This is a genomic window from Kitasatospora sp. NPDC043949, from assembly GCF_056435365.1.
Genome location: NZ_JBWKEQ010000023.1, coordinates 10,176 through 121,043 on the forward strand (window position 1 = coordinate 10,176; position 110,868 = coordinate 121,043).

Consider the following 110,868-nt stretch of genomic DNA (forward strand, 5'->3'; position numbering starts at 1 on the left):
CCCCCCCTCCCCCCCCTCCCCCCCCCCCCCCCCCCCCCCCCCCCCCCCCCCCCCCGCCGCCACAACCCACCCCCCCCCCCCCCCCCCCCCCCCCCCCCCCTCCGCGGTCGTCGGGGTGGTCTTCTCCCGGGCGGGGCCGCCGGGCGCGACCCGCTTCAGGCCGGGCCGTCGGGGGTGTGGTCGAAGGTGTGGGCCCGGTGTCGGGCGAGGTCGCCGAAGGAGCGGGCGGCGGCGCTCTGGTAGGCGGTGTCCCGGCGGAGCAGGGCGACGGCGCGCGAGGGGAGCGGCGGGTCGACCGGGACGGAGCGCAGGTGGGGGTGTTCGCGGGTGGTGGCGTCGGGTAGCACGGTGGCGAGGCCGGTGCGTTGGACGATCGCGACGAGCGCGCTGACGGAATTGGCCTCGATGGCGATCCGCGGCCGGACCCGGTGGTCGGAGAGGAACCGGTCGATGTGCTGCCGGGTCGCGAAGTCACCGCTGAGCAGGGCGAGTTGCTGGTCGCCCAGTTCGCGGACCGGGAGCGGGCCCGAGTGGGCCGCGTACGGGTGGTCGGAGGCGACGACGAGGCCGAGGCGCTCGGTGAACAGGGTGGTGGCGGTGATGGCCGGCAGGTGCGCTCCGCCGAAGGCGATGCCGAGGTCGAGCTGGTCGGCGGCCAGCTCGGACTCGATGCGTTCCTGTGCCATCTCGCGGACGTCCAGGCTGATCCCGGGGTGGCGCGCGTGGAAGTCCCCGATGAGCGGCCCGGTCAGGTAGGCGGTGAAGGTCGGGGTCACGGCCAGGCGCAGGGTGCCGCGTGAGAGGTCCTTGACGTCCCGCACCGCGCGCTCGGCCGCCGCGAGGTCGCGCAGGGCCCGGCGCGCGTAGTGGGCGTAGGCCTGGCCGGCGTCGGTGAGGCGCACGGTGCGCCCGGAGCGGTCGAGGAGCTGCACGTGCAGCGAGCTCTCCAACTGCTTGATCTGCTGCGAGAGGGTCGGCTGCGAGACGTGCAGGGCTTCGGCGGCGCGGGTGAAGTTGGCGTGCTCGGCCACGGCGAGCAGGTACCGGAGGTGGCGCAGTTCCATGAGCCAACTATAGGCAGTGCTGATGGCAATGATGGCTACCGCGTCTTGGACACTATAGGACCAGGTCATGCATCGTTGAGGTCATCGGCAGGCACCAACGGTCGTCGAAGAAGGAGTGACCTCATGAACGAGATGGCGCAGGGTTTCCAGCGGTTCAGCCGGGAGGTGTTCCCGACCCGGGCGGCACTGTTCAAGAGGCTCGCCACCACCCATCAGCCGACCGCGCTGTTCATCGGCTGCTCGGATGCCCGGGTCGTGCCGGAGCTGATCACCCAGACCGATCCGGGCGAGCTGTTCGTCATCCGTACCGCCGGCAACCTCGTGCCCCCGTACACCCGGGGCGCGGACGGTGTCGCGGCGAGCATCGAGTACGCGGTCGGCGTGCTCGGGGTCACGGACGTGATCGTCTGCGGGCACTCCGCGTGCGGCGCGATGACCGCCCTCGCCTCCGGCGGCGACCTCACCGGCCTGCCCGCCGTCGCCACCTGGCTGCACCACGCGGACGTCGCCAAGGCCCGCACCGACGCGGCCGAGCACCCGGCCGGCGCGGAGCGGGTCGCCGCCCTGGTGAAGGACAACGTCCTCGCCCAGCTGGCCAACCTGAAGACCCACCCGTCGGTGGCCAAGGCCCTGGTGCAGGGCAGGGTGACCCTGCACGGCTGGGTCTACGACATCGGATCCGGCTCCGCCGAGACGCTCGACACCGACAGCGGACGGTTCGTCGCCCTGGCGGGCTGACCACCGCGTCCCCTCCGACCACTCCCTCCCACCATCCCCAGACCAGGTCCGGGCACCCGCCCCGGACCCCATCCCCGAAAGGCCCACCCCATGGTGCACGCGCAGTTCGACCAGACCGCCCGTCAGCAGCTCGCCCTGGAGGTCGTCGACGCCAAGACCCGCAAGGACCTCACCTGGCAGGAGCTCGCCGACACGACCGGCCTGTCCGTCGCCTTCGTCACCGCCGCCCTGCTCGGCCAGCACGCCCTGCCCGCCGACGCGGCCAAGGCCGTCACCGAGCTCCTGGGCCTGGACGAGGACGCGGCCCGGCTGCTCCAGACCATCCCGCTGCGCGGCAGCATCCCCGGCGGCATCCCCACCGACCCGACCATCTACCGCTTCTACGAGATGCTCCAGGTCTACGGCACCACCCTCAAGGCCCTGGTCCACGAGCAGCTCGGCGACGGCATCATCAGCGCCATCAACTTCAAGCTCGACGTCAAGACCGTCGAGGACCCCGAGGGCGGCCACCGCGCCGTCATCACCCTGGACGGCAAGTACCTGCCCACCAAGCCGTTCTGATCCCCGGGCGGGCCGGGGTGGACCCGACAGGTCCCCCGGCCCGCCGCCCCACCCCCGACCAGCAGGGAACCGCCACCGTGGACTTCGCCCAGCACACCATCGACCTCGCCCGCCGCAACGTCGCCGAAGGCGGGCGCCCGTTCGCCACCGTCATCGTCAAGGACGGCGAGATCCTCGCCGAGAGTCCGAACAAGGTCGCCCAGACCGGCGACCCCACCGCGCACGCCGAGATCCTCGCCATCCGCGACGCCTGCACGAGGCTCGGCACCGAGCACCTGACCGGCACCACCATCTACGTCCTCGCCCACCCCTGCCCGATGTGCCTGGGCTCGCTCTACTACTGCAGCCCCGACGAGGTCGTCTTCCTCACCACCCGCGACGACTACGAACCGCACTACGTCGACGACCGCAAGTACTTCGAACTCGCCACCTTCTACACCGAGTTCGCCAAGAACTGGGACGAGCGCCGGCTGCCGATGCGCTACCTGCCCAGCGACGCGGCCATCGACGTCTACCGGGCGTGGCGCGAGCGCAACGGCGGCGAACGCCGCGTCGCCGGCGCGCCCGTCGCGGCCTGACGAGGGCGCGAACGATGCCCGAGCCGATCGAGAAGGCCGCGTGGATCCGGCTGGAGAACGGCCGGGTCCTCGCCGCAGTCGGCTTCCTCCTCCGCAGGCCACGGGTCAGTTCGCCGAGAGGCGGGTCTACCGGGCGTCGAACTCGTCGGCGCGGACGGCGGTGACGAAGGCCTGCCAGGCGGGGGAGGGGAAGAGGAGGGCGGGCCCGTCGGGGTCCTTGGAGTCGCGGACGGGCTGCACGCCGGTGAAGCCGTCGGCTACCTCGACGCATTCGCCGCCCTGTCCGCTTACGTGCTCTTGCGCCAGGTGGTGGGGTGGTTGCTCATCAACACCGGTTGCCTCCTGATCGAGTGGTGCCAACTGGCCTCCGCCGTAGTGGTGGAGTGGGAAGTCGGTGGGGTCGACTTCCCACGCGGGGCGTTCCAGGGCGGTGAGGTGGTGGCCGCCGCCCCTGCGTAGGGGCGGCGGCGGGCGGGGTGGTGAGCTGGGGTGCGAGGTTGGTGACTCGCGCTGGTCGGGGCGTGCGTGCGCGTAGTGTCGGGAGTATGGCGAGCGATCATCTTGGGGATCGGGTCAAGCGGCTGCGGCGCTTGGCCGATCTTACGCAGGAGGGCCTGGCTGAGAAGTCGGGTGTGTCGGTGGATGTGGTTCGGAAACTTGAGCAGCTGCGGAAGCATTCGGCGCGGCTTCCGACACTTCACGCGCTGGCCAAGGGGCTTGGTGTTGAGCTGACTGCGCTTCTGGGCGATCCACCGGCGGTGCCGTCGACAGGTGATGCGGATCCGCCGGGGCTGGTCGCGGTGCGGCGGGCGATCATGCCGCCCTTGTTCACGCCGCTGCCGGTGGCGGACGGCGTGGAGAAGTTGTCGATTCCGCTGCTGCGTGGCGAGATCGCAGAGGCCTGGACCCTGTATCACGCGGCCGACTTCGGCAGGGTCATGGAGACACTGCCGGCGATAATCGCGGATGCCCGCCTCGCCGCGGCCGTGGGTCGCGGCGAGGACCGCCTGGCCGGTAACCATGCGCTCGGCAAGGCTCTCCAACTGGGCGGGCATCTCGCGATCCGTCTCGGTAAGACGGATCTCGGCCTGTCCAGTCTCGAACGGGCAATAGCGGCAGCGGACTCGGCGGAAGACCCGCTGCTGGGGGCGATGATCTGCAACTCGGTGGCCTGGGCGTATCAGCGCCAGAACCGGCTCGGCGACGCGCAGACGCTGGCCATCCACGCAGCGGACGGAGTGGAGAACGAGCACTCGTCGAAGGCGGAGGGGCTCAAGGTGTGGGGCGGACTGATCATGTCCGCAGCGACCAGCACGGCCCGAAGCGGCGACTATGACGGAGCATCCGAGATGATGCTGACCGCAGAACAAGCGACCAGACGCCTGTCAAAGCTTCCCGCCTCGGCCGACGGCCGGATGGTCAGCGTGTTCAACAGCTCCTCGGTGCGCATCGAGCGGGTTCGGCTCGCGGTCCAATTTGCCAGGCCGGAGGAGGCCTTGGGACTCGCGAAGGGAATCCGGCTCAGCAACGACACCCCAGTGTCCTGGCGGACCTGGCTGCTCCTGGACGTGGCACGCGCGTACACGGACATGGGGGACGCAGCGGGAGCGGTGGCGACCCTGGAGAAGCTCCAGCGAGTAGCGCCGGGCTGGATGCGGCACCACACCCTCGCCGTGGCCATCGTCTCCGACCTCTGGGCAGGCCCGGCGCGCCCGCCCGGCCTGAAGAGGCTCGCCCGCTCCCTGGGGCTGGCTGACTAGATCCCAAAACTAGGACGCTCCGTCCCTGTTGATGTCGTGGCCGCCACGAGAACCTCTCAGTGCGAATACAGAGAGGAGTCAAAAGATGACTGTAGGTATCAAGCTCCACGGCTACGGGGTCCGCTGGGACCCGGAGGGCCGGTGTTACCGGGTGCGGAACGAGACGACGGGGGAGTGGCTGCGCAGCGGTGCCTCGGGTGAGCTGGCCTCCTTCTCCTCCTTCTCCGCTGCCTTCAGCGCGTGGCGGGGGTTCGAGGTTCGGCGGCAGGTGGGGGCGTGATGGGGGAGAAGGTCTACCGGGCCACGGCCGACCAGCGGCGGCAGGCGGCCGACGTCCTGGACGACCTGACCACCGTCCTCGCCCTGGGCGGGGTGAAGTTGCCCTCCGTCGAGGTGGATTGGGAGCACGGCCGCAGGACGGGCTGCTACCTCATCGGCCTCGGCTGCGCCCGCCCGTCCGCACTCCTGCGGGTCGTCGACCTGCTGCGCAAGGGGCTGCGCTACGAGCGCCTCACGCATGACGACTGAATTCCTCGTCCGCCTGCTCTGGTGGGCCGGCTTCTCCCTCGTACTCCTCGCCGCCCTCAGGAAGTGAACCGCCCGATGCGTGACCCCCGTCTCCTCGCCGAGCCGCCGGTGTGCCGGCTCGGCTGCCTCGTCCTCGTCCGCAACCCGCGCGGCGACGTCCTCCTCGTCGACCCGGACTACATGGACGGCCTGATCCTCCCCGGCGGCGCCGCGCAGCCCAACGAGCCCCCGCACCTCGCCGCCGCCCGCCACCTCCACGCCGAGACCGGCCTCAACCTGCGCCTCACGGACGTCCTGGCCGTCGACTTCACCCCCGCCGACCGTTACCTGGAGCGCCTCAACCTGGTCTTCGACGGCGGCACCGTGCGCGACGACACCTGCCTGACCGTCCCGCCCCGGCACCGCAGTGGCCTGTTCGGCGCCCGCTTCGTCCCCGCCCACGAACTCCCGGACGTCATGGCCCCCGCCCAGGCCGCCCGCGCCGCCGAAGCCCTCGCCAACCGCGCCGTCCCTCTCCTCCTCCACGGCCAACGCTCAAGCTGAAGGGCGCGATCTTAAAACCGCCTTTGACGAAGCCGGCGGGTGGCCGCCGCCGGTCGCCGCCACCCGCCGGCGGGAAGTGCCGGTTCACCCGTGCGGTGGCCTGGCGCTTCCTTTGCCTGATGTGGCCGGAACCCGTGTAGTTGTCACCGTACGGTCACCACGGGGTGAACAACGCCTAAAGGTCCAGACCACCGCCCAGTACGGCCAGGACGTCCGCCGCGTTCCAGTGCCCGGCGGCGCCCGGGCGGGAGGCCAGGTAGTCGGCGCAGCGGCGCGTGCTCCAGCCGTGGGACTCGGCCAGGCCGGCGGCCAGGGTGCGCAGATAGGGCGCCGAGGGTGGATTGAGTGCGGCGCCGGCCAGGCCTTCGGAGGCGGTGAAGGTCAGCAGCGGGTGCCCGTCCAGTGCGCCCGCGTGCACCAGCGTCTCGTACCGGCCGGGCCCGCGTTGGTCGCGTCCGTGCGCGAGGGCGCGGGTGAGGTCGAGGTCGGCGCCGGGGGAGCGGTGCATCTCCTGGGCGGCGATGTCACTGAACTGACTGGCCGTCACCAGATAGATCCGACAAGGCAGTTCACCCGGTGCGTCCGGATCGTAGTAGCCGCTGCCGCCGCCCCACACCGCCGACTCCCGCGCGAAGTACAGCGTGCCGGGCAGCACCGTGGCCACGTCCCGGCGCGGCGGGCGGCGGTCGCGGCAGCCGGGGTAGGTGCGCGCGCCGCCGTCGGGGCGGCCGCCGCGCAGGTAGCAGGCGAGCCGGGCGGCGTGCAGATTCGACCCGTACGCCGCGTACCAGACGAGCCGCGCGTCGCCCGCCGCGTCGCCCTCCGCGCTACCGGACGCGCCGCTCCCGACGCCGCTCCCGACGCTGCTCCCGGCGTCGGCCGGCCACCGGCGGGATCCGGCCACCATCATCGCTAAACCTCCAGATTTGGTGGGTCCGCTTTCACTACCGGTAGCGTCCCCGCCGCTATGGCGTAGACCACTCTTCGCCTTCCCGTCATATGCCTCCTGCCTCCGGCGATTACCCTTCGCCACCGAAAGCGATCGAAAAACCCCGAAATGACTTTCGAATCGTTCCCTGATGCCCCCATATGTCGCCGAAAATGAAAAGTTCCTTTGACTCCACCTTCACGGCATCCAGCGGGCTCCCAGTCGAGTCATGGTGAGTGAGGCACCACGCAAGGTGACTCCCCGCATTCATCCTTATGACTACTCCCAGCCGAGGACACTCCTTATGGACGCACGCCAGGACATGGCAGGACCGGGAACGCTGAACCGTCCCGGGCCTGCCCACGCCGCCGGTTGGCCGGCCGTCCGGCCCGCGCACCCCCGCAGCCTGCTCGACATCGTCACCGCCACCGCCGACGCCCACCCGCACGCACCCGCGCTGGACACCGGCACCGCCGTACTCGACTACCGCGCCCTCATGCACGAGGTCGACACCCTCGCCGGTGTCCTCGCCGGGCACGGCATCGGCACCGGAGACCGGGTCGGCGTGCGCATCCCCTCCGGCACCGCCGACCTGTACGTCGCCATCCTGGCCGTGCTGCGCTGCGGCGCCGCCTACGTGCCCGTCGACGCCGACGACCCCGACGAGCGCGCCGACATGATCTGGCAGGACGCCCAGGTGTGCGCCGTCCTCGGCGCCGAACGCCGGCTCGCCCCCGGCTCCGGGGCCGAGCCCCGCGGCAACCCCGCCTGGCCCACCCCCGCCGACGACGCGTGGATCATCTTCACCTCCGGCACCACCGGCCGCCCCAAGGGCGTCGCCGTCACCCACCGCTCCGCCGCCGCCTTCGTCGACGCCGAGGCCCGCCTCTTCCTCCAGCAGCAGCCGCTCGGCCCCGGCGACCGCGTCCTGGCCGGCCTGTCGGTGGCCTTCGACGCCTCCTGCGAGGAGATGTGGCTGGCCTGGCGCCACGGCGCCTGCCTGGTGCCCGCCCCCCGCTCCCTCGTCAAGGCCGGCACCGACCTCGGCCCCTGGCTCGTCGAGCGCCGCATCACCGCCATCTCCACCGTCCCCACCCTGCTCGCCCTGTGGCCGCAGGAGTGCCTGGACGCCGTGCGCCTGATCATCGTCGGCGGCGAGGCCTGCCCCGCCGAACTCGTCGAGCGCCTCGCCACCCCCGGCCGCGAGTTCTGGAACACCTACGGCCCCACCGAGACCACCGTCGTCGCCACCGCCGCCCGCATGCTCCCCGGCCAGCCCGTACGCATCGGCACCCCCCTGGACGGCTGGGAGATCGCCGTCGTCGACGCCGCCGGCCACCCCGTCCCCTGGTACGAGACCGGCGAACTCCTCATCACCGGCATCGGCACCGCCCGCTACCTCGACCCCGCCAAGGACGCCGAGAAGTTCAGCGCCCACCCCGCCCTCGCCTCCCCGCGCGTCTACCGCAGCGGCGACCTCGTGCGCAACGACCCCGAAGGCCTCGTCTTCGTCGGCCGCGCCGACGACCAGATCAAACTCGGCGGCCGGCGCATCGAACTCGGCGAGATCGACGCCGCCCTCCAGGCCCTGCCCGGCATCCGCGCCGCGGCCGCCGCCGTCCGCAAGAGCCCCGCCGGCGCCGACCTGCTGGTCGGCTACCTCGTCGCCCAGCCCGGCACCACCCCCGACCTCACCGCCGCCCGCCAGCACCTGCTCGGACGCCTGCCCGCCCCGCTCGTGCCCGTCCTCGCCCTCGTCGACTCCCTGCCCACCCGCACGTCCGGCAAGGTCGACCGCAACGCCCTGCCCTGGCCGCTCGCCACCACCGGCACCGCCACCCCCGGCACCGCCGCCCCCCTGGACGGCACCGCCGGCTGGCTCGCCGGCCGCTGGGAGAGCATGCTCGGCATGGCCCCCGGCCACGGCGACGACTTCTTCGCCCTCGGCGGCTCCAGCCTCACCGCCGCCCGCCTCGTCTCCGAACTGCGCACCCGCCACCCCGGCGTCTCCGTCGCCGACCTCTACGCCCACCCCGTCCTCGGCGACCTCGCCGACTACCTCGACAACCTCGCCGGCCCCCCTCATACCGGCGGCGCCGCGCGCACCCCCACCCCCGCCCCCGTCCGCACCGTGCGCCGCACCCCCGCCAGCGCCGGCCTGTGGCAGACCCTCATCCTGCTCGGCGTCTTCGGCATCTCCGGACTGCGCTGGATCCTCGCCCTCACCGCCTTCGACAACCTCATCGGCAACCACCTCAGCTGGGCCCCGCACAGCTCCTGGTGGCCCGTCGCCGCCGGCCTCCTCCTCTTCTACAGCGCCCCCGGCCGCACCCTCCTCGCCGCCGGCACCGCCCGCCTGCTCACCGCCCGCCTGCGCCCCGGCAGCCACCCCCGCGGCGGCCAGGCCCACCTGCGACTGTGGGCCGCCGAACGCGCCGTCACCCTCTTCGGCGTCGGCGCCCTCGCCGGCACCCCCTGGGCCCTGCGCTACGCCCGCGCGCTCGGCTGCCGCATCGGCGCTGGCGTCCTCCTGCACACCCTGCCCCCCGTCACCGGCCTCGCCCGCATCGGCGCCGGCGCCACCGTCGAACCCGAAGCCGACATCGCCGGCTGGTGGCTCGACGGCGACACCCTCCACCTGGGCCACATCGACATCGGCGACGGCGCCCGCATCGGCGGCCGCTCCACCCTCATGCCCGGCGCCCGCATCGGCGCCGGCGCCGACATCGCCCCCGGCTCCTGCGTCACCGGCGCCGTACCCGCCGGCGAACACTGGCACGGCTCCCCGGCCCGGCCCTCCACCGAGGCCCGCACCACCTGGCCCGCGGCCGCCGCCACCCCCCGCTCCCGCTTCTGGAACCTCGCCTACGGCGTCGGCCTGACCGTCTTCGGCCTCCTGCCGATCATCGCCGCCCTCCCCGCGCTCGCCATCGTCTTCACGATGGTCGACAGCGACCGCACCCTCACCGCGGCCCTCCTCCAACTCCTGCCCGCCACCATCCCGCTGGCCGCCCTCACCCTGGTGTGCCACGCCACGCTGATAGCGACCACGGTCCGCCTCCTGTCCATCCCGCTGCGCCCCGGCTTCCACCCCGCCCACGGCCGCGTCGCCTTCTGCGCCTGGGCCGTCACCCGGCTCAGCGACACCGCCCGGCGCACCCTCTTCCCCTTCTACGCCAGCCTCTTCACCCCGGTGTGGCTGCGCCTGCTCGGCGCCAAGGTCGGCCGCCGCGTCGAAGCCTCCACCGTCCTGGCCCTGCCCGGCCTGATGCGCGTCGACGACGGCGCCTTCCTCGCCGACGACACCCTCGTCGCCCCCTACGAGCTGCGCGCCGGCTGGCTGCACATCGGCCCCTCGCACGTCGGGCGCCGCTCCTTCGTCGGCAACTCCGGCATCGTCGGCCCCGGCCGCCGACTGCCCGACAACTCCCTCGTCGGCGTCCTGTCCGACACCCCCGTCAACGCCCCCGAAGGCTCCTCCTGGCTCGGCCGCCCCGCCTTCGCCCTGCCGCGCGTCGCGGCCGCCGGCGGCGACGCCCGCACCTACAACCCGCCCCGGCGCCTGATGTGGGCCCGCGCCGGCGTCGAACTGTGCCGCCTGCTGCCCATCGTCCTCGCCGCCCTCCTCGGCGACCTCGTCCTCGCCACCCTCCAGGAACTGCGCGACGACTACGGCCTCCCGCGCGCCCTCGCCGCCGCCGGCCTCGTCCTCATCGGCGCCGCCCTCGTCGCCTGCCTGGTCACCACCGCCGCCAAGTGGCTCCTCGTCGGACGCTTCCGCGTCGCCGAACACCCCCTGTGGTCCACCTTCGTGTGGCGCAACGAGCTCTACGACAGCTTCGTCGAGGAACTCGCCATGCCCTTCGGCGGCTCCAGCATCACCGGCACGCCCTACCTCAACGCCTGGCTGCGCAGCCTCGGCGCCCACATCGGGCGCGGCGTGTGGTGCGAGACCCACTGGCTGCCCGAGAGCGACCTCGTCACCGTCGAGGCCGGCGCCAGCGTCAACCGCGGCACCGTCCTGCAGACCCACCTCTTCCACGACCGGGTCATGCGCCTGGGCCCCGTCCACCTCGGCCCCGGCTCCACCACCGGCCCGCACTCCATCGTCCTGCTCAACTCCTCCCTCGGCGCCGGCACCACCGTCGGCCCCGCCTCCCTGGTCATGCGCGGCGAGAACGTCCCCGGCACCACCCGCTGGCTCGGCAACCCCGTCGCCGCCTGGAACGCCGACCCCGCCCTCGCCCCCGTCGCCGGGCGGCGGGCCAAGCGCAAGGTCGGAGTGTGATGCAGATCACTTCGGCTGGGCGATGAGTTGACGATGCGGTCGCGGTCCTACCTGTGTAGACCGCGACCGCATCCGTTCCCGTCCGTTCCCGAAAGGGCGTACCGACCATGACCGCCACCCCCGCCAAGGGCCCCGCCAGCTACTTCCCGTCCATCGAGAAGAAGTACGGCCGACCCGTCGCCGAGTGGAAGGACCTCATCCGCGCCTCCCCGCTCGGCAAGCACATGGAACTCGTCGCCTGGCTCAAGACCGAGCACGGCCTCGGCCACGGCCACGCCAACGCCCTCGTCGCCCACACCCTCGCCGAAGCCGCGGCCTGAGCCCGTCGCCCGGCTCTGCTGGTGACGCCCGGCCTGCGCCCCGTGGCGGATGGTGGGCCGGCGGACGACGACGGGGCCGGGGCCGCCTGCGGCACGATCGGGAAGCAGGCGGCCCCGGACCCGGGTCGTTCCGTACGGGCGGGGCATCGACCGCGATGCCCGTACGGCTGCGGTCGGGACCCATTCGACGACTTCAACAGCACTTGAAGTCAAGCCCCCGGCGGCCCGAGGCGCCGGAGGGCGGGGTAGCCTCGCTCCCGGCGGGGGCCGGCGGACGAGGTTTCAGGGGCGGTCGAATGGAACAGCAACAGCGCGGCTACTGGCGGGTCGCGGACGGTTCGGCGGTCAGCTCCACCCAGGCCCAGGTCGCCTGGACCAGGGCCGCCTACCCGGCCCTGGTGGACGTGGCCCGCCGCTACCACGCGGTGATCACCTACTCCGAACTGGCCGAGACCGTGCAGGAGGCGGCCGGGGTGCGCACCCGGGTGCACCAGCGCACCTGGATCGGCAAAGTCCTGGCCCTGGTGGTGCGCGAGGCACACCGCCGCGGGGACCCGCCGCTGACCGCACTGGTGGTCCACTCCACCGACGGCATGGTCGGCGTCGGCTACCAGGAAGTACTGGCCGTGGCCGGACAGCCGCCGCTGGCAGCGGACATGGACCGCGAACACCACGCCGCCGCCGCCCGCCTCGCCTGCTACCGGCACTTCGGCGCCCAGCTGCCCGCCGACGGCGGCACCCCCGCCCTGGCCCCGCGCCTGCAAGCGGCCGTCAACCGCAAGGCGGCCGCCGCCACCCCGCCCCGCCCCCCGGCGATCTGCCCCTCCTGCTTCCTCCAACTGCCCGCCACCCGCATCTGCGACTCCTGCGGCGCCAGCGCGTAGGGGCTCTCCTGCGGATCACGCCGGGCCCGGACGGAGCAGCAGGCCGGATGGGATGATCTTGCCGGCAGTTCCGTACGAGGAGGCACGGTGGACGACCACTCGAAGCACGACCACTCCCGGTGGGAGGGCGTCGTGATCGCGGCCCGCGAACGTGCCCGCTCGCGGCAGGCCCTCATGGTCGAGCGCTTCGGACTGTCAGGTGACGTGCAGTACCACTGGTCGATGGACGACGCGCGGATCACCTGGTCGCGCAGGAGGAAGTGGTCGCGCAAGAGCGAGGTGTTCCTCACCGGCCGGCTCACGATGATCGGCAGCGTCAGCCTCGCCCGGCAGACCTGGCTGTGGTCCTGGGCGAACGAGTCGCTGCCGCCCGCCGTCCTGGGCGACATCGAACGGGTGCGGCGCTTCGGCGAGGACAACGACTTCCCCGTCCTGCCGTGGCCGGGCTTCGACTCCCACCCCGAACTCGTCGCCGAGGCGCGGATGGTCGCGGCCTCGGTGCTCGACGCCGACGGGCTGTGGGTGGAGTCGACGGACGACACGGAGCTCCACTTCCTGCTCCACGACCTGGTGCCCGCCGCGGCGGCCGACTAGGCGGCCGGGCGGGCGGGCAGGTAGGCGGGCGGCTCGTCGGGCGGCCGGGCGGGCGGCGGGAGCTCGCGGACCCGCGGCGGGGCGTCAGGCCCGGGCACCGGCGGGCAGGCGGCCCGGCATCTGCCAGCCCTCGGCGAGACGGGAGGGGGCGAGCCGGCGCCCGTCGCCGAAGAACTCGCAGAACTTCATGATCAGCGGATCCCAGCCGAGCGGGTCCACGTAGTGGTCCGTACCGGGCACGATCAGGCGCTCCTCGACGTGCGCGCGCACCACGGTGACCTCGAAGGCGGTGCAGTGCGGGTTGCCCGCCAGCGGCGCGGCCGCCTCCAACCGGCACTCCAGCTGGACCGGGCACTCGGCGACGCGCGGCGCCCGCACCAGCTCCGACCGCTGCTCGGTGAGCCCGGCGGCGGCGAACTTGCCCCGCTCGAAGCGGTAGCCCTGCTGCCGCCGGTGCTCGGTCAGATCCGGGTTGGCGGTCAGCAGCGCGAGGGCGTCGACGGCGTCGACCTGCCCGGAGGAGGGCAGGTTGAGCACGCACTCGCCCTCGCGCCGCAGGTTGACGGCCGTCTGGGCGGTGTTGCCGAGGCCCAGCACGCAGGACTGCCCCAGCCACCACGCCGAGGACATCGGCGCCAGGTTGGCGCCGCCGTCCTCGTTGCGCGAGCTGATCAGCACCACCGGGGTGCCGAAGTAGAGAACCTTGAGGTCGGTGGCCTTGTGCACGGGAATGCCGTCCTTGGGTGGGAAACCGTTGCCGGTCTCCGACTCTGCCCCCGCCCGGGAGGGGGCGCTGGCGGTGATCGGACACGGCGTTCCCGGCCCCGGCGGGGGCGGACGGCCCTACGCCGGACGGCCCTGCACGCGTCGGCTCGGTCCGACACGCCGATTCGGCCGTACGGGTGGGTTCAGCACCCGTACGGGCCGGCGGTCAGAACGCGGCGCTGACCGGACCGCGAGCGGCCACCGTACGGGCCTGGCCGTCGCGCAGCCGGTAGGACAGGCCCACGACGGCCGCCGCGCCCTCGGCCACCTTGGCGGCCAACAGCTGGGAACGCTCCAGCAGCAGGTCCACGGTCTGGCGGATGTGCTCGTCGACGATCCCGTCCGGGTCCTCGATGCCCGCGGCCCGGGCCGACACCACGCTCGGGGTGACCCGCTCCACCACGTCCCGCACGAACCCGCCCGGCAGCCGCCCCTGGTCCAGCGCCTCCATCGCCGCGCCCACCGCGCCGCACGAGTCGTGCCCCAGTACCACCACCAGCGGGCACTCCAGCACGCTCACCCCGTACTCGATGCTGCCCAGCGCCTCCGCCCCGGTGACGTGCCCGGCCGTCCGCACCACGAACAGGTCGCCCAGCCCCCGGTCGAAGATGATCTCGGCCGCCAGCCGGGAGTCCGAACAGCCGAACAGCACCGCGAAGGGCCGCTGCGCCGGGGCGAGGGCGGCCCTGCGCCCGGCGTCCTGGTTGGGGTGCTCCGGGCTGCCCGCGACGAAACGGGCATTGCCCTCCATCAGCACCCGCATCGCCTGGTCGGGGCCGGATATCGGTGAGGAGATCATGCCTGCACCCTAGATCGCCGCAGGTGGGGCCCGCAGCAGGGGGGCCGGGGCAGAGGCCCGGCACCGCGTCGCTCCTCACCCGGCCGGCCCAGTCCACGGCCCGCCCACCCCGCTGCGCACGGCCTCGCCCGGCCCCTTCGCCGCCCGCGTGGCGGGAGGCCGGAGGATATCGTCAACTCGCCTCCTGTGTGGCGGCGTTGGACGTGGCAGTGCCGGTCAGCGGCCCGGCCTGCCCTTGGAGACGAACACCTGGACCGTCGAGTGCGCAGGTGCGGTGCGGCCGGCCTGCGGCTCGGAGTTGATGACCGACCCGGCGGGCACGTTCCAGTCGGTGAACTCGTGGACCTCGTAGCGCAGTCCCGCCGTCTCCAGCGCGCTGATGGCCGCGTCCTTGGCCAGGTTGGCGAGCGGCGGCACACTCACCTGCACCCCGTCGGTCGGCTGCATCGGCGGCGGCGTGGGGGTGCCGAAGGCCATCGAGGGCCCGGGCGCGGGCGTGCCGGAGGGCGCGTCGGGGGAGGGTGTGCCGGACGACATCGGCGCCGAGGCGTTCGCGGGGCCCGCGGGCAGGCCGCCGGAGGGCGACGGACCCGAACCCGGCGCGAGCAGTGCCGCACCCGTGCCGATGGCGACCACCGCGGCCGCCGCCACCGCGCCGCTGAGCACGGTGCGACGGCGCACCGTGCGCCGGATGGCGAGGGCGTCGATGACGGGGGCCGGGGTGTTGTCGGCGAATGCGGTCATGGCGGCGAGGAGTTCCTTGTCGAAGTCGGGGTCGGAGCCGGGGTCGGGGTCGGGGTCGAAGTCGGGGTGGTCGGCGTCGCGACCGGGATCGTGGGACGGGAAGCGGGTCATCACGCACCTCCGCGCGAGGTCGGCGGCGCGGACGGGACGTCCTGCCGAGGCAGTGCGGACCGCAGTTTCGCGAGGCCGCGGGCGAGTTGGGAGCGCACGGCGCCGGGGGAGATGTCCAGCGTCTGCGCGATCTCCTGGTCCCCCAGGTCGTGGAGGTAGTACAGGACGACCACGGTGCGCATCCCCATCGGCAGCGTGTGCAGCGCCGCGACGAGCTCCGCGCGCAACTCCACCGACCGGTAGGCGTCGCGCGGGTCGGCGCGCTCGGGGCCGGGCGCCGCGGCGGGCCGCTCGCCGGAGCGGCTCAGCCGCCGCCAGCGGTCGTTGACCAGGTTCACCAGGATCCGGCGCACGTACGCCTCGGGCGCTTCCGCGGCCGCCACCCGCCGCCAGTTGCGGCAGGATCGTTCCAGCGCCTCCTGGACGAGGTCCTCCGCGGTGTGCGCGTCCCCGGTGAGCACGTACGCCGTCCGGAACAGCGCGCCCGAACGCTGCTGTACGAACTCGACGAAGTCGATCCCGGGACTGGCCCTGCGCAGCCTCACCCGCCGCCCTCGCTCTCTTCACTCTTCCGCCGTCACCTTCGCCCCCATGACGGCCCCCGGCACCGCCCTGCTGCACCGCCACCGCGAAAGTGACGCGGCTCACAGCGCTTCGAAGTCGAACGGGCCGAACGGGCCGGACCACCGCGGCAGCCCGGGGAGCACGCGCGCGGGCACAGCGATGCGCAAACGATGCGAGTAGCCCGGGCGGTGGCCGCTCCGAGACGGTCGCAGTGTGCACGCACTGATCGACCGGCCGGCACCCCGGCCCCCGGCACCCCGGCCCCCGGCACCCCGGCCCCCGGCACCCCGGCCCCCGGCACCCTGGCCCCCGGCAGACGAGACGCCCGGCACCGAACCCCCCGGCATCGAACCCCCGGGCGGCGGCGGACAGGCCGGGCTGCGCGCCCTGGCGGCACGCGTGGCCGGCGGCGACGAGTGGGCCTTCGAGGAGCTGTACGCCGCCACCGCCGGAACCGTCCTGGGCCTCGTGCTACGGGTGCTGCGCGACCACGCCCAGGCCGAGGAGGTCACCCAGGAGGTGTTCCTGCAGGTGTGGCGGGAGGCGGCGCGCTACCGCGCCGAACGCGGCGAGGTCCTGCCCTGGATGCTCACCCTCGCCCACCGGCGCGCCGTCGACCGGGTCCGCTCCGCCCAGGCCACCGCCGACCGCGACCGCACCGCCGCCCTGCGCGCCTACACCCCGGTCTTCGACGAGGTCGCCGACCAGGTCGAACGCGACCTGGACCGCGGCCGGGAACGCGAACGGGTCCGCCGCGCCCTGGCCACCCTCACCGACGTCCAGCGCGAATGCCTGCTGCTGGTCTACTACGGCGGCCGCACCCAAGCCCAGACCGCCGAAGCCCTCGGCGCCCCCCTCGGCACCGTCAAGACCCGCATCCGCGACGCCCTGCTACGCCTACGCACCCAACTCGCCGACCCCCCACCCCACCCGGCACAGCCCCGCGCCCGCACCTGCCTGCCAAATCTGTAGACCGGCCTACATATTCTGCTCTGCCCCGCGATCGTGGTGCGCACAGGAAGTCGACAGGTCCGACTTCCTGTGCGCACCGGCGGCATGGTTCTGTGCCCGGGCCTGCCCTGCCGGGGTCCTCGGCGCGCCGGGGGGGCGAATCTCTAGACCGGCCTACATATTCCGCTCGGACCCGCGGTCGTGGTGCGCACAGGAAGTCGACGGGTCCGACTTCCTGTGCGCGCCGATGGCTTCCGGGGAACGAGCCCTGCTTGCCGCCCGCATCCGCGACGCCCGCTGCCCCGGCCTGCCCCGCATAGGCTCACGCATGTGCCCGTCCCCGTCCCGGTCCCCGTCCCCGCGGCTGCCTCCGCCGACCGGCCGCCGGCCCAGGCCAGCCTGACCACCGGTGCCCTCGCCCGCATGCTCGGCGTTTCCCCGACCACCGTCCGCTCCTGGGAACGCCGCTACGGCATCGGCCCCGCCCGGCGCGACCCCGGGCGCCACCGCCAGTGGAGCCCTCGGGACGTCGCCGTCCTGGCGGAGATGTGCCGCCTGACCGCCCGCGGCGTCACCCCGGCCGAGGCCGCCCGCCTCGCCCTCGCCGCCGAGGCTCCAGGACCGTCCGGGCCGCCAGAGAGCTCCGAGGCGTCAGGGCCGCCCGAGCCGCCCGAGCCGCCCGAGCCGTCGGGGCCGCCGGGGCCGCCTGCCGGCGGGCCGGCCCCCGGTGGCGGGAACGCCCTGCCCGTCGGCACCGTCCGCCCCGAGTGCCGGGGGCTGGCCCGCGCGGCCGTTCGCCTCGACGCCCCCGAGCTCGCCCGGATCCTGCGACACAGCGTCGACACCCTCGGCCCGGTCGCCGCCTGGACCGAGGTGATGATGCCCGCGCTGCGCGCCGCCGGCCGCAAGTGGGCCGCCGAGGGCGAGCGCTACGTCGAGGTCGAGCACCTGCTGTCCTGGCACGTCGCCGCTGCTCTGCGCCGCGCCGCCGACCGGGTCGAGCCGCCGCAGGGTCCGGCCGTCCTGCTCGCGGGCATGCCCGCCGAACTGCATGCCCTGCCGCTGGAGGCGCTGGCTGCGGGGCTGGCCGAACGGGGTCTGCCGTTTCGGATGTTCGGCCCGGCACTGCCGACCGAAGCCCTGCTGGAAGCGGTCCGCCGCACCGGCCCGCCCGCCGTCCTGCTCTGGTCCCAGGTCGCCCGCACCGCCGACCGGGCCCTGGCCCGCCGTGTCGCCGAGACCACCTGGGGCCCCCACGGTGCCCGCACCCGTCCCGTCGTCCTGACCGCCGGCCCCGGCTGGACCGGCCCCCGCCGCCCCCCGGGCGCTCTGCGCCCCCGCGACCTGCCCACCGCCCTCGACCAGCTGGAGCACCTGCTGCGCTGAACCCCCGCCCCTGCGGAACCGCGGAACGTGCGCCGTACAGCGTTGCCCGCGGGCTCGCGCCGTCGGCTCCGGAGTGAATATACCGACCGGTCTACAGATTCGATCGCGCCCGCAGTGCGCACAGGAAGTCGACCTGCCCGACTTCCTGTGCGGGGTGGCTCGCCCTCGGCTTCGCCACGCGGCGGGGCCTGCGGGCGGGCGGCCTGCGAAACGGAAAAATATATCGGTCGGTCTACATATTCGGCCGCACATGCACGGAGCGGCGAGAGCCTGGGGAATGGGAGCGGTTCGGCGTACGCGAGAAGTCGGACCTGCCGACTTCTCGCGCGGCCGGAATCGTGGCCCAGGAGAAATATGCCGGTCGGTCTACATATTTCCCTGGTGGGGGCCGCAGCGCCGCAGTGCCGCCATGCCACCGTGCACAGGAAGTCGGCGGGTCCGACTTCCTGTGCACGGGTGGGCCTGCGGGACGTGGGGAGAATATGTCGGTCGGTCTACATAGTCAGCTGGTGGGCAAGCAGGCGGGGGCGGGAGGTGGGGGGTGCGGCCCCCGGCTACCGGGGGGTTGTTCGCCGGGGGCCGCGGTTCATGGGCTGATGCCGGGTCAGGAGGCGGGCATCAGGACGGTGTCGACGATGTAGACGGTGGCGTTGGCGGTCTGGACGTCGCCGCACAGCACCTTGGCGGCGGAGTTGACGGTGAAGTCCGGGGCGGCGCCGGTCACGGTGAGGTCGTCGGCGGCCAGGGTCTTGTGGCCGCCGGCGAGTGCCGCGGGAGCCAGGCGCTGGGGGACGACGTGGTAGGTGAGGATCTTGGTGAGCTTGTCCTTGTCGGCGAGGACGGCGTCGAGGTCCTTCTTCGGGAGCTTGGCGAAGGCGTCGTTGGTGGGGGCGAAGACGGTGATGTTCTTCGCGGAGTTGAGGGTGTCCACCAGGCCGGCCTGCTTGACGGCGGTGACCAGGGTGGACAGCAGCGGGTTGTTGGAGGCGGCGGTGGCGACCGGGTCCTTGGCCATGCCGCTGAAGCTGCCGGCCCCGTCCTTGGGGACGGCCGCGCACGCGGTGCCGAACGGCTGCCCGGCCGTCACCTGCTCGGCGCCCGGGGCACCGGAAGCCGGGGCACCGGACGGCTGGGCCGCGGCGGTCGCGCTGGTGCTCTTGGCCGTGTCCGAGGACTTCGCCTCGCCGCTGCTGCTGCACGCGCTCAGGGAGGCGGCCAGCAGGCCGGCGGCGAGGACGGCGGCGAAGGGCTTGCGGACCAGGACGGTCGTGTTCATGGACGGATTCTCCTGTCAGGTGGCATCGGGCGGATCCCGGATGCCGAAGGGGTGGGGAGGTCATGAGGTGGGGTCAGGTGACGGTGACGACGACGCTGTGCCAGCCCGTCGCGCCCGAGGGGTGGGGAGGTGTGCGGGTGGCGGGCTGGACGGCCCCGGTGCCGTCGGTGGCACGGGCCTCGAGGCGGTGGGTCCCGGGGGCGGCGCCGGTCCAGGCGTGGGTCCACTGGCGCCACAGGTCGGGCCCGGCGTCGGCGGCCAGTTCGGCCTGCCGCCAGGGCCCGCCGTCGACGCGCACCTCGACGGCGGCGATGCCGCGGTGGGTGGCCCAGGCGGTGCCGGCCACCGTCACGTCGCCGGGCGGCACGCGGGCGAACGGCGCGGGCACGTCGATCCGCGAGGCGGTGCGGACCTCGCCGGTGCGGTCCCAGCCGCGCCGCACCCAGTACGGGTCGCGGGCGGCGAAGGTGGTCACCTCCAGGTCGACGAGCCACTTGGTGGCCGAGGTGTAGCCGTAGAGGCCGGGCACCACCGTGCGGCAGGGGAAGCCGTGTTCGACGGGCAGCGCCTCGCCGTTCATCGCCACCGCGAGCAGCGCCCGGCGCCCGTCGAGGAGCGTCTCGACCGGGGTGCCGATCGTCATGCCGTCCTGCGAGCGGCCGACGAGCTGCTCGGCGCCGGAGCGGACGCCGGCGCGGCGCAGCAGGGCGGGCAGCGAGGCGCCGAGCCAGCGGGTGGTGCCCGCGTAGGGGCCGCCGACCTCGTTGGAGACGCAGGACAGGGTGTGGTCCAGCTCCTCCAGCCCGAGGGCGAGCAGGTCGTCGAAGCCGATCAGCAGCGGGCGGTCGACCAGGCCGTGCAGCCGCAGCGACCAGGCGCGCGGGTCGATGCGCGGCAGGGTCAGGGCGGTGTCGACGCGGTAGAAGTCGGCGGTGGGGGTGATGAACGGGGGCAGGCCGGGGACCGTGGCGCCGACGGCGCGCGGCAGCGGTGGAGCCGGGCGCAGCGGCGGCGGCAGGCGGACGGCGGCGCGGGCCGCGCTGGCGTCGCCGCGCCGGTCGGACAGGACGCGTCCGGCCGTGCCGAGGGCGGCGGCCGTGCCGATCGTGGCGCCGGCCGCCAGGACGCGCCGCCGTTCGGGCCCGGCCGGCCGGACCGGGCCCGAGCCAAGGGAAGGGGAAGGGCCGGGGGAAGGGCCGGGGGAGAGGGCGGGTCCGGCCAGCCACCACAGCACGGCGACCGCGCCGCCGGCCGCGGCGGCGGAGGGCAGCAGGTCGGTGGGGAGGGCCTGCGGGCGGGCCAGCGCGGCCCAGGCGCCGAGGCCGCCGAAGGCCGTGAACAGGGCGGCGGCCGCGCCGCGACGGCGTACGGCCAGCACGCCGAGGGCCGCGGCCGCGAGACCCATGACGGTGTAGATCCCGCCCAGCAGGACCGTCTTGTCGCCAGTGCCGAACCGCTGGACCGCCCACGTCTTGACGGCGGTGGGCGCGAGGTCGATCGCCGCCGAGCCGATCGCCACCACCGGTGAGGCCTGGGGGCGGGTGAACGCCGCCGCCGCCTCACCGGCTCCCACGGCCGCGGCGGCGGCCGCCAGCCCGCACAGCGCCGCCACGGCCGGCCCGGCGGCACGGGTGCGTGCTCGGGGGAGGGCGCCCGGCGGGCTGCTGCTCGTCTCATCGGTCACGGTCCTCATTCGGCGGTCCGGCTCCACCGGATGGGTGCGAGTCCGGATACCCCCCGATCGGGTGACATTGCTCTGGCCGGGTGACACCGCCCGGCCAGGGTTGAGGGCCGCGGACGGGCCGCAGACGGGCTGCGGAACGGGCTGCGGAACGGGCCGGACCGCCGGGAGACCCGGCCCCGGCGCCCCGGGCCGAGGCCGCTCAAGGGCGCCCGGGGACGTCCGGGGCGCCCTTGAGCGGCACCCTCACGGTCTCCTGGCCCCGGCCCGACCCGGCCTTCCGCCGGGCCAGCCGCCCGGCCCGGCCCGGCCCTCCCGCTCAGGTGAACGGGATCAGCAGGACCGGCGCCCCCGTGGGGTGCGCGGAGCCGGCCGAGGGCTCCACCGTGACCCCGATACCGCGCGCACCGTCCAGGGGGCCGTCCAGCAGGAACGCGCCGTCGCCCCGGGGCATCAGCCCCGCCGGGCGCATCGCGGCGCCGTCGTCGAACCACAGCTCGTACGCCGTGCCGTCCGCCGGGGCGGGCAGGCCGGAGGCCAGGAGGACGGCCCGGCCCTTGTCGTGCGACCAGACCACCGCCCCGGTGCCGGTGCCGCCGGCCGCCGGGCCGCTCGCCCGCCGGGCGTCGGGTGCCGCCAGCAGCCCGGTGACCTGGTCCTGGTGCCGCTGCAGCGCGGCGGCGAGGGCCCTGGCCCGGTCCGCCTCCCGGTGCTGCTGGACGGCCACGCCGCCGAGGGCCGCGGCCGCCGCCAGACAGGCCGCCAGCGCCAGCCGCGGCCAGCCGCGGGCGAGCCGCCCGGGGCGCCGGGCACCGTCGGGTCCGGCCGCGGCGCGCGGGGCCTCCTGCCGGACGGTGTCCAGGGCGCCCATCACCCGCGACTTCAGCTCCCCGGACACCGCGACGGCCTGCGCGGCGCCCAGCCTGGCCAGCGTCGCCGTGAACTCGGCCACCTCCCGGGCGCAGGCCGGACACTGCGCCAGGTGGCGCTCGAACTGCGCGCGCTCGTCCGCGTCGAGGGCGTGCGCGGCGTAGGCGCCGGTCAGCGTGTGCAGGTCGGCGCCGCTCATGCTCCCACCCCCAGGCAGTCGCGCAGCCGGATCAGCGCGTCGCGCATCCGGGTCTTGACGGTGCCCAGCGGGGTGCCGAGCAGTTCGGCGACCTGCGGGTAGGTGTACCCGCGGTAGTAGGCCAGCGTGATCGACTCCCGCTGCAGCTCGGTCAGCCCCTTCAGGCAGCGCCGCACCTGCTCGCGTTCCAGCCGCCCCTCGACCTGCTCGGCGACCTCGTCGAACGCCGGCGCGTGCGAGGCGGCGGCGGCCCGCCGGTCGCGGTCGGCGGACGCCTGCGCCGCCCGCACCCGGTCCACGGCGCGGCGGTGGGCGATGGTCAGCACCCACGCCAGCACCTCCCCGCGCTCGGGCCGGTAGCGGGCGCAGGTGCGCCACACCTCCAGCATCACCTCCTGCGCGACCTCCTCGGACTGCGCCGGATCCCGCAGCACCCGGCGGACCAGCCCCAGCACCGGGCCCGCCACCGCGTCGTACAGCCGACCGAACGCCTCCCGGTCGCCGCGCGCGGTCCTGCTCAGCAACTCCTTGAGGTCGGAGCCCGGACGCCCCGGCCCGGACAGGTGAACGACCGTACTCATCCGGCCGCCTCGCGCTCGCAACACACGGGCGACGGCCCCGGCCAGTGGACGGTGGGCATGGCACGACCTCCAGGGAATCCCGGCCGGGCGGACACCCGGCAGGGCCGACGGAACACGGCGACGTCAGGCGTTCGAAGCCGCACCTGGCGCGGATTGCCCGCCAAGGACACCGGATTCCCGGCCCCCGCGCACGCCCGGATTCCCGGCCCCCCCGCGCGCACGCCCAGGCGCCCGCAGGAGACCCCTGGAAGACTCGAATCCCCGGCCGTGTCCAATCCCCGGCCGCGTCCGCTCCGAACACCCCGGCAGCGCCCCCCGCGCCTGGCGGGGCACGGGGGGCGCACCCGCCCGCACGAGAGGAGCCGCAGGTGGACGAGCCGACCCGGACGCGCCCGCACTGCCTGGTCACCGGCGCCACCGGCTACATCGGCGGGCGCCTGGTGCCCGAACTGCTCGCCGCCGGGTACCGGGTGCGCTGCCTGGTCCGCGACCCGCTCCGGCTGCGGGACCAGCCCTGGCGGGCCGACGTGGAGGCCGTCACCGGGGACGTCACCCGCGCCGAGTCCCTGCCCGCGGCCTTCGACGGCATCGACGCCGCCTACTACCTGGTCCACTCCCTGGGTACCGGGCCCGGCTTCGAGACCCGGGACCGGCAGGCCGCCGAGACCTTCGCCGAGGCGGCCGCCGCCGCCGGCACCCGGCGCATCGTCTACCTCGGCGGACTGCTGCCCGCCGGGGTCCCCGAACCGCACCTGTCGGCCCACCTGCGCTCGCGCGCCGAAGTGGGGCGCGCCCTGCGCACGGGCGGCGTCCCCACCGCCGAACTGCGGGCCGCGGTGATCATCGGCTCCGGCTCGGCCTCCTTCGAGATGCTGCGCCACCTGACCGAACGGCTCCCGGCGATGGTCACCCCCCGCTGGGTCGACACCCGCATCCAGCCGATCGCCGTACGCGACGTGCTGCGCTACCTGGTCGGCGCCGCCGCCCTGCCCCCCGAGGTCGACCGCACCTTCGACATCGGCGGGCCCGACGTGCTCACCTACCGGCTGATGATGCGCCACTACGCCGAGGTCGCCGACCTGCCCCGGCGCCTGATCGTGCCGGTGCCCGTGCTCTCCCCGCGCCTGTCCAGCCACTGGGTGGGCCTGGTCACCCCCGTACCGGGCTCGCTCGCCCGACCGCTGGTGGAGTCGCTGCGCCACGAGGTGGTGTGCCGCGAACACGACATCGCCCGCTGGATCCCCGACCCGCCCGAGGGCCTGACCGGCTTCGACCGGGCCGTGGAACTGGCCCTGCGGCGCATCCGCGACGCCCAGGTCTCCACCCGCTGGTCCTCCGCCTCCCTGCCCGGCGCGCCCAGCGACCCGCTGCCCACCGACCCCGACTGGGCCGGCGGCAGCCTCTACCAGGACCTGCGCCGGCGCCGGGTGGCCGCCGACCCGGCCGCGCTGTGGCGGGTGGTGGAGGGCGTCGGCGGCGAGAACGGCTGGTACTCCCTGCCGCTGGCCTGGGCCCTGCGCGGACGCCTGGACCGCCTGGCCGGCGGCGTCGGCCTGCGCCGCGGCCGCCGCGACCGCCACCGGCTGCGGGTCGGCGACGCGCTCGACTTCTGGCGGGTCGAGGAGATCGAACCCGGACACCTGCTGCGGCTGCGCGCCGAGATGCGCCTGCCGGGCCTGGCCTGGCTCGAACTGCGCGTGACACCCGACGGCGCCGGCGGCGCGCTCTACCAGCAGCGGGCGCTGTTCCACCCGCACGGACTGGCCGGCCACCTCTACTGGTGGTCGGTGGCGCCCTTCCACGCCCTGGTGTTCGGCGCCATGGCCCGCAACATCACCGAACGCGCCCGACCCGCCGGCTGACACCCCCACCCCGACCCGCCGGCTGACACCCCCACCCCGACCCGCCGCCCGACACCCGCCGCCGTACCCGCACCCCACCGCACGAGGCCCCCGATGAGCACCGCCGTCGTCCTGTTCACCCAGGACCTGCGCCTGCACGACAACCCCGCCCTGCACGCCGCCCGCACCCGCGCCGACCAGGTCGTCCCCCTGTTCGTCCTCGACCCGGCCATCGCCCGGGCCGGCTTCGCCGCCCCCAACCGGCAGGCCTTCCTCGCCGAGAGCCTCGCCGACCTCGACCGGGCGCTGCGCGCCGCCGGCTCCCGCCTGGTCCTGCGCCACGGCGACCCCGTCGAACAGGCCGCCCGCCTGGCCGCCGAGTGCGGCGCCGACACCGTCCACACCAACGCCGGCGTCTCCGCCTTCGCCACCCGCCGCGAACACGCCCTGCGCCGCGCCCTCGGCGAGCGCCTGCACCTGCACGACGCCGCGCTCACCATCGTCCCCGCCGGCCTCGTCACCCCGGCCGGGCGCGATCACTACGCCGTCTTCACTCCCTACCACCGCGCCTGGCAGCAGGCACCCCGGCGCACCGTCCTGCCCGCCCCGCGCACCCTCGCCACCCCCGACGGCCCCGCGAGCGCCCCGCTGCCCGCCGCCCCCGCCGGCACCTCCCCGGGCCGCGCCCCCGGCGGCGAGAGCGCCGCCCGCCGCCGCCTGCGCGCCTGGAACCCGGACGCCTACGAGCAGTTGCACGACGACCTCGCCGCCGACGCCACCTCCCGCCTCTCGCCGTACCTGCACTTCGGCTGCCTGTCCGCCACCGAACTCGCCCACCGCGCCGGGAAGTCCGACACCCCCGGCGCGGCCGCGCTGGTGCGCCAGCTCGCCTGGCGCGACTTCCACCACCAGGTCCTCGCGGCCCGCCCTGACGCCGCCCACGCCGACTACCGCCCCCGCCCCGTCCGCTGGTACGACGACGAACGCGAGCTCCAGGCCTGGCGCGAGGGCCGCACCGGCTACCCGATCGTCGACGCCGGCCTGCGCCAACTCGCCCACGAGGGCTGGATGCACAACCGGGCCCGCCTGCTCACCGCCTCCTTCCTCACCAAGAGCCTGCGCCACCACTGGCGCCCCGGCGCCGCCCACTTCCTCGCCCTGCTCGTCGACGGCGACCTCGCCAACAACCAGCTCAACTGGCAGTGGGTCGCCGGCACCGGCACCGACACCCGCCCCAACCGCGTCCTCAATCCGCTGCGCCAGGCCGACCGCTACGACCCCGACGGCGCCTACGTGCGCCGCTGGGTCCCCGAGCTCGCCCACCTGCCCGCCCGCGCCGTCCACCGCCCCTGGGAGCTGGCCGAGCCCCCGGCCGGCTACCCGGCGCCCCTGCTGCCCCCCGACGCCCTCGGCACCCGCCTGCGCGAGAGCGGCTGAACCGCCCTCGCCCGAACTCGTCCGTCCTCACCCGAACTCGCCCGCCCTCGCCCGAACTCATCCGAACGGCGTAGCGCCGCGTCCGCTCCCGCGCGGGCCCCGGCCGCCGCGGGATGCGGGCCCCACCCGCCTCCCGTTGGATGAACCTGCGGCCCGGCAGGCCCCGGGCAGGCCGCCCCCGGCAGGTCACCCCGGCAGGCCACCCCACCCCCGGCGCACCACCCGAAGGAGCAGGAGCATGCCCATCTCCAGGACCCGCGACGGCGTCGAGATCTTCTACCAGGACTGGGGCAGCGGACGCCCCGTCGTGTTCATCCACGGCTGGCCGCTCAACGGAGACGCCTGGCAGGACCAGCTGAAGGCCGTCGCGGACGCCGGCCTGCGGGCCATCGCCCACGACCGGCGCGGCCACGGCCGTTCCGCCCCGGTCTACGGCGGCTACGACTTCGACACCTTCGCCGACGACCTCGACAGCCTGCTCACCGGGCTCGACCTGCGCGATGTCACCCTGGTGGCCCACTCCATGGGCGGCGGCGAGCTCGCCCGCTACATCGGCCGCCACGGCACCGGGCGGATCCGCTCCGCCGTCCTGCTGTCGGCGATCACCCCGTCCATGCTCCAGGGCCCCGACAACCCGCACGGCGTGCCCGGCACCGTCTTCGACGACCTCAAGGCCGGCATCCTCACCGAGCGCTCCCAGTTCTGGAAGGACACCTCCGTCGACTTCTTCTCCGCCGACCGCCCCGGCTCCCGCGCCACCCAGGGCAACCGGGACGCCTTCTGGTTCATGGCGATGCACCAGACCATCGAGGGCGGCGTCGACTGCGTGGACGCCTTCGGCTACACCGACTTCCACGAGGACCTGGCCGGGTTCGACATCCCCACCCTGATCGTGCACGGCGACGACGACCGGATCGTCCCCGTCGAGGCCACCGCCCGCCGGGCCGCCCGGATCATCCCCGGCGCCGTCCTGAAGGTGTACGAGAACGGCTCGCACGGCATCGCGATGGTCCCCGGCGACAAGGAGCGCTTCAACGCCGACCTGCTGGAGTTCCTGAAGCGGTGAGGGCGCTTCGGGGGAACCCCGGCAGCCTCAGGGCGCGCGGCGCAGGGACAGTGCCGTGACGTCGTCGCGGCTGCGGCCCCCGCTCCAGCGGCGGGCCTCGCGGTCCAGGGCCTCGGGCAGCAGGGAGGCGGGGGCGGCGGCGAGGGCGGCCAGGCCCCGCTCGACGGGGTAGAACGCGCCGGTGGCGTCCTGGGCCTCGGTGATCCCGTCGGTGAGCAGCACCAGCACGCCGTCCTCGGGCAGCGCGAACCACCGGACGGTGCGCACCTCGTCGGTCAGCTCCGCCAGCCCGAGCGGCACCCCGGCCGGCAGCGGCACGGCCTCGACCCGGCCGCCGTGCAGCAGGTAGGGGGAGAGGTGGCCGCAGTTGACGGCCTGCACGTCCGCGCCGCGCTCCACGCCCAGCACGGTCGCGGTGACGAAGCGCTCGCTCTCGCCGCCCTGCACCGCGTACGCGTTGTGCCGTTCCACCGCCGCCTCCAGGGCGTCCGCGACGCCGGTCAGCGCCGGCTCCCGGAAGGCCGCCTCCCGGAACGCGCTCAGCACCGCGAAGCCCGCGCCGATCGCCGGCAGGCCCTTGCCCTGCACGTCGCCCACCAGCACCCGGGTGCCGTACGGGGTGTCGGCGACGTCGTACAGGTCGCCGCCGACCAGGGCGTCCTCCTCCACCGGCCGGTACAGCCCGTACAGCTGGACGTCGGGGGTGAGCACCGGCAGCGGGCGCAGCAGCTGGCGTTGCAGGGCGACGGCGGTCTGCCGCATCCGGAACAGCTCCCGCTCGCGCCGCACCCGTCGCGCGCACAGCCCGACCACGGCCGCCTCGGCGCCGACCACCCCCACCAGGGTGCCCACCCGGGCGGCCAGCGAGGACGGCGGGAACAGCACCGTGCTGACCGCCACCACCCCGGCCACCCACACCGAGGCCGCGACCGTCTGCGCGACGGTGCCCAGCCCCGCCAGCAGGGCCGGCAGGAACACCAGCAGCAGCACCAGCCGGGCGCTGGTGCCGCTCGCCGCCTGGGCGAGCAGCACCACCGCGGTGGAGGCCAGCACCCCCAGCACCACCGCCCGGTTGCCCGGCGCCCGCGTCCCCCCGCCGTCCCGCTCCCCGCTCCTGTCCCCGTCCGCGCCGCCCACCCCGCCGTCCTCTCCGCCGCCTCGCCGTCCCCCCAGGCATACCGGCGGCCCCACCCGGCCGCCAGCGCAGCCCGCCCGGACGGGCGAGCGCCCGGGTCGGTGCCCGCTCGGGAGCGCCCGCCCGGGCCCGGCCGTCAGACTGCCCGCCGCCCGGCCGTCAGGCGCAGGTGCCGTCCGCGCAGAGCTGCCACGGCTCCCAGGAGACGAACCGGTCCACCTCGGTGGTCCGCCAGGAGCGGTCGCGGTTCCACTCGCGGACGGTCACCCGCAGCCGCCCGTCCGGCAGTTGGACGACCGAGGACGGCGCGCCCAGGCCCGCGTTGGGGTCCGGCAGCCGGGGCAGCCGGCGCACCGGGCCCCAGGAGTCCCGGGCGTCGCCGTCCTGGCTGCGCACCTCCATGGCCGCGTTCGTGTCGGCGCCGGAGGCGAAGGCGTGCAGCCGGCCGTCGCGTTCCCTGAAGAGCGTGAGCCCGCCGTGGTAGGGCGGCGGTGACAGCTCGAAGTTCTCGGTCGGGGTCCAGGAGTCGCCGGGCGCGGGCAGGACGGTGTGGCAGAAGCCGCCGTAGGAGGCGAAGAACACCTCCAGGGCGCCGACGCTGTTCTCGACGGCGCTCACCTGGTACAGCTTCGGGCCCACGGGGGTGGCGCTGACGCGCTCCCAGCCGCCGTAGGCGCCCCCGGGCGCTTCCTGGGAGCGGTGCCAGACGAAGGGCAGGAGGGAGGCCGCCGAACTGTCGTAGAACTGCTGGAACTGTTCGGTCCGCCCGTCGGAGCGCGGCGTCTCCAGCAGGGTGTTCGGGAGGGCGGTACTGGCCAGGCCCTGGGCGGTCGCGTCGGCCCCGCACCCGGCGGCGACGCCCGGCGCGGGGGCCGTGCCCGCCGTGGTCGTCGTGGCCCACGCGGTCGTCCCCGCGAAGGCCACGACCAGCACACCCGACAGCACGGCTTGCGGAAGTCTCCTGTACACGGTCGGTGAACCTCCCCATTCGGTAACGGAAAAGGAGTGCCCGGTACGGGAGTTGGCCGCTTCGCCAGCCCCTCGCGCGGGACCGGCACATTCTCGTGCACCGGCGGCGGGGCGGACAGGGCGCCTGCGGGGCGGCCGGACGGGATCCGGCCGAACGGCGGCCCGCCCCCGGCGGCGGGGGAAGGCCGGCCGGTCCGGGGGGCGACAGGTCAGGCGGCCGGCAGGTCCGGGGCGTCACCGCGGGGACGGCCGCGGAACAGCTCGTCCAGGTGGTGGGTGAGGATCGCCAGCGCGGCGTCGCCGGTGCGCTGGCCGCCGAGCACGCTGGAGCCGAGGCCGTTGACCATGGCCAGCAGCCCGGCGGCGGTCATCTCCGGGTCCCTGGCGGGGTCGATCTGCCCGGCCTGCTGGGCCGCGCGGACCTGCTTGGCGAGGAAGCCCTCCAGCAGGTCGGGCTGGGGCGTCCCGTGCTTCTCCACCAGCGCGGGATCGCTGAGCACCAGCGTGTAGTACGCGGCGTAGGTGCGGGTGATCCGGCGGCTCTCCGGGTCGGTGGGCAGGACGCTGGACAGGACCGCGGTCACCAGGCCGCGCGGCGTGGACGGGGTGGCGGCCTCGGTGATCCACGTCGCCATGCGGGCCTGGAGCTGGGCGCCGAGCCGCTCCAGCGCGTCCAGCAGCAGCCCCTCCTTGGTCGTGAAGTAGTACTGCACCAGCCGCAGGGAGACGCCCGCCTCGGTGGCGACCGCCCGCATGCTGGCCGCCTGCAGCCCCTGGGTGTCGGCGATGCGCAGCAGCGCTTCGGCGATCTGCCGCCGGCGTTCCTCGTGATCGACCCGCGCGTTCATGAACGACCTCCCTGGTACACCCGTATCATGCCGTGATACACATGTATCATGCGAATCAGCCAGTTCAAGAACGACCAGGCCGGGGACCGGTTTCGCGCCGCCTACGAGCGGGCCCTGACGGAACTGTGGCCCGGGCCGCGGACGGCGCTGGACCTCCCGACCGCGTTCGGGACCACCCGCGTCTACCGGACCGGCCCGCAGCACGGCGAGCCGATCGTGCTGCTGCCCGGCTCGGGCGGAAACGCACTGATGTGGCACCGCTACATCGACACGCTGGCCCGCCACCGCCCGGTCATCGCCGTCGACACGGTCGGCGAACCGGGCGCGAGCGTGCAGAGCGCCCCGATCGCCGACGGCCGGGACGCGGCCGCCTGGCTGGACGAACTCCTGACCGCACTGGAGGTGACGGACGCCCAGGTCGTCGGCTGCTCCTACGGCGGCTGGCTGGCGCTCCACCACCAGATCCACCACCCCGGGCGGGTCGCCTCCCTCACCCTGGTGGACCCGGCCGGCTTCGCCGACATCGGCGCCCGCTTCTACGCCTGGGTGATCGCCGGCGGCCTCGCCGCCACCGCGCCGCGAGCGCTGCGCCCCCGGCTGGCCCGCCTGGTCGGCAACAGCGCCATCCTGGAGACCGAACTGATGGCCCTGATGCGCGCGTCGATGGGGTTCCGCCGCGCGCTCCCGGTGCCCCCGGTCCTGTCCGACGAGGAACTGCGCCGCCTGGACGTCCCCGCACTGTTCCTGCTCGGGGAGCGCAGCGCCATGCACGACGCGCACGCGGTCGCCGAGCGCCTCGGCCGCCTCGTGCCCTCGGCCCGGACGGAGATCGTGCCCGGCGCCGGCCACGCCCTGCCGACCGACCGGCCGGACCTGGTGGCCGACCGCGTCCTGCACCCCGCCGGGCGGTAGCGCCACCGGCCGGGCCCGGGGGCTCCCGCACCCCGCCGAGCCCCTGCCCCGCCCCCGCCGAGGCCCGTCGCACCCGCACCCGCACCCGGCTGCGCGCCGAGTTCCCCGCAGGACCCGCCGCGCGGGCGTGACACCACAGCCCGCCCGTAGGGGACTTGACGGAACGTCAGGACGCGGGGGCCGCCATCAGGTCGTGCAGCAGGTCGTCGCCCAGGCCCAGGCCGGTCTTCGACTCGTCGGGCAGGTGGTAGTCGCGGTACCAGTCCGCGGGGGCCTCCGGGTGCGGGCCGCTGACCGCCACCCGGCCGGAGCCGTAGGGGGCGATGACGGCGGCGGCGCGGTCGTTGGAATAGCGGGCCAGGACGTCCACGCCCGGGCCGTCGACGTCGAAGTACGGGCCGTCCTGGAAGTACATCCGCTGCGGGCGGCCGCGCCAGGCGACGTCGACGAGGCGGTCCTGCTCGTCGGTGACGGTCGCCCCCCGGGAGCGGATGTACTGCCCGGAGTCGCCCGGCAGGAGGTCGTAGCCCGGGTCGCCGGCCAGGTAGCCGCCCATGCACAGGCCCAGGTAGCGACCGCCGCCTCGGACGTAGTCGCGCACCAGCTCCGGCGAGAAGCCGGGGTCGCGCTGGAGCAGGCCCCACGCGGTGCTCACCTCCTGCCCGTTGGTGCCGCCCGGCTGCACGTACAGCGCGGCGCCGGCCAGCACGCCAGCGCCGAAACGCAGCCGCTCCTCGGGCCCGACGTAGCGCACCGCGAAGCCGTCGCGCTCCAGCAGCTCCCGCGCCGCCTCCGGGCAGCCCTCGCAGGCCGCCGGGCCCCGGTAGACCAGCGCGAGCGGCCGCCCGTCGGCGGCGGCGACCGCGTCGCCGGCCGCGCCGTCCGACACGGGGGAGGCGCCGCAGGCGGACGCCGTCAGCAGCGCCGCCGCCACCGCCAGGGCCGCGGCGGCCCGCCCGGGCCGCCGCCCACCCCTCATGACCGGCACTGCCGCCATCGCTGACACCCTCCCCGGACAGGACCTACGCCGTGTGCAGCGACGACGCTACGGGCACAGCGGCCCGCGCCGCACGTCCGCCCTCCGAACGGGTGCACCCGCGCCGTCCGCGTTGACGGGCCGCGGGCCCGGGGGAGTAGCGCGGGCGGACGGGTCAGGCGGACGCGGCCCGGGCGGTGCGCCACTGCTCGAACTGCTCCGGGGTGCGCACGCCGTCGTCCAGGACGGCGCGGTAGACGTCCCAGCCGCGCACGCCGCGGCCGTACTCGGGGTGCTCGGACCAGGCGTGCTTGATCCGCAGGACGGCCTCGCGGGCCTGCGGGGTGAGACGCGGCGGCAGGTCGCGCAGGTGGGCGAGGTCGGGCTGGCGGGCGGGCTCGTCGACGAACCACAGGTCGAGGGTCCAGTCGCGGCCCTGCGGGCAGCGGTAGTCCAGGCCGAGGTAGAGGCCGTCGGGGTAGGCGGCGGGGTCGGTGTTCCAGGTGCCGGTGTCGTTGCGCAGGCGCACCTGCCGCACCCGCGGGTGCAGTGCCAGCCGCGCGCCGAGCGCGGCCACCCGCTCGTGCGCGGCCGTGTCCAGGCGCGGGCACACCACGGTGACGTCCAGGTCCCGGCGCACCATCAGCCCCAGCGCCGAACTGCCCACCCGCACCGGCTCCCCGAGGGCGCCCAGCAGCTCGTCCAGGCCCAGGTCGGCGCTGACCGCCCCGGCCTCGGCCTGCCGTTCGTCCTGGTGCCGCAGAAGATCGTCCGTCGTCATCGGGCCAGTCTGCCAGCAGCCGCCGACCCCGGGAATTGACCCATGAAATCGGCATGGAATTGCCACCTGATATCTGGTCTTTCCGGCCCTAGCCTGGTCCCATGACGACGACGAGCAACGCCGCCCCCGCCGCCCCCGTGCTGACCCGCCACGCCGGGGCCGAGACCTGCGCCGACCCGAGCAGCACCATGACCCTGCTCGCCGACTCGGCGCACACCGAGGGCGGGTTCACCAGCTACCGCTCCACCTTCGCCAAGGGCGCCGTCGGGGCCCCCGCGCACTTCCACACCCGGGCGTGGGAGCTGTTCTTCGTCATCGGCGGCTCGCTGCAGGTGCTGGTCGGCGAGGAGGTCACGATCCTGGGCGAGGGCGACTTCCTCGCCGTGCCGCCGCACACCCCGCACGCCTTCGCCGCCGCCCCGGGCGCCGAGGCCGACGTCCTGTTCGTGTTCACCCCGGGCCTGGACCGCTTCGACTACCTGCGCCTGCTGGGCCGCGTCATGCGCGGCGAGACCGACCCGGGCGCGATCGCCGCCTCCGCCGGGCGCTTCGACAACCACTACGTCGACAGCCCCGCCTGGCGCGCCGCCCTCGACCGGAGCGCCGCCCGCGCCTGATGCCCCGCCCCCTAGAAACCGCCCTGCCCCGCCCGGGGCCCGTGACGGCCGTTCCCGGCGGGCCGGTGCGGGCCGGGTGTGGAACGGTGGAAGCCGGGGGTGTCCTGGTTGCGAGAGGAGTGGCCATGTCGTCGAAGCGTCGCCGCAAGAAGAAGGCCCGGGCCCGGCGCGGGGCCAACCACGGCCGCCGGCCCCAGTGCTGAGCGCCTGAACCGTGCGTGCGGCCGGGGCGCCGCCCCCGGCCGCACCGGCCGCTCAGCCCGGTTCGCGCCCGCGCGGCACGGCGTGGTACGTGCAGGTGTCCGTCCAGTCGCGGCCGAAGGTGAGCACCAGCACCGGGCCCGGCCCCTCGGCGCGGGCGGCGCGCAGCAGCGCGGCCGGGTCGCCGTCCGGCGGGATCTGCTCGTGCCGGAAGCGCACGTCGCTGCCCCTGCGCGGCCAGTCCGGGTCCGGGCGGGGGATGCCGGGCAGGTCCCAGACCAGGGTGGCGTCGGCGGTGGACAGGCTCGGGCCGGGCATCCGCCGGCCGTCGGGGAAGAGGCCGCGGTCGCGGTGGTAGCGCAGCGCGTAGGCGACCGTGCCCGGCGAGTACGGCGGTTCGTCGCCCCAGGTGTTCGGGAAGCCCCAGTCGGCCAGGCCCGCCGCCTCGATCCTGGGCAGGACGGCGGTGATGTCCTCGCCGGTGGCGAAGTAGGCGGCGGCGCTCATCCGGCAGACCAGCACGCCGCGGCCCTCGGCGGTGGTGGTGAGCAGGCCGAGCGAGGAGGGGCGGTCGCAGTGGTCGGCGACGCGGGTCAGCAGGTGCGTCACGCCCTCCACCGCGGCCAGGCCCTCGACCAGCCGGCGGATCCGCTCGCGCTCGGCGGCCCGCAGCGCCTCGACCCGCGGCGAGGAGGCCAGTGCGCGCAGCCGGCGGGTGGTGGGCAGACGGGCGCGCAGCGCGTCCCGGGCCCGTACGGGCTGGGCCAGCAGCATGCCGAGCAGGTACTCGAAGCCGTTCACCGGTCGGGGTCCTCTCGGGCCGGGGAAATGGGGAAATGCAGAGAGACCGCTCGGGCCGCTGGGGCCGGGCGGTCTCTGCTGTTCGGACGGGCCCATGCGCCAACACGGCCCGCTGCCGGTGTTCCCGAAAATTTGGAGTAGACAGCGCCCCCGGGTTCCTGACCCGCAGGTCTGGATGACGCTGCTGCACATCGTCACATTCAGCCAGGACGGCTACAAGGGCGAGTTGCACAAAAATGCATCAAATTCCGGTTTCGAGTTCCTGAACTGCACTGATGTCACAGGGTTGTGACGAGATTGCGGGCCGGGCCCGGGATTCTGGCGCATCAATCTTCGCGATGTTCACCGAACCGATTGGGAATCACCCGTACGCCTGACAGAGTGTTGCGCGAAACGGGTTCCTCGCGTGACGCCAACCACCGAAGTGCCCGTCCGTTGGAGTAGACGGTGATATAGGAGGTCCTCGATGACGAGGAAGCGGAAGAAGAAGCGCGCCCCCGCCCACTGCGCCGCCGGCCACCCGGCGCCGCCGCGACCGGGCCTGCCCTGGTCGTCCGGCCCCGTGCGGACGGCCGTGGTCGTCGTCGTGGTCGTCGTGGCCGCCGCCCTGGTGAGGACGGGCATGTCGGCGGGAGCGGCGCTCGAACTGGCCACCGGCGGGCTGCTGTTGAATGCCAGGCTCCAGCAGGGGCGGGCCTAGAAGGAACGCCGGACCGCGATGGGACGCCAGGAGAAACCGATCGCGGCGACCGAGCCGGCCCTGGGCCGACTCGCCGCGTTGCTGCGCGAGCAGCGTGAAGAGGCAGGGTTGACCTACCGTCAGCTCGCCGACCGGACCAACTACCACCCGACCACCCTGCAACGGGCCACCAGCGGCCGGACCATGCCGAACTGGGAGGTCGTCGAGGCCCTCACCCGGGCCTGCGACGGCGACCTCAAGGCGGCCCGCCGCAAGTGGACCCTGGCCAACTACTGGGCCCACGTCCCGCGCCCCTCCGGGACCCAGCGCCGGGCGCCCCGACGGCTCAACCCCGAGCAGGTCGACTCCCTCGCCGACCTGCGACGGGCGATGCACGAGATGCGGCGCAAGGCCGACTGGCCCTCCCTGGAGGAGCTGGACCGCCGGGCCCGGGCCGGGGGAGGGCGCCTGCCCTCCAGCACCCTGGCGCTGGTCCTCAGGGGTGAGGCCCCGCTGCGCAAGGCGGTGTTCCTCACCTACATGGAGGTCTGCGGGGTCAAGGAGGCCCGCCGCGCACTGTGGGCGGCGGCCTGGGAGCGGACGAACAACGCCCGCACCCCGGCACCGGTCAACTCCCGCACGTACCAGCGGGAGTTCACCCGGGCCATGCAGTCCTCCAGCAGCGGCACCTCGACGGACATCCTGTTCAAACTGTGGGTGACCCTGCGCAACAGCCTGGCCGCCGACCGCGCCGAGGACGCCGGCCACCCCGGCCACTCCGCCGGGACGGGCCGCGACGGCGCCGGCGGCGGCCCGCCGGTACTCGTGTGACCCGGTCCGCGGACGGAAACGCGCCACCAGCGCCCCGTCCGCGGACCAGCACCCACCCGCGCCACCTCGGGAATCAACCATGCCGACACCACCGCGACAGCCGACCACCACGACCACGACCATCACCACGACCACCGCCACCGGACCGGCGCTGGGCCTGTGGGCGCTGTACGACCTCCACCTGCGCCACTACCTCGACTACGCCGCCCTGCTGCTCCCCGCGGCCGACGCCCCGCTGGCCGTCCAGGGCGCCTTCGACGACCTCAGCGGCCACTGGCTCGACGCCCTCGCCACCGCCAGCCCGGCCGCCTACGCCTGGCAGGCGGTCCGCCGACGCGTCTGCGCCCTGGCCGGCCCGCGCCCGCTCGGCCCGGTCGCCCACCTCACCGCCCCCCAGCAGGACGTCCTGCTGCTGCACCTGGTCCTCGCCCTGCCCGCCGCCGAGGTCGCCGCCCTGACCGGCACCGAACCGGGCACCGTCCACGTGCAGCTGCGCTCGCTGGCGGCCGTCCGCCGGTAGCGGCCGCCGCCCCGGCCCGCTCCCGTCGTTCCACCGGCCGGGCTGCCCCCGGCCGGTCCGGCGGCTCATCGCGCGGGGCTCGCGACCGGGTCGGGGTCGGGAGCGGCGGGGGAGGGGGCGGCGGCGCGGGCACGGGCCCGGACCTCGGCGACGGCCGGGCAGGTGGCGTAGACGCGGGTGAGGTGGGCCAGGTGGTCGGCCTCGGACTCCAGGTCCTGTCCCAGGGCGTGCGGCGGTTCGGCCGCCGGGGCGGTGCGCGGGGTGTCGGGGTTGGGCCGGGCACCGGCGGCCGCGCGTTCCAGCGCGGCGGCCAGCGCGGCGGCCTCGGCGGTGGCGCCGGCCCGGGCGGCGGACGGGGGGAAGCGCGAGGCGGCGGCGGCGAGCCACCGCGGGGTCCGCGGGTCGAGGTGCTGGCGCAGGATCAGCCGGGCGTCGTGGATCTCGATGATCCGCCGGTACAGGGCGAACTGCGGGTCGCGCGGCGGCAGCAGCGGCAGGCGGCTGGCCGGCGCGAGCGCGATCTCCGGCAGCACGGTGTGCAGGTCCCGCCAGAGCGGGGCCAGCGCCCGGTAGCGGCGGTGGGCGCGCAGCCAGCCGCGGACGGCGGCGTGCGCGGCCGGCCACACCGTGGTGCCCAGGCCCGCCGCGAGCAGCGCCACGCACAGCAGGCCCAGGACGCCGCACAGGGCGTCCTCGGCGCCGGCCTGGGTGCCGGTGGCCGCCGCCTGGACGACGTCGTCGACGCCCCAGGCGTTCCACAGCAGGCCCGCGACCAGGCTCAGCGTGAGCAGCCGCAGCCCGCTGCGCTGGCGCCCGGGCACGGCGGCGCGGGCGAGCCGGGCGAGCTGGCGCAGCAGGGCGGTGAGGCAGTAGGCGAGGTAGAGCACGCCGGCGGCGGTGTACCCGGCCAGTGCCAGACGGGCGCCGGTGGAGGGCGCGGCGGTGAGGTCGGAGGCATCCAGGCCCGGCGCGGCGGCGACGAACAGGACCGCCCGCACCCCCAGGACGCCGGCCAGCAGGGCGAGCTGGCGCCGCACCGCGCGGCGGGGAAGGTCGGGCGTGTCTGACAATTCCCGCCGGGCGCACGACGCCGGGCATCCCGCCTGGACGCACCGGCGAAACGCCCAAGTACGGCCCAGTACGAGGACGCTTCGCCGGCACGCCCAGCCGGGCGCCCACCGCCGCGCGCTGATCCGCCGCGAATTGTCAGACACGCCCTCGGGATCGCGCAGGACGCCGGCCAGCAGCCGGATCGCGCAGGCCGCGCCGATGCGCAGTACGTCGCCGAGCAGGACGGGCACGGCGGGCGCGATCCCGAGCCGGTGCAGCCGGTCGGCGGCCTGGACGGTGGGCGGGGCGAGCAGCAGCAGGGCGGCGGCGAGCAGCGCGGTGGCGTAGCAGCTGTAGCGGGCGATGGCGCGCGGGTTGGTCCGGCGGCCGCGGGCGAAGTGGCAGGCGCTCAGGGCGAAGAACAGCGCGACGCCGTAGAGGACGAGGCCGCTCACGGACGCCCCGCCGCCCGGCCGTCGGCCGCCCGGTCGCCGGCGGGGCCGGGCTCGCCGGTGAGCAGGGCGTCCAGGACGTCCAGCGAGTCCGGGTGCGGGGCGGGGCCGGGCGGGTGCGCGGCGTCGGCCTTGGCGGCCCGGCTGAGGATGAGGGAGGCCAGCAGCTCGGCCTCGCGTTCCTGGGGCTCGTCGTAGCCGGTGCGCCCGAGCACCCGCCGGACCAGGTCGGGGGACAGGTGCGGCAGGAGGTCCGCGGCCGGGCCGAGCGGCGCGGAGCCGGCGTGGTCCAGGAGCAGGTGGGCGATCTCGTGGACCAGGATGTGCCGGCGGTGCAGCGCGCTGGTGTCGGCGGTGTACAGGATGTAGTCCGCCTCCCGGGTGGACACCAGCAGCCCGCAGGGCGCGTTGGGCCGGGCGGCCACCGGCAGCAGGTCGATCGGCCGTCCCCGCCGGCGGGCGATTTGCTCCAGTAGCACGGTGGTGTCGAACGGGCTCGGCAGTTCCAGCTGTTCGGCCATCCGCCGGCAGCGGCGCAGCGCCGATCGGTAGCACCTGTCGTCCCGCACGCTGTGTTCCCCTTCTCGATCAGCGGCCCCGTTCCCCCCGATCTCCCGACCGCCGTGGCTCCGCCTCCGTGCCTGGCCCCCGTCTTCGTAGCCCCCCGCGCCCCGTCCGCCCCGGACCCAGTCAGCCCCGGACCCCGTCCGCCCCGCCCGCGGCCCGCGCCGCCGGCGTCAGGGCGCCGGGTTCCGGCGGGCCGCGTCCCGGCGGGCGATGACGTCGATCAGCTCGCTGACCGTGTCCAGGCCCTCGGAGGAGAGGCCGACCGCGCGCAGCGCCAGGCTGCGCACGCCCGCGTCGCGCAGCGCGCCGAGCAGCGCGAGCTCCTTGGCGATCTCCGCGCCCTGCCGCTCGTCGAAGAAGTACGCGGGCGGGACCTGGAAGAACTGGGCGAGCGCCTCCAGGTGGCGCTTGGTCGGGTTGTCCCGGCGCCCGGTGCGCAGCTGCCACAGGTAGGTGGTGGAGAACGACTCCCCGGTCGCCTCGCGGCAGGCCCGGGCCACCTCTTCGTTGGTGTACTGCTCGCGGTCGGGTCTGCGGACGGTGTGGAACAGCGCCTCGATCCTGGCCGCGAGCCCGGACAGTTCCACCGGTCCGTCCTCCCGGTTCGATTCCGCCATGGCCCGCCCTCCTCACCGGGGCCCCGCACGTCTCCTCCTGGCGGGCGGGCAGGGCCGGCCAGGTCACGATAACCCAACGGCATCAGCTGGCGTGGATCACAAGATACCGCCAATCAACGTCAGTTGACCCCTCCGTCGGCGGCTGACATCCTGGACCGCGGGCGGACCAGTCAAGCTGACTGACCATCAAGTCCGTTCGTGTTAAAGACATTTGACGTTTCCCCCGGATCGGCCGAACGATCTCGGCAGGCCGGTAGCGTGACCGACTCCCCTGGGACCGCCAGGCATCGACGCCCGAGACGGGACCGGCCGGACCGGCCGGCCCCACCGACGGCACGACGTGGGAAGGAGGCGCCCGTGAGCACGGCGCCGCGACACCAGACGGTGCGGCTGGGCTTCCTGTGGCGAGCCGCCGGCGCCCCCATCGGCTGCGTGCTCGCCCTGGCGATGGGCATCGTGCTCGCCGACACCGGGGACGCCGGCCGGATGGGCGCCGTCCCCGCGCTGCTGCTGTCGAGCGCGGCCGTCCTGGGCGTGGCCCTGCCCGTCCCGTACGGCTTCTGGCTGCGCGCCGACGACCACGGCCTCACCCTCGTACGGGCGTTCGTCCCGCGCCGCTACCGGTGGCGGGACATCCAGGGGCTCACGATGGACGCCGGGCAGGACGCCGACTCCGGCGCCCACCGGCTCGTCCTGCTGCTGCGCCTGACCCCGGCACCCCGCCGGACCGCCCGTGCCGCCCGCATCGCCCGCGCCGCACACCTGTACGGGCCGGTCCTCGGCATCCTGGGCACCACCCGCGACGGGCTGCCGCGCGGCACCGAACCCCGCCGCCTCGCCGAACTGTTCGACCTGCTCCGGCGCCACGGCGTCCCCTTCGACGACCGCCGCTACGCCGACCTCGTCCTCACCGCGCACGGCTACCCGGCGCTCGCCCACACCGCCCCCGGCGCGTCCCTCGCCGCTCGGCCCGCCGCCCGCCCCGACGCCGCCTGAACCGGGACCGGACCGGGCCCGCGCAGCCCGCCCCGGCCCTTTGAGCCGCCCACCGCTGAGCCGCCCACCGCCCCGCAGCCGTTGACCCCGACGGAAGCGCGCCCGCCCGGACGGCGCGCCAGGACGTCAGGAGTGCGGCGATGCTCAGGTTCCACGGCGCATGGCGGATCACCGTGGTCGGCAAGAACGCCAGCTTCGACCAGCGCGCGGTGGTGCGCGGCCCCTACGGCACCCGGACGCTGCCCGGCCGGGTCGGCGCCACCCTGGAAGTCGACGAGGACAGCTGGACGCTGACCCTGGAACACCACCTGTGGGGCCGCAGCTGGCAGCCGAACCTGCGCGTCACCCCCGGGCCCGTCACCGAACGCGACGGCGTCCGCAGCCGCCTGCTGACCAGCAACGACTGCCACTGGCCCGACAAGCCCCTGGACTACGTCAACTTCGTCGTCCGCCTCGACCAGAGCCTCGCCCCGGCCCCCGTCCTCGCCCCCGTCCGGGCCGTGCGCCCCGCCGACTCCCTGCGGCCCTCCGCGCCCCGGGCCATCCGCACCTCCTCCGGCGACGTCGGCGACTTCGGCGCGCCCGCCCCCGCTTCCCGGCCCGCGGCCACTCCCGCGCCCAGGCCGGCGCAGGCCCCGGGCACCAACGCCCGGCCCGCCGCGACCCCCTGGTAGCCCGCCACCGTGCCCGGGGGACAGCCCCCGGGCACGGTGGCCCGCTGCCCGGATGTCCCGGACGGGCGCCGCAGGGTTGGCTGGACGCATCCGAACCAACCGATCCGAAAGGCCGTCACCCGTGCTCCTGTGCAAGACCGTCCGCCGCCGCGCCGCCCGCGCCACCGCCGTCGCCGCCCTCGCCGCCGCCCTGGGCGCCACCGCCATGACCGGAAGCGCCCAAGCGATCGTCAACGGCCACGACTCCACCGAGCGCTACCCGTTCATGGCCACGATCCCGATGAGTGCCAAGCAGATAGCCGACGGCACCTGCGGCGCCACCCTGATCGACCCCCAGTGGGTCCTGACCGCCGCCCACTGCGTCACGAGCCCCCCGGAGAACGAACTGAAGCTCGACGGCATCGTGCGCATCGGCAGCGCGCACCGCAAGAGCGGCGGCACCGTCCGGGCCATCACCCGCACCGTGGTCCACCCCGGCTTCAGCTTCGGCGACGGCCAGACCCGCCCCAACTACGACGACCTCGCCCTGGTGCGCCTGGACCGCCCCGTCGCCCAGCGGCCCCTCCCCGTCGCCCAGCGCCCCGGCCCGCCCGGCACCCCGACCCGGCTGCTCGGCTTCGGCACCGTCGTCGACACCCCCAAGTTCGAGGAGATGGTCTTCCCCGACCGCCTCCAGGAGCTCGACACCCGCCGCGGCGCCGTGGCCGACTGCGCCCCCGGCTACGCCGGCCCCACCCGCCTGTGCACGACCAGCCCCACCCCGAAGGCCATGGCCTGCGTCGGCGACTCCGGCGGCCCGCAGCTCCAGCGCGGCCGCGGCGGCCGCTGGGAGCTCATCGGCACCACCTCCGGCCCCGGCGCCCCGGGCGTCCCCTGCACCGGAGGCCCGGGCCTGTACACCGACGTGCGCGCCTACGCCGACTGGATCCAGGCCACCATCGCCGCCGGCTGACCTGGCTGACCTGGCTGACCCGGCTGACCTGCCTTGGCCTGACTGACTGACTGACTGACTGACCGGCCGATCCGGCCGACCGCCTGACCCCGGCGGCCGGATACGCCGGCCGACCCGACGGTAAAGTCCCAGGTGAGCACCGTCGCGCCCGAGGAGACCCCGCCATGCCGACCGACCCCGCCACCGGAGCCGCCGCCGACCGCCCGCCGATCGCGCGGTACGGCCTGGGCACCGCGGCCGTCGGCCGGCCCGGCTACATCACCCTCGGGCGTGACGGCGACCTGCCCGCCGAACGCACCGTCGAGGCGCTGCGCGACCGCACCCACGCCCTGCTCGACGCCGCCTACGCCGCGGGCGTGCGCTACCTCGACACCGCCCGCTCCTACGGCCGCGCCGAGGAGTTCGTCGCCCAGTGGCTCGCCGAACACCCCGCGGCCGCGGCCGAGGTGACGGTCGGCAGCAAGTGGGGCTACACCTACACGGCCGGCTGGCAGACCACCGGGGTGGCCGCGCACGAGGTCAAGGAGCACTCCACGGCGGTGTTCGACCGCCAGCTCCACGAGACCCGCTCCCTGCTGGGCCCGCACCTGGACGTCTACCTGGTCCACTCCGTCACCCCCGACAGCCCCGCCCTGACCGACACCGCCCTGCACGCCCGCCTGGCCGACCTGGCCGGGCAGGGCGTACGGGTCGGCCTGTCCACCAGCGGCCCGGCCCAGGCGGACACCATCCGCGCCGCCCTGGCCGTCACCGTGGACGGCCGCCCGCTGTTCACCGCCGTCCAGGCCACCTGGAACCTCCTCGAACCCTCCGCCGCCCCCGCCCTGGCCGAAGCCCACGCCGCCGGCTGGCTGGTCGTCGTCAAGGAGGGCATGGCCAACGGCCGCCTCGCCGGGCGCAACGCCACCGGGGACGACACCGCCGCACTGCGCGCCCTCGCCGCCCGCACCGGCGCGCCCCTCGACGCCCTCGCCCTGGCCGCGGCCGCCGCCCAGCCCTGGGCCGACCTCGTCCTGTCCGGCGCGGCGACCGTCGACCAGCTCGCCTCCAACCTCACCGCCGCCACCCTGCACCCCACCCCCGACGACCTGGCCGCCCTCGCCACCCTGGCCGAACCCGCCCCGGAGTACTGGCGCACCCGCGCCGCCCTGCCCTGGTCCTGAACCGCCCCCGCCGCACCGCGGGCCCGAACCCCGCCGCCCGAACTCCCGTGTCAGTGACCGCCCCTACGGTGGCCGCATGACCTCGGACCTGTCCCGTCTCCTGCCCGCCACCCTCCCGCCCGGCCGCCTGGTCGGCGGCGAGGACGGGCCGGAGCCGCTGCTGTGGATCAGCGACGCCCCCGCCCCCGCCGGCCTGTGGCAGCAACTCCACCGCGCCCACCCGCAGTCCGGCCTGTGGCCGCTGCTGCTCGTCCCCCTCGGCGACGGCGCAGACTACCGCCCCTGGCTGTCCGGCGAACTCTTCCCGGCCTCCGCCTCCGACCCCACCCTCTACGACCCCGACGCCCTGCTGCGCCGCTGGTGGCAGCAGCTCGGTGGCACCGACGAGGACGCGCCCGAGGGCCCGCTCGAGGGCCCGCTCGACGCCGAGGAAGCCGCCGAACTCCACGCCGCCCTGGCCCCCTTCGGCCCCGCCTGGCCCGGCACCGCCCCCGCCGCCGCCGTCCCCGACGGAGCCCCCGGCATCGAGGCCCGCGGCCTGGCCGACGTGCTGCTGTCCGTACGGGACGCGCGCCTGGGCCTGGTCGAGGCGGGCAGCGGCGCCGAGGCGCTGGCCGCCTGCGGCTGGAGCGGCCCGCTCAACCACGAGGACGACACCGCCAAGATCGCCGCCGTACTCGCCGACTGGGAACGCCGCTTCGGCGCCCAGGCCGTCCAAGTCGGGTTCGAAACCCTGGAGTTGAGCGTCGCCGTCCCGCCCGCCACGCTCGCCGAGGCCCTCCCGCTGGCCGCCGAGCACACCGCCTTCTGCCCCGACCTCGTCTTCCAGGGCACCGGCACCCTGACCGCCTACGCCGAACGCCTCGTCGCCGCCCACCAGTGGTCGTTCTGGTGGGACTGACCCGGCACCCGTTCCCGCCACCGAGTCCGGATCCACCGGACCAGTACGGGGACTATCCGTTGTGCGCTTCGAGCTCGGTCGTCGGCGCCCGTTGGGTGGCCGCCCACGACGCCAGGAGCGCCAGATTGTCAGCGGTCGGTGTGCCCGCGGGTGCGGTGTAGACGTTGAGGTGCAGGCCGGGTTCGGCGGACAGTCCGAGGGACTCGACGTCCAAGTCGAGCCGGCCCACGATCGGATGGCGCACACGCTTGCGGCCGGACCGGTGCAGCCGCACGTCCTGAGATGCCCACCGCTGCCGGAACAGCTCACTGGACGTCGACAGTTCGCCGACCAGGGCGATCAGCTCCTCGTCGTGCGGATCGCGGCCGGCTTCCATGCGCAGCTTCGCGGCCACGCCACCGGCAATGTGGTCGTAGTCGACAAAGAAATCCCTGGCCGCCTCGGGGTTCAGATAGACGAACCGCGCGGTGTTCGCGGGCCGTCGCGCGTCGGCCAGCACCGGTGAATACAGCGCGCGAGCGAGTTGGTTCGTGGCGAGCACGTCGTAACGGCCGTTACCGATCCAGGCCGGCGCACCGGAGATCGCGTCGAGCACCTGCTGCAGCGTCGAGCGCACCGTCACGGCAGGCCTGCGCCGGCGTGGGCCGCTGGGCGCCGTGGACTGGCGCGCGAGGTGGAACAGGTGGTCGCGCTCGGCCTCGTCGAGTTGCAGGGCGGAGGCCAGCGCGCCGAGCACGCCATCGGAGGCACCGGCGAGCCTGCCGCGCTCCATGCGCACGTAGTAGTCGACCGATACCCCCGCCAGTAGCGCCACCTCCTCGCGGCGCAGACCCTTGACCCGACGGTTGCCGCCGTAAGCGGGCAGGCCCGCCTGCGCGGGTGCGATGCGGGCGCGACGCGAGCTGAGGAACTCCCGGATCTCGGTGCGCAGATCCATCGCGGCCATCCCCTCATCGTAAGCCGGTCCCGCAGTCTAAGGGGTGCCCGATGCGGTCGTCGCGATGCCGCCGTCCACCGGGATGACGGTGCCCGTGAGGTAGGACCCGGCCCGGCTGGCGAGAAACACGGCGACACCCGCCATGTCGTCGTCGCGGCCGATCCGGCGCAGAGGGGCCGCGGCCGCGATCGTGTCGCCGACGGCATCGAGCGTGGACGCCGTCATCCGCGACGGGAACACTCCCGGTGCCACCGCGTTCACCGTGACGTGCTGCGGGCCCAGCTCCCTGGCAAGCACCCTGGTGAGTTGATGGAGTGCCGCTTTGCTGCTGGCGTACGAGTAGTTGGGCGACTGGGCGACGTGGATGGCGGCGATACTGCCGATGTTGATGATCCGCGCGGGATCATCGGCGGTGCCCGCCCTGCGAAGTGCGGGGAGCAGAGCCTGCACCAGCCAGAACGGCGACTTGAGGTTGAGGTCGATCACCGCGTCCCAGGCCTCGTCCGGGAACGTCGCCAGCGGCTCGCGCCACATCGCTCCCGCGTTGTTGACAAGGATGTCCAGGCGTTCCGAGCCGACCTGGACAAGATCGGCGAGGCGCTGACACTCGTCGTGCCTGGACAGGTCGGCGGGGATTGCTCGAACGTCGCCGAATTCGGACAGCAGATGCTGTGCCTCCGCGCACGCGTCTGCCTTGCGCGAGCTGATGACGACGCGGGCGCCCGCCTGGAGAAGGCCGCGCGCTATCATCAGCCCGATTCCCCTGGTGCCACCGGTGACAAGGGCGTACTTCCCACTCAGATCGAAAAGTTCCGCGTGAGTGGTGAATTGGTTGTCCGCCATTGGTCTCCGTCTGTTCTGTCGTGGAAGAATTCGCCGACACGGTCGCGCATTCGGGGCAGCTGAATTGAACCGATGGGGTTGAAGCTGCGGTGTGTGTCCATGGTGACAGGCGTTTTGAACGTCTGGGAGACCCTGGTGATACAGGTACTGTGAGAGCCCCCCTCGCCTGATGCGCTGACCCCGGCACCCGCTCCCACCGCCGAGTTCGGGGCCGTCGGGGGCGTCGAGCCACCGCAGGCCGTGCCCCGCCAGGCTCGCCCACCGTCTGGGCAGAGGTGGCTCAGCGACGGCTCGTCATCCAGAGCGACACCGTCAGGCGCCGCCGCCCCGGCCCGGGTCGGCGACGCCATCGAGGGACTTCAGCTGGCGCCGAATTCGCCGGTGCGGACGGCGGTGACGAAGGTCTGCCAGGCGGCGGAGGGGAAGAGGAGGGCCGGGCCGTGGGGGTCCTTGGAGTCACGGACGGGCATGACGCTCGGGAAGCCGGGCGCGACCTCGACGCACTGACCCCCGTCGGAGCTGTGGGAGGACTTGACCCAGTGGGCAGAGGACAGATCGGGGCGGAAGCTCATGGTGCCAGTTCCTTCCGGATGCTCTGATCACGGCCAGGGACTCGGCCCTGGGCGGCGCGTCTACCTGAAGACGATCGTATCTCCTGCGCCACGTCACGACAGTGGCCCGATCGCGTTCGAGGAAACCCCGGTGCAGTGTCTCGGTGTACCCGAACTGGGCGTTGTCCCCGACGGTCAGCAGCGTGACGGCCGAGCGGAACGACCGGTGGACCCCCATGGTGAAGGGGACGACCTGCACCAGGACGTTCGGCAGTCCTTCCGCCAGGTCTTCGAGCCGCTGGAGCTGTTCCGCCATGACGGCGGGGCCACCGAGTCGCCACCGAAGAGCACTCTCGTCGAGGGCGACGAAGACCAGGGGCGAGGGTGTGCGTTCCAGGAACTTCTGCCGGGCCATGTCGGATTCGACACCCTGGAGTTGAGCGTCGCCGTCCCGCCCGTCACGCTTGCCGAGGCCCTTCCGCTGGCCGCCGAGCACACCGCCTTCTGCCCCGACCTCGTCTTCCAGGGCGCCGGCACTCTGGCCGCCTACGCCGAACGCCTCGTCGCCTCCCACCAGTGGTCGTTCTGGTGGGACTGACCCGGCACCCGTTCCCGCTGCCGAGTTCGGGGCCGACGAACCCCGTCGGCCTGCAAACGTCAGGCGACGTCAGCTGGTGCCGAATTCGCCGGTGCGGACGGCGGTGACGAACGCCTGCCAGGCGGCGGAGGGGAAGAGGAGGACCGGGCCGTCGGGGTCCTTGGAATCGCGGACGGGCTGCACATCGGTGAAGCCGTTGGCGACCTCCACGCACGTGCCGCCGCTACCGCTGTATGAGCTCTTCCTCCAGCCGGTGTCAGTCAGGTCGACATCCATTCAAAGTCCCTCCGTACCGCGCGGATCATGGCCACCGAGTCGGCCTGGCTCATGGCTTCGACTACGAGCCGATCGTAGTCGTCGGCCAGCGCAGCAATCGTCTCAGTATCTCGATCGATGTAGCCTCGCTGCTCGATCTCGCCGTAAGAGAGCATTTTGCGTCCTGGCATGGTAAGGAGGTGCACCAGGCGCGTGAACGGCCTGTCCTCGCCTAGCGAGTACGGGGCCACCTGGATGATGATGTTGGGCTGCTTGGCGAGATGTTCGAGGTGGATCAGCTGCTCGATCATGGTGTCGCGGCCGCCAATGGGCCGCCTGAGGCAGCTCTCGTCCATCACCGCGTGCAGAAGTGGTGGCGAAGTGCGGGCGTGGATGTTTTGTCGGGCGAGCAGGAATTCGATTCGCTCCTGGGCCTGTTCTGGTGTGACGGTTCCTCGTCGGAGATTGCCCTGCTCCCAAGCGGTTGCGTATGCCCGGGTCTGTAGCAGTCCTGGAATCACGTTGATTTCGAAGAGCTTGATCTTCTCTGCGCGGGCCTCGTAGTTCGCGTACTCGGGGAAGCCCGGCACCAAAGCTGTGTGGCGGAGCTGCCAGTACATCAGCAGCAGGGTCCCGCCCGTCTGCAGGATCTCATCGGCCTTGGTAGCAAACTTCTCACTCGGCGGGCGCTGCGCAAGTTCGACGAACGAGACGTAGGACGGGTGGACACCGATCCTGCGCGCGAGCTGTTCCTGCTTGAGGCCCATCGCCATGCGTGACCTGCGGAGTTGGATCCCGAAGGCGGCCCACGGGGATGACTTCGGGTCAATTTCCTTGATGTTCACCATGGCTGCTCCAACTCTCAGTGCTACCGAGGTCAAGTCGTCTACCGCTTCCGATGCTAGGTGATGTCGGGCCACCATGTGTACGGAACGTGAAACGCTGATTGCGGAAGGTTATTTCCATGGCCGATACCCAAGTTCCCCGCCTCCATGGCTACGGCGTGCGCTGGGACACCGGGGCCCGCCTCTACCGGGTCCGCAACGAGGTCACCCGGGAGTGGCTGCGTCAACCGGACGGTGAGCTCGGCGGGTTCGGCTCCTTCTCCGAGGCCTGGAGTGCCTGGCGCGTCTTCGAGGTCCACAAGCGGCCGGGGGAGTGAGCGTGTCCTCGATGCTCTCCCGCGTGACCGCCGACCAGCGGCGCCAGGCGGCCGACGTCCTGGACGACCTGACGGCCGTCCTCGCCCTGAGTGGCGTCACGTTGCCGTCCATCGAGGTGGATTGGGAGCACGGCCGCAGGACCGGCTGCTACCTGATCAGCCTGGGCTGCGCCCGCCCGTTCGAACTCCTGCGGGTCGTGGACCTGTTGCGCAAGGGCCTGCGCTACGAGCGCCTGACGCGTGACGGCTGAACTCCTGGTCCGCCTGTTGTGGTGGGCGGGCTTCTCCCTCGTACTCCTCGCCGCCCTCAGGAAGTGAACCGCCCGATGCAAGACCCCCGCCTGCTCGCCAAGCCGCCCGTGTGCCGGCTCGGCTGCCTCGTCCTCGTGCGCAACCCGCGCGGCGACGTCCTGCTCGTCGACCCGGACTACATGGACGGCCTCCTCCTCCCCGGCGGCGCCGCCCAGCCCAACGAGCCCCCCAACCTCGCCGCCGCCCGCCACCTCCACGCCGAGACCGGGCTCAACCTGCGTCTCGCCGACGTCCTGGCCGTCGACTTCACCCCGGCCGATCGCCACCTGGAGCGCCTCAACCTGGTCTTCGACGGCGGCACCGTGCGCGACGACGTCCGCCTCACCGTCCCGCCGCAGCACCGCAGCGGCCTGTTCGGCGCCCGCTTCGTCCCCGTCCGCCGGCTCCCCGACGTCATGGCGCCCTCCCAGGCCGCCCGCGTCAGCGAGGCGTTGGCGGGCCGCGCGCTGCCCGTCCTCCTCCACGGACAGCGCGCGACCTGATCGGCACCGCCGGGTTGGGGTCGGCGCCCACATCGGCCCAGTCGGTGACGCGTTGGGCGCTTCGGCAGCGAGAAGGGGCGGGCGCCAGGCGCCCGCCCCTTCTCGTTCAGCTGCGGTCAGCTCCAGGGGTTGGCCGGCTGGTCGGTGATGGCGGTCCAGAAGCGGGTGCCGGCGGGCAGGGTGCCGTTGGCCCACAGGCCCCAGCCGTTGGCGTCGTGGAACTCGGCCATCCGGAAGCCGGTGCCGAAGTAGCCGGCGCAGAGCTGGTCGGCGGCGGCCCGGCTGGTGAGCTGGCTGCCGGAGGTGGGGATGGTGGCCTTCACCTCGCCGCCGGCCCAGCTGTGGTAGCCGCTGGTGGGCACGCCGGCGGGGGCGGGGCGGCCGTCCTGCTTGAGGCACAGCACGGGCAGCTGCGCGGTGGCGGGGGTGTCGCCGCTGTACGCGTTGCTGCTGTTGTCGTTGCCGACGTGCACGACGTTGTCGGCGCGCTGCTCAAGGGCGGCCCAGGTCATGCCGTTGTGGGTGGCGACGCCGCCGAACAGGGCCTCGTAGGTGTTGCGGGCGATGTCCCACTCCTGGTACCCGCCGTAGTTGCAGTCGAACATGTAGAGCCGCCAGCCGCCGCCGATCCGGTGCTCGGTGTTGTCCAGGCACTGGGAGGTGGAGATGTTCTGCAGCCGTATCCCGAGCAGGCCGTAGCGCGGCGTGCTGTCGGCCGCGGTCCACGGCGTGACCCGCCACATCTGCGAGGTGTCGTTGGCGTAGCACTGGACGCCGGAGGGGGTGCTGTCGGCGGTCAGGCAGGAGCGCTGGTCGGCGGCGTTGTTGACGGTGTAGACGCTCGGCAGGCCCGGGACGGGCTTGAACACCCACTGGCCCGGGTTGTCGGACGGCGCGCAGGGGTGCAGACCCTGTCCGCCCCATATCGCGCCGTTGGGACAGCGCTCGGACTTCTGGTTGAACAGGACCGTCGAGGGGGTGTCGGCCGAGGCCGAGCCGCCCGGGACCAGCACCAGGCCGGTCAGGGCGAGCGCGATGCCGAGGACGATACGCCGGACTAGCGAACGCACAGTGCTCTCCAAGGAGGGGAGACGACGAGGGGCGGCGGCCGGTCCGGAGGGCCCCCGGGCCACCCGGTCCGTCCGCCGCGGTCAGCTTGTCAGCGCGCGATCAATCGCCGGTATCCCAGTTTCCTGGGGGTCGTTCGACACCCGACTGGTCAGGGGCGCGGCCAGGGGCGCCCGTCGAGGTGCTCGATGTCGGTGTTGAAGCGGCGCAGGTAGGCGGCGAAGGTGGTGACGTCCTGGGCGGACCAGCCGGCCATCACCCGGTCCAGGGCCTCCACGTGGGCCTCGCGCTCCTCGTCGAGGCGGCGGTCGCCCTCGTCGGTGAGGCGGAACTTGCGGGCCATCCCGCCGTCGGGGTCGGCGATCCGCTCGACCAGGCCGGCCCGGGTCATGGCGGCGGTCTGCCGGTTGAGGGTGGAGGCGTCGAGGTTGAAGGCCTCGCTCAGCTCGCCGATGGACATCGGGCCCTGGATGCGGATGCGGCTGAGCAGGATGTACGCGCTGCGCTCCAGGGTGCTGCCGCGCGGGCGGGCGGCGGACTGGCTCAGGTAGTGGTGGCGGCCGAGCACCATGTACTCGAACTCGACCAGGTCCGTACGTTCGCCCATGCCGTCGTCCTTCGCCCTTCACCCTCATCGCCGCACCGCTGACCTGCGGGTTTCGCGGGCCTTGTCCAGTATGGCAAAGGGGTGTGACGGCGGGACCCGGCCATGTAGTGTGCTCGATGCACATAATATGCACGATACACATTCCGTTTCCGAGGAGCCCGCCATGGACGGCCCCCAGCCCGGCGGCACGACCGCCCCCACCGCCGGCACCGCCCCGACCGCCGGCACCACCCCCACCACCGGCATCGTCGCCACCCTCGCCTTCACCGGCACCGTGGCCGCGATCATGCAGACCCTGGTCACCCCGCTGATCGGCGAACTGCCCCGACTGCTGCACACCGCGCCGTCCAACGCCTCCTGGGCGATCACCGCGACCCTGCTCGCCGGCGCCGTCTTCGTCCCGATCAGCGGACGCCTGGGCGACCTGCTGGGCAAACGCCGCATGCTCCTGGCCTGCTGCGTACCGCTGTTCATCGGATCGGTCCTGTGCGCCCTCGCCTCCGCGGCCGTACCGATGATCATCGGCCGCGGCCTCCAGGGCATGGGCATGGGCGTCGTCCCGCTCGGCATCAGCCTGCTGCGCGAAGTCCTGCCGCCCGAACGCCTCGGCTCCGCCATCGCCCTGGTCAGCGCCTCGATGGGGATCGGCGGCGGCCTCGGCCTGCCGATCGCCGCCGCCGTCGCCCAGTACGCCAGCTGGCGGGCCCTGTTCTGGGGCGCCGCCGCCCTCACCCTCGTCGTCGCCGCGATGATCCGCTTCCTCGTCCCCGCCCCCGCCCGGCGCCCCGCCGGCGGCCGCTTCGACCCCGTCGGCGCGGCCGGCCTGGGCGCCGGACTGGTCTGCCTCCTGCTGCCCGTCTCCAAGGGCGCCGACTGGGGCTGGACCGACCCCCTCACCCTCGGCCTGTTCGCCGCCGCCGCCGTCCTGCTCCTCGCCTGGGGCCGGTGGGAACTGCGCTGCCCCGAACCGCTGGTGGACCTGCGGGTCACGGCCCGCCCCCGGGTCCTGCTGACCAACGCCGCATCCGTCCTGGTCGGCTTCGGCATGTACGCGCAGGCGCTGATCATCCCCCAGCTGCTCCAACTCCCCGAGGCCACCGGCTACGGCCTGGGCCGGTCGATGCTGGCCATGGGCCTGTGGATGGCGCCCTCCGGCCTGATGATGATGGCCGTCTCACCACTGGGCGCACGCCTGTCGGCCGCGCGCGGCCCCAAGTTCACCCTGGTCGCCGGCTCCCTCGCGATCGCCGCCGGATACGGACTCTCGATGGTGCTCATCGGCTCCACCTGGGGCGTCCTGGTCGTGACACTGGTGTGCAACAGCGGCGTCGGCCTGGCCTACGGCGCGATGCCCGCACTGATCATGAGCGCCGTGCCGCTGTCCGAGACGGCGTCCGCGAACAGCTTCAACACCTTGATGCGCTCGCTCGGCACCTCCGTCTCCGCCGCCGTGGTCGGCGTGGTCCTCGCCCAGCTGACCACCACCCTCGGCGGCCACACCCTGCCCTCGGAGAGCGGCTTCAGGGTCGGCCTGCTGATCGGCTGCGGCGTGGCCCTGGCCGCCGCCGCGGTCGCCGCCACCATCCCCGCCCCGCCCGCCGGGGCTGCACCCGCCACTACCCACCCGGCACCCGCCGCCAAGGACACCGCCACGACCTGACCACCCAACCCGCCACGACCTGACCACCCGCCACGACCTGACCACCCGCCAGCCCGCCCCCGGCACCCGCCGGGGGCAGCCGCGCTACGTACCCCCTACCGATCCGCGACGGATTCGCCCCCACCACCCCCACCCGTACCGTCGGAGACCACGGACACCGGACCAACCCCCAGGAGAACAGCGATGACCGCCTACGCGATGGCCCAGGTCCACTCGGTCGAGTTCGGCCCCGACATCGTCGAGTACCTCCAGCGCATCGACGCCACCCTGGACCCCTTCGACGGCCGCTTCCTCATCCACGGCGACCGGATCGAGACCGTCGAAGGCACCTGGGGACAGGACCTCATCCTCATCGAGTTCCCCGACCACCAACGCCTGCGCGCCTGGTACGACTCGCCCGCCTACCAGGAGATCCTCCCGCTGCGCACCCGCCACATGGCCGCCGACGTGGTCTTCGCCCGGGGCGTGCCCGCCGGCTACCGCGGCGCCGACGCCCTCAAGCACTGACCGGCCCGGGGGCTCAACGCCCCTGCGCCCGCTCGCGCCACCACCGCACCGTCGCCTCCACCTGCTCCTCCGGCGCGGTCGCGCGCACCGCGAAGGCGGCCTCGTAGGCGGAGGAGTCCACCACGAACGGGCGGTCGAACTGGTAACGGACCTCGCGCAGTTCACGCAGCAGCGGGGAGAACAGCCCCGCCGCGCCCAGCAGCGCCTGCGGGAGCCGGCGCACCGCGACCGGTCCGACGCCCGCCTGCGCGGCCAGCCGCTCCACCATCGCGCGCACCGGCAGCGCGGGGGCCGTCGGCACGTGCCAGGCCCGCCCCCAGGCCCGCTCCTCGCCCGCGACCTCGGCCAACGCCCGCGCCACGTCCGGCAGGTACGTCCAGCTGTGCGGCGCGTCCGGGTCGCCGAGCACCGCGATGTTCCGGCCCTTCAGCAGGCCCGGCATCACCCGCGAGGCCAGGTGCCCGCCGTCCGTCACCCCGGGGCCGAAGAAGTCCGAGGCCCGCACCTCGACCGCCCGGATCCGCCCGGCCCCGTGCAGCGCCCGCGCCTGCTCCCACGCCGCCGCCCGCACCCGCCCCTTGGGACCGGCCGCGGCCAGCGGCAGGTCCTCGGTCATCGGGCCGCGCACCGGCCCGTAGCCGTAGAGGTTGCCGAGCATGACCAGCACCGCCCCGGTGGCCTCGGCCGCCGCGCACAGCGAGGAGGCCAGCGCCGGCCACCGCGCCGCCCACTGCGGCAGCGGCGGCGCCGCGCAGCCGTAGATCGCCGCTGCGCCGCGTGCGGCCTCCGCCAGCCGCGCGCGATCGCCCGCGTCCAGCGCCACGTGCTCGATGCCGGGCACCGGGGCCCCGCCCCGCGCGGGGCTCCCCGTCCTGGTGACGACCCGTACGGCGTGCCCCTGCCCGGCCAGCAGGCGGGCGGTGGCGGCCCCGGCGGGCCCGTATCCGACAACCACGTGGAAGCTCATCCGCCCCACCCTAGGGTCTGGGGCTGCGGGTGCCGCGGGTGCTGCGAGGGTGCGGTGCGGGCGACGGCAAATACTTGGTATGGCAACCGTAAAAGACGATCTATGCTGGCGGGCGTTCACAATCTCTCCGCACAACGCAAGGTACTGAATGAAGCTGCCCCGGGTGTCCGCCGTCGTCGCGGCCGCCGTCCTGGCCCCCACCGTCCTCTTCCCGTCGATGGCCTCCGCCGCCGACAACCCCCAGCCGGCCGGTGTCTCCGGACCTGACACCGCGTCCAAGGGTGCCGAGGACCAGGGGACGGGCCAGGAGGAGCACGACCGCGCCGAGGTGCGGCGCATCCTCGCCGACAAGGAGAGCGGCCCGGGCGTGCGCGAGGCTGCCCAGAAGGCGCTGAACGGCACCGCCGCCGACCTGCGGCACTTCCTGGACGTCGAGCTCCACGACCAGCGCGTGATCGACAACCGGGTGAAGGCCTACCAGGTCCTCGCCGTTGGTGGGCCGGCCGTCAAGAAGGCCGCCACGGCCGCCCTGCGGGGCGGCACCGCCGAGGACGTCGCGAAGTTCCTCAAGGAGGGCCAGTTCACGGCCCGTGCCGAGGACGAGGACCGCGCCAAGGTGCAGGGCATCCTCGACGACAAGGAGACCGGCCCGGCTGTGCACGCGGCGGGGGAGAAGGCCCTCGCGGGCACCGCCGCCGACGTGCGGCACTTCCTGGACGTCGAGCTCGGCGAGCGGCGTCAGACCGACAACCGGCTGAAGGTCGCCCGGATCTTCGACGGCGCCGGGCCGGCACTGAAGAAGGCCGCCGGGAAGGCGATATCCGGCAGCAACGAGGAAATCCTGGCCTTCCTCAAGGAGGGCCAGTTCATCGCCCGCGCCGAGGACGAGGACCGCGCCAAGGTGCAGGGCATCCTCGACGACAAGGAGACCGGCCCGGGCGTGCGCGAGGCGGGGGAGAAGGCCCTCGCGGGTACCGCCGCCGACGTGCGGCACTTCCTGGAGGTCGAGCTCCGCAAGCAGCGGGCCGACGACAACCGGGTGAAGCTCGCCCAGATCATGGCGGTCGGCGGGCGGGCCGTGTGCGAGGCCGCCAGCCGGGCGCTGGACGGCGGTACCGACGAGGACGTCGTGAAGTTCTTGAAGGAAGGCCAGTTCACGGCCCGTGCCGAGGACGAGGCCCGTGCGAAGGTGCAGGGCATCCTGGACGACAAGGAGACCGGCCCGGGCGTGCGCGAGGCGGGGGAGAAGGCCCTCGCGGGCACCGCCGCCGACGTGCGGCACTTCCTGGACGTCGAGCTTCCCAAGCAGCGGGCCGACGACAACCGGGTGAAGCTCGCCCAGATCATGGCGGCCGGTGGGCGGGCCGTGCGCGAGGCCGCCAGCCGGGCGCTGGACGGCGGCACCGACGAGGACGTCGTGAAGTTCCTGAAGGAGGGCCAGTTCACGGCCCGTGCCGAGGACGAGGCCGCCGCGAACAAGCCGGCCCCGCAGCCGGCCCGGCCCGCCGAGCAGCCGCAGACCGCCACCGGCGCCCAGTCGGCCGTCCAGCCCGCCGCCCTGACCACCACGACGGGCACGACCACGGGCACGACCGCGGCGGGCACCACCGCCGGGACGGCCACGGCCACCACGGGCACCACCACGGTCACCACCCGCCCCGGCCAGCTCGCCGCCACCGGCACCGAGGGCCTCGGCTGGGAGGCCGGCGGCGCCGCCGCCGCCCTGGCCGCGGGTGCTGCGCTCGTCGTCGCCTCCCGCCGCCGCTCCACCGAGAGCTGACGCCCCCGAGCGTCCCCGGCCGCCCACGCGTCCGGGGACGCCCGGACGTCCGGGGACGCACGTTCAGCCGCGGGGGCTGCGCTCGGCGATCGCCCGGGCGAGGTCCGCGTGCCAGCGGGCCGCATTGCTGCCGTCCAGCTGGCCCGCGAAGGCGCGCCGCGCGGCCTGCACCAGCTCGGCCGAAGCGTGCGGGTACGCCTCCCAGGCCGCCCAGAGCGCGTTCTCGGTGTCCTCGTCCAGGCCCGTGCAGGTGAGCGGTCCGGTCCCGGACAGGGTCTGGGCCAGCACCGCCTCGAAGACCCGCCGCAGCCGCTCGTCGTCGTCGCGCCCGCGGGCGGGGCGCTCAGCCACCATCGCCGCCGCCACCACCGCCGCCGCCATCGCCATCGTCGCCGCTGTCACCGCCGCTCAGGCTCCGGTTCCGGCGCCGGCTGCGCGAGGAGCGGCGCAGCAGGGACCCCGAGGCGAGCGTCACGGACGCCACGGCGCGCACCCAGCGGGGGCCGCCGCGTTCGGCCCACACCACGCACACGCACCCGCCGACCACGATCACCAGGACACCGACCAGCACGGTACCGACCACGTCTCACCCCTCTCCCGTCCATCCCGTTTCCGGGCCGATCCTCTCAAGCCGAGCCCCCCGCCCGCGCCCCCGACCCGCCCGAAACCGGGCCGATCCGCCATACAAGTGGACACCAGGCCTGTCCTACAGGGAAGTTGGCGCCGCGCGGGATCCGCTCGACCCGCGCCCCGACCCACCCCCCTGACCTGCGCCCCGCCCCTGCGCCGAGTGCGGTGGCGAGCCCGCCGTGTGCCAGGATGCCGACACCGATCCCCTCGACCGGAGACCTTTCTTGACGATTCGCCGCACCACCGCCCTGGCCGCCGCCGCGACCGTGCTCTCCCTCACCGCGCTGACGGGCTGCAACGACGACGCCGCCCCCTCGGCGGCCCAGACCCCCGCCGCCCCGCCGTCCGCTCCGGCATCGGCATCGGCCCCGGCGTCCGCCCCGGCGTCGGCGTCGGCATCGGCATCGGCCCCGGCGTCCGCACCTGCCTCGGCCCCGGCCGAGGCGCCCGCCGGCGGGGTGATCGACCCCGAGCAGGCCCTCGCCCAGGCCGCCCGCACGCCCTACGCGGCCTCCCAGGACTTCCGCACCGAGGGCGGCCCGCTGGTCGCGACCACCACCGGCCGGATCAACCTCAACGGCAAGGTACGCACCGGCCGCCTCACCGAGTCCCTCGGCGCCGGCGGCGATTCGGCGGGCGACCCGGTCGTCGTCACCGAGGACGCGGCGTACATCAAGTCCGGCAGCGGCTGGCGCAAGTCCCCCCTCGCCGACCGGATCGCCGACTACCACGGCTACGCGAAGGCCCTGCTGGCGCTCGGCCCCGCCGCCCGCAAGGGCATGGAGGAGCAGAACGGCGCGCCCGCCTTCCACCTGTCCGGCACGCTCGGCGTGGAGCAGATGCGCGCCGTGGACGCCGAGCGCTACCTCAACCTCAAGCGCATGGGGGTGGCGTCCTTCCAGCTCGACCAGTGGATCGACGCCCAGGGCCGCACCGTGCGCTTCGACCAGCGCGTCGAGATCAGGGGCACCCCGACGCGCACCTACGGCACCTTCCGCGACTTCGGCCCCGTCGAGCCGGTCCCCGCCCCCAACTGACCACCCGAGCAAAGGAGTCCGCCATGGCCAAGGGCCTGTTCGCGACCCTGCACACCACCCTGGGCCCGATCCGGCTGGAGCTGTTCCAGTTCCACGCGCCGAAGACGGTCCGCAACTTCGTCGAACTCGCCGAGGGCACCCGGGAGTACACCGACCCGCGCACCGGCGGGCCCGGCAGCGGCCCGTACTACGACGGCACGCTCTTCCACCGCGTGGTGGCCGGCTTCATGGTCCAGGGCGGCGACCCCACCGGCAGCGGCACCGGCGGCCCGGGCTACGCCTTCGCCGACGAGTTCCACCCCGAACTGCACTTCACCAGGCCCTACCTGCTCGCCATGGCCAATTCCGGCCCGGGCACCAACGGCTCGCAGTTCTTCATCACCGTCGGCACGCCCGCCCACCTGAACCGTCGGCACACCATCTTCGGCCAGGTCGCCGACGCCGACTCCCGGGCCGTCGTCGACGCCCTCGCGGCCGTCCCCACGGACGGCGAGCGCCCCGTGGAGGACGTCGTGATCACCGAGGTCACCGTCGAGCGGCTCTGACGCCTGCCCCGGCAGTCCGGCAGTCCGGCAGTCCGGTAGTCCGGCAGTACGGTAGTCCGGCAGCCCTGCGCCCGTCGTCCGGCGGTGTCACAGCCAGCCGCGGTCGTCGGCGGTGCGCAGGGCCTCGGTGCGGTTGCGGCTGGCGGTCTTGGCGATGGCGGAGGAGAAGTAGTTGCGCACCGTGCCCTCCGAGAGGTAGAGCTTGCCGGCGATCTCGGCGACGCCGGCCCCGGAGCGGGAGGCGTTCAGCACGTCGCGTTCCCGGGCGGTGAGCGGGGAGGCGCCGGCCGCCAGGGTGGCCGCGGCCAGTTCCGGGTCCACCACGCGTTCGCCCGCCGCGACCCGGCGGATGGCGTCGGCGAGCACTTCGGCCGGCGCGTCCTTGACGACGAAGCCGACCGCGCCCGCTTCCATCGCCCGGCGCAGGTAGCCGGCGCGTCCGAAGGTGGTGAGGATGACGACCCGGCAGTCGGGCACCTGCTGGGCCAGGACGGCGGCGGCGGCCAGGCCGTCGAGGCCGGGCATCTCGATGTCCAGGAGGGCCACGTGGGGCCGGTGTTCGCGGGCCGCGTCGACGACGTGGTCGCCGCGTCCGACGGCGGCGACCACCTCGAAGTCGTCCTCCAGGTCGAGCAGGGCGCACAGCGCGGTGCGGACCAGTTCCTGGTCCTCGGCGAGCAGCAGGCGGATCGTCATGTCGTCCCTTTCCGGGCGGGGGCGCGCCCGTGGCGGGCGCTCGGCGGGACGGTGACCAGCAGCCGCCACCCGCGCGGGCTCAGCGGGCCGGCTTCGACGGTACCGCCGGCCGCCGCGACCCGTTCCCGCAGCCCTCTCAGGCCCTTCCCGACCCCGCTGCCCTTCCCGACCCCGCTGCCCTCGCCGGTCCCGCCGGTTCTGCCGTCCGCGCCCGTCCCGTCGTCGCGGATCTCCACGGAGGAGCCGGTGACGGTGACGGTGCAGCGGTCGGCCCGGGCGTGCCGGACCACGTTGGTCAGGCCCTCGCGCACCACCCAGCCGAACAGTTCCCCGTCCCGCGTGGCGACGGGGTCGGTGGACGTCGGCAGGTCGGCTACCACCCCGGCGGCGCGCAGCAGTTCGCGTCCGCGCGCGAGTTCGCCGGCCAGCGTGACGTCGCGGTAGCCGGTGACCGCGGCCCGGACGTCGGCCAGCGCCTGCCGGGACAGCGACTCCACCGCGGCCATCTCCGCCAGCGACTGGTCGGGGTCCTTGGCGGCGAGGCGCTGGGCCAGGCGGGACTTGACGGTGATCGCGGTGAGCGAGTGCCCGAGCAGGTCGTGCAGGTCGCGCGCGATCCGGTTGCGTTCGGCCTCCGAGGCCAGCCGCGCCACCTCGGCCCGGGCGGCCACCAGGGCCTGGTTGGTGGTGGCGATCTCCGCGAACGCCCCCGTGGTGAGCACGGTGAACAGCAGGGCCAGCGCCTGGAAGGTGCCGGGCCCGGCGTGCCAGGCGGGCACCGCCCACGGCACCAGCAGGGCGGCCAGGGTGGCGGTGACGGTCACCAGGGTGGCGTGGCGGCGCCGCAGCACGGCGACGAAGGAGACGACGACGATGGCGAGGTAGAACGCGTTCTCGTGGGCGAACGGCAGCGCGGCCAGGAACAGCGCGCTCATCACCGCCAGCAGCAGGAACACCTGTCGCCGCCGGCGGTGGATCATCGCGGTGGCGGTGAGGACGAAGCAGAGGCAGAACGCGCCGACGACCGCGTACCCGGCGACCAGGGCCGCCCCGGACACGTTGCCGCTCACGGCGACGGCGGTCAGGCACGGGTAGACCAGCATCCCGGCGCTCAGCATGATCCGCCGCCAGCCCTGCACCCACCGTTGCGGGGCGCGCTCCCCTGTGGCGCGCTCCGCGGCGGCGTGCCCGGGGAGGGTCGCCTGCGTGTCCTCGTCCACCCTCGCCCGCCTCACGTCGCGTCGGATCGCGCGAACAGGGTACGCAGGTGGCGTCCGTTGATCACGGCGGCCACCCCCGCCAGCACCAGCCCGCACAGGGCCTGCTCGGCCTTCATCCAGAACGGGAAGGCCCCCGGTACGCAGATGATCACGACGATCGCGGCGATCATGACGGCCGAGATGATCCGCAGCCGCCGGTACGCCGCGTGCGATCCGCGGGCGGCCCGGGTGGTGAACAGGTACGTGACCACGGCGCTGGCCACGACGAGGGTGCCGCGGATCCACACGGCCGGGTTCACCAGGTCGGGGTGGTTGCGCAGGACGTAGGCGGCCGCCAGGGTGACGACGCTCAGGCCCAGGTAGGCGAACACCAGTCGCCTGACGGTGCGGAAGGCCCGAACGGTGTCGGGGTGGTTCACGTCGGTGGAGGTCATGCCCCCATGCTGTCCGCGCCGCGCCCCCGCCCGGCAGTGTGCTGCCGCACCGGCCGACCGTGACAATTGTCAGCAGGTCAGGGCAGGTCAGGGTTGGGGGGAGGGCCGGGGAAGGGCCGGGGGAAAACGGGGCCGCCGCCCGGCGGGGCCGGGCGGCGGCTGGCTGTCGGTCGTGCGGTGGGGCTCAGGTGCAGCTGGTGAAGGTGGGGCTGGTGTTGGCGATGTAGAGGGTGGCGCCGCCGCTGGGGTCGGAGGTGAGCGGGACGGTGACGGTGTCCTCGGCGGTCCACGGGAAGCCGCGGGCGTCGAACGTCCAGTTGCCGGTGACCTTGCGGGCGAGTTCGGCCAGCGTCACCCAGCCGTACTGCTGGGGCGGGACGTTGACGGTGACGGCGTTGTTGACGGTGGTCGAGCCCTGCCAGACGTTGCTGTAGTTGACGGCGGTCTTGACCGCGGTGGTGAAGACGCCGCCGGGCGCGCCGCCGGAGATCTCCGCCCCGATCTCCCCGCCGAGGGTGCTGGACCAGCCGGTCATGTTGGTGACCGCGAAGTTCTGCTGGGCGGCGCTGCTGGTGTTGTTGAACCAGATCGAGGAGACGCAGATCTTGGGCAGCGGCGCCGCGGGGGCCTCGCTCTTGACGGCCCAGGAGCAGGAGGAGACGTCCTTCTGGCACTGCTTGGCGGCGTGGTCGACGGCGAGGCTGCGGGCGGCCTGCGGGAAGCCGGTGGACCACTGCTGGTTGGCGGTGCCGTTGCAGGTGTACTGGTCGGTCCAGGCGTCGTCGTACTGGGCGCCGAGCAGCAGGTCCAGGCAGGTGTTGTCGCCCAGGTGGCGGATCATGAACGCGTCGGCGGCCCCGGCGACCGGCTGCAGGAACCACCGCTGGCTGGCCTGCCCGGCGCAGGTCTGCTGGCGCAGGGCCGGGGTGAAGAAGGCCAGGTCGATGCACTTGCCGGTGTCGTTGTTGACGATGGTGAAGGAGAAGTCGGAGGGGTCGACGCTCAGCCGCCAGGACTGGTGGTAGCCGGGCGCCGAGTTGGTGACGATGTAGGCGCCGTCGCCCATGGTGCCGTTCTGGACGTCGAGTTGGCGCCCGTTGCTGAGGGACTTGATGGTCAGACACTGCTGCGGGGAGGCGCAGGCGGCGGCCGGCGCCGTGGCGGCGTGGGCCCGCGCGGTCGCGAACGGGGAGGCGGTGAAGCCCAGGGCGGCGCAACAGGCCACCAGGACGGCCGCTATCAGGCGCAGCCAGGGAGCCGTTCGGCTCGGGGTCGTGGCGGAAAGCACGGGGGTCGGGTCCTTTCGTCGGGAACGGGGAGAGGGAGAGGGGGGAGAGGGGAGAGGAGGCGGAAGGAAGGAAGGAGGGCGGGCCGGTCAGGCGGCGGCGAAGGCCGCTTCCAGGCGCGGGACGTAGTCCACGAGGTCCTGCGCCCAGCAGCCCGCGCTGTGGCCGCCGTTGCAGGCGGTGCCCCAGCCGGCGCCGTTGCCGTAGTCGACGTAGTGGTAGCGGTAACCGAGGGCGTCCAGGCGGTCCTTGAGGCGCTTGGCGGTGCCCTCGGCCCAGAACTCCATGTCGGAGGCGCTGCCGTTGCCGTTGCCGGTGTAGACCGCGATGCCGGTGTCGGCGAGCGCGCCCACGCGGGAGACCGGGTCCGCGGCGTTCCAGCGCCAGTCGGCGTTGAACACCGGGTACGGCGAGCCGAAGATCGCGTCGCTGGAGACCGTGGGGCCGAAGTCGAGGCCGCAGGGCTTGCCGTCGCTGGGCCCGCACAGCACGGTGCCGGCGTTGGTCAGGGTGGCGACCACGGCCCCGCGGATGATCATCTCGTTCACGGAGAGGTCGTTCGCGCCGGACATGGTGAGGACCTGGCCGAACAGCTGGGGCCGGTCCTGCGCGTAGTGCAGCGCGCCGAAGCCGCCCATCGACAGGCCGCCGACGGCCCGGCTCCTGCGGCCCGTCAGGGTGCGCAGGTTGGCGTCGATGAACGGGACGACCTGGTCGAGGTGGAAGGTCTCCCAGTTCTGCGCCCCGGCGGCGGTGTTCTGGTCGAGCCAGTCGGTGTACCAGCCGCGCAGGCCGCCGTCCGGGATGACGGTGATCATCGACTGCGCGGCGGTGAGGGCGGGGTAGGCCAGGGCCGGGTCGCTCGGGTTGTCCGAGGCGCCGTGCAGGAAGTACAGGACCGGGTAGCGCTTGGCCGGGCTGGCCGCGTAGTCGGCGGGCAGCAGGATCCGGATGGTGTGCTCCCCGGCGACCTGGGGTGTGGTGACGGTGAGCACGAAGTTGGTGGCGCTGCCGGTGGGGGCGCCGACCTGGGTGAGCCCGAAGCCGTCCTTCATCGGCGGCGGGGCGGGGGCCTCGGCGGGCGCGGCGGGCGCGGCGGGCACGCCCAGCAGCAGGAGGCAGGCGGCCAGGGCGGCGACGGCCGTCCTGGCGTGCCGGAGCCGGGCGCGCGGGGGCCGTACGGGCGGGCGCCGGGCGGGCTGGGCTGGTGTCATGGGTCGTCCTTGGCCGTGAGGGTGCCGCTGTTCCCGGGGGGAACCGCTGGAACTGTCTGAGCACCGACAACTCTTGCGAGATCACCTCGCGGTCCGCCAGAGCGCCCTGCGGCGCACCTGGGCCACTGGCGCATGTGCGCCACCGGCGTGGGTAGCCTCCGACGGCCCGTCCGGGCGACACCAGCACAACGACAAGCCGACAAACCGACGAGCGGACGGGTCGACACAACGGCACAGCGCCGAGCTGATGAGCCGACACACCGACACACCGATACACCGACACGATGACGGGGGACGTCGTGCACGACGTGCTGGATCCAGACTCCGAACGCGGCCGGGTCTACCGCTGCCTGGTCGGCCGTCCGCAGGCGCGGGCGGCGGAGCTGGCGGCCGGGGTCGGCCTCGGCGAGGGCGTCGTCCTGGCCGTGCTCAGGGAACTCGCCGACGAGGGAGTCGTCGTGGCCTGCAACGGTGAGGGCCCGCGCGGTGAGGGCCCGCGCGACGACGGCCACTGCGGCGACGGCCCGCGCGACGACCGTCACCGCGACGACGTTCACCGCGACCGCGCCTGGGAGGCGCTGCCGCCCGGCCGGGTGGTCGAGGCGGTGCTGCAGAGCGACGCCGTCCGGCAGGCCGCGGCGCGCCGGGCCGGGGCGGAACTGGAACGCCTCTACCGCTTCGCCCGGCGCGACGCCGGCACCTACGGCGCCCTGGAGGTGGTCGAGGACGCCGCCCAGGTACTGGCGGCCAGCCGGCGACTCCAGCTGGCCGCCCGCCACCAGGTGCGGGTCATCGACGTGCCGCCCTACTCCGGCAGTTCGGCCTACTACCTCGACCAGGAGGTGCTGCAGCGCCAGCGGATGGCCGCCGGGGTCGTCTACCGCTCGATCTACCACGGCTGCGCCTTCGACGACCCGGTCGCGGGCCCCAACATGGCGCGCATGATGGAGGCGGGGGAGCAGGCCCGCACGCTGGACGATCCGCCGCTCAAGCTGGCCCTGGGCGACGACGACCTGGCGATCGTCACGCTGGCGGCCGACGGGCGCCCGGGCGTCGTCTCGCTGCTGATCCGGCCCTCGGGCCTGCTGCGGGCGCTGGCCGCGGTGTTCGAGACGCTCTGGCGGCTGGCCGTCCCGGCGTCGGTGTCCGCCGCCGACCTGCAGATCGGCGAGCGGGACCGTCGCATCCTGACCCTGATGGCCAGCGGTGCCACGGACGACGCCATCGCCCGGCGGCTGGGGCTGGGGCGGCGCACGGTGGTGCGCCGGGTCTCGGCGCTGCTGGCCCAGCTGGGGGCCACCACGCGTTTCCAGGCGGGCGTGCAGGCGGCCCGGCGCGGTTGGCTGTGAGCCGTCCGTGCCGGGCCGGACCCCTGGGGGGTGGGGGTCAGGGAAAGGCGGTCAGCAGGTGCCCGCCGCGCGGTCGCGCACGACCAGGTCGGTGCGGCCGGGGGTGGAGTCCAGCCAGACCACCCGGGTGCCCTGGTCGGCGGCGGGCTGGTCCTGGCCGCCCCGGTCGCAGGAGAGGCGCTGCGGGGTGCCGCCGCCGGTCGGCAGCTGCCAGAGCTTGGGCAGTGCGGCGTTGGTCCAGCCGCCGGCGGGCTTGGTGCCCTCGACCTTGTAGGTGACGGCCTGGTCGGAGGCGGTGAGGCTGCCGCCGCGCGTCGGGGCGTTCGGCGAGTCGGCGGCCAGCACCTCGGTCACGCCGGAGCCGTCCAGGGCGCCGGAGCGGATGGAGGCGCGGGCGGTCGCGCCGTCGGGGGTGTCCAGCCACAGCAGCCGTCCGCCGGCGAGCCGGGCGGAGGAGGCGGTGCTCGCGGCGGCGCCGGGAGCGGCGTGCGCGGTGTACTGCGCGGTGACCTTGCCGGCGGCGATCGAGTAGACGGTCGGCGCGGTGACGTACTGCTGTCCGTCCTGCCAGGACTCGGTCCAGGCGAGGTAGCCGTCCTTGAGGGTGAGGTCGTCCGGGTGGTGCCCGTCGGCCAGCGGCAGTTCGACCGCGGGGGCCCCGTCGTGGGACAGCCGGATGCTGGTGCGGTGGGTGGTGAAGTCGTTCACGGTGAAGGCGATGTCGCCGCCGGAGACCTGGGGGCTGCCGGGCTCCGTCCCGTCGGCGAGGAACAGGCTGCGGACCGGGCCGGCGCCGGACAGCGGTGCGGCCAGCAGTTCGCGGCTGTGGTTCTGGGCGGTGGTGCCGATGGCCTTCCACACGGCGGTGGTGCCGTCGGTGGCGGGCCAGCTGTGGTAGCGGCCGTCGTCGGGGCTGAGCCGGACGGGGGCGCCGCGCCCGGTGGTGGAGCCGGCGTACAGCGCGGTGGTGTCGGGGCGGGTGCCGCCCGTGCCCTTGACCGGGTCGGGGGCGGGGGCCATCGCCACCCAGTGCCCGCCGCCGGCGGCCGGGGGCGCCATCGAGTAGGAGAGGTTGCGCGCCAGCGTGCGGCTGTCCATGCCGATCCGGCTCTCCCAGCCGGGCTTGATCCCGTGCGCGTCGAACGCGGCTGCCACGGTGCGCAGTTGGGCGTGGCTGAGGCCGAGGTCGCGGCCGGCCGCCAGGGCCGCGTTGCGCCCGGTCACGAAGTCGTCGAGCGGGGTGAGGTAGGCGGTGAGCGCCCGGTAGACCACCCGGTCGGCGGTGAGCGGGTCGAGGGTGCGCCGGACGTCCCACAGGGCGCCGCTGAAGATGGTGGCGTTGAGGTGCTGTCCGCCGTTGTCGACCGTGCCGCCGAGGTAGTCGTCCACGGTGGTGCGGTGGTCGTCCATCCGGCGGTCCGCGCAGGCCTGCGGGGTGCCGGTGCGGCACTTGCTCTCGCCGAGCAGCGCGGCCGCCGGGTCGTTCATGGACATGCCGCGGGCGGTGACCTCGATGGCGTTGCCGAAGTAGTCGGCGATGCCCTCGTTCATCGCGCCGGCCTGGCCCATGCCGGCCAGGTCGGCGGTGTTCGATATGACGCCGTGGGTCATCTCGTGCCCGGCGATGTCGAGGGCGGCGGAGAACGGGTAGTAGTTGGGGCCCCCGCTGCCGTAGACCATCTTCTTCCCGTCCCAGTACGCGTTGGCGTAGGGGGCGCCGTCCTGGGTCACGTTGACGACGGAGGTGATCGCGCCGCCCTTGCCGTCCAGGCCGTTGCGGCCGAACCGGTCGTGGTAGAAGTCGTACACGATACCGGCGTTGACGCTGGCGTCGGTGGCGCCGCTGGTGCCGGCGGAGGCCGGGAAGTCCGGGCCGGGGGAGTGGGCCGGGGGGAGGTCGGCGGGGATACCGCCGCCGAAGTCCATCTCGTCCCGGCCGCCCGCGTCGTAGGTGGTGATGGTGGCGGGCCGGGTGAGGTCGGTGAGCTGGTAACTGCCGTCCGGCAGGCGGGCGATGTTCACCTTGGCGGAGTTGCCGTGGGCGTCCGGCGCGGTCCCGGTGGCGGGTTCGAGGCCGGCCGCGGTGCTTCCGGCGGCGGTGCTCCCGGCATTGCCGCCCGTCGGGAGCGGGGCGCGGGTGTCGTAGGCGAGGGCGACCACGCCGACGGTGGCGTCCACGAAGACCTCGCGGGCCGCCGGCGCCCCGGTCGCCGGGTCGGCGGCGTGCACGGTGAAGCGCTGGGCGAGCCGGCCGGCGCCGTCCGGCAGGACGACCAGGCCGTGGTCCTCGGCGGTGGCCGCGGCCCGGGCCTTCGGGTCCTGGACGGAGCCGAGCGCCAGGTCCCGCAGGGCGGCGGCCGGGACGGTGGCGGTGGTCGGCACGGTCAGGCCGGTGAAGTACTTGCCGCCGACCGACTCGACGCGCTGCCCGGCGCCCTCGCCCGTCAGGTGCACCAGGTACTGCGCGCCGAACACGGGCACGCCGTCGTGGCGCTGCTCGAACCTGACGGTGCGCCGGCCGTCGGCGGTGCTCTCGGATCCGACCTCGGCCAGCTCGCCGGGGTCGACGTGGTAGCGGTCGGCGTGGGCCGCGAGGTGGGCGCGGGCGGCGTCGGCGGGGCTGCCGACGGCCGGCTCGGCCAGGCCGGTGACCAGCTGTGGGGCGGCGGTGTCCTGACCGGCCACCAGGGAGGGCACCGGGTCGGGGGTGGCCGCGGGCCCGGCCAGGGCGGGCGGCGCGGCCAGGGCCAGCGCCACCACGGCGGTGGCGCCGATGCCGAGTGCTGTGGACGTGCGGGAACGACGGGGCACGGAGGTCCTCTCGCAGGGCCGAACGGTGGTCGCGGCGGGCCGGCCGCGCCGGACCACCGCGACGATCACGATAAGTCATCCAACGTCATATGTCGATAGACTTTCTATGTGCCCTCGGAGGGCCGGAACCCGACCCCCGCAACCGGCCCCGCAACCGGCCCGGAAACCCCAACCCGCCCCGCCCGGCGAGCGATTCGTTCAAGACGCCACCACACCCCCCGGCCGACACTGACCCGCATGACCGATCGCGCCTTCACCCCCGCCGCCGGCCGCCTCGGCCCCGTACGCCTCTACGACCCCATCGTCTCCCTCACCCGCGAACGCCTGTGGCGCAGCCTGCTCGCCATGCACGTGGCCCCCCGCCCCGACGACGTGATCCTCGACGTCGGCTGCGGCACCGGCTCACTGGCCGTCCTCCTCGGCCGCGTCGAACCCCGCGCCCGCGTCATCGGCGTCGACCCCGACCCCACCACCCTCGAAGTGGCCCGCCGCAAGGCCGCCGCCGCCGGAGTGACCCCCGAATGGCACATCGGCATGGGCGACGCCGTCGCCGACCTCGTGGGCGCCGAAACGGCCGACACCGTCGTCTCCAGCCTCGTCCTCCACCAGTGCCCCATCCCCATGAAACAGGCCGTCCTCGCCTCCATGCACACGGCGCTGCGCCCCGGCGGCAAGCTCGTCATCGCCGACTTCGGACGCCAGCGCACGGCCGCCATGCGCCTGGCGTTCCGCATCGTGCAACTGGCGGACGGCAAGGAGGACACCCAGCCCAACGCCGACGGCATCCTGCCCCGGCTGATCGCCGAGGCCGGCTTCCACGGCGTGCGCGAGACCGAGACCGTCTCCACGCTCACCGGCTCGCTGTCGTTCTACGTCGCCCGCCGCGCGTAGGCCGCCCGTCGGGTCCCCCGTGCGACCGGTGACCACGGGTACGCCGGCGGGCCCGCGCCTCCTGCTCAGCCGGGCGTCGTGTACTTCACCCGCTCCTGGAGCGGGGTCAAACGCTCCGTCAGCCGGCGTGTCTCGATGCTCTCCACGCGGTCGGGCGGTTCGTCCTCGTCCCCGGCCCAGCACATGTAGATGTCGACCGTCCCGTGCGGGAGGGCCGCGGACACCAGCGCCGCCAGGAATTCCCGGGAGTGCTTCTGAGCGAGGAACTCCTCGCGCTCCTCGTCCCGCATCGCGTCGACGAGCGCCATCGCGTCGGCCGTGTCGGTGAACCCCTCCCACTCGAACCGGGAGCTGTTGAATCCGCAGCCGCAGCCCTCGTGCGAGCCGACGTAGGTCACGTGCGGTGAAGTGAAGCGGGCTCGAACGGGCGCGTCGGCGGCGATCTCGCGAACCCCGCAGTAGCAGGTCCCGAGCTGGGGACCGGCGGTGCAGGGGATTGGCAGCACGGGCTGTTCGGTTCCGATCCACACCATCAGACACATGCGGACGAGGCTACGCCGGGCCCGAGGCACCAGCCCGGCCCGAGGCGCGCAGCACCGGGAGCACCGCGGACGGCGTCAGCCCCGTCATCTCCCGCATCTGCCGGCTGAAGTGCGCCTGGTCCGCGAAGCCGCCCGCCAGCGCCGCCTCGGCGAGCGTGCGCCCCTCGCCCAGCGCTTCGGCGGCGCGGGCCAGCCGCCGCCAGATCCGCCAGCGCGCCAGCGGCACCCCCAACTGCCGCCGCGCCAGCGCCCGCAGGCGCTGCGGCGACAGCCCCACCCGCGCCGCCAGCCCCGGCAGCGCGACCCGGTGGTCCGTCAGCGCCTCCATCGCCGCCCACAGCCGCACGTCCACCTCGGCCGACGGCAGCACCCCGGACGGACACAGGTCCTCCTCCACCAGGTCCCGCCACTGGGGTGCCACGGTGACACCGTCACCGCACCCCGCCCGCAGCCGGTCCGCGAACGCGCAGTGCGGATCGACGAAGAACGCCGACACCTCCCGGACCGGCGCCATCCGGTGCCACACCATCGGCGCCACCACCACCGCCGCACCCCGGTGGCGGACCCCGGCCCCGTCCACGATCGTCACCTCGCCGCCCGCCGCCGCGACGGCAACCTGGAACGCGGCGTGCCGATGTGACGTACTGTCCGCCAACGGCCCCCGGTACAGCGCGTACCCCGCGCCCACCACGAAGCGCCGCCCGATCCCCTCCCGCTGCCCCATCCGCCCGATGCTGCCAGAGCGCCGCACCCGCCACCCCGGATTCCGGCCACCCCCTAGCGCCGCAGGCCCACCTCGCGGGCCTTCCAGGCCAGGGCCATCGCGAACCGGACCGTGCCCACCAGCCCGGCCAGGGCGAGCGCGATCCACAGCGGGATCCCGAGCAGGCTCGGCCGGCCCGTGATCATCCGCTCGCCGGCGAGCCACACCCTGGTCTCGTGGCCGTCCGGATACAGCTTCCCGGTGGGCCGCTCCTCGCTGAACTCCCGGCCGCCGGCACTCCAGTGGTACGTGCAGCCGTAGATGTCGCGGCCCTGGTTCTGGTCGTCCAGCTCCCGGCCCGTCGTCCGGCAGCCCGTCACGGTGGCCGTGACGCCGGGCGGCTCGTGCAGCCTGGTCCGGACGGCGTAGGCGGCCTGCGCCGCCGCGAACACCGCGCCCAGGGCGAGCACCAGCAGCAGCACCAGCGCCACACAGGAGACGACGTAGTCGGTGGTGGAGACCCGACGCAGCAGCGGCAGCGAGGCACCGACGGCCGCCAGCAGCGCGACCCCGCACACCACCAGCCACCACCGCCGATCGCCCGGCAGATCCTGCGACCCCGCCCACACCACCGGCCCGGCCGCGCCCCCCAGCACCGCCACCCCCGCCACCACACCCACCGCACACCGCCGGTGCAGCGCCCCCCACTCCACGGAAGCCTCGCGCCCCACCCCGCCCCCTCTCCCCGCCGCCCACCCGCCCGACACCGCCACCCCCGAGGACGCCCCCACCCGATGTCACGGTTTCGGTCCGCGCCCGGTCTTCATCGGTGAACAGGGCGCGGCAGACACCCGCGCCCCCCGCTGCAGGAGAGGGACGAGCCATGGAAACCGTGACCGTGCGACGGGTCATCGCGGCGCCGATCGCCGAGGTGTTCGACTGGTGCGCCACGAGCACCAACTACACCCGCTCCCCGTTCGTGCTCAGGGCGCGCCTGGCCCGGCCCGGCGAGGGCGCGCCCTACGGGGTGGGCGCCGTGCGGCTGCACACCTGGCTGATCGGCTGGTTCAACGAGCGGATCACCGCCTACAACGCCCCGCACGGCTTCGACTACACCGTCGACCGCAGCTTCCCGCCGGCCCGGCACGAGTTCGGCCGGATGGCCTTCGAGGAGGTCCCCGAGGGCACCCTGGTCGTCTGGACGACCGGCTTCGCGCTCCCCATCCCCCTCGTCGGCGCGGCCTTCGCCCGCCGGGTCGGCAAGCCCGTCATCGCCCACGTCTTCGGCGCCATCCTGGCCGCCGCCGCCACCGACCTCGAAGCCGCCCCGAAGAAGCGCCCCTGACGCCGCGCCCCCCACGGCAGGAGCGGGACGGCTCAGGCCGGCGGGTTCGGCCGGTTCAGGCCGCGGTCGTAGGCGAAGATCACGGCCTGCACCCGGTCCCGGGCGCCGATCTTCGACAGCACCCGGCTGACGTGCGTCTTGACGGTCGACTCCGCGAGCACCAGGCGCTGCGCGATCTCGCCGTTGGTCCAGCCCCGGCCGACCGCGACCAGGATCTCGCGCTCGCGCTCGGTCAGGGCGTTCAGCCGCGGATCGTCCTCGGCGGCCGTGCCGGGCGGGCGCACGGGCAGGTGGTGGGCGTAGGCGTCCAGGAGGCGCCGGGTGATGGCGGGGGCGACGACGGCGTCGCCCTCGGAGACGGCGCGGATCCCGGCCAGGAGGTCCTCCGGGCGGGCGTCCTTGAGGAGGAAGCCGCTGGCGCCGGCGCGCAGCGCGGCGTGGGCGTACTCGTCGAGGTCGAAGGTGGTCAGGACGAGGATGCGCGAGCGCCCGCCGGTGGCGACGATGCGCCGGGTGGCCTCGATGCCGTCCATGCCGGGCATCCGGATGTCCATCAGGACGACGTCGGGCCGCAGGTCGGCCGCCAGGCGCACGGCCTCGGCGCCGTGCGCGGCCTCGCCGACGACCTCCGTGCCGGGCTGGCTCTCCAGCAGCATCCGGAAGCCGTACCGCTGGAGCGGCTGGTCGTCGACGATGAGGACCGTGGTCACGTCAGGCCGCCTGTCGGGTCGGGGTCGGGGTCGGGGGTGAAGGCGCCGGGGCCGCCGGGGCCGCCGGGTCCGTCGGGTCCGTCGGGTCCGTCGGGTCCGTCGGGGGTGAGGTCGAGGACGGCCTCCACGGTCCATCCTGCCCCGGGCCCGGGCCCGGCGGTGACGGTGCCCCCGTACAGGGCCGCGCGTTCGCGCATGCCCGTGAGCCCGTGCCCCTCCTCGCCTGCCGCACCGCCGCGCACCGCCCCGCCGGGCGGACCGCCGTCCCGCACCCGCACCCGCAGGCGGCCGCCCTCGGCGGCCAGCGTCACGTGCGCCCGGGTGTCGGGCCCGGCGTGCTTGAGGGTGTTGGTGAGCGCCTCCTGGACGATCCGGTACGCCATCAGCTGCACCCCGCGGTCCAGCCGCTCCACCTCGCCGCGCGCGGTGTACACGACCTGCGGCCCGGCGGCCCGGATGCGCGCGCACAGTCCGTCGAGGTCGGCGATGCCCGGCTGCGGCGTGAACTCGGGGCCCTGCTCGCCCTGGTCGCGCAGGACACCGAGCATGCGCCGCAGCTCGCCCAGCGCCTGGCGGCTGGTCTCCCCGATCAGCAGCAGCGCCTCCCGGCCCCGCTCGGGGGAGGCCTCGGTCGCGTACGCGCCGCCGTCCGCCAGGGTGATGATCACGGACAGGTTGTGGCCGATGATGTCGTGCATCTCCCGGGCCACCCGGGTGCGCTCGGTGGCGGTGGCCAGCCGGCTGCGCTGGTCGCGCTCGACCTCCAGCCGCGCCGCCCGCTCGCGCAGCCCGGCGAGCTGGGCCCGGCGGATGCGCACCGCGATGCCGACGGCCACCGCCGCCGTCGCCGCGCTGAACAGGAAGAACAGGGCGTCCCCGACCGGCAGCCCGCCGGACAGCTCCACCGCGACCAGGGCCGACGCGCCGGTCATCGCCGCGCACGCCCACGCCAGGTGCCGCAGGCTCCCGTGCAGGGCCAGGCTGTAGAGGGCGACGAGCAGCGCGACGTCCGCGCGCAGCGCCACCCCCAGGGACCACTGCAGGACGAACACGGCCGCGACCGCCGCGAACGCCGTCGCCGGTCGCCGCCGGCGCCACAGCAGCGGTAGCAGCAGCCCCGCCTGCAAGGCCAGCAGCGCCGCCAGCGGCGGGCGGGCGAAGACGATCCGGTGCTCGCGCGCCCGCTCCCCGCCGTCGTGGAAGGGCAGCAGGTCCGGCAGGCAGAACAGCAGGAAGACCGCGGCCACCACCGCGGTGTCCAGCACCCACGGGTGGTCGCGGTCCGCTTGCCGCGCCCGCTGCCCCAGCCGGGCCAGGCGCGCGAACACCGGGTACCCCGACAGCGGGTCGCCCCCCGCCCCCGCGGCGGTGTCGTGCTCGCTCACGGCGTCACCTTCGTCCAGCTCGTCCGGAACGGTCGTCACCTTCGTCCAGCCCATCCGCAAACGGTCGTCACCTTCGTCCAGCTCACCCCGGAACGGATACGGATACGAAACGGGCCCGGTGCGGCACCCGACTCGAACGGGCACCGCACCGGGACGTCCACGCAGTCTCCCAGCCCTCAGGCGTCGCTGCGCATCAGCCGCACGGCCGCGCCCGCCAGGGCGAGCACCGTCCACAGCAGGAAGACCGCCAGCCCCGCGGCGGGCGACAGCGTGGCCGCGTCGTGGTGCAGGGCGAACATCGCCTGGCCCGCGTTGCTGGGCAGGTACGGGCTGATGTGGTCCTGCCAGGACGAGGGCAGCAGCGAGATCAGGCCGGGGACCAGCATCAGCGAGGCCACCAGCACCGAGATGCCGCCCGCCACCGACCGCAGCAGCGCGCCCAGCGCGACACCGATCACGCCCGCCAGGGCGAGGTAGAGCCCGGCCCCCAGCAGGCCGCGCAGGACGCCGGCGTCGGAGAACGTCATCGCCGGGCGGGTACCGGAGAGGATGCCGCTGTCGGTCGCGAAGGCGACGAACACCCCGACGGTGCCCAGCAGCAGCACCACCACGCCGTACACCGCCGCCTTGGACCACAGCACCGGCAGCCGGCGCGGCACCGCGGCCAGGGTGGAGCGGATCATGCCGGTGGAGTACTCGCCCGCGGCGACCAGCACGCCCAGGACGCCGAACGCCAGCTGCGCGAAGTTGGTGCCGAACAGCGACAGGCTCAGGGCACTGGCGTCGGCGAAGTCCCCCCGATCCATCGGGCGCCCCGAGGTGATCCTCGACTTGAACTGGAACGCGGCGATCAACCCGAACGCGACCAGGAACAGCAGGCCCAGACCCAGCGTGATCCAGGTCGAGCGCAGCGACCACAGCTTGGCCCACTCCGAGCGCAGCACGCGCACGGGCGTCACCCGGTAGGCGGGGCGCGCGGGCCGCCGGTCGGCGGCCGCGGACGTCTGGCTCGGTGCGATGGTGCTCATGCCGCGCTCCTCGGGGACTCGGCGCCGGCACCCGCACTGGCGGCGGGCCCGGTCGCGGTGGTGGTGCCGTGGTACTCCACGGCGTCCCTGGTCAGCTCCATGAACGCCTCCTCCAGGGAGACCGTGCGGGTGGTGAGCTCGAACAGCGCGATGCCCTGCTCGGCGGCCCGCAGGCCGATCTCCCGCGCGGCCAGGCCGGTGACGAGGAGCTCCTCCGAACCGGAACGGCCGGTGACCTCCACCCCGGGCCCGGCCAGCGCCGTGCGCAGCCGGGCCGGATCGGCGCTGGCCACCTTCACCACGTCGCCGCCGGCCTGGCGGACCAGGTCCTGCACGGTGGTGTCGGCCAGCAGCCGGCCCCGCCCGACGATGATCAGGTGGTCGGCGACCAGCGCGACCTCACTCATCAGGTGCGAGGACACGAAGACGGTGCGGCCCTCGGCGGCCAGCGAGGTGAGGAGGTTGCGGATCCACAGCACGCCCTCCGGGTCGAGACCGTTGACCGGCTCGTCCAGCATCACCGTCGCCGGGTCGCCCAGCAGCGCCGCCGCGATCCCCAGCCGCTGGCCCATGCCCAGCGAGAACGCCCCGGCACGCTTCCTCGCCACCGACTGCAGCCCCGTCAGCTCGACGACCTCCTCCACCCGCGAGCGCGGGATGCCGTGGGTGTGCGCCTGGGCCATGAGGTGGTTGAACGCGGAGCGCCCCGGGTGGATCGACTTGGCCTCCAGCAGCGCCCCGACCTCCTGCAACGGCGCCGCGTGCGCGGCGTAACGGCGCCCGTTGACGCGCACCGAGCCGCTGGTGGGCGCGTCCAGCCCGACGATCATCCGCATGGTGGTGGACTTCCCGGCGCCGTTGGGCCCGAGGAAGCCGGTGACCGTGCCGGGCTTGACCATGAAGTCGAGCCGGTCGACGGCGGTCTTCTCCCCGTACCGCTTCGTCAGCTGGTGCGCCTCGATCATCGCTCACCCCTACGCTCCGGGGCCGGACCGTCCCGGCCTCCCTCACACTCCACGCTAGGCGCGGCGCCGGCGCGATCCGTGGTACCCCGGACCGATCATCGGAGGGGGCACGGTACCCCGGTACCACGCCAGGACCGCCTGTTGCGGTTACATCACGACGTGTCCGATTCATCGAGTATTGGACCGGAGTGCGGCGATTAACTTTGTTGGCAGTGATGCGAACGGTCTCTCATAATGCCTGCTGAGACGCGTGATGGACGGTCCGGAGAACCGCCGGGGGAGCGGTTTGCGAGGAAGTCCGTGCGCGAGATCCCACATTTTCCCGGGGGAGTTCCTTGTCCGCGCCCGAAAACGAAACAGCCGCCGTTCCGGAGCAGCCCGACGCCGCGCCGGAACCGGCCGCCGTACCGCAGCACCCCGCCGTACCGCAGCACCCCGCTGCGCCACAGCACCCCGTCGTACCGCAGCACCCCGTCGTACCGCAGCCCGACGCTGCGCCGCAGCACGCCGCCGCACCCGAACCGGCCGCGCGCCGGCTGCCGCGCGCCGTCGGCGTCGCGCTGGCCACCGCCGGCCTGCTCGCCGTCACGGCGACCAGCGCCGCGGTGACCGTCGCCGTCGGCAGGCCGGACACCCGCCCGGCCGCCGCCGCACCCGCGCCGGCCACCACCGCCACCACCTCCAGCCCGAGCCCGACGGCCTCCGCCACCCCGCTACCGGTGCCGACGCCCACCGCCGCCCCGACCACCCCCAAGCCGGCCAGCACCGTCAAGGGGACCGTCAACGGCGGCAAGCACGAGGGCGACCTGCGCTACTTCCTGCTCCCGATCCCGGACGGCGGCGAGTCGTACGGGCCCGCGGACGGGATGACCATGACCAACGACGACGTCGCCGACCTGTTCGGCAAGCAGGACGGCATCATGGACATCCTCGGCTCGTACGGCTACCAGTCGGGCGCCACCCGGATGTACCGGACGGCCGACGGCAAGGCCGAGGTCACCGTCACCCTGCTGCGCTTCGGCTCCACCTCGATGGCGCGCGAGTTCGTCCAGGGATACACCCTCAAGTCGCAGGACCCGATCGACATCGACGGCGACCCGAACGCCCACGGCTACCTGCACAAGCCCAAGCAGCAGGCGTACACCGGCTCGATGACCGGCATCTCCAGCCAGGGCGACGTCCAGTACACGATCGACGTCGAGGTGAAGGGGACACCGGACAAGGCGCTGCTGAGCGGGCTGATGAAGCGCCAGCGCGAGTGGCTCGCCTCCGGCGGCTGAACGCAGCTGAACGCGGTTGAACGCGGCTGAACCCGCGCCGCCGCCCGTCCCGACGCCGTCCTTCCCACCCTCCTCTGGAGCCACCCCGTGACCACCGAACCCGCGCTGCCCCCGCCCGGCACCGCGCCGGCGCCCGCCGCCCCGCCGCGGCCCCACACCGCGCCCACCGAACCGCCCGCCACCGAACCGCCCGTCGCTGAACTGCCTTTCGCCGCACCGCAGTTCACCACCAAACCGCCGTCCGTCGCCGAGGCGTTCCCGTCCGACGCGCCGGCCTCCGAGCTCCTGCCGCCCGCCCCCGAGCGGGCGCCCCGCGCCCCGCGCCGCCCGCGCCCGGTGCTGCTGGCGGTGTCCGGCCTGGTGCTGGGCACCCTGGCCGGCGGCGGCGTCGGCTACGCCGTCCAGGCCCAGCGCCCGCCGACGCCGCTGCCGCCGATCCAGGTCGCGCGCCCGTCCTACCCGGCCGCGGTGGTCGACCCGACCGCCTTCGCCGCCCAGCAGCCCAAGCCGCTGGCCATCGACGGCGACCTGCTCAAACTGCTGATCGGCGCCCCGGACGGCAGCGCCGCCTGGGGAGAATTCCCGGACAAGCCGAGCTGGGTGTCGGTCGGCGAGCTCGCCGAGCACAGCGACAGCGCGGTCCGCGACTTCAAGGACCTGAACTCCCGGGGCTTCCGGCGCGCGGCCGAGGTGGACTGGAAGAAGGGCGACACCAGGTACCGCGTGTCGCTGGTCCAGTACGCGCCGGACCGCGCCAACGAAGCCGCCACGCACGCCGTCGGCACCACCCGCAACCTGAAGCCGTTCGCCGACGGCGCCAACGGCGGCTACCGGGTGGACGAGGCACCCAGGTACTGGGCCGACAGCGCCGATCGGTACTACTACGGCCAGGCCGTAGCCCAGCGCGGCACGGTGGCGATGGTGGTGGAGGTCTTCGACCCCAAGCCGGTGAACCCCGATGTCGTGAAGGACCTCGCCAAGCAGCAATGGGAGCGGCTGGTATGACCGACAACAGCATGACCGGGACCCCGGCCGCCACGCCGGCGCCGACCGCCCCCGAGGCGGCCCCGGCCGCCGTCGAACAGTCCGCCGCCGAGCAGCAGTTCGCCGCCGATCCCGCCGCGCCGACCGCCGCCGATCCCGCCGCCCCGCGCCCCGCCTCCCGCCGCCTGCTGCGCGCGGGCGCCGCGACGGCAGCGGCGGCGCTGGCCGGGGTGGCCATCGGCGTCGGCATCATCAAGACCCAGTACGACGACCCCGCCCCGGCCGTCGCCGCCGGGCCGTCCGCCGCGCCCGTCCCGACCGCGACCGCCACGCCGTTCGGCGCCAAGTCCAACGGCAACCACTTCGGTTCGCTGCGCGACCTGCTGCTGCCCGTCCCGGCCGGCTACGAACCCGGCCCGGACGAGGGCGGCTACGGCAACGACACCGAACTCGGCGCCGAGTTCCTGTCCGCCGAACTGGACGACGAACTCCAGCAGATCCCCAAGGACAAGCGCGACAAGCTCCGCTCCTACTGGGAGGGCCTGCACGTCAAGGCCACCGGCGTGCGGACGTACCGGACCAGCGAGGACGACCTGGTGGTCGGCCTGAAGCTGCGCCAGTTCAACCAGCAGGAAGTGCAGAAGCTCAACGAGTACACCGCGGTCTTCACCGGCGACACCGGCCTGTTCCGGATCGGCCCGGAGATCCCGGGCCACCCCGAGGCGCACTGCTACCTGATGCCGGCGCCGCCGTCCGCGCCGATCGACTACCTGGAGTGCTCGGCCGCCGAGGGCGACCTCCTGGTGGTCATGAACGTCGAGGGCGTGGCACCGCTGCCCAAGGACCGGATCGTCGCCCTCTTCACCCTGCAGCTCGACCGCCTCGCCCGCCCGGGAGCGTCCGCATGACCGACCACGCAACCCCGCACGAACCCGCCGCCCCCGCCGAGACCCCCGCTGAGGCCGCCGTCGAGACCCCCGCGGGCACCTTCGCCGAGTTCCCCGCCGCTCCCGCCGCGGAGACCCCCGAGGAGCACGAGGCCCGCCTTGCCCGGCGCAGCGCCCGCCGCAGGGCGGCCGCGCGCTGGGCCACCGCCACCCTGGTGTTCGCCCTCGCGGGCACCGGCGCCGCGCTGGCCGTCACCGCCCCCGAGCGCACCGACCTGCCCGGCCTGGCCACCCCGGGCGACGGCCGCTACACCTTCCCGCCGCTGACGCTGCCGCCGCTGCCCTCCGGCAGCAGCACGCCGGACCGTACGGGCGGCAAGAACGCCCTGCACGCCGCGGACCTGCGCTACCTGCTGCTGCCCGCCCCCAAGGAGGCCGGCGGCAGCCTCACCCCGGCGCTCTACCCGGTTCCCACCGCCTCGGCCACCGGCACCCCGTCGGCGAGCGCGACCCCGAGCCCGACCGCCTCGGCCTCGGCCTCGGCCTCGGCCTCGGCGTCGGCGGGCGCGAGCCCGTCCACGGCCCCCGCCGGCCAGGCCCCGGCCGACTGGGTCACCTGCGACGCGATCCTCGCCGAGCAGCGGGACCCGGCCGAGCTCCGCGCGCTGCTCCTGCAGGACGCCTGCCGGGCGGCCACCGTCCGGGAGTGGACGGCCTCCGACGGCACCCGCACCCAGATCCGGCTGCTGCGCTTCGGCGCCTCCTTCGAGTCCTGGAACGTCTTCTCCTCCCTGCGCTCCGACGCCAAGCCCAATGCCCTGCCCGGCGCGAAGAGCACCTCCCACAGCGCCTGGGACACCGTCGAGGGCGTCCACCTGGACGCCCAGGAGAGCTCGGCGAAGGGCGCCAAGGGCACCCCGAACGCCCGCATCGCCTACCTCTGCGCCTCCGACCTCGTCGCCGTCGTCACCATGACCAACCCCGACGGCGTCCCGGACGCGGCCTTCCGCCAGGTGGTCACCCTCCAGTCCGACCTCCTCGCCTGACACCGGCCCCCGGGCCCGCCGCCCCCGCGCCCGCCGCCCGCACGCCCCTCACACCGTCAGCCGGGCGGCGGCGGGCAGGTGGTCGCTGGAGGTGGCGGGCAGGGTCCAGGCGGCGGTGGCGGGCAGGCCCCGGGTCATGACGTGATCGATCCGGGCCAGCGGGAAGACCGCCGGCCAGGTGAACCCGAAGCCGCCGCCCGCGCTGTCCTGCGCGGAGCTCAGCCGGCTGGTGACCGGGGTGAGCGCGTGGTCCCCGGCGGCGGTGTTGAGGTCGCCCAGCAGCAGCACCCGGTGCAGGGGCTCCTCGTCCAGCGCGGCGCCGAGCGCGGCGAGGTTGCGGTCGCGGTGAGCGGTGGCGAAGCCGGTGACGTTGAGCCGGACGGAGGCGAGATGGACCACGTACACGGCCAACGGCCCACCAGGGGCCTGGACTTCGGCCCGCAGTGAGCGGCTCCAGCCCGGGTCGATGGTCAGCCGCCGTGCGTCGGTCACCGGGTAGCGGCTCCACAGCGCGACGGTGCCGATCCGCGTGCGGTGCGGCAGTTCGGCGTCCAGCACGCGCTGGTAGACGGGCAGCGCGGCGTCGGTGACCTCCTCCAGGGCGACCAGGTCGGGGCTGGCGGCGAGCAGCGCCCGGGCCGTGCCGGCGGGGTCCGGGTTCTGCGCGCTCACGTTGTGGGTGACCACGGTCAGGCCCGCACCGCCGGCCGGGCCCGCACCGCCCCCCGGCGGCGGGCCGCCGCCGGCGAGCACCGGCCCGAGCACGACGGCCCACACCGCGGCCAGCACCACCGCGGCGCACGCCGGCACCGGCGCTCGCCGCAGCGCGGCGGCGAGCAGGACGGCGGGCACCACGACACCGGCCCAGGGCAGGGCGCTCTCCCACAGGCTCCCCAACTGGACGCCCAGGCTCGGCACCCGCCGGTGACCGGCCAGGGCCAGAGCGGTCAGCAGGGCCACGGCGGCGGCCACACGGCCGCGCCGCCAGCGCCCGACCGGCGGGCGCCGCTGCCGCCGCCGACGGCATCGACGGCCGCCCGGGCGGGAGACACCCGCCGAGGCGCCCCCCACCGTCCCCTGTCCCGCCCCCGCCACCGCTCCCGGCCTTGAGACCGCCCCCGCCCCCGGCGCGAGCCCCTCCTGCGATCGGATCATGAACGCCCCCTACCCGGCCGCGTCGGGCAACTGGGCCGGACAGGTCCCGCCAGGGCTGGTCAGCAGCTCGAAGTGCCAGATCTCGTTGGCGTACACCTGGCAGAGCCCGTACCGCGCGCCGTGCTGGATCAGCCAGTAGTCGGCATTGGTCGGACCGATGTCGATCGCCTTGCCCGAGACGTGCGCCGACTTCTCCGGCGTGTTCACGAACTGCCTGGCCCGCTCCAGACTCCCGTACCTGGCCACCCCCTTGTCGAGCAGCCGCTGCTGGTACTCCTTGCTGCGCCAGCCCGAGGTGACGGTCATCTCGATGCCCTGGGCGCGCGCGTCCCGGGCGGCCTGCTGGACGGCTGCCAGCAGCGGTCCGTCCAGGTTGCCCACCGCCGGTGCCCCGGTGTCGAACGGGGTCAGCGTCGTGCCGTCGGGAATGTCGCCGTCCGCCCCCGCCGAGGAACCGGACCCCGGAGCGAGGGAGGAGGAGAACGGCGCGACGGTGGCCGCCAGGGTCCGCAGCGCCGCCTCGGTCGCCGGCGGATCGGCGGCCGCGCAGGCGCCGGCCAGCGCCAGCACCACCACCGCCCCGGTGCCCACGGCCACCGCCCGCCGGCCGCCCCCCACCGGCCGCCACCGCGTCGCCTCCTGGCGCGTCGTCCCGTCCATCCCTGCCTCCCGGCGCTCGTCACTTTCGCCGCGACGGGGAAACCCGGCGGCCACACCATGGGAGGAAAAGCGGTGTTACCAGGACGTCTGCACTAGCCGATACGTTTTCGATAGGCCCGTTCGTGTCCAATGGACGGCAACGGCAACGGCAACGGCAACGACAGCAAGAGCGGGACGGGAGAACAGCGCGTGCGGGTCCTGGTGGTGGAGGACGAGATCTACCTCGCCGAGGCGGTCCAGGCGGGCCTGCGCCTGGAGGCGATCGCCTGCGACATCGTCACGGACGGCGACGCCGCCCTCGAACGCCTCGCCGTCCACACCTACGACGTCGTCGTCCTGGACCGCGACATCCCCGGCACCCACGGCGACGACGTCTGCCGCACCATCGTCGAGCACCGCCTGGGCTGCCGCGTCCTCATGCTCACCGCCGCCGCCCGCCTCAACGAGAAGGTCGCCGGCTTCGAACTCGGCGCCGACGACTACCTGACCAAACCCTTCGACCTCGCCGAACTCGTCGTCCGGCTGCGCTCCCTGGCCCGCCGCCCCGCCCAGGCCGCGCCCCCCGTCCTCGAATACGCCGGACTGCGCCTGGACCCCTTTCGCCGCGAGGTCTACCGCGACGGCCGCTACGTCGCCCTCTCCCGTAAGCAGTTCGCCGTCCTGGAGGTCCTGATGACCGCACGCGGCGGCGTCATCAGCGCAGAGAACCTCCTCGAACGCGCCTGGGACGAGAACGCCGACCCGTTCACCAACGCCGTCCGCATCACCATCTCCGGCCTGCGCAAACGACTCGGTGAACCCTGGGTGATCCAGACCGTGCCCGGCGTCGGCTACCGCCTCACCGACGGCACCCCCACGTGAGCGCCCCGCCCCGCACCCGCCCCGCGCCGCGACCGCGCCGCCTGACCGCCCGCCTGCGGCTCACCCTCAGCTACACCCTCTTCGCCGTCATCACCGGCACCCTCTGCCTGGCCGTCGTCTACGTCGGCATGCGCTACATCCCCAACTACCCGCTCACCTCCTCCAACCCCCGCGACCGCCTCTCCGCCCCCTCCCGCCAGGAGATCCTCCGCTCCCTGCTCACCATCTCCGGCTACGCCCTGGCCCTGCTCACCGCCGTCGGCACGATCGGCGGCTGGTTCATCGCCGGCCGCGTCCTGCGGCCCCTCCAGGACATCACCAGGGCCGCCCACCGCGCCGCGAGCGGAGCACTCGAACACCGCATCGCCCTCGCCGGCCCCCGCGACGAGTTCACCGACCTCTCCGACGCCTTCGACGAGATGCTCGAACGCCTCCAGCGTTCCTTCGACGCCCAGCAGCGCTTCGCCGCCAACGCCTCCCACGAACTGCGCACCCCCCTGGCCATCACCCGCACCATGCTCCAGGTCGCCGCCGCCGACCCGGCCCGCCAGGACTGGACCACCCTCGTCGCCCGGCTCCAGGACACCAACCAGCGCGGCATCGAGATCAGCGAAGCCCTCCTCCAACTCGCCGACCTCGGCCACACCGCCCCCGAACTCGAACCCCTCGACCTGGCCCGCACCACCCGCGACGCCCTCGCCGCCGTCCAGGAGGAGGCCGCCGCCCTGGGCGTCACCGTCACCACCGACTGCCGGCCCGCCCCCGCCACCGGCAACCCGGTCCTGCTGCGCCAGGCCGCCGTCAACCTGCTGCAGAACGCGCTGCGCCACAACCTGCCGACCGGGGGATCCGTCACCGTCACCACCGGGGCCGATCCGGACCGCCCCGGCCGGGTCCGGCTCACCGTCACCAACACCGGCCCCCGCCTGGCCCCCGAGACCGTCCCCACCCTCACCGAGCCCTTCCTGCGGGGTCGCGGCCGCACCGCCCAGTCCGACCCCGCCCGCCGCGGTCACGGCCTCGGCCTGGCCATCGTCGTGGCCGTCACCGACGCCCACCACGGCGACCTCGGCCTCGCCCCCGCCCCCGGCGGCGGCCTGCACGCCACCCTCAGCCTCCCCGCCCGCTGAGCCCGGCCGCCGAGCCCCGGCCTCACCCCGTCGGCTGCCCGGGCCGGCCCGGCACCCACAGCGGCGCCGGGCCGCCGAGCGCCATGTACCGGGCCGCGTCCTCCTCCAGCCACCCGTCCACCCGGCCCGGATCGCCGCCGCACGACTCCACCAGCGCGGCGGCCGCGATCCGGGCACAGGCCAGCATCAGCGCCAGGGTGTCCCGGCGGCGGTGCCGCTCCCGGACGTACGCCTCGCCCCGCTCGTCGATACGCCGGCCGTGCGCCTCCCGGCCCTCAGCCTCCCGGCCGTGCGCCTCCCGGCCGGCCGCCGAAGCGCCCCCGCCCCCGTCCCCCTCGCCGGCGGTGACCGCCTGGACGCCGTGCCACACCAGGGCGAGCGCGGCCGGTTCGGCCGGGTGCGTCACCTCCGCCCGGCCCGCCTGCTCACGGGCCTCCGCCGACCGCCGGCCCAGCCACTCCAGCACCGCCGGCACATCCCCCTCGCGGGCCTGGAGCACCAGCTCCGCCGCCCGGTACGCGAGCGCCCGCAGGACCTCCCCGGCCGGCACCCGCAGCCCCGGCACCGGCGGCTCGCCGAACGCCAGCCAGGCGTCCGCGAACGACGCCGCCCGCATCCGCCCCAGCCACGCCGGAGCCCCGGCCGCGTCGCCCACCCACTCCTGCGCACCCAGCCGGACCAGGCCCGCCGCGGCAAGCCGCGCCGCGTCCCCGTCCAGCCCGCACAGCCGTCCACCCCTCACCGCGCACCCCCGTCAGCGCCCTCAATCCCGTGACGGGCACATCCCACCACACCAGGACGCAAGCGAACTAGACAGGGACCCGACAAAAATTTCCGACGCCGCCCAGCCGCCGCCCAGCCGCCGCCCAGCCCAGGACCAGCGGCAACCGCCCCGCCAGAGCGCCCAGCGCGGCCCGCTGCGCACCGGTGGAGGCGCGCCGTCCCGTCCCGACCAGCAGTGCGTCCCGGTCGGAGAACGACGCGGGGAACGCGCCCCCGGCGATCCCCTCCAGCAGCGCGCGCGAGCGCCGCAGCCCCTGCGCCGGCGGCCCCGGCACCCCGGGCAGGAACGCGGCCAGGCCGAGATGGTGCAGCGTCCACTCCAGGACGTACGCGTCGAGGTGGTCGCCCGCCGTGAGCACCTGTCCGCGCGTACCGACCCGCGGCGCCGGACCGGCGAGCCCGGCGACCGCCGCCCGCAACGCCGTCCGACACCGCGCGAAGTCCTCCGTCCCCGCGAACTGCCCGCCCGCACCCCCGGGCCCGGCGGACCGGGGGTGTGATGCTGTCCCCGGCCGCCACCCAGGTCGTCGCACCGTTCGACAGTTCGGCCATGTGGCCGCCCCCCGCTGACGGTTCGCCCTGTGCCGCGGTCCCCGCCGCGGTGCCCGAAGAGCTGGTCACGGGTGTGCGGGGCCGGCGGGCCTCCACGGCGAACCGGGCCGCCGGAACCGCGGGGCCCCCGTCCGCCCGTACCGGGGCGCCGCTACGCGAGGTGGTACTGCACGGGGGTGGAGACCCGGGCGCCGAGTTCGGCGGCGGCGCGGCGCGCCCAGTACGGGTCGCGCAGCAGTTCGCGGCCGAGCAGGACGGCGTCGGCCCTGCCGGCGGCGAGGATGTCCTGGGCCTGGACGGGGTCGGTGATCAGGCCCACGGCCGCCACGGGCATGCCGGCCCCGCTGCGCACGGCCTCGGCGAAGGGCACCTGGTAGCCGGGTCCGGCGTCGATCGTGGCGTCGGGGACGAGGCCTCCGGTGGAGACGTCCATCAGGTCCACGCCGTGGGCCAGGAGTTCCTCGGCGAGGCGGACGGTGTCCTGCGAGGTCCACCCGGTGCGGCCGTCCTGCGGGTTCTCGGTGAGCCAGTCGGTCGCGGAGACGCGGAAGAGGACGGGCAGGTCCTCGGGCCACGCCGAGCGGACGGCGTCGACGACCTCCAGGGCGAAGCGGATGCGGCCCTCGAAGGAGCCGCCGTAGGCGTCGGTGCGGTGGTTGCTGTGGGGGGAGAGGAACTGGTGGATCAGGTAGCCGTGGGCGCCGTGGATCTCGACGGCCCGGAAGCCGGCGTCGAGCGCGCGCCGGGCGGCGTCGGCGAACTGCCGGACGATCCCGCGGATCTGCTCCTCGGTGAGTTCGTCGGGCCTGGTCCGGGTGGGGGCGAAGGGGAGGGCGCTGGGGGCGAGCGGCGTCCATCCGTGGGCTTCGTCCGGGGCGAGGGCGCGGCCGCGGTCGATCCAGGTGCGCTCGGTGGACGCCTTGCGGCCGGCGTGGGCGAGCTGGAGGGCCGGCACGGTGCCCTGTGCCGTCAGGAAGGAGGTGATCCGCCGGAAGGCCGCGACCTGGGTGTCGTTCCAGATCCCGAGGTCGTAGGGGGTGATGCGGCCTTCGGGGCTGACGGCGGTGGCCTCCATGATGATCATCCCCGTGCCGCCGGTGGCGCGTGCCGCGACGTGGGCGAAGTGCCAGTCCGTCGGGGCTCCGGCCGCGTCGCCGTCCGGAGCGGCGCTGTACTGGCACATCGCCGCCATCCAGACGCGGTTGGGGACGGTCAGGGTCCTCAGGGTGTAGGGGGTGAAGAGGGTGGTGCTCATGGGCGGACTCCTGTCGGCGGAGGCGGGGCCGGGGGAAACCTTCTCGAATGATTGCAAGTGCAATTTGTGTGACACCACAATAGTTGTGCACGCTGATTGCTTGCAAGCGCTGGCCATTTCATCCGGTGTCGCCACCTGCCGGCGGACCCGCTCCCGCGCGATCCTGGTCCCCACGGCCGTCGGCGCTGCGCCGCCCGTGTCCACCGTCCGGGCGGCGGATCCGACCATGCGTCACCAGGAGGTCCGATGAAGATCCCCGGTCCCGACCCCCGGCCGGACGGCGGGGTCGGCGCCATCGCGCAGGCCGGCGGGCTGCACGCCTACCAGCTGTGGCTGCACGCCGAGTACGGCCCCGTGGCGCGGTTCCAGCTGCCCGGCGCCGAGACGGCCGTGTCGGTCGCCGACCCGGTGCTGCTGGAGGCCACCGCACACCTGGACCGTCGCCCCGAGCGCCTGTTCTCCTTCCTGGACCCGCTGTTCGAGGCCGGCAACCTGCAAGTGCTCCCGGCGGACGAACACGCCCCGTGGCGCCGCACCCTGCTCTCGGTCCTGGCCGGCCGCCCCTCGCACGAGCAGGCCTTCGACCGCTTCACCGCGCTCGCCACCGGCCTCGCGGACCGCTGGGCCGCGCGGGGCACGCGGGGCGAGGCCGTCGCGCTGCAGCAGGACCTGACCGCCCTGTCCCTGCGGATGATCTGCGCGTACGCCCTGGGCGGCGAGGTGGAGGGCCCGGACGTCGTCGCCGCCGCCTTCGAGGAGGTGCTCGCCGACTACCTGGAACGGCTCTACCAGGTGCCCCCCGCCGTCGACCCGCAGGAGCGCGCCGAGCGGACCGCGCGGGCGCTCGCCCTCCTGCGCGCGACGGTCGACCGGGTGATCGCGGCCCACCGCGACGGAGCCCGCGCCGACCGCAGCGACCTGGTCGGCGCACTGGTCGAGGCCGGCGAGCGCCCCGCCCGGATCCGCGACACCGTCCTCGCGGCGATGCTCGCCGCCCACCACACCACCGGCGTGGCCGTCTCCTGGACCCTGCACCTGCTGGGCCGCCACCCCGGGGCGGCCGAACGCGTCACCGGGGAACTGGACCGCGTGCTCGGCGACCGCCCGGCCCCCGGGTACGCCGACCTGCGGCGCCTGCCGTACCTGCGGACGGTCCTCCAGGAGTCGATGCGCCTCTACCCGCCCGGCCCGTACGGCGCGCGCCAGACCACCCAGGCGCTCACCCTCGGCGCGTACGAGGTCCCGGCCGGGGCGGTGGTCTTCTACCCGTTCTGGGCCGTCCACCTGAACCCCGACCACTGGCCCGAGCCCGAACGGTTCCGCCCCGAGCGCTTCACCCCGGAGCAGGCGGCCGGACGCGCGCGGCTGGCCTGGGTCCCCTTCGGGTTCGGCCCGCGCAGCTGCGAGGGCGCCGCCCTGGCCATGGTCGAGTGCGAACTGCTGCTGGCCGTCCTCCTCAAGCGCCTGCGCTTTCGGCCCGTGCCGGGCCACCGGGTGGTCCCGGCCGAACGGTTCGTCCTCTGGGCGGCCGACGACATCCGCATGCTCGTCAGCCCGCGCGGGGCCGGGTGAGCGCCGCGCACCCGCCGGCGCGCCCCGCGCGGCCCGGCCCCGGGCGTGCGGGTGCCCCGGGACGAACCGCCCCGGGGCACCCGGCATGGGGGAGCGGCGGGGATCAGCCCCCGATGCCGATACCGGTCTCGGTGGCGTAGCCGGCGACGCCGTTGGGGCCCACCGCGACGGCGGCGTCGAGGAACGAGGCGCCGTCAGGACCGAACTGGACGTCGGTGATGTGCAGGGCACTGCCGTTCGGGCCGACGGAGAACGCCCCGTGGTCGTAGTTCAGGGAGGGGATGTTGTCGGGGGTGGCGGCGGAGGCGATGGTCGCCCCGCCGAGCACGAGCGGGAGGCAGAGGGCGGAGACGGTCAGGACACGGCGCGCAGTACGCATGGGGGAAGAGCCCTTCCAGATAAGGGTGGTGATGGTCGATCGGACCGCCACGAAATGGCGGCCTGTCACCATCCACACACATTCGTATGCGGAGCGCGACCGGGGATGGCTGTCCGGGGCTACCGGTTCACCCGGGCCCCCCATCGCCGCCCCGAGGACGTGACGGGCGGCCCGCCGGAGCCCGGGGAGCGCCCCGCCCGCGCGGCGCCGCAGCCCCGGTGACGGGCCGCCCGGCGACCGGCGAGGCCGCCGGCCCCGCCGGGACACCGCCCCGGACACCGCTCACGGCCGGGGCGGGCGCGTGGGCGCCGGCCGGCGACTTGACGATCAAACCGGTGGTGCTGCGATAGTGACCCGGTGCGCGTCGGCCTGCTCGGACCCCTGGTACTGGACGCCGGAGCGGGCCCGCTGCCGATCGGCGGCGCGCGGCTGCGGGCGCTGCTGGCCTACCTCGCGCTGGACGCCGGCCGCGCCGTCCGGCCGCAGGCCCTGGCGGACGCGCTGTGGGCCGAGGCACCACCGGCCGACCAGACGAACGCCCTGCAGTCACTGGTGTCCCGCCTGCGGGGCGTCCTGGGCGACCCCGCGCTGCTCACCTTCGGACCGGCCGGGTACCGGCTGGCCGTCGAGGCCGGCGCGGTGGACACCGCCCGGTTCGAGCAACTGGCCCGCTCCGGAAGGCACTTGCACGCGCAGGGCCGGCCGGCCGAGGCCGCCGCCGCGCTGCGGGAGGCCCTGGCCCTGTGGCGCGGCCCCGCGCTGGCGGACGTGCGCGAGGCGCCGTTCGCCGACGCCGAGGCCCGGCGGCTGGAGCGGGCGCGGCTGGTCGCCCTGGAGGACCGGATCGAGGCCGACCTCGCGCTGGGCGCCGGACCGGAGCTGATCGCCGAACTCGAATCGCTGACCGCGCGGCACCCGCTGCACGAACGGCTGCACGCCCAGCTGATCCGGGCACTGGCCGCCGGCGGCCGGGGCGCCGAGGCACTGGCCGCTTACCAGCGGCTGCGCGCCCGGCTGGCCGACACCTTCGGCAGCGACCCCGGACCGCAGCTGCGGGCGGCCCATCTCGCGGTCCTGCGCGGCGAGCTCCCGGCACCCCCCGGCCACCGCACGCCCCCTGACCGCCAGCAGTTCCCCGGCCACCGCACGCCCGCCGACCAGCCGCCACCCCAACAGCCGCCACCCCAACGGCCGGAACCCCAACGGCCGGAACCCCGCCGAGCACGGCCGCCCGGCAACCTGGACGCGCCGCTGACCAGCTTCGTGGGCCGCGAGGACGACATCCGCCGGGTGGCCGAGCTGCTCGGCCGAGCCCGCCTGGTCACCCTGGTCGGACCCGGCGGGTCCGGCAAGACCCGGCTGGCCACCACCGCCGGCCGCCGGCTCACACCGTCCGGCGGGGTGTGGTTCGCCGCCCTGGCCCCGGCCGGCCCGGCGGACGTGCCCCGCGCGGTGCTCGACGCCCTGCGGACGCGCGAGGCCGACCTGCCCAAGAGCGCCGCGACCCCGGCCCGCCGCCCCGGCACCCCCGGTACCACCGAGGAGATCCTGGACCGCCTGACCGAGGTGCTCACGCACGACGACCCGGTCCTGGTGCTGGACAACTGCGAACACGTGATCGAGGCGGCGGCCGCGCTGGCCGAGACCCTGCTCGGCCGGTGCCCCGGGCTGCGGGTACTGGCCACCAGCCGGGAGCCGCTGCGCATCGACGGCGAGAACCTGCACCCGGTGCTCCCCCTGGAACTGCCCGAACCCGGCTCGACACCCGAACAGGCCCGCGCCTGCGCGGCGGTCCGGCTGTTCCACGACCGGGCCGCCGCCGTGTGCCCCGGCTTCGCCGAGGAGGACGGCTCGCCGGCGGCGGCGGTCGAGATCTGCCGCCGCCTGGACGGCCTGCCACTGGCGATCGAACTGGCCGCCGCCCAACTGCGCACCCTGCCCGCCGAGGTGGTCGCCGCCCGGCTGGACGACCGGTTCCGGCTGCTCACCCGGGGCAACCGCACCGCCCTGCCCCGCCACCAGACGCTGCGCGCCGTGGTGGCCTGGAGCTGGAAGCTGCTGGCCGCCGACGAACGGGCGCTGCTGGAACGGCTGTCGGTGGCGCCCGGCAGCTTCACCGAGGACGCGGCGCAGGCGGTCGGCGGGCTCGGCGCCCCGCACGCCGACCACCACCCCGGCGACCACGACGCCCCCACCCGCGATGTCCGGGAGCTGCTGGCGGCGCTGGTCGACAAGTCGCTGCTGCACCCGCTCGGAGCCGCCGCCACGGGAGAGCCGCGCTACCGGATGCTGGAGACCATCCGGGAGTACGGCCTGGAGCAGCTCACCCGCCGCGGGCAGGACGGTGCCGCCCGCGAACGCCACTGCGGGTTCTTCCTCGCCCTGGCCGAGACGGCGGAGCCGCGGCTGCGCACCCGCGACCAGCTGCGCTGGCTGGCCCGGCTGTCGGCCGAGTGGGACGACCTGCTGGCCGCGGTCCGCTGGGCGGTGGAGTCCGGGGACGCCGCGACGGCGGTCCGGTTCGGCGCCGCGCTGTGCTGGTTCTGGTCCATGCGGGGCTATCCGCCGGAGTCGCTGGACCTGCTCGAACGGGTGCTGGAGGTCCCCGGGCCGGCCGATCCGGGGGCCCGCGCGCTGGTGGTCGCGACGTACGAGGTCGGCACCGAGTCCATCGGCCGGCCGGAGGACAGGGCGGCCGCCTTCGGCCGGATCGAGGCGGCGATGGCGGGTGTCGACCCCGGTGTCCACCCCCTGCTGGAGCTGGCCCGGCTGGCCGCGGCCATCGCCGGCCCGCAGCCGCCGCCGCGCCCGCCCGACCCCCCGCGCACGCCCGACCCCCCAGCCCCCTCGGGTTCCCCGGGCTCCCCGGACTTCCCGGACGGCGAGCGCAAGGACCCCTCCAGCGGCCCGTTCACCCTGCTCGTGCGGGGCCTGCTGACCCTGCACACCGGGGACGTCACCGAGGCGACGGGCTTCCTCGCCCACGCGCTGGCCGGTTTCGAGGCGCTCGGCGAGCGGTGGGGTATGGCGACCGCGCTGAGCACCCTCGGTTCGCTGCGGCGGCGCTGCGGCGACCTGGCCGACGCGCTGGCGATGAACGAGCGGGCCACCCGGTACTTCCAGGAACTCGGGATGCGGGAGGACACGGTCGACAGCGATGTCCAGGCCGCCCTGATGCGGGCCCAGGCCGGGGACGCGGACGGTGCGCGGCGGCAGCTGGCGGGCCTGCTCGAGGAGGTGGCGCGGGCCGGATGGGCCGAGCCCCGGGCCGTGGTGTGCCTGGGCCTGGCCCAGCTGGAATGGCGGGCCGGGCGACGGGAGCCGGCCCGCGCGCACGCCCTGGCCGCCCTGGACCAGGCCCCCGGCGGCCAGCCGGCGCCCTCGCACCTCACCGCCCTGCTGCTGGGCGTGCTCGCGCAGCTGGACGCGGCGGACGGCCTGCCCGGCGCGGCGGTGCGCCGGCTCGACCACCCGGCGGTGCACCTGGTGCTGACCTGGAACTCGGCGGTCGCGGCCCGGATCGCGGTGACGGCCGCCGACATCGAGCTGTGCCGCGGCCGGCCGGGGGAGGCGGCGCTCCTGCTCGGCGCCGCCGACCTGCTGCGGGGCTCGGACGACCTCGGTGACACCGACGTGCGCAGGATCGCCGGGCGGGCCACGGCGGACCTGGGAGCCGCCGGGTTCGCGTCCGCGCACGCCGCGGGTGCGGCGATGGCGCGGACCGAGGCCAGGGACCTGCTGTCCGCGATCATCACCTCACCCGCACCCTCGGCCTCACCCGCACCCGCACCCTCACCCTCACCCTCACCCGCACCCTCGGCCGCACCCGTACCCGCGCCCGCGGCCGGGCCGCCCGGTCAGTGAGCCGGAGCCGGAGCCGGAGCCGGAGCCGGAGCCGGAGCCGGAGCAGGGGCCGGAGCAGGGGCCGGGGCCGGGGCCGGGGCAGGGGCCGGTTTGCCGAACATGGCGCAGGTCACCGCACTCTGCAGGGCCTGGCCGGCCGCGGTGAGCTCCGCGTCGGCTCCGAACTCGAACAGGAACTCGGTCGAGATCAGGACGGTGGCGGTACGGCTGCCCGTGCCGTCGGTGAGGTTGGTGCTGGAGTAGCCGGTGATCCCCCCGTCGTGGGCCCAGACGGTGCCGCAGGGGGTGCGGACCGTCCCGATGCCCAGGCCAGAGCCGGGCCCGTCCACCGGGTTCCGCGGGTCCATCGGCACGGTGGCGCGCAGCTGCGCCAGCTGGGCCGCGGGCAGCAGCCTGCCGGACATCAGCGCGTTGTAGAAGCGGGACCAGTCCTGCGCGGTGGACACCACGGCCCCGGCCGCCCCGCCCCAGCCCGGGTCGTTGCCGGAGACGTCCACCCGGCCGTCGCGGTGCACCCCGGCCACGTCCTGGAACGCCGCGGGCACCCCCGCCGGCATGTGGGCGGAGTCCGGCTCGTAGCCGCGGACGTAGCGGCCGTGCCAGTTGCCGTCCGTGGCGAGGTAGGTGTGTTTCAGGTCCAGGGGACGGGCGATCCGGTCCTGGATCAGGTCGGCGAGGCTCGCTCCGGTGATCCGTTCCAGGATGGCGCCGACCGCCGCGTAGTCGGTGTTGCTGTAGGACCACCGGGTGCCCGGCGGGAACAGCGCCGGGCGCTTGACGCCCACGGCGAGCAGTTCGGCGGAGGTCCACCGGTGCGGGTCCTTGCCGAGGATCGACGGCAGGACGGCGGGGTCCTCGGTGTAGTCGGGCAGGCCGCTGGTGTGGTTCAGCAGCATCCGCAGCGTGATCGCCCGGCCGTCGGGCACCTGGCCCGGCAGCCACGCCTCCACCGGGTCGGTCAGCGCGAGGCGCCCCTCGGCGGCCAGTTGCAGGGCGATCACGGCCATCATGGTCTTGGTGTTGGAGCCCATCCGGAACTCGTCCCCCGCCGCGAGCCGCTGGTCCGCCGCGGCCCAGGGGGCCTGCTCGGCGATCTCGACGGGCCGGCCCCGGCCGTCGTCCACCCGCACCACCACGCCCGGCGCCCCGGCGGCCACCAACTGCCGCGCCAGCTTCTCCAGTTGGACCCGCTGCGCCTCGGCCCCGCCCCGGGTCGCGGAGGGCGCGGACCCTGCGGCGGCGGGGAGGGGGGCCGGGAGCGCCGGTCCGGCGGCCAGCCCCACGGTGAGGGCCGACGCCGTCAGCACGAGCGGCGCCAGCCGCAGGCGGCGCGACCACCCCGCGCGGGAGGGCGAAGGGGCCGCCGAAGAAGGAGTAGCCGAAGAAGGAGTGGAAGAAGGAGAAGTAGCTGACGGCATGGATGCGGTTCCCTCTGCTTGCCGGGTGATCTGGACGGGCCCAGCCTGTGGCCCGCCGCTGGCAAACCGCGCACAGCGCGCTGTCAGGCGCCCGCCGTTCACCCCGGATCGGGTGCCCGCCTCGCTGTTCGCCCCGGTGCCCGCCGGCACCGGGGCGGACGACGCTGCCGCGCTCGGATCAGCAGGACCCGGCCGGGCGGTCGCGGACCACGAGGTCGTTGCGTCCGGCGGTGGCGTCCAGCCAGACCACCCGGGTGCCCTGGTCGGCGGCGGCGTGGAACTGGCTGCCCCGGTTGCAGGAGACCCGTACGGGGGTGCCGCCGCTGACCGGCAGCTGGTACAGCTTGGGCAGAGCGGCGTTCGACCAGCCGCTGCTCGGCTGGGCGCTGCGGTGCGTGAAGGTGACGGCCTGGTCGGTGGCGGTGAGCTCCATGTCCGCCGGGGTGTACGGCGAGTCGGTGGAGAGCAGGTCGCGCACGCCGGAGCCGTCCAGGGCGCCGGAGCGCAGGGCGGTCGGGCGGGTGCGGTCGGCCGGGGCGGCGAGCCAGAGCAGCCGGTCGCCCGCGAGCAGTGGGGAGGCGAGGTACGGCGGGTCGGTGCCGTTCGGGGTGCTCACCGGGTACTGGGCGGTGACCTTGCCGGTGGCGGTCGAGAAGGCCGTCGGCGCCTGGACGGTGGCCCCGTCGGCCGTCCAGGACTCGATCCAGCCGAGCAGGCCGTCCTTGAACGCGAGGGACGTGAGGTTGTGGCCCTCGGGCAGCGGGAGTTCCACGGGCGGGGCGCCGTCGTGGGAGAGGCGGACCCGGGTGCGGCCGGTGTCGTTGTCGGTCACCGTGAAGGCGATGTCCCCGCCGGATACCTGGACGTTGCCGGGCGACTGGTCGGAGGAGTGGAACACGCTGCGCACCGGGCCGCCGGACAGTGGACGGGTCAGCACCTCCGTCCCCCACGTGCCGGTGGCGTCGGGACCGATCGCCAGCCAGACGGCGGACTTGCCGTCGGTGGCGGCCCAGCCGTGGATCCGCCCGTCGTCCGGGCTGAGCCGGGTCGGGGTGGCGGCGGTGGTGGTGGAGCCGGTGTACAGGGCGGTCGCGCCCTTGCCGTTCGGGTCGGTGTTGCCCATCACCCAGTGGCCTGCGCCCGCGGCCGGTCCGACCGGGGCGGAGGTGCCGGGCAGCAGCGGACGGGTGTCCGTCCCGAGTCGGCTCTGCCAGCCGGCCTTGATCCCGTGTGCGTCGAACGCGGCCGCCACCTTGCGCAGTTGGGCTCCGCTGAGCTTGAGGGCCCGGCCGGCGGCGAGTACCGCGTTGCGTCCGTCGACGAAGTCGTCCAGTGGGGTGAGGTATTCGGCCATCGCCCGGTAGACGAGGCGGTCGGCGGTGAGCGGGTCGAGGGTGCGCCGGATGTCCCACAGGGCGCCGCTGAAGATGGTGGAGTTGAGGTGCGCGCCGCCGTTGTCCAGGTCGAGCCCGGCGCCGAGGTAGTCGTCCACGGTGGTGCGGTGGTCGTCCAGGCGGCGGTTCGCGCAGTCCTGCGGGGTGCCGGTGCGGCACAGGTTCTCGCCCATCAGCGGGGCCGCCGGGTCGTCCATGGACATGCCGCGGGCGGTGACCTCGATGGCGTTGCCGAAGTAGTCGGCGATGCCCTCGTTCATCGCGCCGGACTGGCCGTCGCCGACCAGGTTGGCGGTGTGCTGGATGACGCCGTGGGTCATCTCGTGCCCGGCCACGTCGAGGGCGGCGGAGAACGGCAGGAACCTGGCGTTGCCGTTGCCGTAGAGCATCTTCTGCCCGTCCCAGGCGGCGTTGGGGAAGGGCTTGCCGCGGTTGCTCACGTTCACCACGGAGGTGATCGCGCCGCCCTTGCCGTCCAGGCCGTCGCGGCCGAGCCGGTCGTGGTAGAAGCCGTACACGGCGGCGGCGTTGAGGTGGGCGTCGGTGGCGCCGCTGGTGCCGGTGGAGGCGGGGAAGGCCGGGTCCGGGGAGCCGACGGGCAGGCTGCCGTCGGGCAGTCGGCCGCTGAACTCGTTGTAGTCCCGTCCGGTCGCGTCGTAGGTGGTGATGGTGACGGGCCGGGTGAGGTCGACGAGTTGGTAACTTCCGTCCAGCTGGCGGGAGATGTTCACCGGCACGGTACGGCCCAGGAGGTCGGGGGCGGTCCCGGTGGCGGGCTGGGCGGCGGCCGCGCCACGGGCGGCGCCGGCCCCGGTGTCGCCGGCCCCGGTGTCGCCGGCCCCGGTGTCGTCGGCGCCGCTGACCTGGTAGGGGGCCGAGGAGTCGTGGGCGAGGGCGACCACGCCGAGCGTGGCGTCCGCGTAGACCTCGCGGACCAGTGGCTCGCCGTTCCCCGGGTCGGCGGTGTGCACGGTGAAGTGCCGGGTGAGCCGGCCGGTGCCGCCCGGCAGGACGACCAGGCCGCGGTCCTCGGCGGTGGCCCCGGCCCGGGCGCGCGGGTCCTGGAGCGAGCCGAGCGCCAGCGTGCGCAGCACCGCGTCCGGCACGGTGGGGGCGGTCGGTGCGGTCAGCCCGGTGAAGTACTTGCCGCCGACCGACTCCACCCGCTGGTCGGCCCCCTCGCCGGTGAGGCGGACCAGGTACTGCCCGCCGAGCACCGGTATGCCGCCGTGGTACTGCTGGAACCTGACGGTGCGCCGGTCGGCGGCCGTGCGCTCGACCGCGAGCTCGGCCAGCTGCCCCGGATCGACCCGGTACCGGTCCAGGTGGGCGGCGAGATGGGCCCGGGCCGCCTCGGCCGGAGCGCCGGGCGCCGCCTCGGACAGTCCGGTCACCAGCTGCGGGGCGGCGGTGCCCTCGCCGGCCACCAGGCCGGGGACGGGATCGGACTCGGCGGTGGGGCCCGGCGGCGCGGCCAGGGCGGGGGAGGCGGTCACGGTGAGCGCCAGCGCCAGGCTCAAGGCGGCGCCCGAGCCGAGCACCCTGGCCACTGAACGGGAACGGTGGTGCACTGCGGTCCTCCACGGAAATCGGCAGTGACGGCAGCACGACAGAGCTGCCTTTCACGGAGGAACGGGGCACCGGACAGGCCCGGTTCAGCCGTTTGCCGCCCTCCGGCCGCCCCCGCGGTGCGCGGCTCTATTGTGGAGATTGTGGATGGGCAGGTGTCGGGTGTGGTCGTGGGGTGGTTCGAGGTCGTCGGTGTTCCGTGTTACCTCGCTGGGGGCTGCCCGGAGCGGGACGGCCCGGGCCATCTGATCGTCACCCGGGCCGTCTGATCGTCACCCGGGCCGTCTGATCGTCACCCGTGCCGTCTGATCGTCGCTCGGGCCGGTATCGCTTTGCCTTTCGCTCTGTCCGTGGCCGCCCCCGGGCGTCGGTGCGATGTCCTCCAGGGTGTGTTCTCCTGGGTCGCGGTGGGTCTCGGTGGGTCGGGTGTGTGCAAGGGCCGGGTCTGGTTCGGCCTGTGTGTCGATCTGGGTTGGGCGGAGACGCGACTCCGTACCCGGCTCTGCCCCGTCGGTCGGTCCCGGGCTTCCGGCCCTGTGGTCTGAACCAGCTCCTGCCGGGCCGCCGGACGTGCCGGGGGTCCCTGTGTCGTTCGGCCGGGTCCGGGGGGTGTGCACTCACATGCGGACCACGACCGTGCCCCGCTGGTTGTTCATCAGCATCGACAGCAGCGCGACTCCGAGGCCGGCCGCCGCCGGTCCCCCCACCGCGAGCGGCATCGTGTTCTCCCGGCGGCGGCGTTCCTCTTCCAGTTCGGTGGCGGTGTGGTCCTCGGCGGTGGCCTCCTGCGCCGTCGTCATCTGAACCTGGGTGCTCATCGATCGGTCCTTCCTCGGTCCGTTCAGTGGTACGCGGAGGGGTTGCCGTGCTGCTGGGCCTGGGCGGGCCGGTTGGGGGCCTGGCCGCCGGCCGGACCGGTGGACTGGTCGGGGTTGTACGGCGGCGGCACGTACGGGCCGGTGATCGTGCTCCGCCGTCCCTCCGGTGCCTGGAAGATCGACACCGCGGCCATCACCAGCGAGGTCGCGGTCGAGATCGTCATCAGCTGACGGGTGCTGAGCCTCGGCAGCGGGAAGTCCTCCGGTCGTTTGCGCGTGCCCGCCATCGCCGTCCGGCCCGTCCCCGGCGGCCCCGGCCGTCGGCACGCCCGGCCGCCGGCACGCCCGGGGGGGCTGCCGGTCCACCGCGACCGCCTTGTCGAAGACCGGCCGCGGATCCGCGGATACGGCACCCGGTCGGGTGCGGAGCCCACCCGCCCGGACCATTGCGCATCTCACCCGACCGCCCCGCAGGGGGTGCCCGGGATCAGCCGGTCCGCGATCCGGGCCGGCTCTCCTCCCGCCACTGCCGCACGGAGCGCACGATGTCCTGGCCGATCCGGTCCAGGAGGGCCGCGGCGTCGTCCATCCGGGCGCCGGCCGGTGTGCCGGGGCCGAGCGTTTCGGCGCCCTGGCGGGCGACGCCGGCGAGCGTCGTGTTCCGCTCGGCGCTGGCCAGCAGCGCCCGGTACCAGACGTCGTCGTCGATGACGTACCGCTCCCGGCGCTGCTGTTCGCCGCGTTCGCGGCGGATCAGCGCCTGGCCCTCCAGGTAGCCGACGGCCTTGGAGACGGCGGCCGGGCTGACCTGCAGCCGTTGCACCAGTTCGCCCGCGGTGAGGCTGCCGTCGTCGGTGACGTACAGGCACGCGAGGACCCGGGCGGCCATTCTGGGCAGGCCGCTGTGCACCAGCAGCTCGGCCAGTTCGTCGGCGAACTCGCGGACCGCCTGCGGGTCGCGGCCCTGGGCCGGCGGCGTGGCGGCGGCGGCCCGTCGGGCGGTCGTGCCGCTGCGGCGGGAGCGCTGCGCGGTGGCGCGTTGGGCGTGTTCGGCCCGGTAGTCGCAGGGCCCGCCGTTGCGGGCGATCTCGCGGGTGACGGTCGAGGTCGGCCGTTCGATCTGCCGGGCGATCTCGCCGTAGCCCAGCCCTTCGGCCAGTCCGGCGGCGATCCGGTGGCGGTCCTGCGGGGTCAGCCTGGCTCCGGGCATCCGTCCTCGTCTCCTTCCGTCGCGTGAACAGTATCCGTCCGGCTCGCCCACTGTTGCAATGGAGTCGCGACGTTCTGTTGCATTCACCGGGAGAGTCATTACAAGAATATTGCGGCATCTAGCTGCGAATACATCCACCATTGGCGGGTTTCGCATTGACCATTATGTGAATTTGCTCGTAGCTTCCTTCCCGAACCGCGACACCACATCGAGGGGGAACACGCCATGGGAACCACCACGCGCGCCGCCGTCGCCACCCTGCTCGCCGGGGCCGTGCTCGCCGGGGCCGTGCTGGCCGGTGCCGCCACCGCACCGGCGTTCGCCGCGCCCGCGCCGGACGGCGGGGGCGGGCACCCGGGGGTCCAGCGGGTGCTGGACCGGGCGGTGGCCACGGGCGGTCTGCCCGGCGCCGTCGCCGAGGTCCGGGACGGCCACCGCCGGTGGTTCGGCAGCGCGGGCGTCGCCGACCTCGCCACCGGGCGGGCCCGTCTCGCGCAGGACCGGTTCCGCATCGGCAGCACCACCAAGACCTTCGTCGCCACCGTCGTCCTCCAGCTCGCCGCCGAGGGGCGGCTGAGCCTCGACGACAGCGTGGAGCGCTGGCTGCCCGGCCTCCTGGGCGCCCCCGGCTACGACGGCGACCGGACCACCGTGCGCCAACTCCTCAACCACACCAGCGGCATCTACAACTACGCGATGGACGAGAAGGTCCGCCAGGAGGCGAGCGGCCGGCCCTTCCTCCGGCACCGCTTCGACGGCTACACCCCCGAACAGCTCGTCCGGATCGCGGTCGCCCACCGGCCCGACTTCGCGCCCGGCGCCGGCTGGACCTACTCCGACACCAACTACGTCCTCGCCGGCCTGATCGTCGAACGGGCCTCCGGCGCCACCCTGGCCGCGCAGATCAGGCAGCGGATCACCGCCCCGCTGGGCCTCACCGGCACCTACGAGCCCTCCTCCGGCGACACCGCCGTCCACGGGCCGCACGGGCGCGAGTACTCGCGTCTGGGGCTCACCGGGGCGAACGCCACCGCCTACGACGTGACGGAGCTGAGCCCGTCCTGGGGCTGGGCCGCCGGCGACATGATCTCCGACGTTCGCGACCTGAACACCTTCTTCGCCGCCCTGCTGGGCGGGCGGCTCCTGCCGCCCGTCCAGCAGCGGGAGATGTTCACGATGGTCCCGACCGGGCACCAGTGGATCGACCAGGCGGACTACGGTCTGGGCGTCGCCGGCATCAGGCTCGACTGCGGCCCCACCGTCTGGGGCATGGGCGGCGCCATCAACGGCTCGTGGTCCTACGCGTTCGGCACCCGCGACGGCCGGCACCTGCTCGCCACCAACGTCAACGGCGACTGGATCGAGGGGAGTTGGCCGATCGCGGTGTTCACCTCCGAGCTGGAGGCGGAGTTCTGCCCCCGCTCGTGACGGCCCGGCTCGTGACGGCCCGGCTCGTGACGGCCCGGCTCGTGACGGCCGTCCGGCCGGGGGCGTCAGGGCAACGCGGCCGCCTTGCGTAGCAGTACCGACCGTTCGCGGGTGTTGCGGCCCGGCCGGGCGGCGAGTTCCGGCTCGGCCCGGGCCTCGGTGGTGCGGCCGAGCCAGGTCAGCAGTTCGCCGTGTACGCCCGGGAGCAGGTGCGACCCCGAGAGCCGGCCGGAGGCGGCCAGTTCGTCGACCATGTGCAGCGTCGAACGGCGTGGTCGCGGATCGACACGGCGGGCGGACCGGGACCACTTTTTTCGACGGACGCCGCCCTCCCGCGGGGCGCCGTCCCCTCCCGTCTGGCGGTGCTCAGGCCTGGCGGTGCTCCCGTCTGGCGGTGTTCAGGCCTGGCGGTGCTCACGTCTGGCGGTACGCGGCCGTCGCGATCTCGGCGAACGAGCGGACCAGCGGGTTGGTGTCGCCGTCGTTCCACACCGCGACCACCGGGCTGGGTGCCATGTCGGCCAGCGGGACCGTGGTGAGGTTCTCGGGCAGGTCGTGTCCGAGCAGCGGGGCCAGGCCGACGGTGCTGTTCCAGAGCACGGCCTGGAGGCATTCCTGGACGCCGCGTACCACGGGGCCCTCGCGTGGGGTGCCGCCGTTCCAGTACGACTGCCATCGGGGGTCGGTTCCCGGGGGGAACTGGAACCAGCGGCGGTCGGCCAGGTCGGCCAGTTCCAGGCGGCCGCGCCGGGCCAGTGGGTCGTCGGCGCGCAGGACCGCGCCGACCGGGTCGGCGCGCAGGACGCGCACCGCCAGGGCGGTGTCGTCGAACGGCGCGCGGGTCAGGGCGACGTCGACCAGTGCGGCGCGCAGTCCGCAGGTCGGGTCGGTCAGGTCGGTGTCGCGTACGCGGATCTCGACGCCGGGGTGGCCGCGGCGGAAGGCGGCCGCCAGCCTGGTGATGCCGGGGTCGGTGCCGTCGCCCAGGATGCCGACGGTCAGGGTCGCGGTGCCGGCCGCCGCGGCGACGCGCGCGCGCAGGCGCTCGGCCCGGTCGAGCAGGTCCCGTGCCTCGTCGAGCAGCACGGCCCCCGCCGGGGTGAGGGTGACACCGGCGGGGGAGCGGGCGAACAGCAGGGCGCCGCTCTCCTCCTCCAACTGCTTGATCGCCCGGCTCAGCGGCGGCTGGCTCATGTGCAGGCGGGTGGCGGCCCGGCCGAAGTGGAGTTCCTCGGCGACCGCCACGAAGTAGCGCAGGGTACGTAGCTCCACGCTGCGACGATACCCCCCGGGTATCGGCGTGGCGCAACGGGTCTTGGACACCGGCAGGGCCCCGGCGGTGGACTCGGAACATGACCGACACAGCGAAGACCAGCGAACCGCAGGCCGGCCCCACCGTATCGGTGGTCGCCCCCGGCGACGGCGAGACGATCGTCCTGGGCACCACGCGCATGCGCGTCCTGGAGGACGGCAGCCGCACCGGGCACCGCCTGGCGATGACCGAGTCCCTCCTCGCCCCGCACACCCCCGGACCGCCGCAGCACCGCCACGCCCGCCACGACGAAGGCTTCTACGTCATCTCCGGCACGGTGCGCTTCACCGTCGGGGACCGGCACCACGACGCGAGCGCGGGCACGTTCGTGATGGTCCCGCCCGGCGCCCCGCACACCTTCGCCAACGTGACCGACCACAGCGCCGTCATGCTCAGCGTGTTCACCCCCGACCTGTACGTGCAGTACTTCCGGGACCTGCGGGACATGACCGCCGACGGCAGGCCGCCGACCCCCGAGGCCGGCCTGCGCACGATGAGCCGCTACGCCACCGAGCCCGCCACCGACGTGGCCTGAAGCCCACGGCCACCCGCCAGCGGTGACCGTGAAAGGACGTCATGACTGCGATTTCTCGGTTTGGTGTCAGTGGTGGTGAGAGTCGGTAGTGCTTCGAGGCATGTGGTCCAGGTTCTTGCTGGTCGGGCTGGATTCGGTGCGGGTGGCCGGCTGACAGGCTGACTGTCGTGGGGTGAGAGGCCAGGGGCCTGTTGTGCTGTCGTGGGGCTTTATCTCGCTGCGGCTGGTGCTGTCTTGGGTTTGAGAGATCTAACGCTCAGATCTGTGGGGCGTCGCTTGGATCTCGGGTATGGGAGACGGCGGTGGTGGGGGTGTGGGGCGGGGGTTGCCGCGGGCGTTGGTGGTGCGACGTCTGGTGGAGCGGCAGGCGGCTGGTGAGCTGACGTCGCGGCACGTGAGGGCGGTGGCGGACATGGTGGGGGTGTCGGTGCGCACGGTGTGGCGGTGGCTGGCGACGGCGAAGGCGACCGGGGAGGTCGACAGAGCGCCCGCCCGTCAGGGCTACGCATTGTCGGATGAGACGTGGACGTTGCTGGCCGCTTCGGGGGGGCAACATCGCTGAGCTGCGCCGCCGCATGGTCAACGCTGCTGGCGGCGCCGACACGGGTGTGCCGCCGCGGTGGCCGCCCTGCTGTTCACCGGCACCGGTCGGGATCTTCTGTCGATGACCCAGGTCGAGAGCGCCGACGACCACAACGCCCCGGTAGCCATCGACCGCGACTCATGGATCAACATCGGCCAGGTGTCAGGTCCCCGGCACATGTACGCCATTCCGCCCCGCGCCCGCCCCCTGCTGCGCGCCGCCGTTCAGTTCCGCCGCCGCTCCCCGCGCACCGCCGACCACCACGGCCTGTTCGCGAACTGCTTCGGCACCACGCCACGCTTCGAGGCCCTCGTCGCCGACGCGGGTATCGCGATCCCCGCCTTGGTCCATCCCCACCCCGGGGACGACTGGCACACCACCGCCCGCTGCTGGCACCTGCACACCCCCGCCTCGCCCACCCCGGATGTCCTGCCGCGCCTTGTGGAGTTAAGCCCGTGACCGCCCCAGCCCCGCCGCCCGGCGCCAGCCCGCTCGCCTTCGATCTCACGTTCCTGCGCGAGCGCGCCATGGACTGCCGACTGGGCGATTACGAGCTGACCGCGCTGACCGGCATCCCCACCGCCGACTGGGACACCCACCTCACCCCGCAGACCCTCTCCGCCGAGGCGCTGATCCACCTGGCCCGCGCCCTCGCCACCTCCCCGGAATCCCTCCTGCGCACCCCCGCCCAGGACCCACGCCCCGCCCCTGCGGCGGCCGCCCACGCCACCGTGCTGCACGCGGCCCTCATGGAGGCTGGCCGCATCCACCCCGACGACCTGGCCTGCGCCCTGGAATGGCCCGCCCACCGTCTGGGGCGCGCCGCCACCGCCCTGGCCGCACACCTCGAGCAGCACCACAGCCCCCACCGGCTCGTCCACACCGACACCAGCATCCACCTGACCACCACGCCCGGGCTGCTCACCGGCAGACAACGGCAGAACCTGCACGGCGCCGGCCACACCGCCGCCTCCCTCGGCCCACTTGAGGCAGCGGCCGTCACTCACCTGCTGCACCGCACCGCCTGTGGTCTGCCCCTGGACCTGTCACCCGAGCAGATCCCGCGCCTGGCCAACCGCTGCCTGCTCGCCCCCACCGGCGGGCAGCCCACCATCCACCCCGACGTGCTGTTCGCCCTCGGCCTGGCCCCCCATCCCCTCACGGACAACCCCGCTCCAACCGACAGCCAAATCCCTGGCCACCGCGTCGCCGTGGCAGACCCGCAAGAGCTCCGGCATGCCGACCACCCGGCCGCGGTTCTCGCCGATTCCGTGGCCAGGCCCATGCCCGCCGGAGCCATACCGCAGCCACCGGGATCGCGATGACGACGCGTCCGGCCGCCGCACCCGCCGCCACTACCGGGCAGTGGCGGCCCACCTGGTCACCGCGACCAGGAAACCCGGACCTGCCCGCGCTCACCGTGGTGCACGACGCACACGACGACCACGCCTTCATGTCGGCGGCCCTGACCGCCCACACCCCGGCGCTGGGCCGCATCACCGTCCACCCCACCTCCGTGGCCACCGCTCCCGCATCCCTGGCCCACGACCTCCTGCGCAGTCTGAACAAGCACCTGCTCCCGGGAAGCGAAGAGGCCGACCACTGGGCCGGTCGAACCGCCACCGCCTGGCGCGTTGTCGTTGCCTGGACCACCGCCCTGCACATCGGACACGTCATCGTCACCCGCGCCCACCGCATCAGCCCCCGTCACTTCGAGCACCTCTTCGGCCTGCTGGAACTCACCGGGATCCACCTGACCCTGCTGTGCCATGGCCCCCTCCCGCCCGCGCTCGCCTCCGCCCTGACCGTCCTGCCGTATCACGGCGTGCACACCCTGGACGGCGCCCGCCCCGCCGTCAGCACACGACTCCCGCCACCGCCCACCGACCGGTACGCCTGGTGGGAGGCCGCCACACACATCCCACCCCACGCGGACGAGCCGGGCCTCATCCAGCCCACGCACAGCCCGCCCGACCACGGCCGATTGGACGCTGCCAGCCGCCGTTTGGGCCGCACGCTGCTCGCACTGCCCGTCGGCGGCCGACTTCCACCCGAACCCGACCATGCAACGGTCCTGCTCACCCACCGGCTTCACACACGCATCGCCCACCCGCTGCATGCTGCCGCGCTGGCACAGCGGATTGCCACCGGACGCTCCGACGCGCCGCTCCAGTTGTCCGTCGTCCGCGCCGAGGGCGGTGGCGATCTTCCCGTACCGCCCTGGGCAGCCGACCTGATTTCCGCAGCCTGCCGCTTCGCGGAGCTGGACGGGAGGCCGCCCGGCCGTCAAAGCATGCAACTCGCCCCTTGGGACAGGAGAGCCGTGGACGAAGCAGCCCACATCTGCGGCCTGCTCGGGCATCGGCTTCTCAGCGGGGGTCAAGCGCGTTCCAGCCCGCCGCGTACACGTGCTCACCTGAAAGAATGAATCAACCGGATACAGTCCCACGCGCCACCCCGCCTACCCGATGCTGGGGGCATGGCAGAACGTCCCCGGGATTTGTGGTCTCAACTCAACACGGCGGTCACGCACATTGGCCTGTCAGCGCCTGGCGCGGTGAGTGCCCGATCCCGAGGCAGGACAACCGTCATCACGGGAAATCAGGTGCGTACTGTCACCCTGGTGCTGTCCGGTCACACATCCGCCATGACCACCGCCGTGCAGGACCACTTCGGGTGGCCTGTGTGGGACGCGCCCGCCATACCCACCCAGGACCGCGACTGGAAGGTCGTCTTCAACCCGGCCAACCGCACCTTCGAAGGCTTCTACAACGAGTCACGGTATAGCGCCCACCCGGAGATCGCCCGCATCGCGGTACCCGTCCGTCTCACCGACGACATGTGGCGCATGCTCGAGAAGACCGGAGCCGTCGTCATGTGCGTCGGCCTGACGGGAGACCCGACACCACAGGCCATCGCCACCGGAGTCCAGCAGCGCCAGTTCCACGCAGCCCTCGTTGAGGCGCTGTTCCGCTGAGCGCCCACACAGCGCGCGAACGGTTGGTCGCCGATCAGGCCCGCGTGAGCAGGGGACGGTAGGAGCCACAGCCGGATTTGGTGGCCACAGTCCAGCCACCAGGAAACTCGGTACAGCCGCGAGACTTGGCCAGCCACCACAGCAGCGAGCCATGCCGCAGCTGTGGAGATCGAGCCCGTCGCAGCATCGCAGTGCGCCAGGCGCCGGACAGGCCGGAAACCGGGGACACCGGGGCCGGCGGGAAACAGGCCCACGGTGCTTGGCGGACTGGCGAACTGGCCCCTGCAGGGCGGCGTTCGAACATGCGACAGCTTATTTGCAGAGCTGCGTGACGGCTGCCGAACCAGTGCTATGTTGTCGCCACGGGGGAGCGGCAGAGGCGCCCGGACGCCGGTCGCAAACCATCGGCCGGACTGCAGGAGCGCGCCGTTCGGACAAGCGCGATCAATAGTGGGCAACGTGGCGCAAGCTGGTTCGCATTCGGCCGCAGGCCAGATGACCGGGTATCTCTACCAGTGCGAACTGGCTCTGCTGGAACTCGCGCGTCGTAGCTGGGAGGACGCTTCCTGCTCCGTCCGGATGGAAGTCCTCGACGACATCGAGTTCCTGGACCCCGACAACCACACCCCACTGGAGCTGATCCAGTCCAAGCACCGCGAAGCGGCGGGTCCGTTGAGCGAGGCTGGCAAGGACCTCTGGCGCTCGGTCGCCTCCTGGATCGATGCCCTGGAAGCCATCTCAACCCCCTTGAGCACAGCGATGCCGCTGCTGCGCCTGGTCTCGACCCAGGTCGCTCCCGCAGGGACCTTTCTCTCGATGCTCCGCTCCGGAGCCCATCGGGACACTCGTGCCGCACTGACTCGGATGGAGAAGGTCGCCGGAGACGAGAACGGTGCGGACGGTACGGCGAAAGACCGCAAACTGTTCATGTCGCTCAGCCCGTCGCAGCGCCATCAACTGGTTGACGCCATCACGGTCGATGACGGTGCCCCGGTGATGTCGGACCTGAACCCTAGTCTGGCCAAAGAGTTGGGGATCACGCCGAGCGACCATGCTCAAGCCGCTCTCGACGACATCAAAGGGTGGTGGTATGGCATGGCGATCGGACTGCTGGAGCGCAGGAACCCCAAGCGTAAGAGACCCGCGGTCAGCGCCCAGGAGCTCATGTGCCGCAGGGACGAAGTCCTCGACCGGTACGCCGGAAGGAACCTTCCGATTACCGAGACCCTGCGCAACCTCACCCAGGCCGAGATCGCTGGCTACGAGGACCAGCTCGTCGTGACTCAGATGCGATGGATCGGCTTGCCCGATCCCGAGATCGCCATGCACCTGCGCGAGTATCACTACGCACGCGCCCAACGCTCCGAATGGCTGCGCACCTTCAAGATCACACCCGAGCGGCTCGGCGAGTACGAGCAGGAGCTACACGACGAGTGGGAACACGTCTTCCGCCGTCGCACCCGCCGCCTCCACGGTGACATGACCGGACCCGAACGCGAGTCCCTCGGTCAGGACGTACTGGACGACACCATGGACAGGGCCGCCGACAGACCTGCTCGCCCCGGCAGCATCACCGCACCGTGGATCGGCCGCGGCACCGTGCACAGCCTGGCCGATCAAGCGGACACCGCAGACCCGGACCGTGCCATCGGTTGGCACCCTGACTACAGGAACCTGTGCGAGCCCCGGAAAGAGGCACAGGACCAGTGACCACCAACCTTCATCACGGCGTTCCTGAGGCAGAAGCCCTCTTCAACCCCGCCTTCGGGGCCTACCTCCTGGCCAGCAGCGTCCACGCTGCGGTCAAGAAGGCGGAGAGCCCTCTGCCGTGGCCCAGCGCCTTCCTCGTCCTCCCGCTCATCCTTCCCGAGGACACCCGGCGCTCCCTGCCGGGCAAGTCCACCGTGACCCTCATGGCCTGGGCTCACGCCAACCCGCGCCACCAGGCGGCCTTCGCTGAACGAGCTGCTGCACTGACCGACTACACCCGAGCCAGCCTGCGGACTGCCCTGCGCCACCAGGCCATAGGCACCAGCCCTCAAGGCCTGACATGCCCCCGCGCTCCGAAGCCCTCCTCACAGGCCCCCGGAGAGGAGGTCGCCGAATGCGCACGCGCGGCCGTACTCGTCGGCCGCTGGCTTGCCGCGACAGACCCGGCCCGCGCCTTCACCGTCCTCGGCGTCCGTCCCTGACCCGCCCCGTACAAGGAGTTCCAGAACCGCCATGCAGCTGCTCGCCCTGGCCATGTACCACCGCGACGGCGGGACAGCCCCGAGAGTCCTGCGCTTCCGTCCCGGGGCGCTGAACGTCATCACGGGTGAGTCCGAGACCGGGAAGTCCGAGGTGCTCGACATCGTCGACTACTGCCTTGGGCGGAGAACACCGAACCTGCCCGACGAACCGATCGACCAGACCGTCGGCTGGTACGCACTCCTCGTCGTCTTCGACGACGAAAGCCGCATGGTCTTGGCCCGGCCCCGTCCCACCGGAGCCTCCACCCTCCACGCCATGGTGCAGACCGGCGACAGCCGTCTCGATCTTCCCGCGATTGGCGAACTCGCCCCCAACTCCAATGTGGCGGCTCTGCGCAGTGAGGTCAGCGCCCGGCTCGGGATCGAGGACTTCCGTTTCCAACCACCCTCCGGCGCCGGGCGACACCCCTTCGACGTCTCGATCGCCCACGCTGCTCTCCTCTGCTTCCAGAACCAGAACGAGATCGCCGACAAGAAAGCCCTGTTCCACCGGCAGACCGAAACTGGGATGGCGCAGACGCTCAAAGACACACTGCCTTACTTCCTCGGAGCCGCCGGCCCCGAACAAGCCCTCCGGCGCCACCACCTCACGGAAGCCGCCCGTGCGCAGCGCGCGGCGCAACGCAAGTACGACGATGCCCTGCGCCACCAGGCCGCAACCGACGCGAACGGGCTCGCACTGGTGCGCCTCGCACAGAATGAGGGACTGCTCACCGACGTTCCCGCCGCACCGAACACCGCCCAGGTCGTCGATCTTCTGCAGCAGGCACTGGCCGCCTCGCCGCGGACCGCAGCACCGCTGAACCTGTCCGACCAGCGCCAGGGGCTGAACGACGAGCGCCGTACGCTGCGCGATCAGCTCCAGGAGCACGACGAGGCCCTGGCGACAGTCGACCGCTGGCAGCAGCAGGGCCGCGCTTTCAGCGGGGAACTCCACCTCCAGCTCGACCGCCTCAAGACGCTCGCGCTGCTCGGCCCCGAGCACCAGCACGACACGAGCGTCTGCCCGATGTGCACCCAGCCTCTTCCGCAACCCGACCCGTCAGCGCAGGACATCGCCGCGCTCACCGGGCACCTGGCTGAGGAGCTCGCCCACGCGCAGACTCTGCAGCCTGTTCGTGAAGAGCACCGACGCGCCTTGCAGGCCGAACGCGACAGCGTCGCCGAACGCCTCCGGCTCAACGGTGTGCAGCTGCGAGAACTGCTGACCAGCGACGAACGGATGCGCAATCTTCAGGAGCAGAACCTCCGCATTGCGCACATCCAGGGACGAATCGCCGAAGCCCTAACCCGTACTGGTTCGGACAGCGACATCAGCCGACTGCGTCATGACCTGGCCTTGGCCGAGGAACGAACCGCAGCGCTCCAAGTCCTCGCGGACGAGGACGATGTAGCCGCCGAGACCGAACGGTGCCTGGCCGGCATCGCCACCGACATGACTGCTTGGGCGAAGCGACTCAAACTCGGACAGGCGGCAGACGCGACAGAGGTGAGCATCAGCCTCAATCTGCTCAACGTCGTCGTCCGGCGCCCGGCCGGCCGACTGCCACTCACCCGGATCGGCAGCGCCAAGAATTGGATCGGCTACCACCTCGTGGCCCATCTCGCCCTGCACACCTATCTGCGGCGCAACAATCGGCCTGTACCCGGTTTCCTCATGCTTGACCAGCCCACGCAAGCCTTCTTCCCCGAGAAGCCGCGCGACGCCTCGAAGATCCAGGACGCCGACTGGACCACTGTCACCGCCTACTTCAGCCTCCTCAACGAGGTGGCACAACTCAACAAGGGCAACCTCCAGATCATCGTCAGCGACCACGCCAACCTGCCCGACGCCTGGTTCCAAGACGCGGTCATCGCTAACTGGCGCCCCAATGACGACGGAAGCCGAAACGCCCTCGTTCCCCCGGGGTGGCTCGGCTGACGGACCATGGGCCGCCGGAAGCGGCCTCCGGTGCCAGTGCTGCATGTTAGGTGCCGCCCGGTAGGCCCTCTGCGCAGTCGGAAGGAAGACCTGGCTGACGCTCCCCTGTTGACCGGATCCTCCAACCTGTGACTGGTCGTCATGGCCAAGACTGCTGACTGCGGTTGCGGCTGCGCCGGTTGGACCCGGTGGCGCGGACCATGCCCGTGGCCAGGGCGGGGCCCTGCCGGAGCGGAATCGGGACCTGGGGGCATGGCACCGCCGGTAGGTGCTGCTTATCGGCCCGACGTGACCGGCAACATGCCGGTTGACGGTCTGAATCAAGGCAACAGCCGGTAGACCGACGAAGACTTCGAGGGGCGCGCGGCGGTGCTGCGTGCCCCCTTTCCTTTTGGGATCCCACAGGAGATATGTGTAGTATTTGGTTAGGTCCTACTATTTGGGAGTCTGTGGTGAGGGTCAGCTTCGGTGGTGAGCGGGTTGAGGTGCCCGACGACCTGGGCCGGGCGCTGCTCGCGGCCCTGCGCGGCGAGCGTCTGGTGGAACCGCCGCAAGCCGCCGACTTCGACGACCTGACCGCCCTGGTGGCCTGCATCAGCCGGGTCACCCAGCACCTGAACGTGGTCAAGGAACTGGCGATGTCCCGCGCGGACGCCAGCGACAGCTACTCCAACCGGCGCGCCCTGGGCATCGCGGCCGCCATGGCACCCTCCCAACTGGGCCGGGTCCTGGAGGGCCACGGACTCCCGCGCGACCGCCGCGCCGGCGGAGTGGACCTGGCCGTCGCCTTCCGCACCACCGACGACAGCGTCCTCCACCTGGCCGCCGAGGACGACGTGGCCGGCCTGCCCTCGTTCACCCTGCCACCCAACCCCGCCCAGAGCGGGGCCGAACCCACGGAGTTCGCCGGCCGGGAGCTCGAGTTCTACTACCGCCCCCAGGTCCCGATCGCGGTGGCCGACCTCGGACGCACCGCCGGCTACACCCTGCGCCCCGAGCAGGGCCCGATCGCCTGCCTCACCGAGCAGGTCTTCGACGCCCTGTTCGGCGACCCGCGGATCGACCCGACCCGACCCAACGGACGCTGAGGAGACCGACCCTGATGTCCGACGACCTGTTCAACTCCGTCGACGCCCTGCTCGCGGCCGTGCACACCGGCCTGCCGCTCCCGGCCGAGCGGGCACGGCTGCGCCTGGCGGCCGGGCTGACGCCCGCGCAGATTGCCGCGGCTCTGCGGGTGGATTCGGCCCTGGTGACGGGCTGGGAGGACGGCAGCGCCGTCCCGGGCCCGGACATCGCCCCGTCCTACGCGCGACTCCTTGACGGCCTCGCCGCCCGCTTTCCCGCGCCCGAGCAACCCGCCTCCACGCAACCCGCCTCCACGCAACCCGCCTCCACGCAGCCTGCCTCCCCGGTCCTGGCCGTGCCGCAGGCGCATCCCGCCTCGGCGCCCGCCCAGCAGGCCGCCGAGGCGCCCGTTGTCCCGGTGCTCGACCAGAACCCGGACGGCTCGCTGGTGATGGGCCCGGCCGCGCCGTGCGTGCAGTGCGGCCAGCCCTCCGTCTACCGCGCCCAGGGCCACCCGATGCACCTAGGCGGCTTCTGCCGCCCCGCAGCCCCGGTGACCGAGGCCGCCGCTGCGGTCACCCAGCAGCCGGCCCCGGCCCAGGCCCCGCCCGCTCCGGCGCCCGTCGCCGCCCCGACCACGCCCGCAGCTGCTCCTGCTCCGGTCTCCTTGGTGCCGGTCCGGCCCGCGCCGACCGCGGCCCGGGCCCAGTTGGCCAGGCCGCGTCCGGCGGCGTCCCGTCCCGCTGGCCGTCCGGCTGCGCCGCGTCCAGCCGCCCCGTCTTCTGCTGCCGCGCGTTGGTGGCCGGCGGTCGCGCTGGACGCCGCCGAGGATGGCGGCTGGGTCCTGGATGTGCCGCAGGTCCCGGCCCCGGCCGGGCCGAAGCTGGGCGACTGGTTCGCGTGGCTGGGCACCGGGCTGCCGTTGCGCGTCGAGCGCGCCCACTCGGCCGGGCGCGGCGGCGACGGCATGGTTTGCCTGACCGCTGCCGCGCTCAAGCAGCTGGGACTGCCCGCCGCCCTGCCGACCACGGAGAAGGCCCTGACCGCGCTCCACACGAAGCTGGCGAAGGCCGCCGCCACGGTGGGCATGGAGATCAGCGACCAGATCGGACCGTCCTTCCACGTCTTCCGCCGCACCGGATCGGCCGGCGGCCCGAAGACCTCGGTCCGGGTCACGGTGGCGCCGTGGCTGGGCCAGGGCGACGGCCGCCAGCAGGCCGTCAGCGCCCTCGCCGCCCCGTTGGCCACCGCCCCCGACGGCACCAAGGACGGGCTGACCCTGGCCCGCCGCTACCGCGCCTTCACCGCCGACCTCGGCGTCGCCCCCGGCGCGACCACCGCCTCCACCGCGATGCTGCTCCTGGACGCGGTGCGCCCCCGCGTGGAGTGGGTCAAGGACCAGACGACGGGGGAGTGGTCCTCGCACCCGCGCGAGGGAGCCCTGCCCTCGGGTGACCTGTGCGTGCCGCCGGCCGCCGGGGCCCGCCACCCGCTGACCCGCGAACTGCTCTCGCGCGGCGAGGCGGTGTGCGAGGAGGAGGACTACAAGTGGTGGGCCCGCACCCTCACCGCCGAGGAGGCCCGGCGTCCGTGGGCGGTCGCGGTCGACGTCTGCGCCAGCTACCTCTCGGTCACTGACTCCCTGCGCCTGCCCATCGGCCCGTACGCGTACGCGGAGCACCCGGCCTGGGACGGCGGCAAGACCGCCGGCCTGTGGTGGTGCGACTTCACCGGCATCGAGGTCGATCCCCTGCTG

115 protein-coding genes and 2 pseudogenes (1 of these 117 cut by a window edge) are annotated in these 110,868 nt (G+C 74.2%); 60 read left to right on the top strand and 57 right to left on the bottom strand.

Features of this window, described 5'->3' with window-relative positions; translation table 11 throughout:
• Positions 1-155 precede the first annotated feature (155 nt).
• On the bottom strand, positions 156-1,064 hold the full coding sequence (gene cynR, locus AC07AL_RS20030; protein WP_363630916.1) for a transcriptional regulator CynR: 909 nt from the start codon (positions 1,062-1,064) through the stop codon (positions 156-158).
• A 123-nt stretch (positions 1,065-1,187) separates the two neighbouring features.
• On the opposite strand from cynR, the gene AC07AL_RS20035 reads away from it, so the two are divergent.
• From AC07AL_RS20035 to AC07AL_RS20045, 3 genes are all read left to right on the top strand, one after another.
• Positions 1,188-1,802 carry a carbonic anhydrase gene (locus AC07AL_RS20035; protein WP_363587813.1) on the top strand — a complete coding sequence of 205 codons (615 nt, stop codon included), beginning with the start codon at positions 1,188-1,190 and terminating at the stop codon, positions 1,800-1,802.
• 90 nt (positions 1,803-1,892) lie between these two features.
• Positions 1,893-2,363, top strand: a complete 471-nt coding sequence (gene cynS / locus AC07AL_RS20040; protein WP_350881326.1) for a cyanase — start codon at positions 1,893-1,895, stop codon at positions 2,361-2,363.
• A gap of 77 nt (positions 2,364-2,440) precedes the next feature.
• A complete protein-coding gene (locus AC07AL_RS20045) occupies positions 2,441-2,941 on the top strand; it encodes a nucleoside deaminase (RefSeq protein WP_363587894.1) in 501 nt (166 codons plus the stop codon).
• A 126-nt stretch (positions 2,942-3,067) separates the two neighbouring features.
• Here the strand turns inward: AC07AL_RS20045 and AC07AL_RS20050 are convergent, their stop codons facing one another.
• Positions 3,068-3,301: a DUF397 domain-containing protein gene (locus AC07AL_RS20050; RefSeq protein ID WP_363630918.1), complete on the bottom strand. Its 234-nt coding sequence runs from the start codon at positions 3,299-3,301 to the stop codon at positions 3,068-3,070.
• A 185-nt stretch (positions 3,302-3,486) separates the two neighbouring features.
• Here AC07AL_RS20050 and AC07AL_RS20055 point away from each other — a divergent pair, with 185 nt between their 5' ends.
• The 4 genes from AC07AL_RS20055 (at position 3,487) to AC07AL_RS20070 (ending at position 5,772) form a co-directional block, all read left to right on the top strand.
• On the top strand, positions 3,487-4,701 hold the full coding sequence (locus AC07AL_RS20055; protein ID WP_400810395.1) for a helix-turn-helix domain-containing protein: 1,215 nt from the start codon (positions 3,487-3,489) through the stop codon (positions 4,699-4,701).
• An 85-nt stretch (positions 4,702-4,786) separates the two neighbouring features.
• Positions 4,787-4,981 carry a hypothetical protein gene (locus tag AC07AL_RS20060; RefSeq protein ID WP_400810393.1) on the top strand — a complete coding sequence of 65 codons (195 nt, stop codon included), beginning with the start codon at positions 4,787-4,789 and terminating at the stop codon, positions 4,979-4,981.
• Positions 4,981-5,229, top strand: a complete 249-nt coding sequence (locus AC07AL_RS20065; RefSeq protein WP_478317861.1) for a hypothetical protein — start codon at positions 4,981-4,983, stop codon at positions 5,227-5,229. Before AC07AL_RS20060 ends, AC07AL_RS20065 begins: the two co-directional genes overlap by 1 nt.
• Before the next feature lie 75 nt (positions 5,230-5,304).
• Positions 5,305-5,772 (top strand): NUDIX domain-containing protein, encoded by a 468-nt coding sequence (locus tag AC07AL_RS20070; protein ID WP_478317862.1) that lies wholly within the window; start codon positions 5,305-5,307, stop codon positions 5,770-5,772.
• 175 nt (positions 5,773-5,947) lie between these two features.
• On the opposite strand, the gene AC07AL_RS20075 is transcribed toward AC07AL_RS20070, so the two are convergent.
• Entirely contained in the window at positions 5,948-6,679 is a 732-nt protein-coding gene (locus tag AC07AL_RS20075) for a histone deacetylase (protein WP_478317863.1), read from the bottom strand.
• A 325-nt stretch (positions 6,680-7,004) separates the two neighbouring features.
• Here AC07AL_RS20075 and AC07AL_RS20080 point away from each other — a divergent pair, with 325 nt between their 5' ends.
• The 4 genes from AC07AL_RS20080 to AC07AL_RS20095 all read left to right on the top strand — a co-directional run bounded on the left by AC07AL_RS20080 (position 7,005) and on the right by AC07AL_RS20095 (position 12,786).
• Positions 7,005-10,988 (top strand): Pls/PosA family non-ribosomal peptide synthetase, encoded by a 3,984-nt coding sequence (locus AC07AL_RS20080; protein ID WP_363586771.1) that lies wholly within the window; start codon positions 7,005-7,007, stop codon positions 10,986-10,988.
• Positions 10,989-11,095: 107 nt separating this feature from the next.
• Positions 11,096-11,308 carry a DUF4287 domain-containing protein gene (locus AC07AL_RS20085; protein ID WP_063352910.1) on the top strand — a complete coding sequence of 71 codons (213 nt, stop codon included), beginning with the start codon at positions 11,096-11,098 and terminating at the stop codon, positions 11,306-11,308.
• A 296-nt stretch (positions 11,309-11,604) separates the two neighbouring features.
• On the top strand, positions 11,605-12,192 hold the full coding sequence (locus AC07AL_RS20090; protein WP_063352909.1) for a hypothetical protein: 588 nt from the start codon (positions 11,605-11,607) through the stop codon (positions 12,190-12,192).
• Between the two features lie 87 nt (positions 12,193-12,279).
• The gene (locus AC07AL_RS20095) at positions 12,280-12,786 is read left to right on the top strand and encodes a DUF6882 domain-containing protein (RefSeq protein ID WP_363586772.1); all 507 of its coding nucleotides are present in this window, start codon (positions 12,280-12,282) and stop codon (positions 12,784-12,786) included.
• Positions 12,787-12,870: 84 nt separating this feature from the next.
• On the opposite strand, the gene AC07AL_RS20100 is transcribed toward AC07AL_RS20095, so the two are convergent.
• The 4 genes from AC07AL_RS20100 to AC07AL_RS20115 form a co-directional block, all read right to left on the bottom strand.
• Positions 12,871-13,512, bottom strand: a complete 642-nt coding sequence (locus tag AC07AL_RS20100) for a flavin reductase family protein (protein ID WP_363586773.1) — start codon at positions 13,510-13,512, stop codon at positions 12,871-12,873.
• 205 nt (positions 13,513-13,717) lie between these two features.
• Entirely contained in the window at positions 13,718-14,350 is a 633-nt protein-coding gene (locus AC07AL_RS20105; RefSeq protein ID WP_363586774.1) for a carbonic anhydrase, read from the bottom strand.
• 216 nt (positions 14,351-14,566) lie between these two features.
• Positions 14,567-15,205 (bottom strand): PASTA domain-containing protein, encoded by a 639-nt coding sequence (locus AC07AL_RS20110; RefSeq protein WP_363586775.1) that lies wholly within the window; start codon positions 15,203-15,205, stop codon positions 14,567-14,569.
• Positions 15,205-15,744 carry a SigE family RNA polymerase sigma factor gene (locus tag AC07AL_RS20115; RefSeq protein ID WP_363586835.1) on the bottom strand — a complete coding sequence of 180 codons (540 nt, stop codon included), beginning with the start codon at positions 15,742-15,744 and terminating at the stop codon, positions 15,205-15,207. The genes AC07AL_RS20110 and AC07AL_RS20115 overlap by 1 nt, the downstream gene beginning before the upstream one ends.
• A 370-nt stretch (positions 15,745-16,114) precedes the next feature.
• Between AC07AL_RS20115 and sigK (AC07AL_RS20120) the strand changes: the two genes are divergently transcribed.
• Together sigK (AC07AL_RS20120) and AC07AL_RS20125 are read left to right on the top strand one after the other, a co-directional pair.
• Positions 16,115-16,741 carry an ECF RNA polymerase sigma factor SigK gene (sigK, locus tag AC07AL_RS20120; RefSeq protein WP_363631015.1) on the top strand — a complete coding sequence of 209 codons (627 nt, stop codon included), beginning with the start codon at positions 16,115-16,117 and terminating at the stop codon, positions 16,739-16,741.
• 309 nt (positions 16,742-17,050) lie between these two features.
• Complete coding sequence (locus tag AC07AL_RS20125; RefSeq protein WP_478317864.1) at positions 17,051-18,106, top strand: MerR family transcriptional regulator; 1,056 nt, start codon at positions 17,051-17,053, stop codon at positions 18,104-18,106.
• Between the two features lie 604 nt (positions 18,107-18,710).
• Here the strand turns inward: AC07AL_RS20125 and AC07AL_RS20130 are convergent.
• The 4 genes from AC07AL_RS20130 to sigK (AC07AL_RS20145) all read right to left on the bottom strand — a co-directional run bounded on the left by AC07AL_RS20130 (position 18,711) and on the right by sigK (AC07AL_RS20145) (position 22,713).
• Positions 18,711-19,382, bottom strand: a complete 672-nt coding sequence (locus AC07AL_RS20130) for a fasciclin domain-containing protein (RefSeq protein ID WP_478317865.1) — start codon at positions 19,380-19,382, stop codon at positions 18,711-18,713.
• 73 nt (positions 19,383-19,455) lie between these two features.
• Positions 19,456-21,075 carry a molybdopterin-dependent oxidoreductase gene (locus AC07AL_RS20135; protein WP_478317866.1) on the bottom strand — a complete coding sequence of 540 codons (1,620 nt, stop codon included), beginning with the start codon at positions 21,073-21,075 and terminating at the stop codon, positions 19,456-19,458.
• A gap of 307 nt (positions 21,076-21,382) precedes the next feature.
• Positions 21,383-22,132, bottom strand: a complete 750-nt coding sequence (locus AC07AL_RS20140) for an anti-sigma factor (RefSeq protein WP_363586778.1) — start codon at positions 22,130-22,132, stop codon at positions 21,383-21,385.
• Positions 22,129-22,713 (bottom strand): ECF RNA polymerase sigma factor SigK, encoded by a 585-nt coding sequence (gene sigK / locus AC07AL_RS20145; protein ID WP_363586779.1) that lies wholly within the window; start codon positions 22,711-22,713, stop codon positions 22,129-22,131. Before sigK (AC07AL_RS20145) ends, AC07AL_RS20140 begins: the two co-directional genes overlap by 4 nt.
• Before the next feature lie 368 nt (positions 22,714-23,081).
• On the opposite strand from sigK (AC07AL_RS20145), the gene AC07AL_RS20150 reads away from it, so the two are divergent.
• The 3 genes from AC07AL_RS20150 to AC07AL_RS20160 all read left to right on the top strand — a co-directional run bounded on the left by AC07AL_RS20150 (position 23,082) and on the right by AC07AL_RS20160 (position 27,057).
• Entirely contained in the window at positions 23,082-24,575 is a 1,494-nt protein-coding gene (locus AC07AL_RS20150) for an SDR family oxidoreductase (RefSeq protein WP_363586781.1), read from the top strand.
• A 93-nt stretch (positions 24,576-24,668) separates the two neighbouring features.
• The gene (locus AC07AL_RS20155; protein ID WP_363586782.1) at positions 24,669-25,991 is read left to right on the top strand and encodes a cryptochrome/photolyase family protein; all 1,323 of its coding nucleotides are present in this window, start codon (positions 24,669-24,671) and stop codon (positions 25,989-25,991) included.
• A gap of 238 nt (positions 25,992-26,229) precedes the next feature.
• The gene (locus tag AC07AL_RS20160) at positions 26,230-27,057 is read left to right on the top strand and encodes an alpha/beta fold hydrolase (RefSeq protein ID WP_363586783.1); all 828 of its coding nucleotides are present in this window, start codon (positions 26,230-26,232) and stop codon (positions 27,055-27,057) included.
• A gap of 27 nt (positions 27,058-27,084) precedes the next feature.
• Here AC07AL_RS20160 and AC07AL_RS20165 read toward each other — a convergent pair whose 3' ends face one another.
• The 3 genes from AC07AL_RS20165 to AC07AL_RS20175 form a co-directional block, all read right to left on the bottom strand.
• Positions 27,085-28,194 (bottom strand): PP2C family protein-serine/threonine phosphatase, encoded by a 1,110-nt coding sequence (locus AC07AL_RS20165; RefSeq protein ID WP_478317867.1) that lies wholly within the window; start codon positions 28,192-28,194, stop codon positions 27,085-27,087.
• Positions 28,195-28,351: 157 nt separating this feature from the next.
• Positions 28,352-29,161, bottom strand: coding sequence for a PLL family lectin (locus tag AC07AL_RS20170; protein WP_478317868.1), 810 nt, complete (start codon positions 29,159-29,161; stop codon positions 28,352-28,354).
• Positions 29,162-29,370: 209 nt separating this feature from the next.
• On the bottom strand, positions 29,371-30,009 hold the full coding sequence (locus AC07AL_RS20175) for a TetR/AcrR family transcriptional regulator (RefSeq protein ID WP_363630937.1): 639 nt from the start codon (positions 30,007-30,009) through the stop codon (positions 29,371-29,373).
• Between the two features lie 48 nt (positions 30,010-30,057).
• Between AC07AL_RS20175 and AC07AL_RS20180 the strand changes: the two genes are divergently transcribed.
• Positions 30,058-30,921 (top strand): alpha/beta fold hydrolase, encoded by an 864-nt coding sequence (locus AC07AL_RS20180; protein WP_400810368.1) that lies wholly within the window; start codon positions 30,058-30,060, stop codon positions 30,919-30,921.
• A gap of 166 nt (positions 30,922-31,087) precedes the next feature.
• Here AC07AL_RS20180 and AC07AL_RS20185 read toward each other — a convergent pair whose 3' ends face one another.
• Both AC07AL_RS20185 and AC07AL_RS20190 read right to left on the bottom strand, forming a co-directional pair.
• Positions 31,088-31,918: a BPL-N domain-containing protein gene (locus tag AC07AL_RS20185; protein WP_363630940.1), complete on the bottom strand. Its 831-nt coding sequence runs from the start codon at positions 31,916-31,918 to the stop codon at positions 31,088-31,090.
• 154 nt (positions 31,919-32,072) lie between these two features.
• Positions 32,073-32,678, bottom strand: coding sequence for a hypothetical protein (locus AC07AL_RS20190; protein ID WP_363630942.1), 606 nt, complete (start codon positions 32,676-32,678; stop codon positions 32,073-32,075).
• Between the two features lie 101 nt (positions 32,679-32,779).
• Between AC07AL_RS20190 and AC07AL_RS20195 the strand changes: the two genes are divergently transcribed.
• A complete protein-coding gene (locus tag AC07AL_RS20195) occupies positions 32,780-33,295 on the top strand; it encodes a cupin domain-containing protein (protein ID WP_363624051.1) in 516 nt (171 codons plus the stop codon).
• Positions 33,296-33,420: 125 nt separating this feature from the next.
• Positions 33,421-33,498, top strand: coding sequence for a hypothetical protein (locus AC07AL_RS20200; RefSeq protein WP_464336931.1), 78 nt, complete (start codon positions 33,421-33,423; stop codon positions 33,496-33,498).
• 52 nt (positions 33,499-33,550) lie between these two features.
• Here AC07AL_RS20200 and AC07AL_RS20205 read toward each other — a convergent pair whose 3' ends face one another.
• Positions 33,551-34,297, bottom strand: a complete 747-nt coding sequence (locus AC07AL_RS20205; protein WP_478317869.1) for a hypothetical protein — start codon at positions 34,295-34,297, stop codon at positions 33,551-33,553.
• Between the two features lie 94 nt (positions 34,298-34,391).
• Here AC07AL_RS20205 and AC07AL_RS20210 point away from each other — a divergent pair, with 94 nt between their 5' ends.
• The 4 genes from AC07AL_RS20210 (at position 34,392) to AC07AL_RS20225 (ending at position 36,327) form a co-directional block, all read left to right on the top strand.
• On the top strand, positions 34,392-34,589 hold the full coding sequence (locus AC07AL_RS20210) for a hypothetical protein (RefSeq protein ID WP_363586792.1): 198 nt from the start codon (positions 34,392-34,394) through the stop codon (positions 34,587-34,589).
• Between the two features lie 174 nt (positions 34,590-34,763).
• Positions 34,764-34,997 (top strand): hypothetical protein, encoded by a 234-nt coding sequence (locus AC07AL_RS20215; protein ID WP_363586793.1) that lies wholly within the window; start codon positions 34,764-34,766, stop codon positions 34,995-34,997.
• Between the two features lie 18 nt (positions 34,998-35,015).
• Complete coding sequence (locus AC07AL_RS20220) at positions 35,016-35,807, top strand: helix-turn-helix domain-containing protein (protein WP_478317870.1); 792 nt, start codon at positions 35,016-35,018, stop codon at positions 35,805-35,807.
• A 79-nt stretch (positions 35,808-35,886) separates the two neighbouring features.
• Positions 35,887-36,327: a sigma factor-like helix-turn-helix DNA-binding protein gene (locus tag AC07AL_RS20225; RefSeq protein WP_363586795.1), complete on the top strand. Its 441-nt coding sequence runs from the start codon at positions 35,887-35,889 to the stop codon at positions 36,325-36,327.
• A gap of 65 nt (positions 36,328-36,392) precedes the next feature.
• Here the strand turns inward: AC07AL_RS20225 and AC07AL_RS20230 are convergent, their stop codons facing one another.
• From AC07AL_RS20230 to AC07AL_RS20240, 3 genes are all read right to left on the bottom strand, one after another.
• Positions 36,393-37,832 carry an MAB_1171c family putative transporter gene (locus AC07AL_RS20230; protein WP_363630946.1) on the bottom strand — a complete coding sequence of 480 codons (1,440 nt, stop codon included), beginning with the start codon at positions 37,830-37,832 and terminating at the stop codon, positions 36,393-36,395.
• Positions 37,829-38,398 carry a ParH-like protein gene (locus tag AC07AL_RS20235; protein ID WP_363586797.1) on the bottom strand — a complete coding sequence of 190 codons (570 nt, stop codon included), beginning with the start codon at positions 38,396-38,398 and terminating at the stop codon, positions 37,829-37,831. The genes AC07AL_RS20230 and AC07AL_RS20235 overlap by 4 nt, the downstream gene beginning before the upstream one ends.
• A gap of 168 nt (positions 38,399-38,566) precedes the next feature.
• Positions 38,567-39,013, bottom strand: a complete 447-nt coding sequence (locus AC07AL_RS20240) for an XRE family transcriptional regulator (protein WP_363586798.1) — start codon at positions 39,011-39,013, stop codon at positions 38,567-38,569.
• Between the two features lie 357 nt (positions 39,014-39,370).
• Between AC07AL_RS20240 and AC07AL_RS20245 the strand changes: the two genes are divergently transcribed.
• The 5 genes from AC07AL_RS20245 (at position 39,371) to AC07AL_RS20265 (ending at position 43,699) form a co-directional block, all read left to right on the top strand.
• Positions 39,371-40,009 (top strand): PH domain-containing protein, encoded by a 639-nt coding sequence (locus tag AC07AL_RS20245; protein ID WP_363630948.1) that lies wholly within the window; start codon positions 39,371-39,373, stop codon positions 40,007-40,009.
• A 140-nt stretch (positions 40,010-40,149) separates the two neighbouring features.
• Complete coding sequence (locus AC07AL_RS20250; protein WP_478317871.1) at positions 40,150-40,683, top strand: hypothetical protein; 534 nt, start codon at positions 40,150-40,152, stop codon at positions 40,681-40,683.
• A gap of 121 nt (positions 40,684-40,804) precedes the next feature.
• Complete coding sequence (locus tag AC07AL_RS20255; RefSeq protein ID WP_478317872.1) at positions 40,805-41,635, top strand: S1 family peptidase; 831 nt, start codon at positions 40,805-40,807, stop codon at positions 41,633-41,635.
• 164 nt (positions 41,636-41,799) lie between these two features.
• Positions 41,800-42,798, top strand: a complete 999-nt coding sequence (locus AC07AL_RS20260) for an aldo/keto reductase (RefSeq protein WP_363630953.1) — start codon at positions 41,800-41,802, stop codon at positions 42,796-42,798.
• A 76-nt stretch (positions 42,799-42,874) separates the two neighbouring features.
• The gene (locus AC07AL_RS20265; protein WP_478317873.1) at positions 42,875-43,699 is read left to right on the top strand and encodes a DUF4253 domain-containing protein; all 825 of its coding nucleotides are present in this window, start codon (positions 42,875-42,877) and stop codon (positions 43,697-43,699) included.
• 52 nt (positions 43,700-43,751) lie between these two features.
• On the opposite strand, the gene AC07AL_RS20270 is transcribed toward AC07AL_RS20265, so the two are convergent.
• The 4 genes and pseudogenes from AC07AL_RS20270 to AC07AL_RS20285 form a co-directional block, all read right to left on the bottom strand.
• The gene (locus AC07AL_RS20270) at positions 43,752-44,645 is read right to left on the bottom strand and encodes a helix-turn-helix transcriptional regulator (RefSeq protein ID WP_478317874.1); all 894 of its coding nucleotides are present in this window, start codon (positions 44,643-44,645) and stop codon (positions 43,752-43,754) included.
• A 27-nt stretch (positions 44,646-44,672) separates the two neighbouring features.
• On the bottom strand, positions 44,673-45,479 hold the full coding sequence (locus AC07AL_RS20275; protein ID WP_363586804.1) for an SDR family oxidoreductase: 807 nt from the start codon (positions 45,477-45,479) through the stop codon (positions 44,673-44,675).
• Between the two features lie 359 nt (positions 45,480-45,838).
• The gene (locus AC07AL_RS20280; RefSeq protein ID WP_363586805.1) at positions 45,839-46,051 is read right to left on the bottom strand and encodes a DUF397 domain-containing protein; all 213 of its coding nucleotides are present in this window, start codon (positions 46,049-46,051) and stop codon (positions 45,839-45,841) included.
• Positions 46,052-46,133: 82 nt separating this feature from the next.
• Positions 46,134-46,445: pseudogene (locus tag AC07AL_RS20285) on the bottom strand (Scr1 family TA system antitoxin-like transcriptional regulator); the annotation flags it as partial.
• Between AC07AL_RS20285 and AC07AL_RS20290 the strand changes: the two are divergent.
• Positions 46,434-46,628 (top strand): DUF4253 domain-containing protein, encoded by a 195-nt coding sequence (locus AC07AL_RS20290; RefSeq protein WP_363586839.1) that lies wholly within the window; start codon positions 46,434-46,436, stop codon positions 46,626-46,628. The pseudogene AC07AL_RS20285 and the gene AC07AL_RS20290 sit on opposite strands and share 12 nt — an antisense overlap.
• A 69-nt stretch (positions 46,629-46,697) precedes the next feature.
• Here the strand turns inward: AC07AL_RS20290 and AC07AL_RS20295 are convergent, their stop codons facing one another.
• Both AC07AL_RS20295 and AC07AL_RS20300 read right to left on the bottom strand, forming a co-directional pair.
• Positions 46,698-46,904: a DUF397 domain-containing protein gene (locus AC07AL_RS20295; protein WP_363586806.1), complete on the bottom strand. Its 207-nt coding sequence runs from the start codon at positions 46,902-46,904 to the stop codon at positions 46,698-46,700.
• Positions 46,889-47,731 carry a helix-turn-helix domain-containing protein gene (locus tag AC07AL_RS20300; protein ID WP_363586807.1) on the bottom strand — a complete coding sequence of 281 codons (843 nt, stop codon included), beginning with the start codon at positions 47,729-47,731 and terminating at the stop codon, positions 46,889-46,891. Before AC07AL_RS20300 ends, AC07AL_RS20295 begins: the two co-directional genes overlap by 16 nt.
• A 116-nt stretch (positions 47,732-47,847) precedes the next feature.
• Between AC07AL_RS20300 and AC07AL_RS20305 the strand changes: the two genes are divergently transcribed.
• From AC07AL_RS20305 to AC07AL_RS20315, 3 genes are all read left to right on the top strand, one after another.
• On the top strand, positions 47,848-48,045 hold the full coding sequence (locus AC07AL_RS20305) for a hypothetical protein (protein ID WP_363630959.1): 198 nt from the start codon (positions 47,848-47,850) through the stop codon (positions 48,043-48,045).
• An 11-nt stretch (positions 48,046-48,056) separates the two neighbouring features.
• Complete coding sequence (locus AC07AL_RS20310) at positions 48,057-48,296, top strand: hypothetical protein (protein ID WP_363586809.1); 240 nt, start codon at positions 48,057-48,059, stop codon at positions 48,294-48,296.
• A gap of 75 nt (positions 48,297-48,371) precedes the next feature.
• Positions 48,372-48,839, top strand: coding sequence for an NUDIX domain-containing protein (locus AC07AL_RS20315; RefSeq protein ID WP_363586810.1), 468 nt, complete (start codon positions 48,372-48,374; stop codon positions 48,837-48,839).
• A 116-nt stretch (positions 48,840-48,955) separates the two neighbouring features.
• Here AC07AL_RS20315 and AC07AL_RS20320 read toward each other — a convergent pair whose 3' ends face one another.
• Together AC07AL_RS20320 and AC07AL_RS20325 are read right to left on the bottom strand one after the other, a co-directional pair.
• A complete protein-coding gene (locus AC07AL_RS20320) occupies positions 48,956-49,909 on the bottom strand; it encodes a hypothetical protein (RefSeq protein WP_400986856.1) in 954 nt (317 codons plus the stop codon).
• A 149-nt stretch (positions 49,910-50,058) separates the two neighbouring features.
• Complete coding sequence (locus AC07AL_RS20325) at positions 50,059-50,514, bottom strand: MarR family winged helix-turn-helix transcriptional regulator (RefSeq protein WP_363586814.1); 456 nt, start codon at positions 50,512-50,514, stop codon at positions 50,059-50,061.
• A gap of 163 nt (positions 50,515-50,677) precedes the next feature.
• Here AC07AL_RS20325 and AC07AL_RS20330 point away from each other — a divergent pair, with 163 nt between their 5' ends.
• Positions 50,678-52,174, top strand: a complete 1,497-nt coding sequence (locus AC07AL_RS20330; RefSeq protein WP_363586815.1) for an MFS transporter — start codon at positions 50,678-50,680, stop codon at positions 52,172-52,174.
• A 183-nt stretch (positions 52,175-52,357) separates the two neighbouring features.
• On the top strand, positions 52,358-52,681 hold the full coding sequence (locus AC07AL_RS20335; RefSeq protein WP_363586816.1) for a DUF1330 domain-containing protein: 324 nt from the start codon (positions 52,358-52,360) through the stop codon (positions 52,679-52,681).
• A gap of 13 nt (positions 52,682-52,694) precedes the next feature.
• Here AC07AL_RS20335 and AC07AL_RS20340 read toward each other — a convergent pair whose 3' ends face one another.
• Positions 52,695-53,648, bottom strand: a complete 954-nt coding sequence (locus tag AC07AL_RS20340; RefSeq protein WP_478317875.1) for an NAD-dependent epimerase/dehydratase family protein — start codon at positions 53,646-53,648, stop codon at positions 52,695-52,697.
• Between the two features lie 148 nt (positions 53,649-53,796).
• On the opposite strand from AC07AL_RS20340, the gene AC07AL_RS20345 reads away from it, so the two are divergent.
• Entirely contained in the window at positions 53,797-55,428 is a 1,632-nt protein-coding gene (locus AC07AL_RS20345) for an ALF repeat-containing protein (protein WP_478317876.1), read from the top strand.
• A 63-nt stretch (positions 55,429-55,491) separates the two neighbouring features.
• Here the strand turns inward: AC07AL_RS20345 and AC07AL_RS20350 are convergent, their stop codons facing one another.
• Together AC07AL_RS20350 and AC07AL_RS20355 are read right to left on the bottom strand one after the other, a co-directional pair.
• Complete coding sequence (locus AC07AL_RS20350) at positions 55,492-55,830, bottom strand: hypothetical protein (RefSeq protein ID WP_478317877.1); 339 nt, start codon at positions 55,828-55,830, stop codon at positions 55,492-55,494.
• On the bottom strand, positions 55,772-56,011 hold the full coding sequence (locus AC07AL_RS20355; RefSeq protein ID WP_478317878.1) for a hypothetical protein: 240 nt from the start codon (positions 56,009-56,011) through the stop codon (positions 55,772-55,774). The genes AC07AL_RS20350 and AC07AL_RS20355 overlap by 59 nt, the downstream gene beginning before the upstream one ends.
• Before the next feature lie 271 nt (positions 56,012-56,282).
• Here AC07AL_RS20355 and AC07AL_RS20360 point away from each other — a divergent pair, with 271 nt between their 5' ends.
• Together AC07AL_RS20360 and AC07AL_RS20365 are read left to right on the top strand one after the other, a co-directional pair.
• Entirely contained in the window at positions 56,283-57,095 is an 813-nt protein-coding gene (locus AC07AL_RS20360; protein ID WP_402449942.1) for a hypothetical protein, read from the top strand.
• Between the two features lie 23 nt (positions 57,096-57,118).
• Entirely contained in the window at positions 57,119-57,640 is a 522-nt protein-coding gene (locus AC07AL_RS20365) for a peptidylprolyl isomerase (RefSeq protein WP_363586821.1), read from the top strand.
• Positions 57,641-57,727: 87 nt separating this feature from the next.
• Here the strand turns inward: AC07AL_RS20365 and AC07AL_RS20370 are convergent, their stop codons facing one another.
• The 5 genes from AC07AL_RS20370 to AC07AL_RS20390 all read right to left on the bottom strand — a co-directional run bounded on the left by AC07AL_RS20370 (position 57,728) and on the right by AC07AL_RS20390 (position 62,490).
• Positions 57,728-58,336 (bottom strand): response regulator transcription factor, encoded by a 609-nt coding sequence (locus AC07AL_RS20370; protein ID WP_478317879.1) that lies wholly within the window; start codon positions 58,334-58,336, stop codon positions 57,728-57,730.
• Positions 58,333-59,556, bottom strand: a complete 1,224-nt coding sequence (locus AC07AL_RS20375; protein WP_363586823.1) for a sensor histidine kinase — start codon at positions 59,554-59,556, stop codon at positions 58,333-58,335. Before AC07AL_RS20375 ends, AC07AL_RS20370 begins: the two co-directional genes overlap by 4 nt.
• A gap of 11 nt (positions 59,557-59,567) precedes the next feature.
• Positions 59,568-59,990: a hypothetical protein gene (locus AC07AL_RS20380; RefSeq protein WP_478317880.1), complete on the bottom strand. Its 423-nt coding sequence runs from the start codon at positions 59,988-59,990 to the stop codon at positions 59,568-59,570.
• Between the two features lie 184 nt (positions 59,991-60,174).
• On the bottom strand, positions 60,175-61,278 hold the full coding sequence (locus AC07AL_RS20385; protein ID WP_363630973.1) for an RICIN domain-containing protein: 1,104 nt from the start codon (positions 61,276-61,278) through the stop codon (positions 60,175-60,177).
• A gap of 87 nt (positions 61,279-61,365) precedes the next feature.
• The gene (locus AC07AL_RS20390; RefSeq protein WP_363586826.1) at positions 61,366-62,490 is read right to left on the bottom strand and encodes an alpha/beta hydrolase; all 1,125 of its coding nucleotides are present in this window, start codon (positions 62,488-62,490) and stop codon (positions 61,366-61,368) included.
• A gap of 284 nt (positions 62,491-62,774) precedes the next feature.
• Between AC07AL_RS20390 and AC07AL_RS20395 the strand changes: the two genes are divergently transcribed.
• A complete protein-coding gene (locus AC07AL_RS20395; protein WP_478317881.1) occupies positions 62,775-63,839 on the top strand; it encodes a helix-turn-helix transcriptional regulator in 1,065 nt (354 codons plus the stop codon).
• 51 nt (positions 63,840-63,890) lie between these two features.
• On the opposite strand, the gene AC07AL_RS20400 is transcribed toward AC07AL_RS20395, so the two are convergent.
• On the bottom strand, positions 63,891-66,650 hold the full coding sequence (locus AC07AL_RS20400; RefSeq protein ID WP_478317882.1) for a M4 family metallopeptidase: 2,760 nt from the start codon (positions 66,648-66,650) through the stop codon (positions 63,891-63,893).
• 237 nt (positions 66,651-66,887) lie between these two features.
• On the opposite strand from AC07AL_RS20400, the gene AC07AL_RS20405 reads away from it, so the two are divergent.
• Positions 66,888-67,541, top strand: coding sequence for a class I SAM-dependent methyltransferase (locus AC07AL_RS20405; RefSeq protein ID WP_478317883.1), 654 nt, complete (start codon positions 66,888-66,890; stop codon positions 67,539-67,541).
• 65 nt (positions 67,542-67,606) lie between these two features.
• On the opposite strand, the gene AC07AL_RS20410 is transcribed toward AC07AL_RS20405, so the two are convergent.
• Genes AC07AL_RS20410 through AC07AL_RS20420 form a run of 3 tightly spaced genes read right to left on the bottom strand, consistent with a single transcriptional unit; the run spans position 67,607 to position 69,448 of the window.
• Entirely contained in the window at positions 67,607-68,083 is a 477-nt protein-coding gene (locus tag AC07AL_RS20410; protein WP_363630978.1) for a hypothetical protein, read from the bottom strand.
• Between the two features lie 10 nt (positions 68,084-68,093).
• A complete protein-coding gene (locus tag AC07AL_RS20415; RefSeq protein WP_478317884.1) occupies positions 68,094-68,807 on the bottom strand; it encodes an AraC family transcriptional regulator in 714 nt (237 codons plus the stop codon).
• 53 nt (positions 68,808-68,860) lie between these two features.
• Positions 68,861-69,448 carry a hypothetical protein gene (locus AC07AL_RS20420; protein ID WP_363586831.1) on the bottom strand — a complete coding sequence of 196 codons (588 nt, stop codon included), beginning with the start codon at positions 69,446-69,448 and terminating at the stop codon, positions 68,861-68,863.
• Positions 69,449-69,669: 221 nt separating this feature from the next.
• On the opposite strand from AC07AL_RS20420, the gene AC07AL_RS20425 reads away from it, so the two are divergent.
• Positions 69,670-70,131, top strand: coding sequence for an SRPBCC family protein (locus AC07AL_RS20425; protein ID WP_363630979.1), 462 nt, complete (start codon positions 69,670-69,672; stop codon positions 70,129-70,131).
• Between the two features lie 32 nt (positions 70,132-70,163).
• Here AC07AL_RS20425 and AC07AL_RS20430 read toward each other — a convergent pair whose 3' ends face one another.
• From AC07AL_RS20430 to AC07AL_RS20445, 4 genes are all read right to left on the bottom strand, one after another.
• Positions 70,164-70,841, bottom strand: a complete 678-nt coding sequence (locus AC07AL_RS20430) for a response regulator (protein ID WP_400986872.1) — start codon at positions 70,839-70,841, stop codon at positions 70,164-70,166.
• Positions 70,838-72,280, bottom strand: coding sequence for a sensor histidine kinase (locus AC07AL_RS20435; protein ID WP_478317885.1), 1,443 nt, complete (start codon positions 72,278-72,280; stop codon positions 70,838-70,840). The genes AC07AL_RS20430 and AC07AL_RS20435 overlap by 4 nt, the downstream gene beginning before the upstream one ends.
• A 122-nt stretch (positions 72,281-72,402) precedes the next feature.
• Entirely contained in the window at positions 72,403-73,254 is an 852-nt protein-coding gene (locus AC07AL_RS20440; RefSeq protein WP_478317886.1) for an ABC transporter permease, read from the bottom strand.
• Entirely contained in the window at positions 73,251-74,219 is a 969-nt protein-coding gene (locus AC07AL_RS20445; protein WP_363589069.1) for an ABC transporter ATP-binding protein, read from the bottom strand. The genes AC07AL_RS20440 and AC07AL_RS20445 overlap by 4 nt, the downstream gene beginning before the upstream one ends.
• A 335-nt stretch (positions 74,220-74,554) precedes the next feature.
• On the opposite strand from AC07AL_RS20445, the gene AC07AL_RS20450 reads away from it, so the two are divergent.
• From AC07AL_RS20450 to AC07AL_RS20465, 4 genes are all read left to right on the top strand, one after another.
• On the top strand, positions 74,555-75,499 hold the full coding sequence (locus AC07AL_RS20450) for a hypothetical protein (protein WP_478317887.1): 945 nt from the start codon (positions 74,555-74,557) through the stop codon (positions 75,497-75,499).
• An 87-nt stretch (positions 75,500-75,586) separates the two neighbouring features.
• Complete coding sequence (locus AC07AL_RS20455; RefSeq protein WP_478317888.1) at positions 75,587-76,504, top strand: hypothetical protein; 918 nt, start codon at positions 75,587-75,589, stop codon at positions 76,502-76,504.
• The gene (locus tag AC07AL_RS20460) at positions 76,501-77,391 is read left to right on the top strand and encodes a hypothetical protein (RefSeq protein ID WP_363589075.1); all 891 of its coding nucleotides are present in this window, start codon (positions 76,501-76,503) and stop codon (positions 77,389-77,391) included. The genes AC07AL_RS20455 and AC07AL_RS20460 overlap by 4 nt, the downstream gene beginning before the upstream one ends.
• Positions 77,388-78,416, top strand: coding sequence for a hypothetical protein (locus tag AC07AL_RS20465; protein ID WP_478317889.1), 1,029 nt, complete (start codon positions 77,388-77,390; stop codon positions 78,414-78,416). Before AC07AL_RS20460 ends, AC07AL_RS20465 begins: the two co-directional genes overlap by 4 nt.
• A 48-nt stretch (positions 78,417-78,464) precedes the next feature.
• Here AC07AL_RS20465 and AC07AL_RS20470 read toward each other — a convergent pair whose 3' ends face one another.
• Together AC07AL_RS20470 and AC07AL_RS20475 are read right to left on the bottom strand one after the other, a co-directional pair.
• Entirely contained in the window at positions 78,465-79,388 is a 924-nt protein-coding gene (locus AC07AL_RS20470) for an endonuclease/exonuclease/phosphatase family protein (RefSeq protein WP_478317890.1), read from the bottom strand.
• 192 nt (positions 79,389-79,580) lie between these two features.
• Complete coding sequence (locus AC07AL_RS20475; RefSeq protein ID WP_363589081.1) at positions 79,581-80,231, bottom strand: M15 family metallopeptidase; 651 nt, start codon at positions 80,229-80,231, stop codon at positions 79,581-79,583.
• A gap of 189 nt (positions 80,232-80,420) precedes the next feature.
• On the opposite strand from AC07AL_RS20475, the gene AC07AL_RS20480 reads away from it, so the two are divergent.
• A complete protein-coding gene (locus AC07AL_RS20480; protein ID WP_063353004.1) occupies positions 80,421-81,092 on the top strand; it encodes a response regulator transcription factor in 672 nt (223 codons plus the stop codon).
• Positions 81,089-82,222, top strand: coding sequence for a sensor histidine kinase (locus tag AC07AL_RS20485; RefSeq protein ID WP_478317891.1), 1,134 nt, complete (start codon positions 81,089-81,091; stop codon positions 82,220-82,222). Before AC07AL_RS20480 ends, AC07AL_RS20485 begins: the two co-directional genes overlap by 4 nt.
• A 22-nt stretch (positions 82,223-82,244) precedes the next feature.
• On the opposite strand, the gene AC07AL_RS20490 is transcribed toward AC07AL_RS20485, so the two are convergent.
• From AC07AL_RS20490 to AC07AL_RS20500, 3 genes and pseudogenes are all read right to left on the bottom strand, one after another.
• On the bottom strand, positions 82,245-82,964 hold the full coding sequence (locus tag AC07AL_RS20490; protein WP_400986881.1) for a hypothetical protein: 720 nt from the start codon (positions 82,962-82,964) through the stop codon (positions 82,245-82,247).
• A gap of 127 nt (positions 82,965-83,091) precedes the next feature.
• A pseudogene (locus tag AC07AL_RS20495) lies at positions 83,092-83,409 on the bottom strand (maleylpyruvate isomerase N-terminal domain-containing protein); the annotation flags it as partial.
• Between the two features lie 299 nt (positions 83,410-83,708).
• On the bottom strand, positions 83,709-84,812 hold the full coding sequence (locus AC07AL_RS20500; protein ID WP_363630994.1) for an NADH:flavin oxidoreductase/NADH oxidase: 1,104 nt from the start codon (positions 84,810-84,812) through the stop codon (positions 83,709-83,711).
• Between the two features lie 246 nt (positions 84,813-85,058).
• Between AC07AL_RS20500 and AC07AL_RS20505 the strand changes: the two genes are divergently transcribed.
• Entirely contained in the window at positions 85,059-86,384 is a 1,326-nt protein-coding gene (locus AC07AL_RS20505; protein WP_478317892.1) for a cytochrome P450, read from the top strand.
• 103 nt (positions 86,385-86,487) lie between these two features.
• On the opposite strand, the gene AC07AL_RS20510 is transcribed toward AC07AL_RS20505, so the two are convergent.
• Positions 86,488-86,763, bottom strand: coding sequence for a hypothetical protein (locus AC07AL_RS20510; RefSeq protein WP_363589091.1), 276 nt, complete (start codon positions 86,761-86,763; stop codon positions 86,488-86,490).
• 357 nt (positions 86,764-87,120) lie between these two features.
• Here AC07AL_RS20510 and AC07AL_RS20515 point away from each other — a divergent pair, with 357 nt between their 5' ends.
• A complete protein-coding gene (locus AC07AL_RS20515) occupies positions 87,121-90,627 on the top strand; it encodes an AfsR/SARP family transcriptional regulator (RefSeq protein ID WP_478317893.1) in 3,507 nt (1,168 codons plus the stop codon).
• Here AC07AL_RS20515 and AC07AL_RS20520 read toward each other — a convergent pair.
• From AC07AL_RS20520 to AC07AL_RS20540, 5 genes are all read right to left on the bottom strand, one after another.
• Positions 90,621-91,934 (bottom strand): serine hydrolase domain-containing protein, encoded by a 1,314-nt coding sequence (locus AC07AL_RS20520; RefSeq protein ID WP_478317894.1) that lies wholly within the window; start codon positions 91,932-91,934, stop codon positions 90,621-90,623. The genes AC07AL_RS20515 and AC07AL_RS20520 overlap by 7 nt on opposite strands.
• Positions 91,935-92,223: 289 nt before the next feature.
• Positions 92,224-95,010: a M4 family metallopeptidase gene (locus tag AC07AL_RS20525; RefSeq protein ID WP_478317895.1), complete on the bottom strand. Its 2,787-nt coding sequence runs from the start codon at positions 95,008-95,010 to the stop codon at positions 92,224-92,226.
• A gap of 615 nt (positions 95,011-95,625) precedes the next feature.
• Positions 95,626-95,826, bottom strand: coding sequence for a hypothetical protein (locus tag AC07AL_RS20530; protein WP_478317896.1), 201 nt, complete (start codon positions 95,824-95,826; stop codon positions 95,626-95,628).
• A 23-nt stretch (positions 95,827-95,849) separates the two neighbouring features.
• On the bottom strand, positions 95,850-96,050 hold the full coding sequence (locus tag AC07AL_RS20535; protein ID WP_400986892.1) for a hypothetical protein: 201 nt from the start codon (positions 96,048-96,050) through the stop codon (positions 95,850-95,852).
• 263 nt (positions 96,051-96,313) lie between these two features.
• Positions 96,314-97,036: a GbsR/MarR family transcriptional regulator gene (locus tag AC07AL_RS20540; protein ID WP_400986893.1), complete on the bottom strand. Its 723-nt coding sequence runs from the start codon at positions 97,034-97,036 to the stop codon at positions 96,314-96,316.
• A 225-nt stretch (positions 97,037-97,261) separates the two neighbouring features.
• On the opposite strand from AC07AL_RS20540, the gene AC07AL_RS20545 reads away from it, so the two are divergent.
• Positions 97,262-98,464, top strand: a complete 1,203-nt coding sequence (locus tag AC07AL_RS20545) for a serine hydrolase domain-containing protein (protein WP_478317897.1) — start codon at positions 97,262-97,264, stop codon at positions 98,462-98,464.
• 65 nt (positions 98,465-98,529) lie between these two features.
• On the opposite strand, the gene AC07AL_RS20550 is transcribed toward AC07AL_RS20545, so the two are convergent.
• Positions 98,530-98,718 (bottom strand): hypothetical protein, encoded by a 189-nt coding sequence (locus tag AC07AL_RS20550; RefSeq protein ID WP_478317898.1) that lies wholly within the window; start codon positions 98,716-98,718, stop codon positions 98,530-98,532.
• Positions 98,719-98,878: 160 nt separating this feature from the next.
• Positions 98,879-99,736 (bottom strand): LysR family transcriptional regulator, encoded by an 858-nt coding sequence (locus AC07AL_RS20555; protein WP_478317899.1) that lies wholly within the window; start codon positions 99,734-99,736, stop codon positions 98,879-98,881.
• 80 nt (positions 99,737-99,816) lie between these two features.
• Here AC07AL_RS20555 and AC07AL_RS20560 point away from each other — a divergent pair, with 80 nt between their 5' ends.
• The 11 genes from AC07AL_RS20560 to AC07AL_RS20610 form a co-directional block, all read left to right on the top strand.
• Positions 99,817-100,311, top strand: coding sequence for a cupin domain-containing protein (locus tag AC07AL_RS20560; protein WP_363589417.1), 495 nt, complete (start codon positions 99,817-99,819; stop codon positions 100,309-100,311).
• A 289-nt stretch (positions 100,312-100,600) separates the two neighbouring features.
• Positions 100,601-100,873, top strand: coding sequence for a helix-turn-helix domain-containing protein (locus AC07AL_RS20565; protein ID WP_478317900.1), 273 nt, complete (start codon positions 100,601-100,603; stop codon positions 100,871-100,873).
• A 102-nt stretch (positions 100,874-100,975) separates the two neighbouring features.
• On the top strand, positions 100,976-101,353 hold the full coding sequence (locus AC07AL_RS20570; protein WP_478317901.1) for a hypothetical protein: 378 nt from the start codon (positions 100,976-100,978) through the stop codon (positions 101,351-101,353).
• Positions 101,350-102,219, top strand: coding sequence for a hypothetical protein (locus AC07AL_RS20575; protein ID WP_400986902.1), 870 nt, complete (start codon positions 101,350-101,352; stop codon positions 102,217-102,219). Before AC07AL_RS20570 ends, AC07AL_RS20575 begins: the two co-directional genes overlap by 4 nt.
• Positions 102,216-103,322 carry a hypothetical protein gene (locus AC07AL_RS20580; RefSeq protein WP_478317902.1) on the top strand — a complete coding sequence of 369 codons (1,107 nt, stop codon included), beginning with the start codon at positions 102,216-102,218 and terminating at the stop codon, positions 103,320-103,322. The genes AC07AL_RS20575 and AC07AL_RS20580 overlap by 4 nt, the downstream gene beginning before the upstream one ends.
• 177 nt (positions 103,323-103,499) lie before the next feature.
• A complete protein-coding gene (locus AC07AL_RS20585; RefSeq protein ID WP_478317903.1) occupies positions 103,500-103,871 on the top strand; it encodes a hypothetical protein in 372 nt (123 codons plus the stop codon).
• A 459-nt stretch (positions 103,872-104,330) separates the two neighbouring features.
• Positions 104,331-105,581, top strand: a complete 1,251-nt coding sequence (locus tag AC07AL_RS20590) for an ABC-three component system protein (RefSeq protein WP_478317904.1) — start codon at positions 104,331-104,333, stop codon at positions 105,579-105,581.
• On the top strand, positions 105,578-106,063 hold the full coding sequence (locus tag AC07AL_RS20595; RefSeq protein ID WP_400986909.1) for a three component ABC system middle component: 486 nt from the start codon (positions 105,578-105,580) through the stop codon (positions 106,061-106,063). Before AC07AL_RS20590 ends, AC07AL_RS20595 begins: the two co-directional genes overlap by 4 nt.
• A 31-nt stretch (positions 106,064-106,094) precedes the next feature.
• Positions 106,095-108,044 carry a DUF3732 domain-containing protein gene (locus tag AC07AL_RS20600; RefSeq protein WP_400986911.1) on the top strand — a complete coding sequence of 650 codons (1,950 nt, stop codon included), beginning with the start codon at positions 106,095-106,097 and terminating at the stop codon, positions 108,042-108,044.
• A 452-nt stretch (positions 108,045-108,496) separates the two neighbouring features.
• Positions 108,497-109,132, top strand: a complete 636-nt coding sequence (locus tag AC07AL_RS20605; RefSeq protein WP_400986913.1) for a hypothetical protein — start codon at positions 108,497-108,499, stop codon at positions 109,130-109,132.
• A 14-nt stretch (positions 109,133-109,146) separates the two neighbouring features.
• Positions 109,147-110,868, top strand: partial view of a helix-turn-helix domain-containing protein gene (locus AC07AL_RS20610; RefSeq protein WP_478317905.1) — the 5' portion only. It continues 801 nt past the right edge of the window; 1,722 of the gene's 2,523 nt are visible here — the first part of the coding sequence; its start codon is at positions 109,147-109,149; the stop codon falls past the right edge of the window.

Coding starts and splice junctions, on each gene's coding strand:
- cynR (WP_363630916.1), bottom strand. CDS start 1,064: ATGGAACTGCGCCACCTCCGGTACCTGCTCGCCGTGGCCGAGCACGCC.
- AC07AL_RS20035 (WP_363587813.1), top strand. CDS start 1,188: ATGAACGAGATGGCGCAGGGTTTCCAGCGGTTCAGCCGGGAGGTGTTC.
- cynS (WP_350881326.1), top strand. CDS start 1,893: ATGGTGCACGCGCAGTTCGACCAGACCGCCCGTCAGCAGCTCGCCCTG.
- AC07AL_RS20055 (WP_400810395.1), top strand. CDS start 3,487: ATGGCGAGCGATCATCTTGGGGATCGGGTCAAGCGGCTGCGGCGCTTG.
- AC07AL_RS20060 (WP_400810393.1), top strand. CDS start 4,787: ATGACTGTAGGTATCAAGCTCCACGGCTACGGGGTCCGCTGGGACCCG.
- AC07AL_RS20065 (WP_478317861.1), top strand. CDS start 4,981: ATGGGGGAGAAGGTCTACCGGGCCACGGCCGACCAGCGGCGGCAGGCG.
- AC07AL_RS20070 (WP_478317862.1), top strand. CDS start 5,305: ATGCGTGACCCCCGTCTCCTCGCCGAGCCGCCGGTGTGCCGGCTCGGC.
- AC07AL_RS20075 (WP_478317863.1), bottom strand. CDS start 6,679: ATGGTGGCCGGATCCCGCCGGTGGCCGGCCGACGCCGGGAGCAGCGTC.
- AC07AL_RS20080 (WP_363586771.1), top strand. CDS start 7,005: ATGGACGCACGCCAGGACATGGCAGGACCGGGAACGCTGAACCGTCCC.
- AC07AL_RS20085 (WP_063352910.1), top strand. CDS start 11,096: ATGACCGCCACCCCCGCCAAGGGCCCCGCCAGCTACTTCCCGTCCATC.
- AC07AL_RS20090 (WP_063352909.1), top strand. CDS start 11,605: ATGGAACAGCAACAGCGCGGCTACTGGCGGGTCGCGGACGGTTCGGCG.
- AC07AL_RS20105 (WP_363586774.1), bottom strand. CDS start 14,350: ATGATCTCCTCACCGATATCCGGCCCCGACCAGGCGATGCGGGTGCTG.
- AC07AL_RS20110 (WP_363586775.1), bottom strand. CDS start 15,205: ATGACCCGCTTCCCGTCCCACGATCCCGGTCGCGACGCCGACCACCCC.
- AC07AL_RS20130 (WP_478317865.1), bottom strand. CDS start 19,382: ATGAACACGACCGTCCTGGTCCGCAAGCCCTTCGCCGCCGTCCTCGCC.
- AC07AL_RS20135 (WP_478317866.1), bottom strand. CDS start 21,075: ATGAGGACCGTGACCGATGAGACGAGCAGCAGCCCGCCGGGCGCCCTC.
- AC07AL_RS20140 (WP_363586778.1), bottom strand. CDS start 22,132: ATGAGCGGCGCCGACCTGCACACGCTGACCGGCGCCTACGCCGCGCAC.
- sigK (WP_363586779.1), bottom strand. CDS start 22,713: ATGAGTACGGTCGTTCACCTGTCCGGGCCGGGGCGTCCGGGCTCCGAC.
- AC07AL_RS20155 (WP_363586782.1), top strand. CDS start 24,669: ATGAGCACCGCCGTCGTCCTGTTCACCCAGGACCTGCGCCTGCACGAC.
- AC07AL_RS20160 (WP_363586783.1), top strand. CDS start 26,230: ATGCCCATCTCCAGGACCCGCGACGGCGTCGAGATCTTCTACCAGGAC.
- AC07AL_RS20175 (WP_363630937.1), bottom strand. CDS start 30,009: ATGAACGCGCGGGTCGATCACGAGGAACGCCGGCGGCAGATCGCCGAA.
- AC07AL_RS20180 (WP_400810368.1), top strand. CDS start 30,058: ATGCGAATCAGCCAGTTCAAGAACGACCAGGCCGGGGACCGGTTTCGC.
- AC07AL_RS20185 (WP_363630940.1), bottom strand. CDS start 31,918: ATGGCGGCAGTGCCGGTCATGAGGGGTGGGCGGCGGCCCGGGCGGGCC.
- AC07AL_RS20190 (WP_363630942.1), bottom strand. CDS start 32,678: ATGACGACGGACGATCTTCTGCGGCACCAGGACGAACGGCAGGCCGAG.
- AC07AL_RS20195 (WP_363624051.1), top strand. CDS start 32,780: ATGACGACGACGAGCAACGCCGCCCCCGCCGCCCCCGTGCTGACCCGC.
- AC07AL_RS20200 (WP_464336931.1), top strand. CDS start 33,421: ATGTCGTCGAAGCGTCGCCGCAAGAAGAAGGCCCGGGCCCGGCGCGGG.
- AC07AL_RS20210 (WP_363586792.1), top strand. CDS start 34,392: ATGCGCCAACACGGCCCGCTGCCGGTGTTCCCGAAAATTTGGAGTAGA.
- AC07AL_RS20215 (WP_363586793.1), top strand. CDS start 34,764: ATGACGAGGAAGCGGAAGAAGAAGCGCGCCCCCGCCCACTGCGCCGCC.
- AC07AL_RS20220 (WP_478317870.1), top strand. CDS start 35,016: ATGGGACGCCAGGAGAAACCGATCGCGGCGACCGAGCCGGCCCTGGGC.
- AC07AL_RS20225 (WP_363586795.1), top strand. CDS start 35,887: ATGCCGACACCACCGCGACAGCCGACCACCACGACCACGACCATCACC.
- AC07AL_RS20240 (WP_363586798.1), bottom strand. CDS start 39,013: ATGGCGGAATCGAACCGGGAGGACGGACCGGTGGAACTGTCCGGGCTC.
- AC07AL_RS20250 (WP_478317871.1), top strand. CDS start 40,150: ATGCTCAGGTTCCACGGCGCATGGCGGATCACCGTGGTCGGCAAGAAC.
- AC07AL_RS20260 (WP_363630953.1), top strand. CDS start 41,800: ATGCCGACCGACCCCGCCACCGGAGCCGCCGCCGACCGCCCGCCGATC.
- AC07AL_RS20265 (WP_478317873.1), top strand. CDS start 42,875: ATGACCTCGGACCTGTCCCGTCTCCTGCCCGCCACCCTCCCGCCCGGC.
- AC07AL_RS20270 (WP_478317874.1), bottom strand. CDS start 44,645: ATGGCCGCGATGGATCTGCGCACCGAGATCCGGGAGTTCCTCAGCTCG.
- AC07AL_RS20275 (WP_363586804.1), bottom strand. CDS start 45,479: ATGGCGGACAACCAATTCACCACTCACGCGGAACTTTTCGATCTGAGT.
- AC07AL_RS20280 (WP_363586805.1), bottom strand. CDS start 46,051: ATGAGCTTCCGCCCCGATCTGTCCTCTGCCCACTGGGTCAAGTCCTCC.
- AC07AL_RS20295 (WP_363586806.1), bottom strand. CDS start 46,904: ATGGATGTCGACCTGACTGACACCGGCTGGAGGAAGAGCTCATACAGC.
- AC07AL_RS20300 (WP_363586807.1), bottom strand. CDS start 47,731: ATGGTGAACATCAAGGAAATTGACCCGAAGTCATCCCCGTGGGCCGCC.
- AC07AL_RS20305 (WP_363630959.1), top strand. CDS start 47,848: ATGGCCGATACCCAAGTTCCCCGCCTCCATGGCTACGGCGTGCGCTGG.
- AC07AL_RS20310 (WP_363586809.1), top strand. CDS start 48,057: ATGCTCTCCCGCGTGACCGCCGACCAGCGGCGCCAGGCGGCCGACGTC.
- AC07AL_RS20315 (WP_363586810.1), top strand. CDS start 48,372: ATGCAAGACCCCCGCCTGCTCGCCAAGCCGCCCGTGTGCCGGCTCGGC.
- AC07AL_RS20325 (WP_363586814.1), bottom strand. CDS start 50,514: ATGGGCGAACGTACGGACCTGGTCGAGTTCGAGTACATGGTGCTCGGC.
- AC07AL_RS20330 (WP_363586815.1), top strand. CDS start 50,678: ATGGACGGCCCCCAGCCCGGCGGCACGACCGCCCCCACCGCCGGCACC.
- AC07AL_RS20335 (WP_363586816.1), top strand. CDS start 52,358: ATGACCGCCTACGCGATGGCCCAGGTCCACTCGGTCGAGTTCGGCCCC.
- AC07AL_RS20340 (WP_478317875.1), bottom strand. CDS start 53,648: ATGAGCTTCCACGTGGTTGTCGGATACGGGCCCGCCGGGGCCGCCACC.
- AC07AL_RS20345 (WP_478317876.1), top strand. CDS start 53,797: ATGAAGCTGCCCCGGGTGTCCGCCGTCGTCGCGGCCGCCGTCCTGGCC.
- AC07AL_RS20365 (WP_363586821.1), top strand. CDS start 57,119: ATGGCCAAGGGCCTGTTCGCGACCCTGCACACCACCCTGGGCCCGATC.
- AC07AL_RS20370 (WP_478317879.1), bottom strand. CDS start 58,336: ATGACGATCCGCCTGCTGCTCGCCGAGGACCAGGAACTGGTCCGCACC.
- AC07AL_RS20380 (WP_478317880.1), bottom strand. CDS start 59,990: ATGACCTCCACCGACGTGAACCACCCCGACACCGTTCGGGCCTTCCGC.
- AC07AL_RS20390 (WP_363586826.1), bottom strand. CDS start 62,490: ATGACACCAGCCCAGCCCGCCCGGCGCCCGCCCGTACGGCCCCCGCGC.
- AC07AL_RS20395 (WP_478317881.1), top strand. CDS start 62,775: ATGACGGGGGACGTCGTGCACGACGTGCTGGATCCAGACTCCGAACGC.
- AC07AL_RS20405 (WP_478317883.1), top strand. CDS start 66,888: ATGACCGATCGCGCCTTCACCCCCGCCGCCGGCCGCCTCGGCCCCGTA.
- AC07AL_RS20410 (WP_363630978.1), bottom strand. CDS start 68,083: ATGTGTCTGATGGTGTGGATCGGAACCGAACAGCCCGTGCTGCCAATC.
- AC07AL_RS20415 (WP_478317884.1), bottom strand. CDS start 68,807: ATGGGGCAGCGGGAGGGGATCGGGCGGCGCTTCGTGGTGGGCGCGGGG.
- AC07AL_RS20425 (WP_363630979.1), top strand. CDS start 69,670: ATGGAAACCGTGACCGTGCGACGGGTCATCGCGGCGCCGATCGCCGAG.
- AC07AL_RS20435 (WP_478317885.1), bottom strand. CDS start 72,280: ATGGGCTGGACGAAGGTGACGACCGTTCCGGACGAGCTGGACGAAGGT.
- AC07AL_RS20440 (WP_478317886.1), bottom strand. CDS start 73,254: ATGAGCACCATCGCACCGAGCCAGACGTCCGCGGCCGCCGACCGGCGG.
- AC07AL_RS20445 (WP_363589069.1), bottom strand. CDS start 74,219: ATGATCGAGGCGCACCAGCTGACGAAGCGGTACGGGGAGAAGACCGCC.
- AC07AL_RS20460 (WP_363589075.1), top strand. CDS start 76,501: ATGACCGACAACAGCATGACCGGGACCCCGGCCGCCACGCCGGCGCCG.
- AC07AL_RS20465 (WP_478317889.1), top strand. CDS start 77,388: ATGACCGACCACGCAACCCCGCACGAACCCGCCGCCCCCGCCGAGACC.
- AC07AL_RS20475 (WP_363589081.1), bottom strand. CDS start 80,231: ATGGACGGGACGACGCGCCAGGAGGCGACGCGGTGGCGGCCGGTGGGG.
- AC07AL_RS20500 (WP_363630994.1), bottom strand. CDS start 84,812: ATGAGCACCACCCTCTTCACCCCCTACACCCTGAGGACCCTGACCGTC.
- AC07AL_RS20505 (WP_478317892.1), top strand. CDS start 85,059: ATGAAGATCCCCGGTCCCGACCCCCGGCCGGACGGCGGGGTCGGCGCC.
- AC07AL_RS20510 (WP_363589091.1), bottom strand. CDS start 86,763: ATGCGTACTGCGCGCCGTGTCCTGACCGTCTCCGCCCTCTGCCTCCCG.
- AC07AL_RS20530 (WP_478317896.1), bottom strand. CDS start 95,826: ATGAGCACCCAGGTTCAGATGACGACGGCGCAGGAGGCCACCGCCGAG.
- AC07AL_RS20535 (WP_400986892.1), bottom strand. CDS start 96,050: ATGACGATCTCGACCGCGACCTCGCTGGTGATGGCCGCGGTGTCGATC.
- AC07AL_RS20540 (WP_400986893.1), bottom strand. CDS start 97,036: ATGCCCGGAGCCAGGCTGACCCCGCAGGACCGCCACCGGATCGCCGCC.
- AC07AL_RS20545 (WP_478317897.1), top strand. CDS start 97,262: ATGGGAACCACCACGCGCGCCGCCGTCGCCACCCTGCTCGCCGGGGCC.
- AC07AL_RS20550 (WP_478317898.1), bottom strand. CDS start 98,718: ATGGTCGACGAACTGGCCGCCTCCGGCCGGCTCTCGGGGTCGCACCTG.
- AC07AL_RS20560 (WP_363589417.1), top strand. CDS start 99,817: ATGACCGACACAGCGAAGACCAGCGAACCGCAGGCCGGCCCCACCGTA.
- AC07AL_RS20565 (WP_478317900.1), top strand. CDS start 100,601: ATGGGAGACGGCGGTGGTGGGGGTGTGGGGCGGGGGTTGCCGCGGGCG.
- AC07AL_RS20570 (WP_478317901.1), top strand. CDS start 100,976: ATGACCCAGGTCGAGAGCGCCGACGACCACAACGCCCCGGTAGCCATC.
- AC07AL_RS20580 (WP_478317902.1), top strand. CDS start 102,216: ATGACGACGCGTCCGGCCGCCGCACCCGCCGCCACTACCGGGCAGTGG.
- AC07AL_RS20600 (WP_400986911.1), top strand. CDS start 106,095: ATGCAGCTGCTCGCCCTGGCCATGTACCACCGCGACGGCGGGACAGCC.